The organism is Halobacillus sp. GSS1, assembly GCF_017307035.1.
In the GTDB taxonomy this organism is placed as follows: Bacteria; Bacillota; Bacilli; order Bacillales; family Halobacillaceae; genus Halobacillus; species Halobacillus litoralis.
This window is the reverse complement of the sequence record NZ_JAFLHE010000001.1, coordinates 971791-1086696: the sequence shown is the minus strand read 5'-3', so window position 1 is coordinate 1086696 and position 114906 is coordinate 971791. Positions and strand designations below refer to the sequence as shown.

Below are 114906 nucleotides of genomic sequence, written 5' to 3'. Positions count from 1 at the left end.
CACAATATCCGTAACATCTGCCTGAAGAATATCAAGAAGGTTCAATTCATTTCCTTCTTTATCATGGCCGATCGGATCCTGCAGTGAAATATCCTTGCTCATTTTTTTCGTTGACCTGAGGTGCATGAGGATTTCGTTCTCAATGCAACGTGCGGCATAAGTGGCAAGTTTCGTCCCTTTTCCTGTCGAATAACTTTCTATTCCTTTAATTAAACCAATGGTGCCGATAGAAATAAGGTCTTCAAAATCTTCTTTTGTGTTTTCAAACTTTTTCACAATGTGTGCGACAAGTCGTAAATTGTGTTCAATCAGTTTGTTCCTGGCTTCATGACTTCCTTCTGCCATCAATTGGAGTTGTTTAGCTTCTTCTTCTGGAGGCAGGGGATTCGGAAAAGCCTGGTTTTTTACATAAGACATGAAGAAGAGAGACTCTTTGAAAAAATAAAGGATGGAAGCGATGAGACTGCTCATAGGACGCACCTCCTCAAGGATTAGGCGAATGCCTACAACATACTTATGTCCTTGAGATGTCGTCTGTGCTTGTCTGTCGTTAAAAATAATGTTCATAAAGGTAAAAAAATGCCCCCATTGGAATGGAGGCATGTCTTATTATGAATCTGGTGCTTGTCGCTTCTGCTCTTTTTTTAATACTTCTGCGTATTCATCCTTAACACTCTTTTCCCAAAGAGGAACACCAGCCCGGTAGGCAGCTCTTGATATCATATGTCCCGATACCGGAGCAGTCAACAGGACGAAGAATATTCCGAGAAGCAGCTTACCACTTACGATGTCATGTTCTACGTAGTGAAACAAAAATGCACCGATCATGATTCCAGAAACTCCGAGGGTCGAACTTTTTGTCGCTGCATGAAGTCTTGTATACACATCAGGAAAACGCAAAATTCCCAGGGAGCCAGAGATAAGGAAAAAGGCACCAATCAATAGAGATAGACATATAGTGATGTCGAAAATTAAATTAATCCATGTCCCGCTCAATGATAACACCCTTTTCTAAGAATTTCGCCAGTGCGACCGTACCGATAAAGAGTAGTATACCAATCAGTAGGACGACGTCATTAAATCGTGTTGTTACGAGCAGGACGGCGATTAGTCCTGCTAAAGCCATGAGATTTATTCCAATGATATCAAGGGCAACCGCTCTATCTGGATTTGTTGGGCCAAGGATTGCGCGATACAAAAGAAGAATCACGGAGATTGCTACAGCAACAACTGCAATGATCGCTGATATTTGTATCCATGTTTGCGTCATATTGAGGATGTCTTCCATTTAACGGGTCACCTCCATGATACGCTTCTCGAATGAATTTTTAATTTCACTCACAGATTCCTGAACATCCGGCATATCCATTGCATGAATGAAAATCTTCGTATGATCCTCACTAACTACAACAGATAGGGTTCCGGGAGTCAATGAGATCAAGTTGGCGAGAAGAGTGATTTCAAAGTTTGTTTTTACATCAATCGGAAGTGCGAATATCCCTGGCTGCATATCCATTTTTGGCTTATAAACATGCTTGACAATGTCGATGTTGGACAAGAAAAGTTCTCGTATAAACAAGAGAATGAGAAGGGAAAACTTCCACGCCCGTTTCATATAGAATGAATCTGGTACAAAACGCTGCAGGACGAAGAGGAGTATGATTCCTAAGATATAACCGACAAAGAAGGTTGTGAAATTGTATGTTTCGCTCAGGAACATCCACATCATAGCGATGATGATGTTCAGTACGATTTGTAAAGGCATCAGCTTCTACTCCTTTAACACAGAATCAATGTAGAGTTCTGGATCCATCATGTATTGAGAGATGGTTTCTATTGTCGGGAAGAACCATTCAGCACCCACACCGAGGAGAATGGAAACCGTAAGCAGACCGGCAGCGGGAATAGCCATTCGTTTTCCTTTCTTTTCCCGCTCAGGAACAGGAATGTCCATTTTTTCTCCCCAAAATCCTCTGATGAATATTCTGATCATTGAAAATAGGATCAATAGGCTTGAGATGAGAGCGGTGATGACGATGAAGATTTCCTCTTCACCTAATCCGCCTCGTAATAATAATAGCTTTCCTATGAAACCACTGAAAGGTGGGATTCCAGCCAGTACCAAGGATGCTAGAAACATAAGCCATCCGAGAACTGGATAATGGTGAATCAATCCCCCCATTTTACGGAGATCCGATGTCCCGGCTACATATGCAGTAGCTCCCGCCAAGATGAAGAGTGCTCCTTTGATTACCATATCATGAACAAGGTAATAAATGGTCCCGCTTATTGAAACCTCTGTAAAGATTCCTATCCCCATAAGCATGAAGCCTACGGCTGGGATGATATTGTACGCGACAATCAGCTTAATATTGTTGGTTGAAAGAGCACCAACCACTCCGAATATCATCGTCAATGCTGCTAAATAGATGAAAAGGGTGTGCGTCAAAGCAACCTCTTGATTAAATATCAAGGTGAACGTCCTCAAGATTGAATAAACCCCTACCTTAGTTAACAAGGCTCCGAATAAAGCGGATACAACCGGATTTGGAGATATATACGGTCGTGGGAGCCAATAATAAAGAGGAAAGACGGCCGCTTTTGTTGCAAATACAAAGAAGAACAAAATAGCAATGGTCGTTAGAATTCCCTGTTGGTCCACTTCCTGAACCCGCTGAGCAGCCTGAGCCATGTTGACTGTTCCCACAACCGAATATAGGAAAGCTATGGTTGTGACGAATAACATGGAAGAAAATAAGTTGATCAGCACATATTTGATTGATTCCCTAAGTTGTGCCTTACCATTCCCAAGGACAATCAAGCCGTAGGAAGCCATCAAAAGTACTTCGAAAAATACGAAGAGGTTGAATAAGTCACCCGTTAAAAATGCACCGCTCACTCCTGAGATCAACATGAAGAAGAACGTATAGAAGTAAAAGGATTCTTCTTTTTCTGATAAGGATTGAGGTGCAAAGAAAACACTCGCTACAGCAATAATGTTTGTAGTCAGAACCAAGGTCATGGCAAGTAAATCAGCGACAAGCACAATGCCGAAGGGGGCTTCCCAGCTCCCCATTTCAAGAACGATGTTTCCATTGCCTCTCACTTGCAGGAAAATCAACCCGACCACAAGGAGGTTAATGATTGCAAATGCTTTGGATAAATTTCGAACTAATTTTGTTTTTGTGTGTATGAAAGCTAAGAAGATGCCTGCTAATAAAGGCAGCAGAATAGGCAATACAGCTAAATTACTCATAATCGTTACCCCTTAATTGCTCCATATTATCAGTTCCGTTAATTTTTGCAGCACGATAAGCCAATACAAGTAGTAGGCTTGTCACGCCGAAACTTATGACGATTGATGTCAAAATCAATGCTTGTGGGAGCGGATCCGTGTAATTTTCTACTCCTTCAGTTAGTACAGGCGGTGCACCTGTTTTTAACTCTCCCATAGTAAGGATGAACAGGTGGGCTCCATGTGAAATGAGTCCTGTACCAATGATGATTCGTAACAATTGCTTTTGAAGGAGGTTGTAGACACCCGTAGTGAAGAGAATGCCGGCTAAAACGGCCATAATAATTTCCATGTATTATTCCTCCTCCTTGTTCTTTCTCAAGCGGATTAATCCGTAAATAGCCATGGCTGCAATTCCAAGTACAACAATTTCAAACAATGTATCCAATCCACGAAAATCAACAAGGATGACGTTTACAATGTTATCTCCGCCGCCGAGTTTGTAAGAGTTGTCTGTAAAGTATTCAGAAATTGAATCAAAAAACTTACTGCTGTGAGATGAAATGGCTACCATGGTCATTAATGCGCCGAAACCGATAGAAATAACAAGATTAAGCACCTTCGTACTTGCGGGTTCATCTTTTTTACGTAGCTTTGGTAAATGGTAAAAGACAAGCAGGAACAAAGCGACGGTTACGGTTTCTATGATTAATTGAGTTAGAGCAAGGTCAGGTGCGCGGTATAGGACGAAAAGCATTGATAACCCATAACCTACGACACCAAGAATGAGGATGGCCGCTATTCGATTATTGGTTAGAGCGGTACCTATGGCTGCAATGACCATTGTCACGGCGACAAGTATTTCTGGAGCCGTAATCTCAGCAACATTCGAAGCATCCACTGTGAATCCACCTGTGATGGCCATGAAGGCGAATGAAACGACAATGATGGCCGCTAGGATCAATCGGACATATCGTCCAAGGGAACCATTCATGTATCCTTTTGTGATGGTCGTAGAATATCGTTCTACGCGATCAACGGCGCCGTCATAAACTTTGTTCATACTTAGAACTCCGGGCACAATGTTGTAAACGGGCATCCAGACTTTTCGGGATAGGGCCAGGATACTTCCAAAGACGAGAACAGTAAGGGACATAATGAATGGCGGAATAAATCCATGCCAGAAATATATGTGTTTCTCTTCTAAAGCTGCGCCTTTGACAGCTTCAGCCGCATGGGCGATAAAAGGCTCATTAATCAAACTTGGGAATAAGCCAATAATGACGACACCAGCTACTAGAACCATCGGTGAAATAAGCATACCGATGGGGGCTTCGTGAGGTTTTTTAGGCAGTTCATTCAAATGTGATGGACCACGGAAAGTACCAAAGAAAAAGTACATGGAATATACAAAAGTAAATATACTTCCTAAAACAGCTAAGTAAGGTACACTGGTTTGCAGTATTCCGGCGATCCCGGTACTAGCTGCCTCCAAGTGCAGAGAAGATTCAAAGAACATCTCTTTACTATAGAACCCGTTTAAGAACGGCAGGGGCACTCCAGCCATTGAGAACGAGGCAAATAATGCAAGAGTGGCTGTCATAGGCATAAATGTCATCAGGCCACCAAGTTTCCGGATGTCCCTTGTCCCTGCTTCATGGTCAACAATACCGGCCACCATGAATAGACTGCCTTTGAACGTAGCATGGTTCAAAATATGGAATACAGCGCCGAAGATTGCCGCTTTTGTCCCGAATCCAAGCATAGCCATAATCATTCCAAGCTGACTGATTGTGGAGAAGGCTAAGATTCCTTTCAAGTCTGTTTGTCTTACAGCCATATAAGAACCCCAGCATAATGTTACGATCCCTGCAATTGATACAATGATAAAAAACCATTCATTGGCGGAAAGCATAGGGGAATAGCGGGCAACCAGATAGATGCCTGCTTTTACCATAGTTGCCGAGTGTAAATAAGCACTGACCGGTGTCGGTGCTTCCATAGCATCTGGGAGCCAGATGTGGAATGGAAATTGAGCAGACTTTGTAAAAGCGCCCAGTAGTAATAGAATCAGTATCAATGGGAAATATTCATGGTTAAGGATCAACTGTTGTTGATCTATCATCCCTCGTATACTTGACGTGTTCGTCAACACACTCATAAAGATTAGAGCACCCAAAAGACTCAACCCACCAAAAACCGTGATGAGCATCGATTTTAATGCACCATATCTTGATTCTTTCTTATAGTTCCAAAATCCGATCAATAAGAAAGATGAGAGGGAAGTGAATTCCCAAAAGCTGTAAAGGGCAAATACGTTGTCAGATAATACAACTCCCAGCATAGAGCCCATAAATATGAGGAAGTACACATAAAAATGTCCCAGTTGCTCCGATTTATGTAGGTAAAAAACCGAATAGAAGGCAACTAGGGCGCCGATTCCGCTGATTAATAGAACAAAAAGTAAACTCAGTCCATCCAGATGAAAGACCATATTCATATCAAGGGATGGAATCCAGGAGTACTCATGGACGACTGGTTCGAAACCAGTACCTAAAAAGCGGGCAAAATAAATAAAAACCAACACAGGTACAATCGTAACGAAAAATCCTGTGTGAACCTTTTCTTTCCATTTACTTAACATTGGGATAAAAATAGCAATGATAAAGGGCAATAATACAGCCACCAACATGTGGTATGTTCCTCCTTTGACGTAACCTTCTTCTATTTTTTAATTGGATTTTGGATGTACGTAACCATGTGTTCACTCAATTGTAATCAAAAAAAGGTTCATTATTCAACTGTAGCATACCGGGGATATGCGGCGATAGGCTTTATTTAGTCTGTCCTTATAAATAAGAAGAAAGACATCATTTATCCAAATAAAAAAGTCATAAAAAAAACTCGCCCTCTGCTGGATGGACGAGTATTTCTCGAGTGGAGACTAATCATTTGTCATAAAGTGTAAAATTCAGCCTACATGTGAAATGTGCTTTTCAAGAAGATGCTGGATGGATCGCGTGTTTATTTCTCGCCTGATTTGTTCAATGAACTCATCTGAAAGATTGAGTTCTATGGCTTTGTGGTAAGATTGTATTAGTAGGGAATCCGATAATTGCTTCATGCCGCTGTCACACATGTGACAGTCACCTCCCGCTTCATTTGGATCACTGAACGTTCGAATTTTTAATGTATTCTTACCTTATCACGACCCTTATTTCGCCACAATATGGAAGTTATCTACATAAAAATGTAGATAACTTTTTGGAAAAAGAGGTTTAAGTGAGTGATAACAAAGAAGTTACTGTGTGGAATATGTGAATAAACTTATCCACAACCTATTTTTGTCGGGATTTGTCGAACGATTTTTGGTCTTACCGTAAGTCTTTTTGAAACATGCTTCGATTTTGTATATGATGGTGAAGGAGATTTTGCCGTTGTATGAGGAGATGAACTGTATAGATGTTAAAAAACTTTTTACCTGATGAACATGTGCCGAGCGTTTTTGATATCGACCCGGACAAATTAAAAGAAAAAGGAATCAAAGGTGTGATTACCGATTTAGATAATACCCTTGTCGCCTGGGATGTACCGGATGCAACAGAAGAGATTAAGAGATGGTTCGATAAAATGAGCGATCACGGCATCCAAGTTACAATTGCTTCTAATAATAACGAAGCTCGAGTAAAGCTTTTTTCACAGCCGCTGGATACGACCTTTATCCATAGTGCGAAGAAGCCATTATCGAAGGCTTTCAAGAAGGCTCAGAAGCAGATGAAGCTGAAGAAGGATGAAGTCGCTGTAATTGGAGATCAACTGCTCACTGATGTCCTGGGTGGGAATTCCGCTGGGTTCCATACTATCTTAGTTGTTCCTATCGTGGAAACAGACGGATTTATTACAAAATTCAACAGAAAGATTGAAAGACGAATTTTAAATTGGATGCGAAGAAAAGGAAAGATTACATGGCAGAGGAGAGATCAGTGATGGCTGAAATACAATGTCAAGGATGCGGAGCCGTCATACAAACGACAAACCCGGAAGAAGCAGGCTATGCCCCAGCTTCAGCACTAGAAAGGGAAGATATCATATGCAAGAGGTGTTTCCGCCTGAAACATTATAATGAAGTGCAGGATGTTCCATTTCAGGATGATGACTTCCTTGAAATGCTGAACCAAATCAGTGATACAAAAGGGCTGGTCGTTCAGCTTGTAGATATCTTCGATTTTAATGGAAGCTTTATTTCAGGATTGAAGCGGTTGACTGGTAACAATCCTGTCATACTTGTGGGGAACAAAATGGACGTACTTCCAAAGTCCGTTAACCACGGGAAGGTCAAACATTGGTTGAAACGTTCAGCTAAAGAGAATGGCTTAGAGGTTGAAGATGTGTTCTTAATCTCGGCAGAGAAAAATCAAGGAATTCAGCAATTATCCCAAGCGATCGAACAATACCGTGAAGATGGAGATGTTTATGTAGTGGGGACGACAAATGTTGGCAAGTCAACATTTATTAACACTCTTATTTCAAATACATCTGGTGTTAAGGATGCCATTACGACATCGTATTTCCCTGGTACAACTCTAGGTTTTATCGATATACCATTAGATGAAAAGAGCTCCCTTTATGATACACCAGGGGTCATTCAGCGCCATCAGATGGCTCACTATGTATCAGATAAGGATTTGAAGCTGATTACCCCGCGTAAAGAAGTCAAGCCGAAAGTCTATCAGTTAAATGAAGAGCAGACGCTTTTTGTAGGCGGCCTCGCACGACTTGATTTTGAGACCGGTGAACGGAGTTCTTTCGTGTGTCACTTTTCTAATGAATTGAACATTCATCGTACAAAGTTGGAAAAAGCCGATGAACTGTATAAAAATCATTTAGGAGAACTATTAACACCACCAGACCAGGATACTATCAATAAGCTACCTCCGTTGAAAGGTCACACATTAAAAATCAAAGAAGACAAAATGGATATTGTCTTTTCCGGGCTCGGCTGGGTGACTGTTCCAGAAGGTGGTATCACGGTAACAGCACACGTGCCGGAAGGAGTGAAGGTGTCCTTGAGAGAGTCACTCATATAGGAGGGGATCATTTGTACAAACTAGGGTTGATCGGCCACCCGATTGGTCATTCCATGTCTCCATGGATTCATGAAAAACTTATGGAGCAACAGGGGATTGAAGGAAGATATGAACTCTTGGAGATTCAGCCGGATGAGTTTGATGAAAAAGTCAATTTATTGAAGGAAAAAGGGCTGGATGGTTTCAATGTAACCGTACCATATAAAGAGAAAATCATTCCATATCTTGATAGTCTGGATGATAGCGCCCGACACTTGGGCGCTGTGAACACTGTTCATCATACTGATCAAGGATGGATTGGCTATAACACCGACGGAATAGGCTTTGTCCATTCTCTGAAAAACCGTTTTCCGGATATTTTCCACAAAAATGCAAAGGCCTTATTGTTGGGAAGTGGAGGAGCGGCAAGAGGGATATTTGAAGCACTTACCAGATCTAATATCGATCGTGTAGACATAGCCAATCGAACCATGAAAAGAGCCGAGGACCTCATTCAGGATATACCTTCGAAGGTGTATGCTAGTGCTCTGACACTGGAGCAGGCGAAAAACACACTCATGGACTATGACTTAATAGTTCAAACAACAACGGTCGGGATGAATCCTGATTATAATCACATGATCGTATCATTAGATCACTTGACAGAAGGAACCGTTGTAAGCGATATTGTTTACCGTCCTATGAAAACGAAATTTTTAAACGAAGCGGAAAAAAGGGGAGCGCGTCTCCATTTTGGACATGAAATGCTGTTGCAGCAAGCCGTTTATGCCTTTCAAATATGGACAGACACCGAGCCTGAGTCTTCGCTATTGCTCAATGAATTCGAGCAGAAATTGAAAGGGGTATAGAATGTTAACTAGTAAACAGAAAAAGCATTTACGAGCGGCTTCCCATAATATACAGCCGATTTTTCAAGTCGGAAAAGCCGGCGTGAATGAAAATATGACCAAACAGATTGATGAAGCTCTTGAAAAGAGGGAACTGATAAAAGTAAGCATTCTGCAAAACTGCTTTGAAGATAATGATGTTGTTGCGAATGAGATTGTGGAAGCAACCGATGCTCATATTGTGCAGGTGATTGGAAATACCATCATCCTTTATAAAGAGTCCAAAGAAAATAAACAAATCGAATTACCATAAAGGGGAAGGTCAATGAAAAAAGTCGGAATTCTTGGCGGGACGTTCGACCCTCTTCACCAAGGTCATTTAATTATGGGGGAGTTTTCCCGTGAAGCCATGGACCTTGATGAAGTATGGTTCATGCCTTCCTATATCCCTCCACATAAACAGGAGTCTTCAACTAATCCCGAGACACGACTTGCCATGGTGCAGATCGCAATCAAGGACCATCCACATTTTCGAGTTTGTGATGTTGAATTAGTCCGTAAGGGAACATCTTTCACGGTCGATACCATGACTGATTTGGTCAAACGATATCCTGATATTCAGTTCTTCTTCATCATTGGAGGGGACATGGTCGAACATTTACCGAAGTGGCACCGAGTCGAAGATCTTTCGGAAATGGTCCAATTCATCGGAGTCGAAAGACCTGGTTATGGGTGGAATAACGAGATTCCCGTCCATTTTGTTGATATCCCGTCAGTTGATGTATCTTCTACCATGATACGCGACCGTATTTTACAAGGGAAAAGCGTTCGCTATTTAGTGCCTGAAGTTGTAGATACTTTTATAAAGGAGCATCACCTGTATGAAAATGAGTCGTGAAGAAGCGCTTGAATATGTGCGTCCTGCTTTGAAAGCCTCCAGATACGAACACACAATGAGGGTGACAGACAAGGCTGTTGAACTTGCGGAGCAGTTCCATGTAGATGTTAAAAAGGCGGAATTGGCAGCTGCTTTCCATGATTATGCGAAGTATAAACCTCTGGAGCTCATGAAGCGTTGGATTGAAAGTGACCGTCGACTGCCGAAAGATTTATTGGATTATCACCATGAGCTTTGGCATGGACCAGTAGGGGCTTTAATGCTTGAACAAGAGGTTGGGCTTGAGGATGCTGATGTCATATCTGCCATCAGCTGCCACACAACCGGGAAAAAACACATGTCTAAGTTGGATAAAGTCGTGTTTTTAGCTGATTATATAGAACCTGGTCGCGAGTTTCCTGGAGTGGATCACGTACGGAAGAAAGCCGAAGAAAATCTGGATGAAGCATGTGCCTTAGCTTTGAAGAATACCATCATTTTTCTTGTTGGTAAGGAAAGGACCGTTTATCCGGACACGTTTCATGCATATAATGATTTAATATGATCAATCGATCATGGAAAAGATAGAGATGAAATAGGGAGGAAACCCATGGAAAGTAAAGAATTAGTAAATTTAGCAGCACAAGCATGCGATGAAAAAAGAGCGCAGGATATTGTTGTTTTAGATATGTCAGAAGTTTCTTTAATCGCGGATTATTTCTTGATTTGTGAAGGGTCCAATGAACGCCAGGTGCAGGCAATTGCGAGAGAATTGAAAAATCAAGCGGAAGAACACGGGATAGAAGTGAAGCGGATGGAGGGATTTGAGCAAGCGCGCTGGGTCCTTGTAGATCTTAATGACATCGTCTGCCACATCTTCCACAAAGATGAACGCCATTACTACAACCTGGAAAGACTATGGGGCGACGCGGATACGGTCGCTGTAGAAGGGTTAGAAAGCTGAAATGAGCTATGGGGATATGGCGCGTGTGTACGATCTCCTTATGCAGGATGCCCCCTACGAACAATGGGTGAGATTTACGAAGTTAATGCTTCAACAATATCACTCCGAGGGTCAAAGAATCCTTGATGTAGGTTGTGGTACAGGGGAGATTACCCACCGACTCCATCAAGAAGGGTTTCAAATGACGGGTATCGATTTATCTTCTGATATGTTGACCGTTGCACAACAGAAGGACCCTCAAGCTGCAATCGAATGGATCCAACAGGATATGACAACATTAGAAGGATTATCAGAATATGATTGTGTCATCAGTTACTGTGATGTCGTCAATTATTTAACTGATGATCAGAAGGTGCAGCAGGCATTCCATTCTATTTATCAAGCCCTTACACATGGGGGAGTGTTTTTATTTGATGTGCACTCTATAGATCATATTCGCAACGATCTCAGTGGTGCAACATTTGCTGAAGTCCGTGATGACCTATCTTTTATTTGGTTTTGTGATCCCGGGGAACTGGAAAACAGCCTTGTGCACGATTTGACGTTTTTTGTTGGGAATGATGGGAAATATCATCGTTTTGATGAAATTCATGAACAGCGAGGGTATGACCATATCGTTTTAAATGCATGGCTCACTCAATCAAGATTTAAAGTGCAAGGAGTATTTTCTGATTTTAGGGAAACTCCATCTACGGACGGAGAACGATGGTTGTTTGTTTGCACAAAAGAATAAAATTCATGAAAGAGTCCGTAAATGCCGGACTCTTTTTTTATTAGAGTTTGTTAAACGAAATATTCCTGTAGCAGAAGGGATTTTTTGCAGGATAATCGAAACTTTTGTCGAATGTGATTATAGATGAATGTGTTTTTTATCTTCTTTGTGTTTATTTTGGGTTGCTTCGAACATTTTTTGAAACAAAGGACCAATGTGATCTTCTAAAGCTTGTAATCCCTCCCCTGTAACTCCACCTTTCACCGTTACTTTTTCCATCAATTCTTCCAACGTCATAATTTTTTGTGCCAAAAGTTCTCCTAGTCCTACCATCATATTTTCCGTTAACGAGGTAGCTTTATCTTTGGGAAGGCCTGCCACATCACCAGCAGCTGTTATCCATTGACTGAGCAGATAACTAATGAATGCAGGCCCACATGAAACGATATCTGATGCTACACGAATGTGTTCTTCCTTCACTTCAATGGGGGTGGAGATATGCTGGAATGTCTGCTTTAATAAGTCTCGATTTTCTTGCTTTATTTTTGCTCCGAAAGTGAAGAGGCTTACACCCGACCATGCATGATTGGTTATGGATGGAACAATTCTTGCCACCTGACAAGGCGTAACTTTTTCCAACTGATCAACAGCGACCGGGCTGGTAATGGAAACAAGGCATTGGTCTTCCGTCCATTTTCCTTCTAGTGCATCAATGATGTTTTTGTAGTGATGCGGTTTCACACAGATGAAAATGATATCACTGCTATTCTGCAGTGCGGCTAAATCCTTCGCTACTTGGATCTTCGGAAATTCTTCTTGGATTTTTTCCGCCTTTTCTAATGTCCGATTGTAGATCGTCAACTTCTCAGCAGGTACGGCTCCGCTCTTAATAAGGGTAGAGATGAGCATGCTTCCCATGTTCCCTGTGCCGATGATTCCCCAATTCATTGGAATCCCTCCTTATTGATTACCTATATATCCTTATTCCGAAATTACATAATTATGAAAGAAGGTCAGAACATGAGCGTATTAAAAAGATACGTGTGGTTCATTATGGTTCTAACAGTCATTGGAGTCCTTTATTTTACCAATCCATCGAATGATGGAAAGACCGAGAGAACCGAGGTGGAGGAAGTGACCATCCAGGTTGAAGAAGAGAAAAAAACTCCTTCTGCCACCATGAAAGTTGACGTGAAAGGAGAAGTAAATACTCCGGGTGTTTATACAATGAAAGAGGGCACAAGAGTAGATGACGTCATTAAAGAGGCTGGTGGAATGACGGAAAATGCAGATATGACCAGTGTGAACCTAGCGCAAAGAATACAGGATGAAATGGTGATTTTCGTAACTTCTGTAACTTCTGCACAATCTACGTCTAACGAATCAGGTGAAGGAGATACACTTTCTGGTGAAAAATTGAGTATCAACCGTGCTTCAGCAAGTGAAATGGAAACATTAAATGGAATTGGACCTTCAAAAGCTGCTAGTATTATTAAGTATAGGGAAGAGAATGGTCCATTTACTTCTGTGGAAGATCTCGTGAATGTTCCGGGCATAGGTGAGAAAACACTCGAAGGCCTAAAGGAATGGATTACTGTTCCGTAAGTTTGACTGAATTCAGAGGTCAGAGTAAACTTGATGAAAAAAGTGGGGGTACATAATGGAGCGTATTACTTGGAATCAATACTTTATGGCTCAAAGCTATTTATTAAAATCACGCAGCACGTGTCAGAGGCTGGCTGTAGGTGCGGTCATTGTAAGAGATAAGCGTATGATTGCTGGAGGGTACAATGGGAGTGTCTCCGGAGGTGTCCATTGTATCGATGAGGGGTGTTATGTCGTGGATGGTCATTGTGTACGTACCATTCATGCGGAAATGAATGCGCTTCTCCAGTGCTCAAAGTTCGGTGTGGCTACTGAAGGAGCAGAGATTTATGTGACTCATTTTCCGTGTCTGCACTGTACGAAAGCCATTATTCAGGCAGGGGTCAAAGCTGTTTATTACAGCGAAGATTATAAAAATGATCCCTATGCGATTGAATTGCTGCAACAGTCGGGGGTCCGCATGCAAAAGGTTCCTGTGGAACAAGAACCGCTTCCTGACGAGCAGCAGCTTCTCATACGACAAATGCTCGAAAAGCTCGAGTCGAATGGAGACCCTGAATCCGAGCAGCTCGTACAAGAAGCAGCTCAACTTCTAAGGTTGGACAGTCGATGATTTCCTTGAGGGGATCGTGGCACATTCCCGTCATAGCATTTGTGCTTGGCGGGGTGTTAGCGATCCAGGAAGGTTTTGCTTTTTGGATTGTAGGGTTTATTTTTCTTGCCTGGTTGTATAGTTACCGTGAACATCTTCTATTCCTTTTCATCCTCCTCCTATTCGCCGCAGGTGGGTATATTCATCTTCCTCTCGATTCCTCATCTTTTTCTCCCCAACCCCTCTATAATGATCTCTTAAAAGGTAAAATCATATCTGATTTGACAGAAAGTGATCAATCCTTCTCTGTCATCTTAAAAGATGGTGCTGGTAAAGTACTCGTTCGCTATTTGAAAGAGAAAGAAAATGATTCGGTCCAAGAAAGTTTGAAATATGGAGCTGTTTGCAGGATCAAAGGAGAGAGAAAACCTTTTGAGGGGGCAAGGAACCCAGGGCAGTTTAATTATCAGGCTTATATGGCAGGCAAAGGCATTCATTCTCAAATCCTCATAAAAAATGAAGCAGCTATCCAGTGTGATGGGAAATCGTGGCTCAGCTCCCTTTACGACACTAGGAAACAGTTGAAAATGACAGTTAAGGAAAAGGTTTCTCCAACCACTTATATTTGGATGGAGGCTCTGGTATTTGGAGATACAGCACTTATCGATTCTTCTACGGTAGAATGGTTTAGAGAGTTTAATTTGTCCCATATTCTAGCCATATCAGGGTTGCACGTTGGTCTTACACTCGGCGGGTTTTATTTTCTACTATACCGGACAGGCCTAGCCACAAGAAAGCAATCCAGGCTCTTCTTGCTTCTCCTCCTGCCTTTTTATATGTTTATCTCAGGTGGTGCCCCTTCTGTTTTACGTGCAGGATTTATGGGCGTGCTTCTTCTACTCACCACTTTTTTGCAAAAAAAGATCCCCATTATTGACCTCCTCTCCTTCACCTGCTTATTCTTGTTGATTTTGTCCCCCTCCTATTTTTACCACTTGGGTTTTCAGTTTTCATTTTTAGTCACGTTCAGTCTCCTGCTTACGATTCCGATATTGAAGCAATATGAAAGTAAGTGGAGGCAGTCTGCGATTATCGGACTGGTCAGCCAGCTTTCTCTCCTCGCTTTGCAGGTCCATTATTTTTATGAATTTCAACCATTTTCCTTATGGGTTAATATGATCGCTGTTCCTTATTTTTCATTATTTGTTATCCCTTTCCTGATGGTGATTTTTCTCCTCTCCTTTCTCGTACCGACGGTTTGTTTATTTCTCTCCTCTGCATTTTCCATCGTACATGAATTTATTATTTCCATGTTAATCACTCAGTCTGAATCTCTTGACTACATCTGGGTCATTGGTGAACTGCCTTCATTTTTCATCATTTTGTACGCAGTTTTTTTCGTCATAATGATGAAAAAATGGGAACAAAAAGAAAAGGTGAAAGCATTTCTTGCTTCTCTGGCTGTTGTTTTTGTTTTGATTTTTTATAGTTCAATGCCGTATTTCTCGGAGGAAGGAGTCGTAACCATGCTGGATGTTGGCCAGGGGGACGCGTTTGTCATAGAACTGCCGTATAGAAAGGGAATCATTATGATTGACGCCGCTGGTCCGTCAATTTTCTCATCAAATAAAGAAAAGACGGCCAATGAGGTGATCTTACCTTTTATTAAGTCAAGAGGCATTAACCGTATACATGCTCTTTTTATTACTCACGAAGACTCTGATCACAGTGGGAGCGTGCCTTTCATACTTGAGGAAATGAGAGTAGATCGCATCTATGTGAGTCCTTTTCATACAGAAACATACGAAAATGGAGTGATCGTTGAAAAAGTAAGTGCGGGTCAGAGCGTTCAAGTAGGGGGGCGTGATTTTGATGTGATCCATCCGTTAATCAATGGAGATCTCGGAGACCCAAATGACAATTCGCTCGTATTAAATAGCATATTTGGTGGTGAGCGATGGTTCTTTACAGGAGATATATCTGCACAGGTGGAAAGAGAGATCGTTATGAGGAAATCGATACGACAGACAGATGTGTTAAAAGTCGCCCATCATGGAAGTCATACCTCGACTTCAGAGGAGTTTTTGAAGGCGCTGCAACCTAAAATCGGTTTGATTTCTGCGGGGGTGGACAATCGTTATGGCCATCCGCATTCAGAGGTGGTGGAAAGATTAACGGAGCGTGGAGTTGTATTGCTTCAAACCAATCGTCACGGTGCAGTTCAATACTTTTTTTCTGGGCAAAGTGGAACGTTTTCAACGTTTATTCCGTATAATGCGAGCAGAGAATAAAAAAAGACTGCCGAAAACAGCAGCCTTCCGGTTTTGCCTTTCATTACTGTCCAAGAAAAGAAAACAAAACACCGATGAAAAAGATGACGAAGAAGAAAACAAATGAAAATACAAACCCTAACCCAGAGTCGATCACATCATTAGTTTTGGATTGAATATCGTTTTTAAACTCGTTCACTGTTACCCCTCCTATATCAATTACTAAGTATAGTCCATTTTTAACCAAAAATCTACATTTACCGGGCATGAAAACGAATTTTATCGATGATTCATACTCTTCCCACTCCTAGCAAGACTTGTCACAGATAATTCTTACGTAAGCGGTCAAACTAAACGCAAGAGAGGAACAACATCGTCCTCTCCAAGAGCTCCCGGGGCTTTTGGAATGGCGTTTATATAGATGGTTCATACGGCGGCATCAGCACACCATTTTGACAGAAATTCCAAAGAAACATAAAATGGTGACACTGAGTTCCCCTTAATGGGGCGCCGTACTCTTTTTTTATAAAGGAAGGACAACCACTTTATGGTCAATGTAAAACAATCACAAGTGTACTTATTATATGGAGAAGAACCTTATTTAATTCAAGAACATAAGAATAAAATCATTGAAAAAACGTTAAAGAAAGAAGACCGAGAGTTTAATATCTCCCAATATGATTTAGAGGAGACTCCCATTGAAGATGTCATGATCGATGCTGAAACGTTTCCTTTTCTTGGCGAGGGAAAAGTTGTCATTGCCAATCATCCTGTCTTTTTAAAGGCCAAACCAGATAAACTGTCGTTCGAACACGACACAGATTCATTACTGGAATACCTTCAAAATCCTGCTGACTATACGGTACTTATTTTAATTGCTCCTTATGAAAAGCTGGATGAAAGAAAAAAAGTGTTCAAGCAATTGAAAAAGAATGGAGAGGTTATCAATTGTCAGCCGGTTAAAGAATGGGACATTGATCAATGGATTCAAACATTAGCCAACGATTTACATATCACGGTTCCTAAAGACATTCATGAACTGTTCACCCAAGAGATTGGCGCGAATCTTATGGCGCTTAGGAAAGAAATGGAGAAATTGTCTTTGTATGTCGGAGAAGGCGGCGTGGTCACGAGAGAAATTGCAGAGCAGCTTCTTTCTCACAGTGCAGAAGCTTCAGGGCTTAAACTTGTTGATGCCGTAATGGAAAAAGATTTGGGGAGAGCCATTCGAATTTATAAGGATTTGGAAAAACTGAATGAGGAGCCGATTGCTCTAACAGCTCTTTTAGCTTCTCAATTCAGGATTATCAGTCAAGCCAAGGTCCTCAAGCAAAAAGGGTATGGCCAGAATCAAATGAAAAGTTACATCAAGGCCCATCCTTACGTCATTAAAATGGCGCTGAAGAGGGAGCGTGCCTTCACTCAACAGGAACTGGATCAAATTATGAATCAACTGGCAGAAACGGATTACAACCTGAAACAGGGGAAAATGGAGAAAGCATTGGCTTTTGAAATGCTTCTCTATCGTTTAATTAACATTAAACAAAATACATCAGTCTCTTCGTGATTACATCCCATTAAGATGTTCGTGCTGATATGGGGGTAGTGGATCGCTTCTCAATCTTGAATAGGTTATAAACAATGGTGACATAAAAAGAAGCCCTCCGATGAATCGGAGGGCTTCGTTCATGTAAAAACGACCCATTCAATCAAGAAGGATCGTCTGTTGGTCATAAATTACGAATGAATTATAATGCGTTGACTAGTTTAGTTAGGCGGGATTTTTTACGGTTCCCTGTGTTTTGAGGAAGGGCACCACGTTGAACAGCTTTGTCGATTTTCTTAACAGCTGTAGGAAGTGCTTCTTTCGCGTTCTCTACATCTTTGCTTTCAACAAGCTTTTCTACACGTTTAACCGCTGTACGCATGTCAGATTTGAAAGCTGCATTCAAAGAACGAGCGTCATCATTCGTACGTACACGTTTTTTCGCTGATTTAATATTAGGCATAGTTTCACCTCCTAGGTAAAAACAAAAGACTCATTCATATCGAACAAGAGACATTTTACCAGAGCAGGGTGCTGTTTTCAATACTTATCTCAATACCATTCCATTCATTTGCATAGTTTTTATCTGCTTGGGAGAAGATTTCCTTAAGGAGGTTGAAGTGAATGGAGGAAAATTTCGACTACACGTTGAGAACGGACCTGGCGCTTGAAGCTCAGGAGATGAATGTTAAAGATGAACCTGGATCCTCAGATACCGATGGGGTCGAGGTTCATGAAAACGAGAAAAACGAGATTAAAATTACCTATGTGACGGTGGATGAAGCAGGTGCTGAACGAATCGGGAAAAAGGCGGGGCATTATGTCACGTTGGAATCACTGGCTATCCGTAAGCAGGATCATCAATTGCAGGTGAATTTATCCAAGACGTTATCCGGTCAGTTAAGAAAATTAATGAATGAGTGTGGCATAAAAGAAATGGATCGTGGGTTAATTGTCGGACTTGGTAATGCAAATGTAACCCCGGACGCATTAGGACCATTGGTCACAGAAGAAGTCTATGTAACCACTCATTTATTTGAGCTTCACCCGGAAACCGTATCGGATGGTTATCGACCTGTTTCTGCTTTTACACCGGGGGTCATGGGCGTAACGGGCATTGAAACCAGTGATATGGTGCACGGGATTATTGAACAGACAAAACCGGATTTCGTTCTAGTCATCGATGCCCTTGCTTCACGGTCAATTAATCGGATCAATGCGACCATACAACTTTCTGATACCGGGATTCACCCAGGATCTGGAGTAGGCAACAAGCGGAAAGAAATAAGCCGAGAGACATACGGAATCCCTGTAATATCCATCGGAGTACCAACAGTAGTCGATGCCGTGACCATCACGAGTGATGCGATTGATTATGTGTTAAAACACTTTGGAAGGGAATGGCGGGAAAAAGATCGTCCTTCCAATGCTTTGTCACCCGCTATGAACCCGTTTGAAAGAAAGACATTGACGGCTGAAGATCATCCGAATGAGGAGCAGAGTAAAGCGGTCATGGGCATGTTCGGCCAATTAGAAGAAATGGAAAAGAAGCAACTGATTAAGGAAGTGCTGACTCCCCTCGGCCACAATTTGATGGTTACACCTAAAGAGGTGGACAGCTTCATCCAGGACATGGCTCATGTCATTGCTAAGGGAATCAATGGGGCCTTGCATCCCGGGATAGAAGATGGAGAAGCACAATCTTATTTTAAATAATGATTTAATAGAGAGGTTCTATTAAATTCCTCTCTCTCATACCATTTACTAGATAGTGGATGAGGGGGAGGATTTTTCATGTCTCGTTACCCGATCATGAAAAAAAACAAGAAGAGTTATATGAAGCAGGGGACTAGGTGGACCATCATCGCAGTCACCGTTTTGCTTTTATTATTTATTGGAATTGGTATTCTTACAGGTGCAAAAACAACCTATCGTATTTACTCAAGTACGATACAGGAATGGACCACCAAGCTTGAAGGCAGTGCTTTTTTATATCTATTTGAAATGGAAAACCGCGCCTTTAAAGATGCCCATCCGGAAGGAAACCGAATTCCAAGCTTAACGACATTGTCCTTTCAGTTACTTACGAGTCTTACACCAAATGACCCAAGAAGCCTCCTGGGAAGGGAAATCCCAGGGTTATCTTCTTACAATAGTCAAATTATCATCGCTGGTAAAGGGACGGACTATTCCACCCTCCCTATTGAGTCTGAGCCCCCTATGATCGTAGATGACCGCGGAGAGGAAGGGGATGTGGAAGAAACGAACGAAGAAGATGACAAACAGGAAGAGAAACCAGTGGGTGAAGATCGTGTCTATATATACCACACGCACAACACTGAATCTTTTTATCCGCATTTACCTGATGAGTCTACCGACCATGATGGAAAAGTAAACATTACCCTTATTGGAGAACGTCTTGGAGAGAGTTTGGAAAAAAGAGGAATCGGTGCAATTGTTGATAAAACAGATGTAGCTGCTTTAAGAAGTGAAAAAGGAATGGAGTACTATCAATCCTACGATGCAATGCGTCCTGTAGTGGAAGAGGCCATCAGCCAGAATGGAGGCATTCAGTATTTATTTGACCTTCATAGAGACTCCCTTTCCAAGGAGCACACCACAACAACGATCAATGGCAAGGATTATGCACGGTTTGCTTTCGTTATCGGTGCTGAGCATCCTAAATATGAAGAGAATTTGCAGCTGGCATCAAAAATTCACCAGCTTCTTGAAGAAAAATATCCTGGGATCAGCCGAGGAGTCATTACGAAGAAGGGCTCAGGGGTAGATGGGATTTATAACCAGGACCTGCATCCGAATGCCATACTTATAGAGTTTGGCGGTGTTTATAATCATTTAGATGAATTGTATCGTTCAGCTGATGTCATGGCTGAAGTTTTCAGTGATTATTACTTCGAAGATGAAAAAGTATCTACAGAGTAGGGAGGAGGAGCAGATTGAAATGGTTAGTGGGGGGATTCATCGTTGCCATCGTTTTTGTGACAGGAGCTTTTTATGGGATTGACAAAACGAACGAAAAGCTGGATGACCGCCCCGCTGTTGTGACGACTCAAAAATCCCAGCAAGAAGCGGATCATAGGGTGGAAAAGCAAGCATTAGCAGCACCAGAATCCGATAATTTTTGCTCCCCTCCTAAAATAGAGGATGGAGTACCCTGGATCTCGCAGCTCGCTGGAGGCATGGGAAAAGGGGTATCTTCGACCTTCAATGGAGTCATCGTTGTTTTGTCTGAAATTATCCAGGCAGGTTAATAAGATTCAGATGTTGTTGGGGTTTACATTGAATAATGCTGGCCGTATTGCTATAATCAACCTAGATATTTGTGTCGAATTCAGTAGGAGTGATTTAAGTTGACAGCACAATCTAAACAAGAAAGGGTCCGCAATTTTTCGATTATTGCCCATATCGACCACGGGAAATCGACACTTGCAGATCGTATTCTGGAAAAAACAAAAGCATTAACCCAAAGAGAAATGAAAGAACAATTCCTTGACGCGATGGATCTCGAGCGTGAGCGTGGAATCACGATCAAATTAAATGCCGTTCAATTGTCTTATGAAGCCAATGATGGACAGGATTATACATTCCATTTAATTGATACCCCGGGTCACGTGGACTTTACATATGAGGTCTCTCGTAGTTTAGCGGCCTGTGAAGGAGCGATCCTGGTTGTAGATGCTGCTCAGGGGATAGAAGCACAAACATTAGCCAATGTTTATCTGGCACTGGAAAATGATTTAGAAATCATCCCGGTCATTAATAAAATTGACCTTCCTGGTGCCGACCCTGAACGAATTAAACAAGAGATAGAAGATGTCATCGGAATCGATGCTTCTGACGCCATTCTTGCCTCTGCTAAAGAAGGTGTGGGCATTGATGAAATTCTGGAGCGGATCGTGAGTGACATTCCAGCCCCTGAAGGCGATGTGAAAGATCCGACGAAGGCTCTGATTTTCGATTCCTTGTATGATTCCTACAGAGGGGTCATTGCCTATACCTGTGTTCGTGAAGGCTCTATCAAACTTGGAGATAAAATTAAGATGATGGCTACGGGCAAAGAGTTTGAAGTGAATGAATTGGGCGTATTCCGCCCGACCCCGACCCCATTGAAAGAGTTGAATGTTGGGGATGTCGGTTATTTGACGGCATCGATTAAAAACATCGGCGACAGCCGTGTAGGTGACACGATCACCCTGGCCAATAACCCTGCATCCGAACCACTGCCGGGTTACAAAAAGATGAATCCGATGGTGTTCTGTGGAATGTATCCGGTAGATGCGAGCAAATATAATGACCTTCGTGATGCTCTGGAACGTTTGGAACTTAATGATTCTTCCCTTCAGTTTGAGCCGGAAACTTCCCAAGCTCTTGGCTTTGGGTTCCGGTGTGGCTTCCTTGGAATGCTTCATATGGAAATCATTCAAGAACGTATTGAGCGCGAATATAAGATCGACCTCATTACAACGGCACCAAGTGTTATTTATCAGGTGACCCTTACAGATGGATCGGTCTTCAATGTGGATAACCCTTCTATGATGCCGGATAACCAGAAACTTGAAGAGGTTCAAGAGCCATTTGTTAAAGCGACAGTTATGGTCCCTAATGATTATGTCGGTCCAGTCATGGAAATCTGTCAACGCAAACGAGGCAATTTCATGGATATGCAGTACCTAGATGACAACAGGGTCAATATCGTTTATGAGATTCCATTGTCTGAAATTGTTTACGATTTCTTTGATTCCTTGAAATCCCAAACGAAAGGGTATGCATCCTTTGATTACGAGTTAATTGGATACCGTGTATCCAATCTCGTGAAAATGGATATCTTGCTTAATGGAGATACCATTGATGCATTGTCCTTCATCGTACACCGTGACTTCGCGTACGAACGTGGAAAGCTCATTGCTGAAAAACTTAAGGAATTAATTCCAAGACAGCAATTTGAAGTCCCTGTCCAGGCAGCCATCGGGAATAAAATCGTGGCTCGGACCACGATTAAAGCGATGCGTAAAAACGTTCTTTCCAAATGTTATGGTGGAGACATTTCCCGTAAACGTAAATTGCTTGAAAAGCAAAAAGAAGGGAAAAAGCGCATGAAGATGGTCGGATCTGTCGAGGTTCCTCAAGAGGCCTTCATGTCCGTCCTTGACTTGAACGAAGACTAAAGCTAAAGGAACACAGTTGAAACCGCAGGAGATTTCTCTCTTGCGGTTTTCCTTATGAAAGGTGGTAACATCCATGAACATCCCATCCGCATATATTCACATCCCTTTCTGTCAGCAGATTTGTCATTATTGTGATTTTACGAAGTTTTTCTATAATGAACGTCTGGCAGACGACTATTTAGAAGCTCTTGAAAAAGAAATTCACACCTATATCCCGGGAGAAAAAGCGAAAGTGAGAACCATTTTTGTCGGTGGCGGGACTCCGACAGCCGTGAACCACAAGCAGTTAGAAAAGCTTCTACAAATGATTAATGACCATTTTGATATTGCCGGCTGTGAAGAATATACCTTTGAAGCAAATCCCGGCGATTTGGACGTAGAGAAAGTGCGTCTGTTAAAAGAGTATGGCGTCGATCGTATATCTCTCGGAGTACAGGTTTTCGATGATGATATGTTGGAAAAGATCGGACGTGTACACAAAGTAAAAGATGTCTACACGAATATTGATCGTCTCGTTCAAGCAGGACTGACGAATGTCAGTATAGATCTTATGTATGCTCTCCCTGGGCAGACGGTTGAAGATTTTGAAAAAACCATAGATGAAGCGATGCAATTCGGCTTGCCTCATTACTCTTCCTACTCTCTTCAAATTGAACCGAAAACGGTGTTTTATCAACGGTACAAAAAGGGTAAGCTTACCAAGGCGAAGGAAGATGATGAAGCAGAAATGTACGAATTGCTACAGCGGAAACTAGCAGAAGCTGGAGCTGTGCAATATGAAATCAGTAACTTTGCCAAGCCCGGGTTTGAAAGTAAACACAACCTGACATACTGGAATAATGAATATTATTATGGAATTGGAGCGGGTGCTCACGGGTACCTGCCGGGTAAACGGACGATCAATATCCGCCCGCTGCCTGCTTATGTGAAGAAAGCCTCAGAAGATGGAAAGCCCATTCTCCATGAGGAACCTATTGGTCTTAAAGAACAGTTGGAGGAAGAAATGTTTCTCGGACTTAGAAAGACTAAAGGAGTATCGAAGGAACTCTTCCAGCAAAAGTATGGAAAAACACTTGTTGATGTCTTTGGAAACAAGCTTACAGAACTAAAAGAGCGCTCATTAATAGAAGAAGACACTGGTTATATTTCTCTCACATCAAAGGGGCGCATTCTCGGTAATGAGGTATTCCAGGAGTTTTTATTGGATGAATAATTCTATGAACGTTCTACCATAAAAAAGGTTGGTCGATTAAAACGGACATTTGGGGGGAGACTCTACGAATGTAGAAACTGGTGATCTCCCTCAAAGGTTTTGTTTGTGCAGGGGAGCAAGAGCTTCTGGAAGAGCAGTGAGCCATTCCCCTCTCCAACCTGATCTCTTATTACTTCATTGACTGGACATCATATCATCAAATGGGTGCTTGAAGGAATGGAATAAGGAAGTTCAACATCGACATTTTCCAAAAGAGAAGATTGATCTGGAGGAACGACTAAAAAAAAGAGGTTTATCCGTTGACATCCCTCACCCCTTTTGATAATTTATTATTAGATTTAGCACTCACTGTAAACGAGTGCTAACAGGGGTGATCATCGATGTTAACAAATAGACAATTGCTCATTTTGCAAGTCATTATTGATGATTTCATTCTGACCGCACAACCTGTAGGTTCGCGGTCTATAGCTAAGAAAGATGCTGTAACATTCAGTTCAGCAACGATAAGGAATGAAATGGCTGATTTAGAGGAATTGGGTTTTATTGAAAAAACTCATTCATCTTCCGGAAGGGTCCCTTCTGAAAAAGGGTATCGTTTCTATGTCGACCATCTTCTTTCTCCATTGCGCCTTTCCAGTCAAGAGATTGTGACTATTCGGGAAGCATTCGATGATAAAATGATGGAGTTTGAACGTGTGGTTCAGAAGTCAGCAGGTATCCTTTCCGATTTGACGAACTACACATCCATTGTGCTCGGACCTGAAGTATTCGAAACAAAACTAAAACAATTGCAGATCGTTCCATTATCTGATCAGTCTGCTATTGCGATTTTAGTTACGGATACCGGGCATGTGGAGCATCGTGCTTTCAACGTTCCTGTAGAGATTAAGGGTGCAGATTTGGAAAAGATGGTGAACATTTTAAACAGCCGGCTCCAAGGAGTCCCGTTGGTGAAATTGCATGAAGTACTCTATTCTGAGATCAATGATCTATTGAAAACACATACGGATCATCACGAAGAAGCTTTCCAGTATTTGCGTGCAGCTCTATTGGATGAGCATCCGACGAAACTGTACATTGGTGGAAAGACAAACATTCTCATGCAACCCGAATTCAGGGACCTTGATAAAGTCAGGTCTTTGTATGCCACCATTGAACGGGAAAGTGAGATGGCTGACTTGCTGAGGACTGGCAAGGAAGGAATTCAAGTCCGAATAGGACAAGAAAATCCTTTTGATGCTATGCAGAACTGCAGTCTGATTACGGCAAGTTATCAGCTCGGGAATGATCAAGTGGGTACGATTGCCCTTTTGGGCCCGACCCGCATGGAGTACAACCGGATGTTTTCATTGATGAACGTCTTATCCAAGCATATGACAGATACGTTCCGTGGCTGGTATTAGTACAGTAGAAAAGAATAGGATCATGCACCGATTGCTTCTTTAGGTCTCATACTTTTTCAGGATAAGGATTCATGTTATAGTCAGTAACGGTGTAATGGAAAGTAGGAGGTGGAAGTCGTGGAAGAGAACAAACAAGAGATCATTGATGAAAAAGATGAAACTCAAAATGAGGAATCTGAACAAACAGTAGTCGAAGAGACGGATGAGCTGGAACAGCTTCGTCAGGAAAAAGAAGAGGTCAATAATCGACTGCTTCGTTTGCAAGCGGATTACGATAATTTCCGCCGTCGTACTCAAAAAGAGAAAGAGGCGGACAGGAAATATAGATCCCAGAGCCTTGTAGAGGAATTAATACCGGCTCTGGATAACTTTGAAAGAGCTCTCCAAGTGGAAGTGGAAGGCGATGCAGCCCAAAACTTCGCAAATGGAATGAAAATGGTTTATGACCAATTCAAAGCAGCTCTTGAAAAAGAAGGCGTCGAAGAAATTCCTGCTAAAGGGGAAGCATTCGATCCTCATATGCATCAGGCGATCATGCAAGTCGAAGACGAAAATTATGAAAGTAATGTCGTCGTCGAAGAGTTGCAGAAAGGTTACCGCCTGAAAGATCGGGTTATCCGCCCGTCAATGGTAAAAGTGAACCAGTAAAAATTATCTTATGAACGAGTACGTAAAGGAGGACATTTAACCATGGGTAAAATCATTGGTATTGACTTAGGTACAACAAACTCTTGTGTAGCAGTAATGGAGGGGGGAGAAGCGAAAGTAATCCCTAACCCTGAAGGGAACCGTACGACTCCTTCTGCTGTTGCATTTAAGAATGGTGAACGTCAAGTAGGGGAGGTCGCAAAACGTCAGGCGATTACAAACCCTAACACGATTCTTTCCATCAAACGTCATATGGGAACAGACTACAAAGTAGAAGTCGAAGGTAAAGAATACACGCCTCAAGAAGTTTCTGCTATCATTCTTCAGTATATCAAGAGCTATGCAGAAGATTACCTTGGAGAAACAGTAGATAAAGCGATCATCACAGTTCCAGCTTACTTTAATGACGCTGAGCGTCAGGCTACAAAAGATGCTGGTAAAATTGCTGGTCTTGAAGTTGAGCGTATCATCAATGAGCCGACAGCAGCTGCGCTTGCATACGGTATTGATAAAGAAGACCAAGATCAAACGATTCTTGTTTATGACCTTGGTGGCGGTACATTTGACGTATCCATTCTTGAAATTGGAGATGGAACATTTGAAGTTATTTCTACAGCCGGTGACAACCGTCTAGGTGGAGATGATTTCGACCAAGTCATTATTGATCACATGGTAGCTGAATTCAAAAAAGAAAACGGCATTGATTTGTCCCAGGATAAAATGGCAAAACAGCGCTTGAAAGACGCGGCTGAGAAAGCTAAGAAAGATCTTTCCGGCGTTGCTCAGACACAAATTTCTCTTCCATTCATCACTGCAGGAGAAGCCGGTCCGCTTCACCTTGAGATGAACTTGACTCGTGCGAAATTCGAAGAGCTTGCATCTGACCTAGTTGAGCGTTCTATGAAACCGACACGTCAAGCACTTAAAGATGCAGACATGAGTGCAAGCGACATCCACAAAGTTATTCTTGTAGGTGGGTCTACTCGTATCCCAGCTGTACAAGAAGCCATTAAGAAAGAAATCGGTAAAGAACCTTCTAAAGGTGTAAACCCTGATGAAGTTGTAGCGCTTGGTGCCTCCATTCAAGGTGGCGTACTTCAAGGAGATGTGAAAGACGTTGTACTTCTTGACGTTACTCCACTTTCCCTTGGAATCGAAACAATGGGTGGCGTTACGACGAAATTGATCGAACGTAACACCACAATTCCGACAAGCCACTCTCAAGTATTTTCAACTGCTGCTGACAATCAGACGGCTGTTGATATTCACGTCTTGCAGGGTGAGCGTGAAATGGCGCAAGATAATAAGACACTTGGCCGTTTCCAGTTGACAGATATTCCACCAGCACCACGCGGTGTGCCTCAAATCGAAGTAAGCTTCGACATTGATGCTAACGGAATTGTTAATGTACGTGCGAAAGACATGGGTACTAACAAAGAACAATCCATCACGATCAAGTCTTCTTCTGGTCTTTCTGATGAGGAAGTAGAAGAAATGGTTCGTCAGGCGGAAGAAAACGCTGAAGAAGACAAAAAGAAACGTGAAGCGATTGAACTTCGTAACGAAGCAGACCAGCTGATCTTCACAACAGACAAGACGATCAAAGATCTTGGTGAACAAGTAAGTGAAGAAGAAAAACAAAAAGCTGAATCTGCGAAAGAAGAACTTCAGACTGCCCTTGAAGGTGAAGATCTTGACGCAATCAAAGAGAAGAAAGAAGCACTTCAAGAACAAGTGCAAGCTCTCTCTGTGAAGCTTTATGAGCAGGCGCAAGCTCAGGCTGAAGCTGCGCAAGGCCAAGAAGGCGGCGGAGCTGACGACGATGTCGTTGATGCAGATTATGAAGAAGTGAACGACGACGAGAACAAGAAGTAAGAAAAGGTAGAAAAAAGTCAAAGTCAGGTTCTTCTTGACTTTGACTTTTTTCATGAACAGGTAAAGAGATGACGTTTGCCTGCCTAGATTTTCAATGTTAATATAAACCTTATGTAATAGCGTCCGGGAGAGTGATCGACAAGTGAGTAAACGTGATTATTATGAAGTCCTTGGCGTGTCCAAGGATGCTTCAAAAGATGAAATTAAGAAAGCCTACCGTAAACTGGCGCGTAAGTATCACCCTGACGTCAGTGAGGAAGACAATGCTTCTGAAAAGTTCAAGGAAGCAAAAGAAGCTTACGAAACGTTAAGCGACCAGCAGAAACGTGCCCAGTATGATCAGTTTGGTCATGCCGGTCCAAACCAGGGCGGCTTTGGCGGTTTTGGTGGAGGCGCAGAGGATTTCGGCGGCTTTGGCGACATTTTCGATATGTTCTTTGGTGGCGGTGGACGTCGCCGTGACCCGAACGCACCAAGAAAAGGTGCAGATTTGCAATATACGATGACCCTTCAATTCGAAGAGTCCATTTTCGGAAAGTCCACCGATATTGAAATTCCTATGGAGGAAGATTGTGACACTTGTGATGGCTCAGGTGCTAAACCAGGAACCTCACCTGAAACATGTTCCCACTGCCAAGGTTCAGGCCAAGTCAATCAGGAACAGAACACCCCGTTTGGCCGCGTCGTAAACCGTCGTGTATGTCACCACTGCCAAGGCACAGGGAAAATCATCAAAGACAAATGTAACACTTGTGGCGGAGATGGCCGAGTGACGAAGCGCAAGAAAATTCACCTGGACATCCCAGCAGGTATCGACGATGGTCAACAAATTCGTGTCCAAGGTAAAGGGGAAGAAGGTGTCAATGGAGGCCCTGCCGGAGACTTATTTGTTGTCATCCGCGTACAGCCTCATGAATTCTTCCAACGTGAGGGTGATCACATTTTCTGTGAGATTCCTCTTACCTTTGCACAGGCCGCGCTTGGTGATGAAATTGAAGTCCCTACTGTACACGGAAACGTGAAATTGAAAGTGCCTGCCGGAACACAAACTGGAAAGACATTCCGTTTGAAAGAGAAAGGTGCACCGAACGTCCATGGCCGTGGCCAAGGGGATCAGCATGTGAAGATGAAAGTCATAACGCCTAAGAATTTGACAGAACGACAGAAAGAATTGCTTCGTGAATTCAATGATATTAGTGGCAATGAAGCAACGGATGAGCAACACGGAAACTTCTTCGAACGTATGAAACGTGCGTTTAAAGGGGACAGCTAAAGGTTAAAAGGAAGGTGTCTGTACGATGGGTTGATGGGTAGTTCATGGAATTTCCCGTTCTTTCGTGCAGGCACTTTTTATTGAGCGTCTGGTTTACTATCCATAGATACTTAGAAAAAATAATGAAGAGGGTGGATCATCAATGAAATGGTCTGAAGTATGTGTCCATACGACAACAGAAGCGATTGAACCGGTTTCGAACATTCTACATGAGTCAGGAGCGAGTGGGGTTGTTATTGAAGACCCGTCGGATATGAATAGAAAGGAAACGAAACTGGGTGAAATTTACGAATTGAATCCGGACGATTATCCAGCAGAAGGGGTTTATGTAAAAGCCTACCTGCCTATGAACAGTTTTCTTGGGGAAACTGTCGACGGGATTAAAAAAACCGTATCAAACTTAACGGAGTTCGGAATAGATATTGGACATAATAATGTGACAATCAGCGAAATTCATGAAGAAGATTGGGCAACCGCCTGGAAAAAATATTATAAACCCGTCAAAATTTCAGAAAAGATTACCATTATCCCTACATGGGAAGATTATACGCCGGTATCCAGTGATGAAATCATTATTGAAATGGATCCTGGAATGGCTTTTGGTACAGGAACTCACCCGACGACAGTTCTTAGTATACAGGCCTTGGAGCGGTACTTAGAAAAAGGTGATAAGGTGCTGGATGTCGGCGCTGGATCTGGAATACTAAGTGTAGCTTCTGTCCTTTTAGGAGCTGAGCATGCTTATGCTTATGATTTAGATGACATAGCCGTTTCTAGTACAAGGAACAATGCCGCTTTAAATGGTGTGGAAGATAAAGTTACATCAAAACTCAATGACCTTCTTGAAGGCGTAGATTGGGAAGCGGATTTAATTGTGTCGAACATTCTGGCAGAGATTATCGTCAAATTTACAGATGATGCCTATCGTGTAGTTAAGCCTGGAGGATATTTCATAACTTGTGGAATTATTTCTGGGCGTAAGGAAATGGTCCGGGACCAATTAATCCAATCAGGGTTTGAAATTATTGAAACAAACAAAATGGAAGACTGGGTAAGCATCATCGCTAAAAAACCGGAGTGATTGTATGCAACGTTACTTTGTTGATCAAGAATGTTGGGATGAAGCCGCCTTTTATGTGAGCGGTGAAGATGCCCATCATATGGTGAGAGTGATGAGAATGAGAGAAGGGGACAACCTCGTTGCCATCCATCCAGAAAAGGGTGCCGCTTTAAGCGAAATTACGAATGTGGTAGAAGACGTTGTTTATTGTACTGTTGTTTCCTGGATGGAGGAAGACCGGGAGCTTCCTGTCCATGTGACAATCGTAGCGAGTCTTGGAAAAGGGGATAAGCTGGAACAAATTGTCCAAAAGGGGACAGAACTTGGTGCTTCTGCTTTTATTCCATATCAGGCTGATCGTTCCGTAGCTAAATGGGATCAGAAAAAAGCTGTCAAAAAGGTGGAGAGGTTGCAAAAGATATCCAAAGAAGCGAGTGAGCAGTCCGAACGAACCAGGGTTCCTGAGGTACAACCTGTTCATACTCTCCATCAGCTTTTGGAATTAAAAGGGCGCTATGACCATTGTTTATTCGGATATGCAGAAGAGGCGAGACAAGAAACGTCTCACTCTTTAAGTTCAGCCATCGAATCAGTGAAGCCTAAGGAAGCTGTTTTAGTGGTTTTCGGGCCAGAAGGTGGATTTTCTGAAACCGAAGTGGAAAAACTTTTACAAGAAGGGTTCAAGTCGATTCGGCTGGGTCCACGAATTTTACGAATGGAAACAGCGCCTCTTTATTTCTTATCGAGCCTCTCCTACAAATTGGAAGAAGATTAAAATGCGTAAGCGAATTCGCATTTTAATCGCTTTCATGCTAAGATAGAAGAGATGTACGAACAACTTAAATTTGAAAGGACGATCTACAAATGGAACAAAATCTAGGTAAAATGATTGATCATACACAGCTTAAACCCGATACACTGAAAGATAAAATCACACAAATATGTACAGAAGCAAAAGAACAAAATTTTGCTTCCGTATGTGTAAATCCTCACTGGGTTTCTTACTGTGCAGAGTTACTAGAAGGAACAGACGTGAAGGTTTGTACAGTGATTGGTTTCCCACTAGGAGCGACAACGAAAGAAACAAAAGCTTTCGAAACAAAACAAGCCATCGAAAAAGGCGCGACTGAAGTGGATATGGTGATCAATATCGGTGAATTGAAATCAGGAAACCAAGAACTAGTTCAACAGGACATTGAAGCAGTCGTACGTGAAGCGGAAGGAAAAGCTATTGTAAAAGTAATCATTGAGACTTCCCTTCTCACGGAAGAAGAAAAAGTTACAGCATGTAAACTTGCAAAAGCTGCAGGAGCAGATTTTGTTAAAACATCTACTGGTTTCTCCGGTGGAGGAGCAACGGTTGAAGATATCAGCCTGATGCGCAAAACTGTCGGCCCGGATATGGGTGTGAAAGCATCCGGTGGAGTGCGTGATTACGAAGGTGCAAAAGCAATGATCGAAGCTGGCGCTACCCGTATCGGTGCAAGCTCCGGAATCGCTATCGTAAACGGCGAACAAGGAACTTCTGATTATTAATAAAACGAAAGAAGCCATCTCCAAGAGGAGATGGCTTCTTTCATAAACATCCGTCTTTATTAAAGAATATGGCAGGGTTGTGGAAGACTCAAATTCGAGACTTGTGTTGAGTGGATGGGGCTGCGGGGAATAACTCGCTTTCCGCGGGAGGCTCACCGCCTGCCCCATGGAAAGCGAACCTTTTCCCGGAGCCCCTAGAACCACCCAATCGTCTCGAAACTGAGTCTTTCTTCAAAAATAGGGAGCTATAATGGAGGAGAGGGGAGTAGCGTTTGACTTTAGAGGTGATTTGAAAGATTGTATAGGGAAGGAGGGATGAGATGAAAAGGAAAGATCATGTCAAAATGCATAGTTATCCAGGAATGGTTGCCGTTGTGGGAGTTTTTCACGAAGGAAAGGTAAACTTTATGGCAGCCGGCTGGCACGCTTATCTATCTACGGCTCCACCAATGTATGGCGTAGCTATAGGGAGAGAAAGGCATACATATGATATGGTGAAAAAATCGAACCAATTTACGATTAACTTCCTCCCCTTTGATGATGCTGGCTTTATTCAATACAGCGGAACGGTTTCAGGTGCAGAGGTGGATAAAACCCTAACATACGATCAGCCTTGGAGAATGGAGGAGGATTTTCCCCTTCTTGAACGTGCTTATCTTGCCTACGAGTGTAGAGTTCATCAAATCGTTCCTACAGGAGACCATGACTGGATGATCGGTAACATCGAAGGCTGCCACTACAAAGAAGAAAAATTTCTTGAAAATGGCTTGCCGAACTTTGAAGATTTGAACATTCCGCTTTATCTCGGGCGTTCAAGTTATGTGAGTTTGAATGATGAGGTAGAGATCAAAGAAGTTAAAGACCCTTTATCTTTCAAAAAAAGTTGACCATATGAGATGCATATAATATAATTGTCAAAGGTATGGGGGGTTCCCATACAAGAGAAACAGTTTTGTTTGCTTCGGAGGGAGGGAAATTAGCATGTCAAAAACAACTCGCGTTCGTAAAAACGAGTCTCTTGAAGATGCTCTTCGTCGCTTTAAGCGTGATGTATCAAAAAGTGGTACATTAGCGGAATATCGTAAGCGTGAATATTACGATAAGCCTAGCGTACGCCGTAAGAAAAAGTCTGAGGCGGCTAGAAAGCGTAAGTAATTAAAGAGGGTGTTGAAGAGATGACAATTACAGACCGTCTCACCCAGGATATGAAAACAGCCATGAAAGCCCGTGATAAGGAAAGATTATCAACGATCCGCATGGTGAAAGCTTCTATGCAGAATGAAGCCATTAAACTGGGGAAAGACTCATTATCTGAAGAAGAAGAATTGACTGTTTTATCTCGTGAGGTAAAGCAGAGAAATGATTCCCTCCATGAATTCAAAGAAGCTGGACGTGAAGATCTTGTAGAAGGACTCGAACGTGAAATTGAGATTTTACAAGTATATATGCCGAAACAGCTGACAGATGAAGAACTCAAGCAAGTCGTTGATGAGACGATTCAGGAAGTAGGCGCTACTTCTAAGAGTGACATGGGTAAAGTCATGAGTGCCGTCATGCCTAAAGTCAAGGGCAAGGCCGACGGAACCAAGGTCAATAAGCTCGTTCTTCAGCAACTATCGTAAATATAAAGGCCTCTCTTAGTTAAGAGAGGCCTTTTTACATACACTAAACATCTCTTCAAGGGTTTTTAAAACGTCGTAAACTTTTTGAAACCAACCCTGCTTTTGATTCGTAAACGTATTATATGATGGGTAGGCTACCTGTAAAGGAGGTGAAATGGATGAAGCGATCTTTTCGTCTAGGTATTTGGGGCACACTCATCCTTTTAGGAAGCGTTTTATCATTTTTCCATCTTCAATCATCTGTTCAGGCAGACGGAGAAGGTCAGACGGTTTACGTCATTCCAGTAAAAGATACAGTTGAGCGTGGGATGGCTGCTTTCCTCACCCGAACGACAGAAGAAGCTCGTGAAAATGGTGTGGATCATATCATATTCGAAATCGATACGCCGGGAGGCCGTGTGGATGCGGCAGGCGACATCGGACAAATCTTTCAGGATTTGGATGTTCCAAATAGTGCATTTGTAACGAACAGGGCCTATTCGGCTGGTTCATACATTGCTTTAAACGCAGATGCCATCTACATGAAACAGACAGCAACCATGGGGGCTTCCGGGGTTATTAATTCTGATGGAACAGCTGCTGATAAAAAGGCTCAATCAGCCTGGATTTCAGCTATGGTAGCCGCGGCTGAGTCTACAGGGCGTGATCCTTTATATGCACGGGCTATGGCAGATCCATCCGTTGATTTAAAGGATTATGGAGCTCCTGAAGGAGAATTTTTAACATTGGGGGCAACGGATGCAGAAGAGGTAGGCTATGCTGAAGGGATTGTGGATGACCGTAATGAGCTTCTCAGTGTGCTTGGCTTGTCTGATGCAACTGTCATAGAGGAGAACCCTACTCTTTCCGAGAACATTGCCAGATTCCTGACAGATCCTGTTGTTATTCCGATCTTATTATCCATCGCAAGTATTGGTCTTGTAGTTGAATTGTATTCGCCGGGGTTTGGTATACCAGGAACAATGGGAGCGCTCTCGCTCGTCCTGTTTTTTTATGGTCATATTGTGGCTGGCCTGGCAGGATACGAAGCGATTATACTCCTTATTCTAGGGATTGGGTTAGTGATAGCTGAATTCTTTTTACCAGGAGGTATTGCAGGGGTAGCGGGGGTCGTTGCAATTGTATCCTCATTGATGCTTTCATCAGCGGATATGGGGCATATGGCCATGAGTATAGGCATTGCTCTTTTAGTAACGATTGTTGTATCCATTGTACTATTTAAATTCGTTGGTTTGGAAAGAGGATTCTTTCGTCATATCATTTTGAATGATTCCACTTCATCTGAACAAGGTTATGTATCTTCACAAAACCGTTTGGATTTAATCGGTATGGAAGGAGAAACGATTACGCCACTCCGTCCTTCCGGGACAGCAGATTTTGATGGTGAACGGTTGGATGTCGTGACTGAAGGTGGTTTCATTCCTGTGCATCAAGCAGTGAAAATTATTAAAACAGAAGGTTCACGTATTGTTGTGCGTGAGGTTAAAAAAGTAGAACAAGAGGAGGAAACAAAGTGACACTTGAACAATTAATGCCAATCATCATCATTGGTATCATAATTATTGTAGTAGCGGTGTTGTTTACATTCATTCCTGTCATGCTATGGATCAGTGCGTTAGCTGCAGGCGTGAAGATTAGTATTTTCACATTAGTAGGTATGCGGTTAAGAAGGGTTATTCCTTCCCGTGTCATCAATCCGCTAATTAAAGCTCATAAAGCAGGTGTGAATGTGAACACAAACCAGCTGGAGAGCCACTACCTGGCAGGCGGTAATGTTGACCGTGTAGTAAACGCTCTTATTGCAGCACAAAGAGCGAATATTGAGCTAAGTTTCGAGCGTTGTGCAGCCATTGACCTTGCTGGCCGTGATGTTTTGGAAGCTGTTCAAATGAGTGTAAATCCAAAAGTTATCGAAACGCCATTTATCGCAGGTGTGGCGATGGATGGGATTGAAGTAAAAGCAAAAGCTCGTATTACCGTAAGGGCAAATATTGACCGACTCGTCGGTGGTGCAGGCGAAGATACTGTCATTGCACGTGTTGGTGAAGGAATCGTATCCACAATCGGATCCAGTGAAAATCATAACAAAGTGTTGGAAAATCCAGATAGGATTTCCCAAAATGTATTAGGAAAAGGTTTAGATGCTGGAACGGCCTTCGAGATTCTTTCTATTGACATTGCCGATATTGACATCGGTAAGAACATTGGTGCGATCCTGCAAACAGACCAAGCAGAAGCTGATAAGAATATTGCACAGGCAAAAGCCGAAGAGCGTCGTGCTATGGCGATCGCTCAGGAACAAGAGATGCGTGCCCGTGTACAAGAAATGCAGGCGAAAGTGGTCGAAGCAGAAGCCCAAGTCCCTCAGGCGCTTGCTGAAGCGTTGCGCTCCGGTAAAATGGGTGTCATGGATTACATGAACTATCAGAACATCAATGCGGATACGGATATGAGGAACACTCTTGGGAAAATGTCCGATGAAGAGGAAGAAGATAAATAATCCTTGATTAATTTAAAGGAGAGTTTGTATGGGAGATTTGATTGAACTCATTTTCAGCAACTTCCTTATTCTTGCGGCTATTATAGGCGGGATAATCAGCTGGTTCAGCGGGATGACAAAAGAAAATGAGAATAAACAAAGACCTGAAAAGAAGACATCTCCAGTTCCCCCTGCTTACCCTAGTGGTCCTACAAAGAATTGGCAGGAAGCAGAAACCAAGGATCAATCAGGAGAAGATAGGTTAAGGGATTATTACGAGACCAAACAGAAGAAGCTTGCTGAAGCAGAGACATTTCGATCTGAAGAACATCAAAAAGAAGATGAGGAAATGTATGCTCATACGTCAGCGGAGTCAAGAAAAAAACAAAAGATATCTTCTGAGTTGAATTTAAATGGTCCACTAATAGAAAAAACAAGAAAGTGGGATAAAAAGCGGTTAGCTGAAGGGATTTTAATGTCTGAAGTACTCGGTCCACCCCGGGCTCGCAAGCCTCACAGCTCCCACCCACGAAAAAGATAAGCAGAACGCACGAATTGTAGTGATACAATTCGTGCGTTTTTCGTATAAATGAAAAGAGGGGAGGGCGTCACATGTCAAAATGGCAGCAGCAAATACGGACTTGGATCAGTCGTTACTTTGATTTACCATCTGATGTCATGTTGGATCTTCCTAGAATCACGACCATCGGGTCCATTCATGTGTACATAGAAAATCATACAGGCCTCCTTCATTTTTCTGATGAAGAAGTTAGAATTCAATACAAAAAAGGTCAAGTTCGCATTTTGGGAAAAGACCTTGGAGTGAAAATGATGCTGAAGGAAGAGCTATTACTGGAAGGTGAACTCAAGTCTGTAGAATTTTTGCCGGAATCCAAAGGGGGGTGAGACGATGAAGAACCAGCATGATTTCTTTCAGGGAATCATGACGGTACAAGTAGAGGGACCGTTGATCGAGCCATTTTTGCAAGCATGCACGAAACGTGGCTGTCATATTACAAATATGAGAAGACTGGATGATTCTCTGGTCATGTTAACGATTCGATTAAAGGACTGGAAAACCTTCAGACAATTGAGGAAGAAATACCGTTGTAAAATATCCATCAAGAGTGGGAAAGGTCTTCCGTTTCTTATCCAGCATATTGTTGGGAGGCTTTCGGTTCTTCTCGCCTTCATCGCAGCGGTAGTGATTATTTTCGTGCTCGCGAATACGTTGTGGTCCATTAAGGTGGACGGCCTTTCACCGGAACTTGAAGCAGATGTTGAAAGTAAGTTGAATAGTTATGGTGTCTCTCCTGGAAAACTAACGATAGGGATGAAGGATCCTATCGAAATACAACAGCAGTTATTAGAAGATATTCCGGATTTGTTATGGATCGGTGTGAAAAAGCAAGGGACGAGCTATCATTTGTATGGTGTGGAGAAAACGAGATACGATATAGAGAAGAATACTCGCCCTTCCAATCTTGTAGCAGCCAAAAAAGGAATGATCATTGAAACATTTATAAAAAAGGGTCGACCGATGGTGTCGGTTCATGATGTTGTACAAAAGGGACAAATTCTTGCTACGGGTCAGCTGGTGGAAGAGGAGGATCTGTTTATACACTCTGAAGGAGAAGTAATAGCAGAAACATGGTATCGCGTCGCTCAGAATCTCCCTATGAAACAAGTGCTTTCCTTAACGGATGGTTTCGTGGAAAGTGAATATCATTTGAAGATTGGGAAGTTCTCCATTCCTGTTTGGGGGTTCTGGCGTGGAGGGGAAGGAAACTTCAGGGAAGAATCTCATACATCAGACTGGAGTATCTTTGGGTTCCAAATCCCAGTGAACTTGAAAACGATCGATTACTTCTCCATTGACCGAAAAGCCTATGAATCATCTCGTGAAAATATCGAGAAAATAGGGATATCTTCAGCAAGGAGCAACCTTCAACAAGAACTCGATCCAGATGCGGAAATAAAGGATGAAAAAGTTTTGCACCTCAGTGAGGAGAATGGTAAAGTAAAATTAATCCTAATGTACAAAGTTTATGAAAATATTGCAGTTACCAAGTATGTAAGTCAAGGAGATTGAGTATGCCAGAAGATTTAAAAACAATGGACATTCAATTAGATAATACAACAGAAGCATTAGCTCTTTTTGGTACAGAAGACCGTAACCTCAAGCAAATTGAGGAGCAGCTGAAAGTTACGATCATTTCACGTGGCGAACAAGTGAGAGTATCCGGTCAAGCGGAACATGTTCAGCTTGTGGAGGAAATTCTCAACAGCGTTCTTGCAATTATTCGTAAAGGTTTAACTGTTACGGAACGAGATGTCGTATATGCTGTGGAACTTGCTAAAAAAGGGAAAATCAACCAATTCGAAGCATTGTTCGAAGATGAAATCACCAAAAACTCAAAAGGGAAATCAATTAGAGTTAAAACACTTGGTCAGAGAAATTACATCGCAGCCATTAAGAAGAATGACCTTGTCTTTGGTATTGGCCCTGCTGGTACAGGGAAGACCTACCTTGCTGTGATTATGGCCGTCAATGCTTTGAAAAATGGAGATGTGAAGAGGATCATTTTGACTCGTCCGGCAGTGGAAGCTGGAGAAAGTTTAGGTTTTCTTCCAGGTGATCTTAAAGAGAAAGTTGATCCTTATTTAAGGCCGCTTTATGATTCTTTGCACGATGTATTTGGCGCTGAACATACAGCACGATTGATCGATAGAGGAACGATTGAAATTGCTCCGCTTGCTTATATGAGAGGGCGGACATTGGATGATGCTTTCGCTATTTTGGATGAAGCTCAAAATACGACACCTGAACAAATGAAGATGTTTCTGACTCGTTTAGGATTCGGTTCAAAAATGATTATCACTGGAGATATCACACAAGTGGATCTTCCAAAAGGCGTGAAGTCCGGTTTGCGAGTCGCTGAGGAGCGGTTAGCTAAAGTGAAAGGGTCTGCCTTCATTCATTTGGATCAATCCGACGTTGTCAGGCACCCTCTTGTGCAGCGGATTATTGATGCATATGAGGAGGAAAGTAAGTAAGACCCAGTGATTGGGTCTTATTTAATGTTCTTATTTGGAATTATATGGGAAGGGGTGGGGTGATTTGAAGGAGCGATTCCTTCTACAGCTTCAAAAACTTAACCTGCATAAGTCGAAGTTGTTGCCTGCATTTTCAGGGCTCATTGTGGCTGTTTTCTTTTTCACACTCTCTATTCCAAATGTTTACACACAAACCTACGAGCTGGAGAAATACAGCACAGCACCCGAAACGATCCTTTCCCCCATTACGATAGAGAATAAGCAAAAAACAGAACAACAACTAAGAGCAGTTACTCAGGCGGTTGAGGATCAATATACGATTTCTGAAGATATTGCAGAAGAACGCCTTGGTATGGTAAATGAAATTTATGAAGTGGTAGAAGAAACAAAAAGTCAGGGGGAGAACCTGACTAAAGAGGAACAATTAATTGTGATTGAATCGCTTTTGTCAGATGAACTTTCTAAAGGTCTCCCTTCAGAAGCTTTTCTGCCGTTGCTGAGAGCAGAACAATCGTTGTTGAATGAAAGCCACCGATTGTTAGAAACCCTTCTACATAACTACTTTAATGAAGGGGTGCAAGGGACAGAAGTTAAAGAGCTGGAACGAAGGATGGAGCTGGAAATTCAATACTCAGAAACACCATCCTTTTTAAAACCAGTCCTTACGGATATAGGGACCTATGCTCTTGTCGAAAACGCTTTGTTCGATCATGAGAAAACAGAGGCAGCCATTAAAAAGGCTGTTGCCACTGTGGAGCCAGTCATGATTAGAGCAGGAGAAGTGATTGTGTCAGAGGGGTCTATGATAACAGGGGATCTCTATGATGATCTTTTATTGACCGGATTGCTCGATCAACAGCGCAATCTACTGCCATCTGTTGGACTGGCCATGTTTGCGCTCCTTTTAGGCGCTATTATGTACACAGAATTCCGGAGAGCTGTTAAAAAGGAAAACTGGACATTCCGTCCTATCTTCATTTCCACCTTTGTTTCCTTATTGATCATTACGCTTTTGAAAGTGTTCAGTTTGTTTGGATCAATGGAAAAACCTGTGTACTTTCTTGTCCCGGCTGTTACAGGAGTCATGATTGTAAGAATCCTCTGTTCTGAACGTTTTGCGATCGTACTGGCGGTAGTGTATTCTTTGATGGCCTGCTTGTTGTTCAACGGACAGTTAGCTGGAGCACTTCATGCAACCGCAGGAATGTATTTGTTGCTTTCTCAGTTGGCAGGGATTTATTTCCTTACTCATAGTAACGAAAGGTTGTCCATCGTTCGAGCAAGTGTGGGGGTTGCTTTTATCAATATATGTGCAATCCTGTTCTTTCTATTCATTTCTTTTGAAAAATACACCTGGTCGGAAGTGTTTTTGTATGGGGGGTATGGAATTGCCGGTGCCTTTCTTTCGGCAGTTCTGACGCTCGGTCTTCTTCCCTTTATAGAGACCGGTTTCGGTGTCCTTTCTGATCAAAAATTGCTGACTCTTGCCAGTCCCAACCACCCAATCTTACGTAAAATACTCACGGACGCTCCAGGTACGTATCATCACAGTGTCATGGTAGCCAATTTAAGCGAAGCGGCTTGTGAATCAATTGGGGCTCATGGTCTTCTTGCGCGTGTGGCATCCTATTATCATGACCTCGGAAAAACCGTCCAGCCTCGTAATTTTATAGAGAATCAAATGGGGATGAAAAACCCACATGATTTCATGGATCCTGAACAAAGTGCAGAAATAATCATCAATCATCCTTATGATGGTGCGAGAGTGCTGAAGAAGAATAAGTTTCCAGAAGAGATCATCGATATTGCTGAACAACACCATGGAACGACGCTTTTGAAGTATTTTTATTATCAGGCAAAGGAAATGAATCAGGATACAAATGAAGAAGATTACCGTTACCCAGGTCCTAAACCTCAAAGTAAGGAAGCGGCGATTGTGTGTATTTGCGATTCAGTGGAGGCAGCTGTTCGGTCATTGAATCATCCAACTGAAGAAAAACTAAAAAAAATCGTGGCGTCCATTGTAGAAGACCGCATGCTTGATGGTCAGTTGGATGACAGCAATCTGACGTTTAATGAGTTGAAGAGAATGGAAACAGCCATATGTGAAACGTTACAGGGTATTTTTCACTCGCGAATAGAATATCCGGTAACTAAACCATTAGTCAAGGAGGCAAAATAATATGATTACCATTGATTTTCAAGACGAAACCAATTCAGTAGATGAAGCTTTTGTTGATATGATTCAACGGATTATCCGTTTTGCAGGGGAAAAAGAAGAAGTTAAGGGGGATGCGGAAGTCTCTGTCAGCTTTGTGGATAACAATGAGATCCAGGAAATCAACCGCAATTATCGTCAAAAAGATGAACCTACAGATGTGATCTCCTTTGCGATGCAGGAGCTTGGTGAAGACGAAATGAATGTGTTGGATGAGAATATGCCGCTCATGCTTGGCGATATTATCATTTCCGTCGATAAGGCAAAAGAACAAGCGGAGGACTATAATCATTCTCTCGAACGTGAATTCGGCTTCCTGGCGCTGCATGGCTTCTTGCATTTGCTTGGTTATGATCACATGAATGAAGAAGATGAAAAGCAGATGTTCGGGAGACAAGAGGAAATTTTACATGAGTTCGGACTTCAAAGATCCTAATAAGAAGAAAAAAATCGGCTTTCGTTTCGCTTGGAATGGAATAAAGGAAGTGTGTAGCTCGGAGCGAAACTTCCGCATTCATCTGTTGGCTGCTATTTTAGTCATCACCGCTGCCTTTATGTTCGGTTTGTCAAAGGGGGAATGGGTGACCATCCTTCTCATCATATGCATGGTTTTAAGCCTTGAAATGGTCAATACAGCTATGGAAAGGCTGCTTGATTTTTACCATCCCGAACAAAACCCCATTATCGGTTCGATCAAAGATATTACGGCTGGGGCGGTTCTTGTAGCAAGTATTGGGGCGGTCATCATAGGAATGATCATTTTCCTGCCCAAGCTTTTCCTGATATGAGATTAGGAATGAACTAGAGAAGATGATATAGTAAGATAGAGCAGAACGAATGTGTGATATTTATTGGAGGAACATTTATGACAGAGAATTTCAAGTCGGGTTTCATCACGATCGTCGGCCGTCCGAATGTGGGCAAATCGACTTTCATGAATCGTGTGATCGGTGAAAAAATCGCCATCATGAGTGATAAACCCCAAACAACCAGAAACAAAATCCAGGGAGTCATGACAGATAAAGACTCACAGATCATTTTTATCGATACTCCTGGTATCCATAAACCCAAGCACAAACTTGGAGATTACATGGTCAACGTTGCAGAAAATACATTAAACGAAGTAGATGCTGTCCTTTTTATGATTAATGCAGAAGAAGGATACGGCCGAGGGGACCAATTTATTTTGGATCGTCTGCAACGTGTCGAGCAGCCTGTTTTTTTAATCATCAATAAAATTGACAGGGTCCACCCGGATGACCTGCTGCCATTGATTGACCAGTACAAAGAGAAGCTTGATTTTGAAGAAATCATTCCAATTTCAGCGCTTGAAGGCAACAACGTCAATCATTTACTGGACGTCCTGAAAAAACATCTGCCTGAAGGTCCGCAGTTCTACCCGGAAGACCAAATCACGGATCATCCGGAACGCTTTGTCATCAGTGAATTTATCAGAGAGAAAGTTTTACACTTAACTCGCGAGGAAATCCCTCACTCCATTGCTGTTGTCATTGAATCGATCGAGCCTCGGAATGAACACGATAAAGTACAGATTCAAGCGGCCATCATCGTTGAACGTAAGTCTCAAAAAGGCATCATTATCGGTAAGCAAGGCAGTATGCTGAAAGAGATCGGTAAGCGGGCTAGAAGAGACATCGAGTCTTTGCTGGGAAGCAAAGTCTATTTGGAACTCTGGGTCAAAGTGCAAAAAGACTGGAGAAACAAACAAATCCAACTCAGTGATTTCGGTTATCGCGAAGACGAATATTAAGGGTTGGAAAATATTAAGCCTTATGTTTTCGGTCAGGGGAAGCATTCTAGGAATGTACACTCGTTTAGCGATGATAAGAAAGGCGGTGTTTCTTGTGCGCGACAAGCTTTCATGGAACGTTTTCAGTCAAACAGGAAGTGTGGAAACATATTTATTGATGAAAGAATTGGAGTCTCAAGATCAGCAGTCTCAAGAACAGTTCGCTTCCCCTACTGAACCAATATCTACGGATGATCTTCATTCGTAAACGGAGCAGGTGAGCCATTTGATGGACAAGGTGGAAGGAGTCGTCATCCGGACGAATAATTACGGTGAAACACATAAAATCGTCACGATGATGACACGGGAAAAAGGTAAAATAGGTGTAATGGCTCGTGGGGCTAAAAAGCCAAAGAGCCGGATGTCCTCAATCACCCAACCATTCATCCACGGCACATTTTTAATTCAAACAGGGTCCGGCTTAGGATCAATGAGTCAAGGGGAGATGTTATCATCCCTGAGGTCTATTCGCGAGGATATTGTAAAAACGGCGTATGCGTCTTACATCGCAGAATTGACAGATAAACTCATTGAGGAAAAGCAGCCGGATCCTTTTCTTTATGAACAGTTGCTTCAAACGTTTCAATGGATGAATGAAGGAAAAGATCCAAACATCCTGACGTTGATATATGAATTAAAAATTTACAAAAAAGCGGGGTTTGCTCCGGTCGTCGATCACTGCATCCAGTGCGGAAGCCAGGAAGGTCCTTTTGCCTTTTCTATAATAGAGGGCGGCCTCTTATGCTTTCGTTGTAAACAGCGGGACCCACAGGCCTACGGTTTGCCGGATCCTTTACCAAAATTGCTGAGAGTCTTTTTACATATGGATGTGAAGCGGCTTGGTCAAATTACGATGAAAGAAGAGAATAAAAAATTATTGCGTCATATCATGGATGAATACTATGATCGATATGGTGGATATTTCATTAAATCAAAGAAATTTTTAAAACAGCTGGATTTGTTTTCAGACTGAGGTTTGACAATTTTGCTGAAATTAGAGTATGATTCTATTACTAAATAACGTGTTGCTGTGAAGGAGAGTAGTAACCGGTTTTTGCGTTTCCAAAAGCGAGCTTGTGACGGTGAGAGACAAGCGGAAGCCGACTGGTGAAGGCGTTCTGGAGCAATGATGAAAGTGGCTTCCTTATTTAGAGGAAGCAATTAGGGTGGAACCGCGGAGACCCCGTCCCTATGTCTGTATGCAGACGTAGGGACGGGGTCTCTTTTCTTTTGAAACACTCATTATCTAGGAGGAAACGTATGAATATTCAAGACATGATCTTAACTTTGCAAAATCATTGGTCAAAACAAGGCTGTCTTCTTATGCAAGCCTACGATACTGAAAAAGGGGCAGGAACGATGTCTCCTATGACGTTGTTACGAAGTCTCGGACCTGAGCCATGGAACGTTGCCTATGTCGAGCCGTCCCGCCGTCCTGCTGATGGTCGTTATGGCCAAAACCCGAACCGTTTATATCAACACCATCAGTTTCAGGTCATCATGAAACCTTCTCCTGATAACATCCAGGAATTATATTTAGAGTCACTGGAAGCTCTTGGGATTGATCCTAAGAAACACGACATTCGGTTTGTAGAAGATAACTGGGAAAACCCAACGCTAGGGGCCGCAGGTCTTGGTTGGGAAGTATGGCTTGATGGGATGGAAATCACGCAATTCACCTATTTCCAGCAAATCGGAGGTCTTGAAGCGAAGCCTGTCTCTGCAGAAATCACATACGGCCTTGAAAGACTGGCATCTTACATTCAGGATAAAGAAAATGTCTTTGAATTAGAATGGACCAATGGAGTGACAGTAGGAGATATTTTCACCCAGCCGGAATATGAACATTCCGTTTATACTTTCGAAGCTTCTGATGAGGATATGTTGTTCAACCTTTTCTCGACTTATGAAAAGGAAGCACAGCGAATTATGGAACAAGGCCTTGTTTTCCCAGCATATGACTATGTGTTGAAGTGTTCTCACACGTTTAATTTGCTTGATGCAAAAGGAGTCATTAGTGTAACGGAAAGAACTGGTTATATCTCCCGTGTGAGAAACCTGGCGCGGAAGATTGCTAAAACCTATGTAGAGGAAAGGGAGCGTCTCGGCTTCCCGATGCTGAAGAAGGAGGAGGGTTATCATGAGTAATACCGTATTATTTGAACTAGGTGTGGAAGAGCTTCCCGCTCGCTTTATCAATGATGCTTTAGATCAGCTGGAGGATAAAACAGCTCAATGGTTCAAGGATAACCGGATTCCTTATGGGGAAATCACCGGCTTTGCAACCCCAAGAAGATTGGCTGTGAAAATTACAAACGTTGAAGAAAAACAGCCTGATATAGAAGAAGAAGCAAAAGGTCCTGCCAGGAAAATCGCTCTTGATGATGAAGGGAACTGGACGAAAGCGGCCATTGGGTTTTCTAAGGGTCAAGGGAAAGATGTAGATGATATCTATTTTAAAGAAATTAAGGGCACAGAATATGTACACGTCAATAAGTTTATTGAAGGAGAACCAACCACAAACCTTCTCCAAAACTTCCGGGATGTCTTCCTATCCCTTACATTTCCGAAAAATATGAGATGGGGAAATCGCGACCTTCGTTATGCACGTCCAATCCGATGGATGATCGGTCTTTTCGGAGAAGAAGTCATACCTTTCACAATCGAAGGCGTAAATACTGGAAATACGACATACGGCCATCGCTTCTTAGGGTCCCAGACCACAGTAGCAGAAGCTGATGCTTATGAACAAACGTTGAAAGGCCAATATGTCATGGCATCCGTGGAGGAAAGAAAATCGGAGATTGTCAATCAGTTGAGGAAGCTTGAAAGTGAAAATGAGTGGAAGCTGATGATTGACGAGGATTTATTGAACGAAGTGACGCACTTAGTTGAGTATCCGACCGTTTTCAGTGGCACTTTCTCAGACGAATTCCTTGAGATCCCTGAAGAAGCCTTAGTTACATCGATGAAGGAGCATCAGCGGTATTTTCCGGTACGTTCTTTGAACGGACAGTTGAAACCTCATTTCGTCGGTGTTCGTAATGGGGATGACCAGCACATAGAGACAGTTGCAAGAGGTAACGAAAAAGTTTTGAAAGCACGCCTTAAGGATGCTCAGTTCTTCTATGAAGAAGACCAAAGGGGAAGCATTGATGAAAAAATGCAGAAGCTTTCTCGCATGGTCTATCAGGAGGAGCTTGGAACGTTAGCAGATAAAGTACAACGGATTGTAGCCATTACTGGAAAACTCGGTGAATGGATCGGCCTAGAAGAAGCTCAACTGCAAAAAGCGAAACGGGCAGCCGAAATTTGTAAGTTCGACCTTGTAACTCAGATGGTTGATGAATTCACAGAATTGCAAGGAACGATGGGGGAAAAGTATGCTCGTATCTTCGGTGAGGATGAAGAGGTGGCCGTGGCTATCAATGAGCATTACATGCCTCGTCAAGCCAATGGAGCCGTACCTGCATCCACCATCGGTTCTCTTGTAAGTATTGCAGATAAGCTCGATACGATTGTAGGTAGTATCTCCATCGGCATCATTCCGACAGGTTCACAGGACCCTTACGGATTGAGACGCCAGGCTTTAGGGATTCTGCAAACCTTAACGGCTCATGGATGGTCCATTCCAGTTGAACAATTGATTGATCTCGTGCATCAATTTTATTATGAATTGGAACTCCCAACTCGTGATGAAAAAGAAGTCCATAAAGACTTGCACGAATTTTTCCGCGTACGTGCGTCTTACTTAATGAGAGAAGAAGGGGTCGCTCCAGATGTTGTGGAAGCTGTGTTGGCTAGAGGCATCGGTGTCTATCCTATAACAAAAGCAAAAGCCGTCCTTTTAGTAGAAAAACGTCAGGAACCTTCTTTCAAATCCGTTCATGAAGCACTCGGCCGTGTGTTGAATTTAGCCAAAAAGGCAGACGCTGCGGATGTTGATCCTTCACTGTTTGAGAATGAACAAGAGCGACAATTGCATGATGCTTATCAACACATACAGGAAGACTATCGACAAGCATTACGAAAGAATCAATTGGATTTGGCTCTGGACCAGTTATCCAAGCTTGCTAGTCCCATTCATACGTTCTTTGATGCAACGATGGTCATGGCGGAAGACGAGAGCATACGCCGGAACCGCTTAGGTTTATTAAAACAAATTTCTGACGATGTCTATGCGTTCGCCGACTTGAATGCCGTTGAATGGAAACAACAGTTCTAATCAGCTTTCTTTTACCGATAATTAAAAATGAGCTATAATTAAGTAATAGTATGTCACAGTTAGTGATCGGGGTGAAGAAAGATTGGAACTATCGAACAGGCAAGAACAAATCATTCAAATTGTGAAAGATAACGGGCCAATTACAGGTGAGAATATAGCGGATCAGTTGAACTTGACACGGGCTACGCTGCGTCCGGACTTAGCTATTTTGACAATGGCAGGTTTCTTGGACGCCCGCCCGCGGGTGGGTTACTTCTTCACGGGCAAAACAGGGTCTGAACTCTTTACTGAAAAACTGAAGAAGTTCAAAGTGGATGAATATCAATCCCGTCCGATCGTTGTCGAAGAAGATGTATCGGTTTACGATGCCATCTGTGCCATGTTTTTAGAAGATGTAGGGACTCTGTTTGTGACGGATCAACATTCCATACTAACTGGGGTGTTATCAAGGAAAGATCTGCTCAGAGCGAGTATCGGCAATCAGGACTTAACGTCCGTTCCTGTCCATATCATTATGACAAGAATGCCAAATATAACGGTTTGCGAACCTGAAGATTTGTTATTGGATGCCGCCCAGAAGTTGATTGAAAAACAAATTGATGGTCTTCCAGTCGTCCAACCTGTTGACGAAGGATTGAAAGTAGTGGGCCGACTGACGAAAACAAATATAACGAAAGCACTTGTGGAGTTGGCCAGGGACCAACACTTGTGATTTCAGTGGGGAGGAGGGATCGTTTATGGAAAAGCCTTTAATATATGTTTTATCAGATTCAGTTGGTGAGACCGCAGAACTGGTCGTAAAAGCTTGTCTCAGTCAGTTTGATGATGGACCCTTTGATTTGCAGCGAATCCCTTATGTGGAAGATAAAGGGACGATTAACGAAGCGGTCCAGCAAGCCAAAGAACATAAAGCAATGATCGGTTTTACGTTAGTAATTCCAGAGTTCAGACAGCACCTGAAACAAGAAGCTGAAAAGCACGGCATTCAGTGTGTCGATATTATGGGACCAATGATGGAGGTTATGGAAAACCACCTGCAAATTAAACCTCGCCTTGAACCGGGGCTTGTTCATAAATTGGACGAAGATTACTTTAAGAGAGTAGAGGCCATTGAATTTGCTGTTCGGTACGATGACGGTCGTGACCCACGGGGCATATCCAAAGCCGATATCGTACTGATTGGTGTTTCTAGAACATCCAAGACTCCATTGTCTCAGTATTTGGCTCACAAACGCCTGAAGGTAGCGAATGTGCCGATTGTACCGGAAGTACAGCCACCATCTGAATTATTCCGCGTCGACCCCGATAAATGCATAGGTTTGAGTATCAGTGCAGAGAAACTAAATGATATAAGAAAAGAAAGATTAAAGTCATTAGGACTTGGAGATCAGGCAAGCTATGCGAATATGACACGTATTCAGCAGGAAATCGATCATTTCAATCGGATTGTGGAGCGGATTGGTTGTCCAGTAATTGATGTTTCAAACAAAGCCGTTGAAGAGACAGCGAATGTTATTATGAACAAATTACGTCAGAATGCCCAGGAATAGTACAAATAGCGGAAGTCGCGCTTTGATTAAGCGCGACTTTTGTTGGGAAGAATGAAATTAGGTACAATTAGACATAGCGTAAACGATAGGAATGTATTATAATATCTATTTGTGGTAAAAATCCTTATAATGAAGGGATGTCCATTCCTAAGAAATTTTTCTGACCATGCGCTATTAAAGGCACATACTTGTCAGAAAAATAAAACATTCACTTTTAAGGAGGATTCTACCGCTTATTGTAGAAATATTGATACTATGCCAAATTTAAATGTTCATATTTATGTCGATGCAGATAGCTGTCCAGTACAAGAAGAAATCATCGATGTTTGTATGCAGTACGATCTACATCCTTATTTCATAGCGACCGTTAATCATTATAGCCAAGAGAAGGCAGAGGCTGGATGGAGGTTCATGGATGATGGATCGCAATCTGTCGATTTGTATATCCTCAATCAAGTGGAAAAAGGTGATGTCGTCATTACCCAGGATCTTTCTCTGGCTGTATTATTGACTTCTAAAGGGGTTTATGTACTTACTCCAAGAGGTAAACTGGTTAGAGAAAATGATGCAGATAACATCATGAACCAAAAGTTCATACGGCAGCAAACCATGAAGCAGAGGAAGAAATGGAAGGGTCCATCGGCATTTACAGCAGAGGATCGCAAAACTTTTCGATCTGTTTTCCAAAAATTGTTGTCAGAACATGAAGGAATTTAAGCTTTGAACGAGAATAATTGAGTAGTATGGTGATCTTATGGCTGGACATATTCCAGAAGAAAAAGTCGATGAAATTAGAAGATCAACGGATATTGTAGAAGTGATCGGCAATTACGTCGATTTGAAGAAACAAGGCAGGAATCATTTCGGCCTTTGTCCTTTCCATGGGGAAAACACTCCTTCCTTTTCCGTTTCTCAAGATAAGCAGATCTTTCATTGCTTTGGTTGTGGAAAGGGAGGGAATGTCTATACCTTCCTGATGGAGATTGAAGGATTTAGTTTTATCCAGGCTCTAAAACAACTGGCTGAGCAGACAGGTACTGATCTTCCTGATCAATTATCTGAAGAAGCTCCGTCAGAAAAGAGCCAGGAATCTCAGGCGATGCTTGAAGCCCATCAATGGTTGACTAAATTATACCACCATTTGTTAAAGAATTCCAAGGATGGTCGGGAAGCGTATCAGTATTTAATCGACCGTGGTTTTACCGATGAAACGATCCAGAAATATCAAATAGGATATTCACCGGATTCCAGAGACTTTGTTGTAACTTTCCTTGAAAAGAAAGGGTATCATCCACAATCGATGGTCAAGGCAGGATTGCTCAGTACAAATGATCATGGTGAATATGCGGACAGGTTCCGTGGAAGAGTGATTTTCCCACTAAGGAATCACTTAGGAAAAACCGTGGCTTTTGCAGGAAGGTCTCTTGGACAGCAGGAACCTAAATATCTAAACAGTCCGGAGACGGAACTTTTCCACAAAGGGCGTCTGCTTTATAACTTCGACCTTGCCCGCTCCGCCATCCGAAAGGAAAAAACGGTGATCCTGTTCGAAGGTTTCGGAGATGTCATCTCTGCTGATCAGGCGGGTGTTCACCATGCCGTAGGAACAATGGGTACATCGTTATCAAATATCCAGGCGAACCTTTTGAAGAAATACGCAGAGCAGATCATCATTTGCTATGATGGGGACCGCGCTGGAATTGAAGCAGCTGTTAAAGCAGCGAAGCTCTTAAAAAGCGTGGGCTGTCAAACGTACGTTGCTCGTGTCCCTGATGAACTCGATCCAGATGATTTCATTCAAAAGTATGGAGGGGACCGATTTAAACGTGAAATTATCGATACGAGTGATACGTATATTTCCTTTATGATGAATTACTTGCGTAGAGATTATAATCTACAAGTAGAAGGAGATCGCATCACTTATATCGAAAAGGTATTACAAGAGATTGCAGGGCTTGACCGTGCTGTCGAACGAGAGCATTACCTGAATGAGATCGCTACAGAATTTCAGCTCTCCGTAGAGACTCTAAAAGAAGAAGTTCAGCGTATTCGATCGCAAAGCGGTGTCAAGGATAAGGAGCCTAAGAACCGATATACTAATGATACAAGGCAGCCAACGGTTCAAAAAAAACTTTTACCCGCTTTTCATAATGCAGAAAGAAAACTGATTGCGTATATGTTGAGAGATCCATATATCGCTGATAAAGTTCAAGAGGAAATCGGAGGAGCTTTCAATATTGAAGACCATCAGGTCATTGTCACCCATCTTTATGCATATTATGAAGACGGCAATGAATCGGATATCAGTCAGTTCGTCGAGATGATTGAAGATGCTTCCATTAAAAATTTGGCGATCGAGCTTGCAATGGCCCCTGTCAGCGAAGAAGTTTCTGATCAGGAAATCCATGATTACATCTCAAGGATTCGATCAGAACAGTGGGATCGAACGGATATTAGAAACCTTGAATCTGAGTTGAAAAAGGCTGAACAGCAAAATGAGCCGATCCGGGCAGCAGAAATTGCGATGGAAATCATCAAACGCAGAAAAGAGTTAAAACACCACTAGGTAGAGTTTGTATAGATTGTTGGAAGGAGGGGGACTTATGGCAGATAAGCAACAGCAGCCATCACGTTCTAAAGAAAATGAGAACCAAACAGAATTGACACTTGAGCAAGCGAAAGAGCAAGTGGTAGAGTTAGGAAAAAAACGAGGGATCCTCGCATATGAAGAGGTAGCAGAAAAACTATCGAGCTTCGAGCTGGATTCTGATCAAATGGATGAATTCTATGAGCACCTGAATGAGCAGGGTGTAGAAGTGATTGGGGATTCGGAATCAGATCCAAGTATGAAGCAATTGAATAAAGAGGAAGAGTTCGACCTTAATGATCTGAGTGTACCACCTGGGGTTAAAATCAATGACCCTGTACGTATGTACCTTAAAGAAATCGGTCGTGTGAACCTGCTATCTGCCAAAGATGAAATCAGCCTTGCTCAACGTATTGAGAATGGTGATGAAGAAGCGAAGCGTGACTTGGCAGAAGCTAACCTTCGACTTGTTGTAAGTATCGCTAAAAGATATGTAGGCCGTGGGATGCTATTCCTTGATCTGATTCAAGAAGGGAACATGGGCCTGATCAAAGCGGTAGAAAAGTTCGATTATCGTAAAGGTTACAAATTCAGTACCTATGCCACATGGTGGATTCGACAGGCAATTACAAGAGCGATTGCCGACCAGGCTCGTACGATCCGTATTCCTGTCCACATGGTGGAGACGATTAACAAACTGATTCGAGTACAGCGCCAACTTCTTCAAGATCTTGGGCGTGAACCAACGCCGGAAGAGATTGCGCAGGATATGGACCTTACTCCAGATAAAGTGCGTGAAATTCTAAAGATTGCACAAGAGCCTGTATCCTTAGAAACACCGATCGGGGAGGAAGATGATTCTCACCTAGGTGACTTCATTGAAGACCAGGAAGCGACATCTCCTTCGGATCATGCTGCTTATGAACTGTTAAAAGAACAACTTGAGGATGTTCTTGATACTTTGACAGATCGAGAAGAAAATGTACTCAGACTTCGATTCGGTTTAGACGATGGCCGTACAAGAACACTTGAAGAAGTAGGAAAAGTGTTTGGGGTTACTCGTGAGAGAATCCGTCAAATCGAAGCGAAGGCTTTGCGTAAACTCCGCCACCCAAGCCGGAGCAAACGCTTGAAGGACTTCATGGAATAAAGATTCTTTCCGACTCAGGGGTCCTTTCGCAAATGGATGCGGGAGGACTCCTGAGTTATCTTTTCTTTTGGAGGCTGCTATGAAGCATGAAAGGACACAAACTATTGTTGATGAAATCAGGTACTGGAAACAAAATCGTCTGCTTCCAGATAAATATTGCAATTTTTTGTTAGCGCTTTATACTCAGGGTGAAAATCAAGAAAATAAAGAAAGCTCGGGGGCACTAAACCTAGGCTTTTACATGTTCGTAGCAGGGAGTGCTTTATTGTTACCCCTTTCATTTCTTGTCATTTATTTTACTGAAATGGGAATCATAATGCAAACAGTGGTTTTGTCGAGTTTTGTAATGGGAGTATGGATTAACGTTCGTTGGTTACAATATAAAAAGCCGGACTGGCTTTTTATTCCGCTACTCAATGGCGCTCTAATTCTGCTGCTGATGACTGTCCATCTTAATCAACAAATCATAGGTTCTTTGTTTTCCTTTTACATAACTCTCTCTCTACATTTAATTTTGTGGGTTTTTCTTGGTTGGTTATGGAAAGTGAAAACGCTTTTCTATTCAGGTATCATGGGCTTTATTTTTTTAATAATTTACATTGTTTCATAAGTTTTCACATCAAATCTCTTTAATAAGTAACGGTTTTCAAGTAAAATAAATATAGTCGAATAGACACGAAAATTCTATATGAAGGAATACATAAGGAGGTTGCAACAAATGAGAAAGAACCCTGTGATTCCATTCGCCATTATCGCTGTGCTGGGGATCGTCGTTATGATTGTCGTTTCTGCAGCGGGGATTAATCAACGCGAAGCTATTCAGAATGAAGAAGAGGGCGGCGGTGAGAAGCAAGAAGAAACCGCAAGTGCAAGTCCTGAAGAATTGTTTCAGAACCAATGTGCAAGCTGCCACGGTGGAGATCTTGGCGGAGGAGCCGGCCCTAATCTTCAAGAAGTAGGAAGCCGCTATTCAGCTGAAGAAATTAATGACATCATCGTAAATGGTAAAGGCTCAGCCATGCCTGCTGGTCTTTACACAGGAGAGCAAGCAACTAAATTGGCTGAATGGCTAGCCGAAAAGAAATAACAATAAGATGAAGAACGAAAAGCTTTCTGGCCAATCAGAAAGCTTTTCTTTTATGAGAGGAAAGAGTCTATGAATGTTAATCAATTATCCCAACGTTTAGCACTTGTTGCTGATTATTTACCAGAGGGGGCCCATTTTGCTGACATCGGTTCGGATCACGCGTATCTTCCGTGCTTTGTATGCCTGAAGGATCCGGAAGCGAGAGCTGTCGCAGGAGAAGTAAACCAAGGTCCGTATGATAGTGCTAAAAGCGAAGTGGAAAGACATAAGCTTGAGAACCGCATCGAAGTCCGTCTCGGAGACGGGCTCGCAGTAGTTGATCCAGGAGAGATAAAGCAAGTGGTCATTGCAGGTATGGGTGGGCCTTTGATCCGTGATATTCTGGAGAGAGGAAAAGAGAAGCTTTCTAATGTCCACCGGATTGTCGTGCAGCCCAACATCGATTCGAGGTCTCTAAGAAGGTGGTTCTTCCAGCATGACTATACACTCGTGGATGAGGCAATTGTAGAGGAAAGTGGGCACATTTATGAAATCCTTGTTGCAGAAAAAGGAGATCCTTCCTCCTCTTATCAACAGCAAGTGATAGAGAAAGAAATGTGGCTCGGGCCATTCTTATTAAAGAAACGTCCGGATCCGTTTATTAAGAAATGCAAAGAGGAATGGAAGAAGAAACAATATATTGTGAAACAGATGAAGCAAGCCACTTCCCCTGATGAAGAAAAATTGAAACAACATCAAAAGGAAATGGAATGGTTAGAGGAGGTATTGCAATCATGAATCGAACGTACACGGCTCAAGATATTATCCGCGAATTTGAGAAATGGTCACCTAAGGGGTTGGCCTTTGAATGGGATAATGTGGGGCTCCAAATCGGGACACTTAATCAACCGGTAAAAAACGTTATGGTTACCCTTGATGTTTTGGAGAACGTTGTGGATGAAGCGATTGAAAAAGAAGTGGATCTAATTATTGCGCATCACCCTCTGCTTTTTGTCAAATTGAATCAAATCAATTTGGATACACCGAAAGGAAGAATTGTTCAGAAACTGATTAAAAATGACATCACGGTTTATGCCGCACATACGAACCTGGATATTGCTAAAGGCGGTGTGAATGATGTTATGGCTGAGCTGATTGGAGTAACGAATAGCCGTCCACTGATTGAAACAGGCAGCGACTCTCTAGTAAAGCTCACTGTTTTCGTTCCGGAAAATCACGCAGATGAATTACGGAATGCCATCAGTGAAGCAGGTGCAGGGCATATAGGTCATTATAGTCATTGTACGTATCAACTCTCCGGACAAGGAACATTCAAACCGGAAGAGGGGACCAATCCATACCTCGGTGATCAAGGACAGCTTGAGATCGTTGACGAAAAACGAATCGAGACGATTGTTTCAAAGTCACGCTTAGCCGGAGTATTGAAAGCGATGGAAGAAGCTCATCCATATGAGGAAGTGGCTTATGATATTTATCCACTATTAAATGAAGGGGAACCAATGGGAGCAGGGCGTGTAGGAGAACTCAAAAACCCTATGGTTTTACGTGAACTCGTGGAGTTAATCAAGAGAGAATACGGTGTTCCTCATCTACGTGTATCAGGAAATATGGATAAAAAAGTGAAGAAAGTCGCGCTTCTTGGAGGGAGTGGTGAAAAATACATTCATAAGGCCAAGCGAAGTGGGGCCGATGTATATATTACGGGAGACATGACATTTCATATGACACAAGATGCCATGGAGATGGGACTTTCCGTCATTGATCCCGGGCACCATGTAGAAAAGGTTGTCTGTCCAAAAGTGAAACAATACTTGGAAGAGGCATGTAACAAAGAGGGAGATTTAAACATTTTTGTTTCCGAAGCGAATACAGAGCCCTTTACCATTGTATAAGAAAAGGATGAAAGCTAAGGCTTTCATCCTTCTTTTACCTTTTCACTTTTTTTCTTGCACGGACGGGAGGTAAGATTTTTTTCTGTTCAACTTTTGACTCGCGAATCCAAGTGCTTTCATCGTTATGATCGAATTGCTCGATGAATTTAATGACTTCTTTTGTTATCGGAGTTGGAGTTGAAGCTCCCGCTGTAACGGCTACTTTCTCGACACCTTCCAACCACTCTAATTGGATTTCTGTCACATCAGCAATACGGTAAGCTGTTGTACCTGCTTTTTCCATAGAGACTTGGGCGAGCCGGTTCGAATTGTTACTCATCGGGTCACCGACAACCAATGTCAAATCAGCTTCACCCGCCTGCTCAGAAACAGCTTCTTGGCGTACCTGGGTCGCCATGCAGATTTCCTGCTGCTTTTCGAGTTGTGGATACTTTTCCTTCGCCTTTTCCATAACGTCATAGACATCCCATTGACTCATTGTCGTTTGGTTGGTGATCATCAATTTGTCATGATCCAGATTAAGTTCTTCCACATCTTCTTCTGTTTGGACGAGATGGACTTTACCTGGTGCTACTCCCATCGCGCCTTCTGGTTCAGGGTGTCCCTTTTTTCCTACGTAAATAACTTCGAAACCTTCAGCTACTTTCTTTCTAATCAAATTGTGGGTGTTTGTGACATCAGGACAGGTGGCGTCTAAGACGGTCAATCCTTTCGCCTTGGCGCGTTCCTTCACTTGAGGAGAAACACCGTGAGCGGTAAAAATAACCGTGCCATCGTGAATGCCTTCGAGCATGTCGCTTCGATTTTTTCCATCTACCGTAATGATCCCTTCTTCCTTAAAGGCATCGGTTACATGTGAGTTGTGGACAATCATACCTAATATATAAATAGGACGTGGCAGATTTGGGTCTTTAGCTGCGTTACGAGCAATGACCATTGCATCTACTACACCATAACAATAACCGCGAGGGGCGATTTTAATGACTTCCATTGATTAACGTCCTCCTCTATAAATCCAATCCAATAACTTTAAAGATACCATTATCATTATAAAGGGTAAAGGGAAAGATGACAAAGAAAGACGTTCTAAGACAAGGTTATCGTGCAATTTGTCTTCTGCTCTATTATAATAAGGAAGGAACATTTTACATTAAAGGAGAACGGTTATGAGTAAGCATACATTTGAACAATATGCCATCACTTCTACAGTCAGTCGAATTGTAGAAGGGTTAGGCTTTAAAAAACCCACCCCCATTCAAAAGCAGGTCCTGCCTGCAGCATTGAGAGGGGAGAGTCTTATCGGACAGTCCCATACGGGATCAGGGAAGACACATGCCTATTTACTTCCACTATTGAACCAGATGGATGAAGAGGCCGACCATGTACAGTTTGTAATTACTGCCCCAACAAGAGAATTAGCCATTCAAATTCAGGATGAAGTGAAAAAAGCCATTCAAATGGCTGGGAAAGAAGACGTTTGGCGTTCAAAACTCCTCATAGGTGGAACGGATAAGCAGAAAATGGTTGGCAAGCTGTCTTCAAGAGCTCCGCATATTGTCGTCGGAACACCTGGTCGTATATTAGATATGGTTAAAGAAGAGGCAATTGACCTCTACCAAGCCAAAGCGTTTGTGCTGGATGAAGCGGATCTGATGCTGGATTTAGGATTCATTGAAGAAGTAGATCAAATTCTCGTAAGGATGGACCAGGATGTACAGATGCTCGTCTTTTCGGCGACCATTCCAGAACGTCTGCAGCCATTCTTAAAGAAATATTTGACGAACCCGACACACATTGAGATTGAAGATGACAAACCATCACCAGAAACGATGGAGCACCGCTTAGTCCCGTTAAGACATAAAGAACCTGCCGAAGTCATTGTCGAAATATCGAAGGCGATTCAACCTTACTTGGCTATCATTTTTACAAATGGAAAAAATCATGCCGATGAGCTTGCTGGAGAATTGACGAAGAGAGGTCTTGAAACAGGGATTCTTCACGGCGGTCTTTCACCAAGAGAAAGAAAAAGAATGCTAAAAGAGTTGCAGAACTTGCGTTATCAGTATATTGTGGCCACAGACCTTGCTTCTCGAGGCATCGATATTCAAGGCGTCAGTCATGTGATTAACGCACAAATGCCGAAAGAGGAAGAATTCTACATTCACAGAGTCGGACGAACGGCTCGAGCTGGATTGCAAGGAACGGCTATCAATTTGTATAAGGAATCCGATCTGCCTCTTATTCAGAAGCTCGAGAAAAAAGGACTTACCTTTGAATTTTATGAAGTGAAAAATGGTGAATGGAAAGAAACTAATGCCTACAACGAGAGACAGAACCGTGAACGCCATGCTTCCGATTTAGAGAAGAAAGCAAAGCAGATGGTACGGAAACCTAAAAAAGTGAAGCCTGGCTACAAGAAGAAAATGAAACAACAAACAGATAAAAACATGAGAAAGCTGAAACAGAGTCGTTTCAAGAAGAAATAAGAAAGGGTAGATTGTATGTTGAAGATTGGATCACACGTGTCTATGAAAGGGAAAAAAATGCTGCTGGGCGCCAGCGAAGAAGCAACCTCCTATGGTGCAAGCACATTTATGATTTATACCGGAGCCCCGCAGAATACAAGGCGTCGTCCCATTGAGGAATTGAACATTGAAGCAGGGACTGAGCATATGAAGGCGAATGGCATCACGGACATCGTGGTCCATGCTCCTTATATCATCAATATAGGAAATACAACAAAACCTGAAACTTTCCAGCTTGGTGTTGATTTTTTAAGGAATGAAATAGAACGTACAGAAGCTCTAGGAGCAAGGCAAATCGTTCTCCACCCAGGGTCCCATGTTGGGCAAGGAGTAGAAAAGGGATTGCCGAAGATCATTGAAGGCTTGAACGAGGTTCTTCATAAAGACCAAAAGGTCCAAATCGCTCTTGAAACAATGGCAGGAAAAGGCTCTGAAATCGGAAGGAGTTTTGATGAGTTGGCGCAAATCATTGATGGGGTGACCCACAATGAGAAGTTATCTGTCTGCATGGATACGTGTCACATTCATGATGCAGGTTATAATGTTATCGAGGATTTCGATGGCGTATTGGAGGAATTTGATAAAATCGTGGGGATCGATCGTTTGAAGGTCGTCCATGTGAACGATAGTAAAAATATCAAAGGCGCAGCCAAGGACCGGCACGAAAATATTGGGTTCGGTCATATCGGTTTCGATGCTCTTCATAAAGTCATTCATCATCCGACATTGAAAGACCTGCCAAAAATTCTTGAAACGCCATATGTAGGGGAAGATAAGAAAAATAAAAAGCCTCCATATCGCTATGAAATCGATATGGTTAAAGAAGGCGTTTTTGATGAAGGTTTAAAAGAAAAAATCATGCAACAATAAAGAAGGAGCCACTGGGCCCCTTCTTTTTTTGTAGTAATTAAATAAAATGGCAGGTAGTGGAGACTCAGTTTCAAGATTTTTCGGAGTTCGTTTCTTTGTTGGAGTGTCAGGGATGCTGGGAAGCTACTCGTTATCCTGCAGGGGAAAAGTGTCTCGAAACTGAGTCTTCAACTAAAGGGAGCTTTTATTGGGTTGAGAATGGAAGTTGATCAGGTTTTATCTTAGCCAATGCTCTACTCCGTATTCTTTTGCCATTTTCATGAGCAGTTTATTTACAGATCTCGCTGTATCTTTTGATGTAATTTTCGCGAGTTTACTGAGCATGCGCTTCCGTCCATCAGGGTCGAAAGGGTTATCCTTATTCTTTTTCAATGCTGTGACAATGGCAGCGGCTTCATCCCTAGATATAGGGATTTGATACTTCTGACTATAAAAAAGTAGTTCTTTTACGGTTAACTGCTTCAATTTCTGGGTAATTAACTGTTGTGCCACATTCTTCATAGGCTTATACTCCCTCTCTCCTTATTTACTACACCATATGAATGTTGAGAAGGATTTGTGTTTTTAAAAAATTATGTCTACAAGTGTTTCAATTGAATTACATATTTTATTCGGTTAGTATAAGCCAATGGGTTCAGTGTGGTGCTGGTCAAAAGTACCAGTTCAGAACGTGAAGGAGTGAAAAACAAATATGAAAGAACAAAAACCTCTTTGGACAACGGGTATTGCATTGCTTCTCGTCATGGTGACATTTTTTGCTTTTAACCAATGGAACCACAAGCAGGAGAAGGCCCTGGAAGATCAAAAGCAGGAATTGAAAAATAAAAATCAAAAACTATCCATGGAAATTGAACGCTTACAGTCGACGAATGAGTATTTGAAGGAAAAGCCTTCAGTCGGAGAGGAAGAAAGTGGCTATCACACATGGCCGGAAATTGAAAAGAAAGCAGAGCGACTTGTAAATGAGAGTGACGGGAATTTTAAAAAATCCTGGGCTATGTACCTTGTTAAGGAAGCACAACGTTATAAAATCAACCCTTTTCTTGTTTATGAGCTTTTAAAAGTGGAAACGGGAGGAACTTTTGATCCTGAGCTTGTGGGGCCTGAAACCAAATATGGACATGCATACGGGATGTCACAATTTATGAAAAATACCGCCCCGTGGATTGCTGATATGGCAGGCTTACCTTATGAAGAAGAGTTGCTTTTTGATCCTTATTATTCCATGCAATTATCATTAGTTTATTTAGATTTCTTAAAAAACAAATATAATAATTGGGACGAAGCACTCACAGCATATCACCGAGGCATGGGTGGCTTGAAAGCATATAAAAAAGAAAATGGACACGCAGAAAGCTGGTATGCAGAAGAGATCCAAGAGAAAGCAGAAAATCATACGACCGTAGTATTAGCGAATTGATTGGAAACGCCTGACTTATAGTCAGGCGTTTTTTTACCATCAAATCCCTTATGTAATTTCTTGTACTCTCCATATAATAATCATGATTCTTCAAACAGAAAGTGAGGGTATTTTAATGCATGATCCGAAAGATACTGTTGAGAATCATCAAAAAACGCAAAAAGCCCCTGAGCACGGGGATGAATTAGAGCAAGTTCATGAAGAAGCTGTTGACGAACATGATGAGCCGTCGACAGAACAAGTCCTGAATGAAGCTTTTGAAGAAATTCAGGACCAGGATTTAAGACAGGAACCTGGTTATATAGAGGCTAGAGCTTCTGAGTATAATGACGTTACTGCTGTCGATGATCATGGTCGTGGAGAAGATCAGCCTGTTTATGGCGATAGTTATGAGGAAGAATTCGCTCAAGAAGCAGCTGTAGGGCCGATAGATGAACCAATGAATAACGAGGAAAAGGAAACAACAATGGAAGAAGAGGAAGATGTTAAAGTGGGGATGGGCTGGCTGGGGTTATCCGCCGCGATCCTTTCTTTCTTTTTTGCTCCGTTAATTCTCGGTGCGGCCGGGATTGTTCTCGGGATCATTGGTAAACGAAGAGGAGCCGATACACTAGGCAATATGGCGATTATTGTCAGTGTCGTTTCCATCGCATTTTCTTTATTCTTCGCCCCGATGTATAACTTGATATAAAAAAAGGTGACCCTGTTCAGGGTCACCTTTTTTTTAAGACTGTTCTTGCTCTTGTTTGAGCTTCTCTTTTTCTTTGCGTTCTTTTTCATAGTGTTCCTCAGCCAATTTGTCGACTTCTTTCTTCAGTTCATCGACCATGATGTCTTCAGGTACTTTACGGATGATCTCTCCGTGACGGAAGAGTAGGCCTTCCCCTCGGGCACCGGCAATTCCGATGTCTGCTTCTCTCGCTTCACCAGGGCCATTGACTGCGCAGCCAAGCACAGCTACTTTAATGGGGGCTTTAATGGTTTGAATATATTCTTCAACCTCATTGGCAATAGATATCAGGTCAATTTCAATTCGTCCACAAGTTGGACAGGAAATTAAAGTCGCAGCGTTAGACGCAAGACCAAAGGATTTGAGAAGTTCTTTCGCTACTTTTACTTCCTCCACAGGGTCAGCACTCAAGCTGATCCGCACAGTACTTCCAATTCCCTTACTTAAGATGGCTCCAAGTCCTGCAGCACTTTTCACCGTGCCGGCAAAAAGAGTTCCAGATTCAGTAATACCCAAGTGTATCGGATAGTTGAAGGCTGCTGCTGCTTTTTCATAAGCTTCAATAGCCAATTTCACGTCCGAAGCTTTAAGGGATACAATAATATCATGGAAATCAAGATCCTCAAGAATCTTAATGTGATGCAAGGCACTTTCAACCATTCCATCTGCGGTAGGATAACCGTATTTTTCAAGGATATGGCGCTCAAGTGAACCTGCGTTGACTCCTATTCGGATCGGAATGCCCTTTGCTTTTGCTGCTTTTACTACTTCCTCAACTTTTTCACGTTTCCCGATGTTCCCTGGGTTGATACGAATCTTGTCTGCTCCACCTTCAATGGCTTTCAAAGCCTTTTTATAATCGAAGTGGATGTCAACAACCAATGGAATGTTGATGCGTTTTTTAATTTCAGGAATCGCATCAGCGGCTCGGTCATCCGGGCAAGCCACTCGCACGATTTGACATCCGGCTTCCTCCAGGCGTTTGATTTCAGCGACTGTTGCTTCTACATCGTGTGTTTTGGTGGTGGTCATGGATTGAATCACAACCTCATCCGATCCACCTATCGTAACGTCTCCGACTCTTACGGGACGAGTATCTTTTCTGTGCGTAATTGCCATTAATATCGCTCCTTTGTATATTCACAAAAAGGTATGCAAGATGAATTCCAATCTTCATTATAAGGGCTATTTTTGTAAATGAGAAGTCAGGAACCTTAAATATGCACATTTATAAGTTAAATTTGTGTAAACTCATAAATGTTGTCATCATTATATCATGGGTGGAATAGAGAAAAAATAACGGAGACTTTGAAACAAAAAGGGATCTTCGAACGTACATATAGTAATTAAGGAGAGGATGTGAGCCATCATGTTTACTTATGATTGGATCGCTTTATTTATTACTTTTCTCGGTACGATGTTTTTAATTGGGGAATTACTCGTCAATATGCGTGGAGTGTTCGCCATTATCGGCTTTGGCTTTATAACTGTTTATTTCTCAGGTTACCTTGAAACAGAAATGTTCATCGTCATGATGCTCGTATATTTCCTGGGAATTATTCTTATGATCATTGATGGGAAACTGCTGAATGATGGAACTCTTGCGACCATCGGTGCTGCAACGATGATTATTGCTGTAGGCTTCAGTGCACCTAATTGGGTAGCTGGGTTGTATAGTGTTATAGGGGTGATTCTAGGGGGAGCGGCTTCTTTACTGTTCTTGAAAGTTTTCAAACACAGAAAAATGTGGTCGAAAATGGCTCTCAATGATCAAATGTCCTCAGAAATGGGATATAATTCAATGAATGAAAAATACCAGTACTTACTTGAACAGCAAGGTGTAGCTCTAACAGACATGAGACCTGTAGGTACGGTGAAAATTGAGGAAGAAGAATACAGTGCTGTTTCCAATGGTCAGTGGATTACTAGAGGAGATCAAATTAAAGTAGTGAAAGTGGATGGTACAAAAATCCTGGTCAAAAAGTTGTGAAATTACCAAACCTTAAAAGATTATTAACAATTCCTTAACACTCTGTCGTCATACTTTGTTTGTGCAATCAATCAAAGAGATGGAGTGTTTATTTTATGAATGACTGGAAAAGACTCAAATCAAGAATTCCAAAAGTCCAATGGCCTCAATTCAATTTGCAAATCAGATTGACAGTCATTGTTTGTGCCCTTGTGCTTATCTCAGTTTCATTGATTGGTTTCTTTTCTTATACGAAAGCTAAGGAAAACCAAGTGGATCTGGTTCAAGACCGTCTGGAACGTGAGTTGCTGATGGCTCAGGATGTGGCAGAGCAATTGATGTATGCCTTTGTTGGAGACCAGGAAGAATTCTTAAGAAGAATGGAAGGGTATTCGAATGCACAGCAAGCAGAAATCCAACAAGATGGTTTATCTTCTGAAGCTTATTTTGTAAATAACAATGGGGTGTATTCCTACCCGTCCATGGATGAAACTTCTCTACCAGAATCACTTCCGCAGGATCTGATAAATAAAGAGAATGGCACAGAAACTGTAGAGTTGAAAGGGGAGAAATACATACTTTCCTACGCACCCGTCCAAGAACTGCAAGGGATCTATGTTCTAGGAGTACCCGAGAAGGATTTTATGAGTGGAGTACGCCAATTGGCCTTGTACACAATAATATTAGGCTTTATTACTGTCCTTGCGATCGGAGTGATTGTTTATTTTATTGTGGGGAGGATTGTTCACCCAGTGAAACAGATGCAGCGTGTTATGAAGCAAGCGAGGAATGGTGTTTTAAGTGAGGCGGGTTCCATTAGTACGAGTCTTCCTGAGATCCAGTCGTTAAGAAAAAGTTACGAAGAACTTATACATAAGATTGCAGCTATTTTGGACGCTCTCCAAGGGACTGTCGATCAACTGGGAAAGGGAGGGGAAAAGATGGATGATTCCTCTCATGAGTTGAAGCTTGTCTATGAAGATCTACGGAAAAGTGTGAATCAAGTTCAAGACGGAAGTGACTTGACTTCGGAATATATGGATAGCCAAAAAGAAGTGTTCGATGAATTGAATAAAGTCTTCGGTCAGTTACATTATACGTTGGAAAATCTTTTTGGAGAACAGGAACGGATGAATGAAGCGGTGCATTCGGGGAATGGAGGAGTCGAACAGGTCGATCAATGTTTTCACAGTTTGAGAAACGAAATTCACGGAATGACTTCGAGAGTGATATCTTTTCAAGACTACATGTCCAACATACAAGATTCTGGAAACAAAATTCAGGAGATTGCAGAGCAGACGAGGATGCTTGCATTGAATGCATCTATTGAAGCCGCTCGTGCTGGAGAGCAAGGAAAAGGATTCGCAGTAGTGGCTCAGGAAGTTAGACGCCTGGCAGATCGGTCAAGAACAGCAGCTGTTGACATTGATCAGCGGATGAAGGATGTGATGTCGCTTGGGGGAGAGCTTTCCACTCAATTTGATCAAATGGAAAGGGATATTCTAGAGCGACAGCGCCAAATGGATATATCGAAGGATGCTTTCGAGAATTTATCAGAAGGTATGAGTGCGTTTAATTTACAATTGGAGTCCACCAAACATCAGTTAAAAGAAGGCGGAGAGGTTATGCCACGAATGGAGAATGTAATTGAAGGTATGAAAAAAGTTATCTCAACCCAGGTTCTTTCCACAGGGAAACTAGTGGATACTTCTGACCGTCAGCAGAGGACAATGCAAACCTTTGATGCTTTTTCGACGGAATTGATTGGACTCACGCAGGAGCTTTCGTTTATCATTACTTCCAATCAATTTGAGAACAAAGAATACTACGAGCAGCAAAACAAGTCCGCAGGAGAAAAACAGGAAGCAGATTCTCTAATGAAGGAAAAGGCATCATAAAAGGTCCTCCTAAGGGCCTTTTTTTATTGGAAAATTCGGATAACACACGAAAATTGCTTCAGTATTATGCGAATGTAAATTTAATGTTAAGATTCGTGAATTGCCTTTACAAAAGTTTTTTCCATGGTTAATATGAGTGAGGTTGTTTAAATAAAGAGAAAAATGATGAAACTTGGATGAGGAAAGGGTGGAGAACATGGAAATCGATGTGCAACAGATGATATTTGAATTCATCGGTGGACTCGGTATCTTTCTATTCGGCTTAAAGTATATGGCGGATGGACTACAACGTACAGCGGGAGATCGTTTGAGGGAACTATTAGACCGTTTCACGAGCAATCCATTTATGGGTGTTCTTGCGGGTACGGTCGTTACAGTTCTTGTACAGAGTAGTAGTACGACAACCGTACTAACGGTTGGTCTTGTCAATGCAGGATTCATGACATTCAGACAAGCGATTGGTGTTATTATGGGTGCCAATATTGGTACAACCATGACTGCATTTATTATTGGTATAGATATTAAAGCTTATGGATTACCAATCCTTGCTGTTGGTGCTTTCTTGCTATTCTTTTTCAAAAGTAAAAAAGTCGCGAACTTTGGTCAGACCATCTTTGGTCTGGGAGCATTGTTCTTTGGACTTGAAGTGATGAGTGGAGGAGTGAAGCCACTTCGATCATTACAAGCTTTCCAGGATTTGACGGTGAGCATGAGTGATAATCCGATTTTGGGTGTTATTGTAGGTACTTTATTCACGGTAATCGTACAAAGTTCCAGTGCAACCATCGGAATTTTGCAGACGTTGCTGGGAGAAGGGCTTGTCGATTTACAAGCAGCGATTCCGGTATTGTTTGGTGATAACATCGGTACAACCATTACGGCTGTTTTGGCATCCATCGGTGCGAGTGTCGGTGCTAAGCGAGCTGCGTTTGCTCACGTTATATTTAACGTATTAGGTGCTACCGTATTTTTAATATTCCTAGTTCCATTTGAAAAGTATGTAAATTGGTTACAAACAAGTATGGATCTTGAGCCTGAAATGACGATTGCCTTTGCTCACGGCTCTTTCAACATTGCCAATGCGATTGTACAATTCCCGTTCATTGCAGTTCTCGCATGGATTGTCATTAAACTGGTACCAGGACAGGATTCAGAAATTGATCATAAACCACAGCATTTAGATCCGATTTTTATTGAGCAATCTCCATCCCTTGCTTTAGATCAAGCAAAAGAAGAAGTTGTACGAATGGGTGAATATGCTTATAAAGGCCTTGAAGAAACAAGCCTATATTTGAACAATAAACAACAGAAGCATTCTGAACTGGCTATGCAAATTGAAGATGCTTTGAACAACCTTGATCGCAAAATAACGGATTATCTGGTTGATCTATCTCAAGCTTCTCTTTCAGATGAGGAGAGTCATAAGCATTCCGCACTAATGGATTCTGTCAGAGACTTAGAACGGATAGGTGACCACTTCGAGAATATCATTGAATTGATTGACTATAAGAACTCCAATAAAGTGAACCTTACTCCTCAAGCTATCGAGGATTTGAATACAATGTTTGACCTTACGTTAATGACCGTTAAGCAGGCAACAAGATCTCTTGAAACGATGAGCCGTGAAGAAGCATTGGCCGTTGTCCAAAAAGAGAATGAATTGGATCGCATGGAACGAAGTTATCGTAAGAAACACATCATTCGTTTGAATGAAGGTGTATGTACAGGACAAGCAGGAATTGTATTTGTAGACATGATCAGCAACTTGGAACGTATCGGTGACCATGCCGTGAACATTGCTGAAGAAGTATTAGGAGAAAAAGAAAGTCTATAATGGAGAAAGGCGGCTTTTACAGCCGCCTTTTTTTGTTGAAAATAAGTGATATATGATGACGGTAACTGTCAAAAAGCTCTATAAATCATTGCCCAGACCTTAGATCAGATAGAAATATTTTAATTTATCCCGGAGAAAAACTTCTTTTCCTGCAGTGTCTAATCCCATTCAAATATCCCGAAACTCAGTCCAGTGCAAAAGAAGTTTATGTGAAAGTCTATTCAATTCCATACTTTTATTAAAAAAACTCTTGAAAGGAAAGGGAGGGCGTGATATATTATTTTTGTCGCTGATTTGAAAGAGAAAAAACAGTTGACGCATACATATATAAATGTTATATTATTTAAGTCGCTCATAAGCGATACTAATTGGCGGTGTAGCTCAGCTGGCTAGAGCGTACGGTTCATACCCGTGAGGTCGTGGGTTCGATTCCCTCCACCGCCACCATATATACATAAATAAAAACGTGGCGGTTGTGGCGAAGTGGTTAACGCACCGGATTGTGGTTCCGGCATTCGTGGGTTCGATTCCCATCAACCGCCCCATGTGGACCCTTAGCTCAGCTGGTTAGAGCTATCGGCTCATAACCGATCGGTCGCAGGTTCGAGTCCTGCAGGGTCCACCACAACATGTTCCGGAGGAGTACCCAAGTTTGGCTGAAGGGAGCGGTCTTGAAAACCGCCAGGGGCTTTACGGCCCGCGGGGGTTCGAATCCCTCCTCCTCCGCCATATTACATAATTACCCTTATGAGAGCAGAACATTTCCATATATATTGAAACGAGATATGGAGTCAAATCAACAATAAAAATGAATGTTTATCATGGCTCGGTAGCTCAGTCGGTAGAGCAACGGACTGAAAATCCGTGTGTCGGCGGTTCGATTCCGTCCCGAGCCACTCTTCTAGACAATCAAGTGTTTCTTGATTGTTTTTTTATGTTTTAAAATTTCTTTTCAGGGAATTCTTAATATCGTGATGCAAAACATTTGCTAATCAATTTTCCGTTTGATAATGTAAAATGTGAAGCGGAATGCTTCTGTTTTACATATTATTTTAAAGGAGGAGTTACATTATGGCTAAATTTGAACTACCAGAACTACCTTATGCTTATGATGCTCTAGAACCTACTATTGATAAGGAAACAATGAACATCCACCATACGAAGCACCACAACGGATATGTGACAAAGCTTAACAATGCACTTGAGGGACATGCAGACCTTCAAGACAAGTCTTTGGAAGAGCTTCTTTCCAATAATCTTTCTGTTGTACCGGAAGATATCCGCACAGCGGTTCGTAGAAACGGTGGAGGCCACGCAAACCACAGCCTTTTCTGGACAATCATGTCTCCAAATGGTGGCGGTGAGCCAACAGGCGATCTTGCCACGAAAATCAATGATACGTTCGGCGGTTTGGACCAGTTTAAAGAAAAATTTGAAGAAACGGCAAAAGGCCGCTTTGGATCTGGTTGGGCTTGGTTAGTAGTCAATAATGGTGACCTTGAAGTAATCGATACCCTTAACCAGGATTCTCCGATTATGGAAGGTAAAACTCCAATTTTAGGTCTTGATGTTTGGGAGCATGCGTATTACCTGAACTATCAAAACCGTCGTCCTGACTACGTTTCAGCATTCTGGAACGTTGTAAATTGGGATGAAGTAGCAAAGCGTTTCGACGCAGCTAAATAATTGAAAATTACGGAGAGGCATGGATATTAATCCATGCCTCTCTTTTTGTATATCTCCTTTTGTTCTGAAAACACTAAAGGTGAACACAAAGGAGACATGGATATGGTGAGTAAGCTGCGTGTGTGGCTCAGCCACGAAAATGTATCAAAAGATTTATTGCTGTTACTTCTCATTGGAGGCTTATACTCTCTCGGTATATTCTTATCCAGCACATTTGTGAATATATACTTATGGAAACAATCCAATAGCTACATTGACATAGCTCTTTATAATTTAGCCATTTATGTTTTACAACCCATAACTTTCATAATAGCGGGAAAGTGTGCAAAGCGAATAGATCGTGTGATCGTATTGAGAACCGGAGTGACCGTTCTCTCTTTGTTTTTTTTAACCGTTTTGCTTGTTGGGGAGCGGGCAGCCACATTTAATATTATGCTTGGATCACTATTGGGGGTAGGGTATGGGTTCTATTGGCTTGCCTATAATGTATTGACCTTTGAAATTACCGAACCGGATACCCGTGATTTTTTCAATGGGTTTCTAGGGGTGCTCCAATCTCTTGGAGGAATGACCGGACCGTTACTTGCCGGTTATATCATTTCCAGATTGAACAACTTCACGGGATATACCGTAATTTTCACAATTTCTTTCGGCTTGTTCATTGTTGCTGTCCTTGTAAGTTTCGGGATATCAAGAAGAAAGGCCAAAGGTCATTTCTCCTTCCGTAGGATCGTTACAGAGAGAAAAAACAACTCAAATTGGAGACGGATTTTAAATGCTCATGTTTCGCAGGGATTTCGAGAAGGGACTTTTTTATTTGCAGTCTCTATCTGGATCTTCTTAATGACTGAAGATGAATTGTCTTTAGGTGTGTTTAATCTGGTTTATTCCGGTTTTTCTTTTCTCTTTTACTTCCTTGTCAGTCGTTGGGTTAAACCCAGGCGCAGGAAGAAGGCAATCCTCATATCTGGATTGGCTTTATATTTGAGCGTCTTGATTCTGCTGTTCAGTGATACCATGGCTCTATTGCTTATCTATGCAGGAGTTGCAGGGGTTTTCTTTCCTATGCTCTATGTGCCTTATATATCTTTGACCTATGATGTGATAGGGAAATCATGGAATGCTGCCGAAATGAGGATTGAATATATTGTTGTGCGGGAGATCTTTCTGAATTTCGGAAGAGTTTTATCGATTGTGATTTTTCTTTTTGCGATTACTTTCATCCCACCAGAAACAGGCATACCGTATATTTTGTTACTTGTCGGCGGGGGACATTTCTTCATCTATTTCTTTGTTAAGGGTATTGACACACAGTGCAAGGAATCGACACATAATTGAAACCAATAACCCATGAGCTTCGTCTATTCTATGGCACATAAAAAATGCTATAATGAATGGAGCATGATAAGAAGGAGAGGAGTTCATGGGGAAGAAGCATAAAAACAAAAATAAGCACAAGTCACACCTTTCTTTCCGATTGAACGTGGTGTTTTTTGTTGTATTCCTTATTTTTGCCGGGATCATACTACAACTCGGGGTCGTTCAAATTCTTAACGGGGAAGAGGCCCAGGAGGAAATTGACCGCACAGAAAACACAACGACTAGCATACCTGTTCCAAGGGGAGAAATGTATGATCGGTATGGACGTGTAGTGGTTGATAACCAGCCATTGTATTCGATTACCTACACCCCTCCAAAAGGTGTGCAGCCAAAAGACAAGCTGCAATTAGCAGAAGAAATATCTAAGTATATAGATATGGAATTTGAAGGGAAGTTAACGGATAGAGATTTGAAGGAATATTTCTTCCTTCAAAACCAGGAAGAAGTCACTGCACGTATTGAAAATGAAGACACATCTAATTTGGGTAATGGTGAAGTCTATCAGCTTCAATTAGATAGCATTAAAAAAGACGAAATTGCTGGCTATGATAACCAAACGAAAGAAATCATAGCAATTAAGAAGGAACTAGATAAAGCCTATGCTCTAGCTCCTCACGTTTTGAAGAATGCTGATATATCTGAAAGGGAATATTCTGTAGTAGCTGAGCACTTAGCTGAGTTGCCGGGAATTAACGTAACATCAGATTGGGAGCGTACATATCCGTACGATTCTACTTTCCGCAGCTATATCGGAAGCATTACTTCGAAAGAACAGGGTGTACCGAGAGATAAACTGGATTATTTCATGTCGCTGGATTACAGCCGTAATGACCGTGTAGGAACAAGCGGGCTTGAGCAAGAGTATGAGGATGTTCTGAGGGGCACGAAAGAAAAAGTGCAATATGAAACCGATAAGAATAACCAAGTCATTGATTCAAGGGTTATCCGTGAGGGGCAGAAAGGAAAAGACCTCGTTCTCACGATAGATATGGAGTTACAGGAAAGAGTGAATAAGATTGTTCAGGAGGAGCTGGAAACTGCGATTCGCGAGGCTCCTGGGGCAAATAGACACTTAGAAAATGCGGTTGCAGTCGTTTCTGATCCAAAAACAGGTGAAATTTTGGCTATTACAGGTCAAACCTATAATAGAACCCCTGAAGAAGGAGAATCAAGATTTTCCGACACGTCCCATCAGGCGCTTTATAATTCCTATATGCCTGGTTCGGTAGTAAAAGGAGCGACTGTTCTGACTGGATTACATGAAGGAGCAGTGACACCTAATACTTGGATCAATGATAGACCTATCACAATTGCTGGAGAGCAAAAAGGTTCGTATACGTCTAATATAGGTACAGTCAATGATATTGCAGCTCTTCAACAATCATCGAACGTATATATGTACTTCCTTGCGATGTATTTGGGAGGGGAGTACAGTAATAATTATGATATGAACTCCTTATCACTAAGAGAAGGCACGTTTGACAAATTCATTTATAATTTTAACCAGCTCGGACTTGGTGCTAAAACGGGCATTGATTTTCCGTATGAAGGCTTAGGGGTTACAGGCGAACCACAGAATCCTGGACACATCTTGGACTTTTCCATCGGCCAATTCAGCACCTATACACCGATGCAGTTAAATCAATATGTATCCACCATAGCAAACGGTGGTGACCGCATGCAGCCTAGATTGGTGAAGAGTATTCATGAGCCGTCACTTGAACCTGGATTAGGTCCTTTGTATAAAGATTACAGCCCGCAGGTATTGAATCAAATTGAAATGGACCAATCATATATTGAAAGAGTCCAGGAAGGGTTCAGACAAGTCGCTCAAACGAATCAGGGTACAGCCAGTCATGTGTTCTCTAAAGAACCTTATGCAAAATACAATATGGCTGTAAAAACAGGAACAGCACAATCATTTAAAGCGGAGTTTGATGAAAATGGTGAAAGAACAACCTATAAGAATCTTTTAAATAAAACCTTGGTTGGATATGCACCTTCCAATGATCCGGAGATTGCATTTTCCATTGTCTCTCCTTATTTAGGAGAAGAGGCATCAAGCACATTTAATATAAGTAATAACATTGGTGCTCGGATTGGCCAAGCGTATTTTGAATTGAAAGAGGAACGTAAGGAAAACGGAATACAAACGAATAATTCAGATGAAAAAGCAGAAACTGAGGAGTGATACGACAAGTATCACTCTTTTTTTATATATGAACGAGAAAATCATGTGGGAGATACAAATATAAGGGTGTTTATTCAACAAAAATCGCCAATTTACAAAACCTTTACGTTTGGTTCATATGTCATTAAAACTCTCTCGTTAGTATATAAAATGTGAGTTGGCCAAGCAGCCAGACACAAAACATTTCCACAAAAATAGGGGGAGAAAGAAATGAAAAACTTTAAAAGTTTAGCACTAATGCTAATGTTCATTCTAGTGCTGGGAGTACTTGCTGCATGCGGAGGATCCGAAGAGGAACCAGCAGCTGAAGAAGGCAACAACTCAGAAGAAGGTTCTGAAGAAGTATCTGGACCAATCGCTATTGATGGTTCTTCTACTGTATTCCCGATCATGGAAAACTTGACTTACACATACAACCAGGAAAACCCTGATGTGAATGTGACAGTTAACTCTTCCGGTTCCGGCGGTGGATTCAAAAAATCTACAGTTGGTGAAATTGATCTAAGTAACGCTTCTCGTCCTATCAAAGAAGAAGAAAAGGCAACTGCTGAAGAAAACGGCATTCAATTAGAAGAACTAGAACTTGCGTATGATGGTCTTTCTGTTGTAGTTAGCCAGAAAAATGATTTCGTTGAAGAATTGACAATTGATCAATTGAAGCAAATCTTCCTTGAATCTTCTGACGCTAAAATGTGGTCTGATATTAATCCAGAATGGCCTGAAGAAGAAATCAAAATCTTCAGCCCAGGACATGATTCCGGTACATTTGACTACTTCAACGAGGTAATCCTTGAAGAAGAGCCAATGAAAGAAGGATCAAATACAACACTTTCTGAAGATGACAACGTACTCGTACGTGGTATTGAAAATGATCCAAATGCGATCGGATTCTTCGGATATGCTTACTATGCTGAAAACGAAGATGTATTGAAAGTTCTTGGAATTTCTGAAGGTGGAAACGAAGCTGTAAAACCAGGTCCTGAAACGATCCAAGACGGTTCTTACACACCACTATCCCGTCCACTATTCACTTATGTAAACGTGAATGCGTATAAAGAAAAAGCACAAGTACGTGATTTCGTAGAATACACATTGAACAATGCTGGAAAAGCTGCTGAAGAAGTAGGGTATGTAGCTCTTCCTGAAGACAAGTATCAAGAACAACTTGAAACAGCGAAAAGCTGGGCAGAGTAATTGATTTGAAAACCTAACAAGGAAGGTGAGACTTGATTTGGGGTCTCACCTTGCCTTATGGATGAGAGGAGATTTTAACATGGACAAGGGGTTACAATCAGAGGGAAAAATGATTGACGTCCAACAAATGATCGAAAGGAATAAGAAGAAGAAAAGTCTTGGGGAAAGAATAGAGAAAATCATTCCTTTTTTCTTGCTTCTTTGTGCTGCAGTTAGTGTTCTAACAACTGTAGGGATATTGTTTACTTTGTTGAGAGAGTCTATTGGCTTCTTTTCCAATGTGTCTTTAGTTGATTTTTATACAGGTACAAGCTGGTCACCTTGGTCTGGTGAGTATGGAGTCGCTCCATTGATTGGTGGTACGTTACTCATCACTTTGATTGCTACGCTGGTAGCTGTACCATTGGGACTTATGTCTGCCATATTTTTGAGTGAATATGCAAATGATAAAGTAAGGCGTGTTATTAAACCTGTGCTTGAAGTTTTAGCAGGTATTCCGACTGTCGTTTATGGTTATTTTGCTTTGACGTTCATCACACCAATGTTCCAATCTTTCATTCCTGATTTAGGAATTTTTAACGCCCTTAGTGGTGGGTTCGTTGTCGGTATTATGATTATTCCTATGGTGGCATCTCTTTCAGAAGATGCTATGAACTCTGTTCCAAACGCTTTACGGGAAGGAGCTTACGGATTAGGTGCAACAAAACTGGAAGTTGTATTTAAGGTGGTCTTACCTGCCGCACTTTCTGGAATTATCGCATCCATCGTTCTTGCAATTTCAAGAGCCATCGGAGAAACAATGATTGTAACGATCGCAGCAGGGGCTACACCTAACCTAACCTTCAATCCGACAGAATCGATTCAAACCATGACTGCTTTCATTGTGCAGGCAGCAACAGGGGATACCACTTTCGGATCTACTATTTACTACAGTTTGTATGCAGTAGGAATGACATTGTTTGTCTTTACACTCGTCATGAACCTTATTGCACAGTACATTTCTCGTAAGTTCAGGGAGGAATATTGATGCTTGGTCAAAATGAACAAAATATTAAGAAACGTATGGAAGGGAGAGTAGCCATCAACAAAATCCTCATGGTTTTGTTCGGTCTGGCTACTGCAGTGGGATTAGTCTTTCTAGTCTTACTTTTTTATCGTGTATTGACTCAAGGAATTGGTTATTTAAGTCTTGATTATATTTTGAATTTCCCAGCACCATATCCAGAGGAAGCTGGTATTTATGCCGGATTAATCGGATCCATTTTCTTAATGATTATTGTTGCAATATTCGCCGTCATCATCGGGGTTGCAACAGCCATTTATTTGGAAGAGTACGCACCTAAAAATAAATTCACGGACTTTATCAGAGTGAACATTCAAAACTTAGCTGGTGTACCTTCTATTGTGTTCGGACTATTAGGATTAACTTTCTTTGTTTATATGTTTAATTTTGGTTATACTCTCATTGCAGGTGGATTAACAATGGCGTTGTTGATTCTTCCAGTCATTGTAGTAGCTGCTCAAGAAGCAGTCCGATCGGTACCAGCTGAAATTAAGGAAGCATCTTATGGTATGGGAGCCTCCAAATGGCAAACCATTGCCCGGGTTATTCTTCCTGCAGCTATTCCGGGGATTCTTACCGGTGCCATTATCGCTTTGTCCCGGGCCATTGGTGAGACTGCACCCTTAATTATCGTAGGTGCGGCCACTGCCATTTACACCTTACCTGACTCATTGCTGGCTAAATATACCGTCATGCCGATTCAGATTTACAACTGGACAGGAAGACCACAGGAAGAATGGCAGTTTGTTGCAGGAGCAGGAATTATTGTTCTTTTAGCCGTTTTGCTACTCATGAATTCAATTGCTGTTTTGATCAGAAACAAATATCAACGTCGTCTTTAATTAGGATGAGGAGGGTTTCAATATGAATAAAGTAATGGAAGAGAAAACAAATAAAAAGGTAAACCAGGGAACAGCGAAGCCTGAGGTTAAAAAAGAGGGAATTAAAAAAGAGAAAACAAATAGCATTATCGAAGTGAATGACTTGAACTTATGGTATGGCTCAGACCAGGCTTTATATGAAGTGAGTATGGAGGTACCAGAGAAGCAGGTGACTGCGATTATCGGACCTTCCGGGTGCGGAAAATCGACGTTCTTGAAAACATTAAACCGCATGGTGGAAATGGTTCCAATTGTAAAGACTTCCGGATCCATTAAGTATCGTGATCAGGAGATCTTCAGCAGTAAATATAAAGAAGAATACCTTCGCACAAAGGTAGGAATGGTGTTCCAAAAACCTAACCCATTTCCTAAGAGTGTCTATGATAATGTAGCATACGGACCAAGAATCCATGGAATTAAAAAGAAAGAAGTATTGGATCAAATTGTAGAGAAAAGTTTAAGAGATGCGGCGATTTGGGATGAGCTGAAAGATCGTCTAAATGAAAATGCCTACAGTCTATCTGGTGGACAGCAGCAGCGTGTTTGTATCGCCCGTGCTTTAGCAGTTGAACCTGATGTTATCTTGATGGACGAGCCGACTTCAGCCTTAGACCCGATTTCTACGGCGAAAGTAGAAGAGCTTGTTCAGGAGTTGAAAGAAAAATACAGTATTATTATCGTGACACACAATATGCAACAGGCCGCGCGTATTTCAGATAAAACAGCCTTTTTCCTAAATGGAGAATTAATAGAGTTCGCTGACACTGATAACTTGTTCCAAAACCCTCACGATAAGCGAACAGAAGACTATATTACTGGACGCTTCGGCTAATTTTCAGGGGGGATATTCCATGTCAATCCGTATTCATTTTGAAGAAGAACTCGAAGACTTAAAGAAACAAATTAAAGAGCTAGCTCATGATGTAAAAGATTCACTTGACCAAGCAATCCATGTCCTATATCAAGGAGATGTAGAGGCTGCAAAAAAAATCTTGGAAGATGACGCAGTCATCGATCGTAAGGAAGAAAAGATAAACGATGATGCTATTTTGATGCTGGCGAAGCAACAGCCGGTAGCGAGGGATTTAAGAAGGATCATCATTTCTATTAAAATTTCCAGTGATCTTGAACGTATGGCTGATCATTCGACCAATATTGCGAAGGCAACGATTCACTTAGGTGAGCACCATGGGATTGAAATAGATCCCGAGTTGCGTGAAATGGCTGTCCTGGCTATGGATATGGTAGACCTGGCCATTAAATCTTTCGAGTATGAAGATATTTCGTTAGCGAATAAGCTGGCTGAGATGGATGATGTTGTAGATAAAAAGTATGGTTCGATTGTAAAGGAAATGCTGGAATTGACGGCAATAAATCCACAGCAGATCCAGCACATCATGCAGATGGCTTATATAGCCAGATATATTGAGCGTTTTGCTGATCATATAACGAACATCGGCGAAAGTATCTTCTATCTGGTGAAGGGTAGAACGTATGATTTGAACAAATAGTAGAAACAAAAAGCATGAATCGATTGCTTCGATTCATGCTTTTTAGTTTGGAAGTCATTTTTCTTTATTATTCCAGATATGCGTTTGCTAATTTTATCTCAGGAGGATTTATTTTTCACTCCATACCCTCAAGGTTATGTTGGAACATTTTTCTTTAAAAAAGAAAAAAAGCCGCTATAATGCGGCTTTTTTATTTGGATGTTATAGCTTCAGCGATTTCCTGATGTGACATTCCTGAATTTAGTGTAGCCTGACCAATCTGAATGTAGCGGCTGTAGTCATTATCTTTCATGAAGGATTCAAATTCGTTTGCATCTTTTATGATATTGGCCTGAATCAATTTTTCACTGATATCATCCGTTGTAGTGCCTGAGACGATGTCAATAGAAAAGGTTGTTACAGGCTCTTCAACAGGGGTGGGTGTGGATGACTCTTTGTTGTCACTTTCCTTAAGGGCTTTCCACTCGTCCTTAGTTAATGTTCGATATCCTTCATTTTGGAGCTTTTCAATCATTTCATCCGCTGTGTACTCTTTTTCTCCGGCTGTAGAGGAAGTGGCTTCTATATTCCAGTAGGATATAGCAAATACAATTACCGCTGTAAGTAAGCCCAGGGAATAGGAGCGTATCCAATGTTTCATGACTGAACACCGCCAGTTTTTTGCTGTTGAATCATCGACTGAACATCATACTCACTCAAATTCGTCTGTTTTGCTATGTAATGAGTTTTATATCCCTTTTGATACATGGATAGAACCGTATCTACTAAGGGAAGGCTACGGGGAGCTTCTTTTTTCTTCAGAGGTTGTTTCATGATTTCCTGGGTTAAATCTTCAGCCAGAAGCTCTTCTTCTAAAACCTTCATTTTCTTTTTTAGCTGGTAGTTGCTTTGCATCATTGTCATATTGACCTGTTCGACTTGGTTTTCAAGTTCTTTCATCCTGTCATTCATAAAGTATGAAAGAATAAAAAGACCAAGGGCAACAGCAGCCAATGTACCAATCACATAAATCAAGCTGTATCACTCCTTTGGTTGTCCACATTTATTTATATCATAGATTCAGATGCGTGGCTATGGGATATTTCACCGTTTTTAGCTGAATAACTACTTGAAAGGTCCAATCGTTTTTGGTATTATGAATTAGTCTGATAATGTGAATGAGACAGTGAATAGCTTTTATGATTAGGAGGAATAATAATGCGCGTAAACATTACACTTGCATGCACCGAAACTGGTGACCGCAATTATATTAGCACAAAAAACAAGCGTAAAAACCCAGAGCGTCTAGAGCTTATGAAATATAGCCCACGCGTAGGGAAGCACACGCTTCACCGTGAAACAAAGTAAGCAGTAGGATTATTTCCTACTGTTTTTTTTATATCCAAATGCTACTCGTGAGCATATTTGTTATTAAACAATATATGTAAGCAGAAGGGGAGGTGTTGGGTTGGAAAAGAATGAACTGAGGTTTAAAGGAAGAAAGATTCTTCAGGAGATAAGTGTAAAAGATAGGCTCCAACTAGAAGCAAAAATGCATGAGACGTTGTTCAAAAGCGAACTATGGAAGAATGCTGAGGTCGTTGGGGTTACATTATCTCAAACGCATGAATGGTCTACAGAGCCTATTATTGAGGAAGGATGGCGGACCGGCAAGAAAATGGTCGTACCCAAATGTATTCCTCAGAATCGAGAGATGGATTTTTATCATTTGGAGAAGTATGATCAGTTAGAGAGAGTCTATTTTGGTTTAAGGGAACCCAAGCCTGAGAGCTCAGCACTAGTGGAGAAAAATGATATGGATCTTCTTCTTGTACCAGGTCTGTTATTTGATGAAAAAGGATACAGAATAGGGTACGGAGGAGGATATTTTGATCGATTCATTGAAGGCTTTCGTGGGAAAACATTAATGATTGCTTCCAATCGACAAAAATACTCGCCACTTCCTATTGAAGAATTCGATCAAAGAGTGGAATATGTGCTTACAGAAAGCGGAATTCGATGTACATACCATCTTTAGTTCTAAAGATTTCACAAAACATTCATTCATTGTGAAATTGTGAGCAAAGTTATAAGTTATAATAGGGTTAGATTAATTGAGGAGGGATTAGATTGGAACATGTAAATCGAGTAGCATTAATCGGTACAGGTGCGGTGGGTTCGAGTTATGCGTTTGCTTTATTGAACCAGGGTGTTGCGGATGAATTGGTTATGATTGATTTGAACAAAGAGAAGTCTGAAGGCGATGCGATGGATCTGAATCATGGTCTCGCCTTTGCCCCCTCAAACAAGAAGATATGGTTTGGGGATTATGCCGATTGTGAAAGCGCTGACCTAGTCGTTATTACGGCAGGAGCGAATCAGAAACCTGGGGAAACAAGGTTGGATTTGCTTGAAAAAAACACGGCTATATTCAAATCCATTGTTGGCTCTGTTATGGAGAGTGGTTTCGATGGTATTTTCCTTGTAGCAACCAACCCAGTTGATATTCTGACCTATATGACTTGGAAGTTTTCCGGTCTTCCTGCTGAACGTGTCATTGGATCAGGGACGATTCTGGATACAGCCCGACTTCGTTTCAAACTAAGTGAATATTTCGATATAGATACACGTAATGTGCATGCGTATATTATGGGGGAACACGGAGACTCTGAACTGCCGGTTTGGAGTCACGCAAATGTAGCTGGACGCTCTGTTTTCGACCGTATTAAAGATCATCCTGATTTGTATGATGAAAGTGACCTTGAAGGTATTTTTGAACAAGTCAGAGATGCTGCCTATCATATTATCGCCCGCAAAGGGGCGACTCATTATGGGATTGCCATGGGGCTTGTGCGATTAACAAAAGCGATTCTTCATAATGAGAATGCAGTTTTAACAGTCTCTGGTTATCTACAGGGGCAGTATGGCATGGATGATCTTTATATAGGTGTGCCTGCGATTGTAAATCGTAAAGGGATTCAAGAAATCATTGAATTGGACCTTGATCAAGGTGAAATGAAAAAGTTTCACGCGTCTGCTTCCTTATTGAAAGAGGCAATGGAACCTGTTGTTCATAACTATGTGTATAAGGACGACGACCCAAGCGAAAAATAAGTTCACCTAATTAAAGAAGAGGTGGATGAGATGCGTCAATTTTTCAGATGGGTCATGATCATCGGCTCGGTTGCAGCAACGGTTTATAAATACCGGTACAAAGCGTTGGACATTGTTACGAAGGTTCCTTTTCTTCGTAAGCTTCTTGTTCGTTTGTCCATGAACATTCCTTGGATTCGCCAAAAATTTCTTTCACAAATGTTTCGTGGGCTATGAATATAATAAGCTGTCAGGGTATCTTCCTGACGGCTTTTTTCAATGCTTTCAGTTAGCTCCTTAACAAAAGGACATGATATGATGAAGGTGTAATTGAGGGGGTGCAACGTGTTTATTGAACAAGAGTATTATTTATGGAAACTTACCTATGACCTTGTTGTAGCGCAAGATTTTCAAGTGCTTAATATGAGTACAGAACAAGGAGAAATATGGCTTGAGAAGGAGCAGGATTGGCAGACCCATGTCATCCGCTTAACACATAAACAAATCAATTGGAAAAATGAGCTGCGTAGGGACCTTGAAAAAGCGTATCGCCAGTTATCTCAAAATAAAAAATTATTCCGTGGCGGAAAAGTTCAGTTCCATGTAGTGTATGTTTCAGAACACCCTCCTGTGGAAGAGTGGGAAAATGCTGAAAAAGATATCGCTTCACAAAAAAATCCCATATTCCTTTACTATATGGATAATGAAAACAAAACTAGAGAGAAGAAAAAACTTTACGATGCTTTTGAATTAGATGAACCTCTCATTGATCAACACGTGAGTGAAAGCGAAATGGAGGCCATGCTCCCCTACTTGAAGCATCAGCTTGTTAAGAAACAACAAGATCAAAGAAAACAAGTCATGTCAATCTTCGATTATGGCAAACCTCGAATGACCTACTTTTTACTTGCTGTCAATGTATTGATTTTTCTTTACATTGAATGGGTGGGTGATAGTACTTCGGTGGAAACCCTTATACAGTACGGCGCAAAATTCAACCCCGCCATTATGGATGGGGAATGGTGGCGAATCGCTACTTCTATGTTTCTTCACATAGGGTTTCTTCATCTATTCATGAATATGTTCGCCCTTTACTACTTAGGTACGGCCGTTGAGAAATTGTATGGAACTCGACGTTTCACATGGATCTATTTACTTTCAGGTTTATTTGGCGGTGTGGCGAGTTTTATGCTGAATCCTCATGTAGCGGCTGGAGCATCAGGTGCCATTTTCGGGTTGTTCGGGGCTCTCTTGTTTTTTGGTGTCCAGCATAAACAGTTGTTTTTTCGAACAATGGGATGGAATCTCATTTTTATCGTTCTTCTTAATATCTCATTCGGGCTGCTCGTTCCACAAATTGATAATGGAGCCCATATCGGTGGAATGGTCGGCGGTTTTATTGCAACTGCGGTGGTCCGTATGCCTAAACAGAAGAATGGTTTAAAACAGCTGACTGCTCTTATTGCCTATTTATTACTTATCTCAGGTATGGCATTAACAGGTTATATGGGACTGTTCAATAGCGGGAACGGTTTTAGTGAGGTACAGGAGACGCAGGAACTAAATCAATCAGGTGCCTATGACGAAGTAATTGAAATCACTAGTTCAGCTTTGGAAGAACCTGGTGAATATGAGGCTGCGCTTCTTTTTAATCGATCTTTTGCGTATTTAAAAAAAGGTGAGACCAGTGCAGCAAAGAAAGATTTGCTTCGTGTTTTGGAACTTTCCCCTGAGATGGCAGAGGCACATTATAATTTAGCGCTATTATACCAGCAGGACGGTGAAGAAGAGAAAGCGGCTGACCATGCAGAACAAGCCGCTGACCTTAATCCCGATCAAAAGGATTTTAAAGAACTAAACAACAGTCTCCGTTAATAGGACTGAATGAGCCGATGTTTTTTTCCGGTATCATCCTCATAAAGGACGATCAAATGCTTCCCTTTTTTATCAAAAAGAATGAGTGGAATATAGCTCTGAATCGGGTGGGAAGATTTTGTGTCGCTGATGCCCAGCACATAGTTTTTATATAAACCTTCCCATAGCTGTCCTTTTATTCGTTCAGAGTCATCTTCATTCGTTCCAGGTAAGGGCTTGTCTTTGTAGTCTGCGAGGTCAGTCAAAGGTACAAGTGTGTAGTCTTCTTTGTTTATGCCATAGTGCGTCAGCAACTCTTCCCATTGAACTTCCAGTTGTTGCTGAATGGAGTGGTCCAGTCTATTTTTCCACTCCTCCTCCTCTTGATTTGCTGGTTCTTTGAATGCGGTCCGCTTGGAGTGAGGGGAATCAATGACATAAAGCTCGTCCTTTGAACTTGCCTGGATGCTTTTAATCGGACCACTCTCCTCATGAATTTCTCCATGATGGAAAGAGATCGCCTGATATTTTTGACTATCCTCCCCGTGTAAGGACGTTTCTTTCTTAATTTCTGATGTATTTTCCTCCCACTTGCTCACCACGCCTTTTAGTCGCCCGTTTACATATAAAAGGGAGACGTCCTGTCTCAAGTACATGGCTTTATCACTTTCAGAAAACATATTCCATAGGATTTCATATTCGTCCTCATCTTCTTGGTAAGCAAAATCCAAGGATGTTCCATAAGATTGAAATTCACTTCTGTCATCTAATGGGAAATATTTGATGACTGCTTCTTCATTAAAGTATTGAGTATAGATTGCAATAAATATGGCTAAGGCCAAAGGACCAAGTACCCATTGTACCCACACTTTTCTCAAACCATCATCTCCTCATACATCCTCTCTGCATAGGTGATTTATATTTCAAGATATGTTCCATTTACCATGGACATGCGTATAATCCTCTCTCTTCCCTTAGTGTATGAATAAATGAATTTGGAAGAAACTATGTCCAGAAGGTTAAGAGGAGGATGCGTTTTGGAAGAACAACGCTTATTTGATAGTTATGAAAAAAATGTATCGTATCTCAAAGATCGGCTCGGAGTAGAAGAAAGTTTTGACATGGTTCATCTTGACCTAGTTTACGCTGGACGAGGGATGTCCTTATTTCTTGTAGATGGTTTCGTAAAAGATGATATTCTTCACTATTTAATGAAGCTTCTCTCTAGGCTGGATCCTGATCAACTGGAACCGGACCCCCTTGAAAAATTATTAAAAACCCATCTTCCTTATGTAGAGTTAGAGAAGAAAAAAGATTTGAATGCAGCGGCAGATTGGGTATTGGCAGGTCCAACAGCATTAGTTGTTGAAGGCGTCGATGAGATCATTATGATTGACGCACGTACTTATCCTGTTCGCGGGCTTCAGGAACCTGATCTTGAGAGAGTAGTGAGAGGATCGAGGGATGGTTTTGTAGAGACCATTATCTTCAATACGGCTTTGACGAGGAGAAGGATTAGAGACCGTTCTTTGAGAATGGAATATTTGCAAGTCGGCCGCCGGTCTTTAACGGATGTGTGTATTTGCTATATTAAAGATATTGCAGACTCAGACCGTGTCGAAGAATTGAAGAACGTATTGCAGGATATTGATACGGATGCGCTTCCGATGGCAGAAAAGACCATTGATGAATATATCAGCGGTCGTTACTGGAACCCCTATCCAGTTATCCGTTACACAGAACGTCCTGATACGGCAGCTGCCCACCTGTATGAAGGGCATATTCTCGTCATTATAGATGGATCACCGAGTGTCATGATTACTCCATCAACTTTTTGGCATCACTTACAACACGCAGAAGAATATCGTCAGAAACCGTTGGTAGGTGCGTATTTACGTGCCGTTCGATTTTTTGGTTTCTTTGCATCCATTTTTATTCTTCCTCTGTATTTTCTTTTCTCTAAGAGACCGGATTTGCTTCCAGAAGCTCTTGCATTCATTGGACCCACCGACACGGGAACCTTGCCGCTCATCGTCCAGTTTTTGATTGCCGAAGTAGGTATAGACATGCTGCGTATGGCAGCCATCCATACCCCATCTACCCTGGGAACAGCTCTTGGGTTAGTAGCTGCCATATTGATTGGTCAAGTGGCTGTTGAGGTTGGTATGTTCTCAAGTGAAGTGGTCTTGTATTTAGCCCTTGCAGCTATAGGTACGTTTGCTACACCGAGTTACGAATTAGGACTAGCCGATCGAATAACAAGGCTTGTGCTTCTTCTTGTCACAGGATTATTTGGATTAAAAGGATATGTACTGGGAGTGACCCTCTGGCTCCTCTATATTTCCAGCATGAAGTCTTTCAAAACACCGTACTTATGGCCGTTCTTACCTTTTTCATGGAAACCGTTAAGGGATGTTTTACTTCGCTCCCCGATTCCTTTAAAAAACCGAAGACCGGCATTTCTACACCCGGATGACCCTGATCGTTGATCGATCGGGGTTTTTACGTTTTCAAGTTGTGTAGGTATTGGTATAATGTATGGTGGTGATGAAAAATGAAAACGATTTATGATATTCAGCAATACTTGAAAAAATTCGGAACGATTATTTACATAGGCGACAGGTTGGCCGATTTAGAAATGATGGAAGATGAAGTAAGGGAGTTGTACAAATCTCAATGTATGCCTTCTGAAGACTTTCAAATGGCTATTCTGCTTTTAAGAAGTGAAATTGCGAAACAAAAGGATCGTCAAATAGGGGAGGAAAAGTAATGAGTCATTACTATATCGGTGCAGATATCGGTGGAACTACTGTGAAATTGGCTATTATTGATGAGAATGGAACAATCGTTAAAAAATGGGAGATCCCAACTAATACAGCTAATCAGGGAGAAGCGATTCCTTCTGATATCGCAGCGTCCATTACAAACACTTTGAAAGAAGAGACGATTGACTCGTCGATGGTTGTGGGGATTGGCGCAGGAGCACCAGGGTTTGTGGATACGACTACCGGCTATATTCATGAAGCCGTGAATATTGGTTGGAAAGATTTTGATTTCGGTAACCTTCTCAAAGAATTGACTGGAATGACCGTATGGGTAGATAACGATGCGAATTTAGCTGCTTTAGGAGAGAACTGGCTAGGCGCGGGAGAAGGGTGCACAGAGCTCATAGCCGTTACTCTTGGTACAGGTGTAGGTGGTGGCATTATTGCAAATGGCCAGATTCTTAATGGTGCCAACGGTACTGCAGCAGAGATTGGCCATGTCACAGTTGTACCTGATGGAGGAGCTCCTTGTAACTGTGGGAAAAACGGGTGTCTTGAGACTGTTTCTTCAGCGACAGGTATTGTCAGAAAAGCTAAAGAAGCAGCGGAATACCACCCGGAATCTAAACTGAACACTTATATAAATGAGGGAACATTGACCTCCAAAGATGTATTCGAAGCATCAGAATCTGGTGATGAGGCGGCAAGTAGAGTGATTTCGGAGATTACCGATGTCCTTGGAATGGCGATTGCGAACATGGCGATTGCGATCAACCCGGAAAAAATCGTGATTGGTGGGGGAGTCTCCCGAGCAGGTGATTTACTGTTGGCCCCCCTTGAAAAAGCGTACCGGAAATATGCCTTACCAAGAACGGCGGAAGCATCGAGTTTCGGTATAGCTGAGTTAGGGAATGATGCAGGTGTCATTGGAGGAGCTTTCTTAGTTAAAAAGAATACATAAAAAAGTTGGAGCCTGGAGCTCCAACTTTTTTATGTTTCCATTGTATAAAATTTGTAAAAAAATTTTAATCGTGAAGACTTCTTTTTATCATGTTTTTGTCTTATGATAAGAAAAGCTCCAACTATCATTTTGCAGATGATGGAAAATGTAATTTTTTTATGAAACTTTTATGGGACCAATTACGTCATATATGAAGAAAGAGTTTAATATGGATTATAAGTGGAAAATGTTAAAGAAGATAAGGGACCTGGTTAATTTTTGTTAAAATTGATCAGTATCGTACTAGAGGAGGAACCATGATGCAATGGAGAATGAAGAACATGCCATTATTTATCATTGCGACATTGTTGTTTGGTCTGAAGACTTATGTCGTATATAGATTCATGTTCGATTTATCGATTGAGAATCCAATGCAAGAATTCATACTTTTATTTAATCCGATTGCAAGTGCCTATTTGATTTTTGCAATAAGTGTATGGCTGAAACCTAAAAATCAAATGAAATATTTACGCTGGACGACGTTGATCGGTTCATTGGTCTTATTCTTAAACTTAATTTTCTATAGGAACTTTACCGACTTTATTACCATTCCTGTGCTGTTCCAGGGGAACAATGCTGCAGACCTTACTGGTAGTTTTTTGACCTTGCTGCACATCGAAGACATTTTCATCTTTGCTGATGTGGCGCTCGTTTGGTATTTGAGCAGACAGAAATTTAACCTATCAGTGAAGATGCCGAAGCGTGGGAAGATTGCAGTGACTGCCGTTACTTTTCTGCTTTTGGCGGGGAATGTTGTGCTTGCAGAGATCGAGCGTCCGATGCTTTTTGTACGGGCCTTCGACCGTGAATATCTTGTGAAGAATATCGGCATTTACAACTATCATTTGTATGATGCAACGATGCAGACAAAAACAAAGGCCCAACGAGTTTTTGCGGATGGCAGTGAAATCAGTGAGATAGAGACGTATTTGAAGGAAACATCTCCTGACCAAACGAACAAGGATTCAGAGCTATATGGAATTGCAGAAGATAAGAACGTCATATTTGTAAGTGTGGAGTCCTTCCAGAACTTTCTATTTGATTCCGAGATTAACGGAACAGAAACGACACCTTTCCTTAATGATCTGAAACAAAGTAAGGACACCATCACATTTGAAAACTTCTACCATCAAACCGCCCAAGGGAAAACCTCCGATTCGGAGTTCATTGTTGAAAACTCCCTTTATCCTTTGGGAAGAGGTTCCGTGTATTTCACACATGCAGGGAACGAGTACAATGCTCTGCCTGAAATATTGAATGAAGAAGGTTATGAAACCTCTGTTTTTCATGCCAATAACGCAAGCTTTTGGAACAGGGATGTCATGTATGAGAACGTAGGGTATGACCAGTTTTATGATGAGAAATCGTTCGAAGTTACTCCTGAGAACTCTTTCGGCTGGGGACTGGAAGACAAAGCGTTTTTTGAACAATCCATTAAATATTTGCAATCACAGGAAAAACCGTTTTATAGCAAATTTATTACTTTGACTCACCATTTTCCATTTGAACTTCCTGAAGAAAAAGCAAATATTGATAAATACGATTCCAATTCAAAAACGTTGAATTCTTATTTCCAAACCGCTCGTTACACGGATGAAGCGTTGGAACAATTTTTCCAACAGTTGAAAGATGCCGGTATTTATGATGATTCCATCATCGTTTTGATGGGTGACCATTATGGAATTAGTGATTTTCACAATAAAGCTATGAGCCAATTTTTAGGCGAAGAAGTCGATCCTTATGTGCAAACCCAACTTCAGCGAGTGCCATTTATGATTCACATTCCTGGGTATGAAGACGGAGGAGTGCAAGATAAGGTGGTTGGTCAAATTGATGTTAAACCGACATTACTCCACCTTCTGGGTATTGAAGAAAACGGTGATTTAACCTTCGGTGATAATATGTTCGCAGAAAAGAATAAAGACTTCGTTGCTTTAAGAGACGGTAGCTTTATTACAGACGATTATTTGTATTCAAATGAAACGTGTTATGATCGTTCCTCAGGAGAACCTCTTCCTGAAGAAGACGCTCAAGTATGCCAACCTATTAAAGAAAAGGTAAGTAAAGAAATGAATTACTCAGATAATATCATTTATGGGGACTTGTTCAGGTTTTACGAGTTTGATCAAACAGAAAAATAAGGGAAAAGCCGCTGAGACATTGTCTTAGCGGCTTTATTTTTATTGATGTAAGAAGTGAGGAACGCTGTAATAAAAAACTCCGGCCTAAGTTGTAGTAAAGCTGAAGAAAACACGCAGCATTGAAGGGTTGTCGTTTAGAAATCTATATAAAAAACTGATAAGCTTTATGAATGTGAACAAGGAAGGGGTGGATATTATTGGTGAATAGATTACATATACACCCACTAAAGCGAATGTGTAGTAGTGGTTAGAATAGGGAGCTTTTACTTCGCTCTTCACATAAATTCATACATATAAGGGTAATGATATTTACAAACAACGTTTTATGGAGAGAGGGAAAGGTATGTTTCGTTTTGAACATGTGTACCAAGGGGTTCTTCAAGATATTAATTTTACAATGGAAAAACAGGATAAAGTCATCCTTTTCGGTCCCTCAGGCGCTGGGAAGAGCACATTATTGTTCTTATTGAACCGTTTGAATGACCCTGAGCAGGGGGCCATTTATTTTAAAGGGGAACCGATTGAACAACATTCCATCACTGATTTAAGAAAACAAGTAGGTCTCGTCCTCCAGGCACCGAACCTGTTCCCGGGAACCGTATTGGATAACATTAAATATGGACCGTCCTTATTTGATGCATGGGACGACCAACAAGGGAAAAAATTATTGGATTATGTCCAACTACCTTCCAATTATCTTGAAAGAGATGTAGATCAGCTTTCTGGCGGTGAAAAGCAACGGGTATCTCTGGCAAGGACATTAGCCAATTCACCTGAAGTTTTACTCCTTGATGAGCCTACCAGCGCTCTTGATTATCGCACAGCAGAAGAGATTGAAGAGGTACTGGAGTGTTTGATGGAAGAGCATCAGCTTACCATGCTTATGGTTACTCACAATTTGAATCAAGCACGGAGGCTTGGGAACCGAGGGTTGTTTATTAGTGATGGACAGATTGTAGAAGATGGAAAAATACCAGATATGTTTGATCATCCGAAAACAAAAGAGCTTGAGAAGTTTTTAGAGCAGTAGGGAGGAAGAAGGTTTGGAACCAGAAATATCGAATCAGTCGCTATTCTTTTTAATTATTTTCGTCATCGTCCCTTTGGCGTTGTCTTATTATTACCAGCTTGGTGTAAGCAAAAACGTTATCTGGTCCACCGTTCGAGGAACGGTCCAGTTGTTTGCTATTGGTTACATATTAACATTCCTTTTTGATCTACCCGCTCTTTATGGGATTCCGTTCATGTTAACAGTTATGATCATCATAGCTACTTTTCACGCAAGACAAAAGGGGAAGGACTTGCCTTATGTCGGGTTTATTCTTTTTGGAGGACTTTTGGCCATTGAGGTAGGTGTACTGAGTTTATGGCTCCTATTTGATATGATCCAGTTTAAACCTTCTGAAGTCATTCCTATGAGTGGGATGGTCATTGGCAACAGTATGACTGCTATGGGGCTTGCTCTTGAACGAATGAAAAATGAGTTTAAAGAAAACAATGGCCGCTTGCTCGCTTCCTTGTCTTTAGGAGCAGAGCCTAAGCAGGCCTCTCATTTGATCGTTCAGAATACATTACATGCTTCTTTGATACCTAACGTCGACCGTCTGAAGACCATTGGTCTTGTACAGTTGCCGGGAATGATGACTGGTTTGATTCTTGGTGGTGTTTCACCTGTCATGGCCATCAAGTATCAGTTAGTCATATCCCTCAGTATTTTCTCTTCCGTTTCATTAAGTGCCATGTTCATTACTTTATGTATGTACAGGTACTTTTTCAATAAAAACAAACAACTGTTGCAAACGGATGAAGAGATTAGAAGTTCACGCTCCTAATATGATCTTTCATAAAAAAGCAAGCAGACCAAAAGGTCTGCTTGCTTTTTAAGGTTTAACCAAATAAGTTGTACCAGATCGTCATGACTGAGAACCATCCGAAAATCAATGCTGATGCACCTGCGAAAAGAACAGCAAAGAAGTTTTTTGTTTTAAGTTCACGGAAAATTGCCCAAACACATAAGATTGTTACGAGTAAAAGAAGAATAGCTGTTACCAAATTCAGCACCCCCTAAGTCTCTTTTCATTATTATCATCCATAAAGGATAGATGTTATACTATATGTAGTTATTATTGGTACTTATCTATTTTATAGTATAAACAAAAAATTGTCGAGTTATCTACATTATTTTTACACATTGTACGATAAAGCCGATAAACGTATAAAGAAACGAATAAATGAGGTGGAAAAAATGAAGAAAATAACCAGGTTGCCGCTTGGACCGATCGCTACAAATGCTTATATCATCCATGAAAACCATAAAGCGCTAGTCGTTGATCCGGGTGGGGATTTTGAAAAGTTGCAGAACTATTTACAGGAAAGAGAACTCGACGTTATTGCCGTTCTATTGACACATGCGCACTTCGACCATATTGGAGCTGTTGATGCAGTTAGAGATGCTTATGATGCTCCTGTCTACATACATGAAAAAGAAGCGGAATGGCTGGGGGATCCACAAAAGAATGGCTCGGCCTTATTCGGTTTAGGGGAAATTACGGCTCGACCAGCGGATTACTATTTTGAGATGGGTGAAATGCAAATAGGGGACTTCCCATTTGAAGTCCGTCATACACCCGGACATTCGCCGGGAAGTGTTTCCTTTGTATTTAGAAACCAACGTCTTACGATTGCTGGAGACACTTTGTTCCAACGAGGAATTGGTCGTACAGATTTGCCGGGAGGAAATCGTGAATTGCTTGAAAAAAGCATTAGGGAACAACTTCTCCCGTTACGTAATGATATGCGCATTTTTCCAGGTCACGGCCAGCCGACTACAATCGGTGAAGAGCGGGAAGAGAATCCTTTCCTAAATTAATCAGTGTGATGAGCTTGAAAAAAAGAACCTGTCATCCTTAAAAAGGATGACAGGTTCTTTTTTTAGTGTCCGCCAAATCCTGGTACTAAGATAAAGGAACAATAATACGTGAATCCAATCATAAAGACTGTCAAGTATGAGAAAAATATGTACACATACATACGTTCTGACAGCTTAAGGTAACCAATAGTAAGGAAAAAAGCCGTTTGAACTAGTGATAATAAGGAAGCCTCCATCATATCGCCTGTATAGAACATGACAGCGAAGATACCTGTCCAAAAGGCCAGTACTCGAAACATTCGATCCATGCTTTTTCCCCCTCCTTTTCTATCGTTAAACTATCATTCATATTATAAACGACCCGGATACAATTGTAAATAAAACGTATTCATCTTTCATTTCTCAGTATTTGTATTCCCAGTTGTGCTTATTCTTTAACCCGCCAAGTTGTGAAAAATATTTGTCTAAATGAAAAAAGGAGTTTAAAATATTGTACAAAGGTTATACAATCAATATACAATAAAGTTATACAAAAAAAGCGAGGAGCGTTAAACATGGAAGAGTTAAAATTCTACACATACCCAAGTTGTACATCCTGTCGGCGCACAAAATCATGGTTAAAAAGTCAAGGGGTGGATTTTAACGAGCAGCACCTGTTCCGTGAGACTCCTACCGCTGACGAATTAAGAAGGATCCTCTCACTGACCACTCACGGAATTGATGAAATTTTAGCGAAGAGAAGTAAAGAGTTTAAAACACTTGACCTAGATGTAGAGGACTTAACCTTGAATGAATTTCTGGAGTTGGTTATTGAGAAGCCTAAGCTGTTGAGACGTCCGATCTTGACCAATGGAAATAAATTAGTCATCGGATATGATTTGGATGGACTTCGTGGGATTACAGATAAAAGAATGGAATATAAACAAAACATCTCATAAAAGCATCGTCCCTCGAAGAGGGGCGATTTTTTATGGGATTTGAAAAGTTTTGAGCTGAAATGAATTGCCATTTACTACTATATGCCACAAGCATACCCATTGAATTTCCTTACGTGAGCATTCCGCTGCGCTTTCACCATCAGGGGTAAGCAGGGTAGTAGAGTATTGCATTTGTTCTTTAGGGATCTTTTTTAATTCTGTATTCAATTTCAACCGTGAAGTGTCCAGAATGTGTTGTTTTATAACTGAAGCTTGATGACTTTTGACGAGGTGAAGGTGGTTTTTGTACTGGTTGATGGTTGTTAATGTGACTATGAGAAGTAGGAAACAAAGAATAAGCATCCACGGAAAGACAACACCATGGTCATTGTGTAAGGTGGATTTTTCGCGTGTATAGCTGGTCATGAATGTTTACCTCCATAAGAATTGAAGGAGATTCATGAATAAAAGATATAGACTCTATATTTTGTACAAGGGTTTCGTGTCCAGAACCGTCGACAGTTCTCCTGAAAATTGTTCCATACTGTTCCATGACAATGTGCCGGTCCTGCTTATCAATGAATGAGATGAAATGATCAGAAACGTTAAAGGTACGGGATTGGTTGATTTCCCATTGTATGACTGCGTTCAGTTGATCAACCGATAAATCAGAGTAATAGTCATATCCTTTCAGTAAGGAAAATAAGGGGATGGAGATCGTTAACAGAATCATGGTCGCCATCAGACTGATTAAAACTTCTGATAAGGTAAATGCGGTTTCATTTGGACTATTCCCTTTTATCATGCAAACAGAACTCCTTGTTTTCATTTCTTTGGTTTTTCCATAATACGCAGCCTGCAATCCATTCACCCTTGGTTTGGATGACTATAGTCATTTCATAAGTTAATACATGTTTTGATTTATAAGGAATTGGACCATGCTTCATCCTGTGTTCAAAGAATTCATTATGAAGCAGCGTGACGGCATCTCTTTCTACTTGAAGGTCCTTCTTTGCAGTCTTTATCTCGGTAAGCAAAGGAAGCGTAAATAATGCAATGATCATCAAAAGGGTAAAAGCACTTAAGGTCTCAACCATCGTGAAGCCTTCAGATTTCTTCAATTCGCAACCTGCTCGATCCAAATGGAAAAACTATCTTATAGGTTTTATTCGGGGCATAAAGGTACATTGTTCCTGCTTTTTGAATGATCCCCTTCTGATTGAATCGCACCGTTGGCTGGAGAGTAGTCAAGCGCATCGCCCATTGCTCTGGCAATTTCCTAGTGAAAATTGGTTTTCTTTCTTTCGTGTCATATAAAACATAGCCTCCTGATTCTTGGTCGAAATTCAGTGTATAGTAAACATGATCATTCATGGAAAGGTGTTGTGTAAGGAGAAGGTCTTCCTTTAATTGTTGAAGGGTAAGGTCTGCTTCAAGTTTCTGGTAGGTGCGGTACTGCAAAGGAATGAAACAGGAAAGGAGTATGGACCAGCACAATAAAACGATGACCATTTCAGTGAAAGTGTAGCCGTTACGTTCCGGTTGGTGATGTTTTCTCACTGACATTTCCCTCTGAGCTTATTACCAATTCTGTACCGTCAGGACATGTACCTTGGGAGATATATTCTTCATCCACCAACGTTTGAATAGACGCTGGGAAAGTTTCGTGTTCAATAAAGTACGCCTGCACTTGAGCCTCTACAGTTTTTTGGAGTGCTTCACACCCTTTAGATTTTACAGAATCACTGTTCTTGGACATGTTAGGGATTGTGATGATCAACAATATAGAGATGACAAGTAGAACAATAAGCATCTCAATTAATGTGAATCCTCTTTCGTTTTTTACCATGAGAGTTCCTCCTCGTTTAAATTTGGTTCATCCATTGATACAGAGTGAGCATGATGGATGCGTAGATCAAAATGATGACAGTGGCGATTATGATGAAGAAAGCAGGCTGAATGACATGGAGCCACGTGGATATCTTTTGACTGAGGTACTCCATCAAGAATTCTGCAAGAAGTTCAAGTTCATCTTTTAAAGCTTCGACGTCGTTGGTGTGATGGAATATATTTGTTAGTTCCGGTCTGAATAACGGACAGCTGTAAATCGCCTGAGCAAAAGTTTTACCGTTGGACAGTTCTTTTAAGAGTTCATTACAGTAATGAGAGAGTAGTTCATAATTTTCATTCCCATAAATCATCTCAATTGCATCCTTTAGTGGAAGACCTGCCTGAAGTAAAGAGTGGAGGTGGGTCGTGAAAAGGAAGGAAACGGAGTAGGATTGATACAGCTTTAAAAGAGAGATTCTTTCATAAAATGCCAGCTTTTTTTTAAAAGGCATCCGCGGTAAGATAATCATAATGGCCATAAAGAGAATGGCAGTCAGTAAAACAAGAATGCCCAACCCATTCATGACATGCATGAGAATGACCATCAGGTGGAAGGTTCCGTCTTTCTTGCCTTCAAATAGATGTACAAAATTCGGGATCACGGTTTTTTGTAAGATTGTGCAAGCAATGATGAGGAAAACAAATAAGAAAACGGGGTATCGGATAACCTTCACAAATTTCTCTTTGTAATCCTTCTTCATTTGCAGCATGGCTTGACACTGATGAAAGCTTCTCGATAAGTTATGGTGGATCTGGCTGAAGTAGAGGAAATTGGTCACGGAAAGGGAGAATCGTGCTTTCACAAAAGCTTCCTGGATAGGGTCTCCGGCGCTGAGGTGCTGTGTCAACGTGTCACAAGTGGATTTTAGTTTTCTGTCCCACCCAGTCATTTGCAGAGCATCGTGAAGCGGATAACCTTTGTCCAAAATATGACTGCACCTTTTAAAAAACAGAATTTGCTGACTGACAGGTAAAGGCGGGTCACGAAAACTGGTCCACTTCGTCTTTTGCAACAAAGCCAAGTGCATAGGCTTTCCTCCTTAAGTTTCTGAACGATTGAAAATTCTGCTGGTGATTGGTCTGTCCTACAATGGCTCTTTTTAATGAGGGACCTTCCAAAAGCTCTAGAATTGCTGTTCTCTTCGGTAAATGCTTGGCTCCCTTAAGAGAGATGAGCTGTTGAGATGCAATGGCAATCATGGTTTGGTCGATATCGGTTTGTTTGATACTCATCTCTTTAAGACGGTGAATGGTACCATGTGCATCCCGCGCATGAATCGTGCTGATAACAAGGTGTCCGCTTAAAGCGGCACGAAACGCAAATTGAGCGGTTGATTTGTCTCGGATTTCCCCGACCATTAAGAGGTCAGGGTCATGTCTCAAGGCTGCTTTTAACCCCGTATCATATGTCACACCTGCACGCTCATTCACTTGTACTTGAATAATGTTGTTTAAATTTTTCTCAATGGGGTCTTCAAGAGTAATAGCCTGAAAGGAATTTGAGGAGGTGAGGGATTGGAGCAAGGCATACAAGGTAGTGGTTTTTCCACTTCCGGTCGGTCCTGTGAAGAGGATCATGCCACTTCTGTAATTCAACCAACGCTGGATTTTTTTAAGTTGGTAAGGAAAAAGAAAAAGCTGTTCAAGTGGAGTATGGGCCATCGGTCTTAGAATGCGAATGGCCAAACTTTCGGTTCCGGTTATGGGGAGGGTGGACAGGCGCAGGTCGAATGTGTTCTGATTGGAGCGGTGCTGGAGTGTACCGTTTTGAGGTCGTTTGTGTTCTCCAATATCCATCCCTGAAGTGAATTTGAAGTAGGAAAGAAGCTTCTTGTATATGGGAATTGGGGTCGTGGAGTGGAAAATACGGTTTCCATGGATACGGAAATGAATGGAGGCTGTTTCTTCATAAGGGGAAAAGTGGATGTCCGTAGCGGTTTGCTGGATTGCGGAAACGATAAGGTCATGGGCATATTGAGCGATGGATTTCAAACATTTATCACCTCTTTCGTATTATTTTGGCCTTTTATTGTATTCGACATAAAGGGACTAATTCCTGCAATAACTTTTTAAAAGGAGGAAAATGATAGTGATTTTTTTAATTGGCTTCATGGGAAGTGGCAAGTCTACAATAGCAAAAATGGTAAGTGAAAAAACAAGTTATTCTTACATAGAAATGGATGAGGCTATTGAAGAAGCAGAAGGAATGAAGATTCGTGATATGTTTGCGCTAAAAGGAGAGCAGTACTTTCGGGATAAGGAAACAGAATTCTTGAAGAACTTAAAAGAAGAAGTTGTCTTGTCTACAGGAGGAGGAGTCATCCTCCGGGAAGAGAATCGTGAACTCATGCAAGAAGGGACCGTTGTTTACTTAAAAGCAGAATGGGAAACGATTGTGGAAAGATTGGCTGGTGACACCGACCGTCCCTTGTGGAAAGGTGATGTCTCAGAAAAGAAAAAACGCTTTGATGAACGTCTGAGTTTATATGAACAGACGGCAGATATAGTCATACATGTGGACCAGAAGACTCCGGAAAAGATCACTGAAGAAGTAGTGTCACGTCTAAAATAGCAGGGTTTGGAGCATACTAAAGGCAACAATGGAAAAAGAGGGGTTCTCATGAATCAGAATGATTATGTAAAGTTTTTGACAGAAGAAGTTGTCAAGTATATGCACATGTCTAAGGATGAGAAGCAGCAACGAAAAGAATCCAAGCCCTCCAAAAAATCTTCCTTTTACTGGTTCGGATTGCTTCCTTTCGCTTTGAAAATGTTTAAAAGAAAACGAATCAACAATCATTGAAAGAGTAAGAAAAGCCGCTGAGACCCTCAGCGGCTTTTTTCGTTTTCACAAACTGTGGATTTATGATTTCTGGAACTACTCAAACTTTCTTATAGATGTCTATCTGATGGAGTGTCTGAAACTTCATGCTGTATCCAGGACTTGCTGGTTTCCTGTGAAATATAAAATAGTCCCCCATTGATGACTTCCATTTCTATATAAGGTTTGTATCGATTATCGAGCTGCTCACGCTCTTTCGTGAAAGAATCCAAACCGATGTCTTCAGACTCATAAAAGGATTCCAGCAATTGGGTTTCTTTTTCAAGATGGTGCAGAGAATCTTTCGCCCATTGATGATCGAGCGAACCTACATACGTTTCAATATGTCGTTCCATGCGTTTATATGCGTGTGATAAGGAAATGACAGGCCTCATCGGGAATGTATAGTCCGAAACGGTGGTTTCAAAATTCATGTCCATCATTTTGTCCATCATTCCAAGCATCATCGTCCCGTGGATTAAATTGATTCCTATGGAAACAGATTCATCCCTGGTATGTTTCCCACGGAAGTGCAGAAGCCCATTAACGACAAGCCAGGGACTCATGGCCCGGTTTTGTCCCGTGGTCTGATGCACTACTTCATAAAGCCTGGCTGTCCGTGCTTTAGAAATTGCTGTATTGTACAAGCGGTGAAGTTTAGGTGTTCCTGCATGAAGATAAATGCCGCCTGCCTGTTTCTGATCCGTATCGCTGAAGGTCAGCTTCATTGGAACGCCTTCTCGATTCATTTTCTTCATGTAATGCCAGTAAAAAGGACGATTCATGATTTCCTCATCCATCTCGTTGGTAAGCTGTACAGTGAAATGGGAAGGAGAATCGCTGATGATGGTACAACCGTGAGATGAAAAGAACTGTTTGACGAACGATTTGTGTGGGTTTGGGGCATTCAACTCGATTCCCTCCTTTCATTCACCGTATGCTCGACATAACTGACTAAATTGTTAAGCTTGATGTCAACTTCTCCTTGACTTTCCGATTGTTTAAGAATGGATTGAATTTGATGCTCGAACGACCCGCCTGGAATTTGCTCAAGGATATGATCCAGGTCACCGACCGCATTTTTGAACATTTCGATCTTCTCATACAGCATCTTCATGATGTGATCCTCAATCGTATCTTTGATCGCAAAGTTAAAAATTTTAACGTCGTGCTCCTGTCCGAAGCGGTGAATCCGTCCAATTCTTTGTTCAAGGCGCATGGGGTTCCAGGGAAGATCGTAGTTGATCATGTGGTGACAGAATTGAAGGTTGATCCCCTCTCCCCCGGCTTCTGTTGCGACCATCACCTGGGCTTTGTTCTTGAACAATTGTTTCATCCAATCCCGCTTGCTCTTATTGAATTTTCCGCTGAATGGAACGGAAGTAATTCCGTTCTGTTGGAGATACCACTGCAAATAAAATTGGGTGGCGCGGTATTCTGTAAATACAATGAATTTCTCGCCTGTTTTTTCAATGAGTTCAGTCATACGTTTGGCTTTCACATGATGAGGGACCTGTCCGATCGCTTCAATGTATTCATCATAGAGGTCAGCTTTTTCTTCCGGTGCATTTTTCTTCAATTGGTTCAGGGACATGTAACAAGCTTCTCTGGATGAACATAGTTCTTTTGCAAGTGTCAGCCACGTAAAGGATGGGTGACTCGCTTTTAGATGTTCTAGTTTTTTGTACATGTCCATTTCTTCATCTGAAAACGAGAGTCTTTCGTTGACGACTTTACGCTTGGAGGAATCGAGTCCGGTGTCTTTTCTCCGGTTCCGTATCATTAAATGCCCGACAAGAGAATGGATGTGTTGGATATTATCCTTATCGTCAGCATTTTCTTTATATTTCTTCTTGAAATCGGTCAAGTTTCCTAGGTAACCAGGTTTTAGAATGGATACTAAATTAAACAAATCACTCAATTTGTTTTGAATGGGTGTAGCAGTCAATAGAAGACAATAAGTTTTTTTCAAGGATTGTACGAATTGGTAATTTTTCGTTTGATGGTTCTTGAGCTTATGAGCTTCGTCAATAATGATAAGATCGTAATCGATATCGAGAATGATTTCTCTGTGATTTTCTCGTTTGGCCATATCGATGGAAGTCACTGTTACGTCCCATTCTTTCCATGAGGCCTGTTTCTTACGGGGAGAAGCAGCCTGAATATAAAACTTTTCATTTAGTTCTTGAATCCATTGGTTTACAAGGGAAGCGGGTGTCAAAATGAGAATTTTTTTAGCTCTTCCCCTGATCATATATTCTTTTAGAATCAGTCCTGCCTCTAAAGTCTTTCCGAGTCCTACTTCATCAGCTAGAATGGCGCGCCCATTCATCTGATGGACGGCTGTTTCTGCTGCTTCAATCTGGTGTTCCATAAAATCTACATGGGGGAGATGTTCAAGAGCAAGGAGGCCGTCGAATTTTGGTACGGTTTTAAATTGAGCAGCCTGATACGCAAGCTTAAAACCATCCCAGGTTGTGAGTTTGTCGGGATGTTCCAGGTTCTCGCTCAATAATCCAATAAATGACTGGTCTGGATGAATTTCGATCATATTTGTAGCCCTCCATCAATAGGGATGATAAAAGATTGCGAATTATTGTAGAATTACCATGTCTTTTGTGAAAGTCGCGTGATATAATGATGCTGAAAATATACAAAATAATGTTTGAACTTTACACAATAGTATGCCCGGTAAAATCTAGAAAAATACGAAAGCGAATGACTGTAGAGGGAGAGACCACGTACGTGGCGCCGAAGGAGCAAGCAATCATTTGTGAATCTCTCAGGCAAAAAGACCTCTATAGGACGCAACTCTGGAGAGTGTTTGCATTTTGTGTGCAAACCACCCAAGAAGCAAGCGTCAGGTTTTCCTGATGTGAATCTTTCTGGTGAAACGGACAGAGACTCCCGTACAAGCGGTGAAGTCTCTTTTTTTATGGGCGAAATCAGTGATGAGGAGTGGTTCCAATGGCAGATTTGAAACGAACACCGTTATACTCTGAATATAAAAAACTCGGAGCGAAAACCATCGATTTTGGCGGCTGGGATTTACCTGTGCAGTTCTCCAGTATCAAAGAGGAGCACCAAGCTACACGAACAGCCGCAGGGTTGTTTGATGTCTCTCACATGGCAGAAGTGATGGTGGAAGGGCCGGATAGTCTTCCCTTTCTGCAAAAAATGCTAACGAACGACGTATCCAAGCTGGAACCAGGGAAAGCTCAATACACGATTATGTGCTATGAGGATGGCGGGACGGTGGATGATTTGATCGTTTACCACCTTGATCAAGACAAATATCTCCTCGTTGTGAATGCAGCAAACCGGCAAAAGGACTATGAGTGGTTGAAAGAACATCAGGGAGGCGACGTAACCGTGGAAGACGTCTCTGATGAATACGTACAACTGGCTGTCCAAGGACCAAAAGCGGAAGAAGCGCTTCAAACCATCACGGAAACGGACCTTTCGACTATTAAGTTTTTCCGGTTTGAACAAGGCGTAACATTGAAGGGCGTCGATGGAGAGGCTCTTGTCTCCCGCACAGGTTATACAGGGGAAGACGGCTTTGAAATTTATCTGCATGCAGATTCAGGAGCCCAGTTATGGCAAACCATCCTTGAGGCGGGTGAACCGTTTGGGTTGAAGCCGGTTGGACTCGGGGCTCGTGACACGCTTCGTTTTGAAGCAAACCTCGCCTTGTATGGCCAGGAGCTTAGTAAAGAAATCACTCCGATTGAAGCCGGATTGAACTTTGCAGTGAAAGTGAATAAAGAGTCAGACTTCATTGGTAAGGATGTCTTAAGACGACAAAAAGAAGAGGGACCTGGTCGAAAGCTTGTCGGAATAGAGATGATCGATAAAGGGATTCCGCGTACCCATTACGATGTCCTGGACGGCGAAGAAGTCATCGGCTTTGTTACTACAGGGACTCAATCACCGACCCTTGGGAAAAACGTTGGCCTGGCACTGATTAATAGCGAATACACAGCTGAGGGGACTGAAGTGACGGTTCAAGTCCGAAAAAGGAAACTGAAAGCGAAAGTCGTCAAAACACCTTTTTATAAAAGATAAATTGAGGGGGATGGAAGCATGGAGTTTCGTTATTTGCCCATGACAGAAAGAGATAAAAAAGAAATGCTGAATGTCATCGGTGTTGAGCAGTCCGATGAACTTTTCTCAGACATACCTGAAAGTATCCGTTTTAAAGGTGATTTAGAAATCAAAAAACCTAAAAATGAATTTCAACTGATGAAAGAGTTGACAGAGCTGGCTGGAAAGAACGTTGATTTGAAATCTCATACCTCTTTTCTTGGTGCGGGTGTTTATGATCATTACATTCCTTCTATTGTAGATCATGTGATTTCAAGATCAGAATTTTACACGGCTTATACTCCTTATCAGCCTGAAATTTCTCAAGGTGAGCTGCAGGCCATTTTTGAATTTCAGACAATGATCTGTGAATTGACGGGGATGGATGTAGCAAACTCCTCCATGTACGATGGAGGGACGGCTTTAGCTGAAGCCGTTAACTTGTCCGCAGGTCAAACGAAGAAAAAGAAAGTACTCGTATCGAAAGCCATTCACCCTGAATCGTTAGCTGTTATCCATTCCTATGTCAAAGGACCAGGCGTGGAAGTGGTGGAGATCAACCATAAGGATGGTAGAACAGATCTTGAGCAATTAGAAAGAGAAATCGATGAGGACACCGCAAGTGTGGTGGTTCAGTATCCGAACTTCTTCGGTCAAATCGAACCACTGGACCAGGTTAGAGCTATTGTAGATACACAGAAAAAAGCGATGATGATTACATCAAGCAACCCCCTTGCATTAGGATACTTAACGCCTCCAGGTGAATTTGGAGCCGATATCGTTGTCGGAGATGCGCAAGTGTTTGGAATACCTGCACAGTATGGTGGTCCTCACTGTGGATATTTTGCGACGACGAAGAAGTTGATGAGAAAAGTGCCGGGGAGACTCGTTGGACAGACGGTGGATGAAGAAGGCCGTCGCGGCTTCGTATTGACCTTGCAGGCTAGAGAGCAGCATATCCGTCGTGATAAAGCCACTTCTAACATATGTTCCAATCAAGCCTTGAATGCTTTAGCTTCTTCAGTAGCCATGTCTTCGCTTGGTAAACAGGGCCTGAGAAAAATGTCCTGGATGAATATCCAGAAAACAGCCTATATGAAGAAGCAGCTCCAGGAAAAAGGCATGGAGGTTGTTTTTGACGGGGCATTCTTTAATGAAATTGTAGTGAAATTGAACAAAGACGTGAAAGAGCTCAACCGCCTCCTTCTTGATCAGGGGATCATCGGAGGATACGACCTTGGTGAATTCGATGAAAAATTGAAGAACTGTATGTTAGTTGCCGTAACAGAGATTCGGACAAAAGAAGAGATTGATATGTTTGTCAAGGAAGTGGGGGATCTTCATGTCTAACCAGGACTTTCCGTTAATATTTGAATTGAGTCAAGAAAGTCGTACGGGATATAGCTTACCGGAGTTCGATGTGCCGGAAACAGATGTCGATGACATGATTGGAGCAGGCTATGTCAGAAAAAGTGAACCAGACCTGCCTGAAGTAAGTGAGCTGCAAATTATGCGTCACTACACGGGTCTTTCCAAAAGAAATCACGGGGTGGACTCAGGTTTTTACCCTCTTGGTTCCTGCACGATGAAATATAACCCGAAAATGAATGAAGATGTAGCTAGGCTGACTGGATTCAGTCATATCCATCCTTACCAGCCTGCAGAAAGTGTTCAGGGAGCATTACATTTAATGTATGATTTGCAGGAATCCCTGGCTGCAATTACAGGTATGGATACTGTTACCTTACAACCGGCTGCCGGTGCTCATGGGGAATGGACGGGGCTAATGATGATCCGTGCTTACCATGAAGCAAGGGGAGAGACAAACCGGACGAAAGTCATTGTACCGGACTCTGCTCATGGTACGAATCCTGCCTCAGCTACAGTCGCTGGTTTTGAAGCGGTAACAGTGAAGTCGGATGAGAGAGGACTTGTGGACCTTGAAGACTTGAAGCGAGTGGTCGATGAACAAACGGCAGCTCTAATGCTTACCAACCCGAACACTCTTGGCTTGTTTGAAGAGGATATCGAAGAAATGGCGGCCATTGTGCATGAAGCAGGTGGAAAGCTTTATTATGATGGTGCAAACCTCAATGCCATTCTTGGTTATGCACGACCAGGGGACATGGGCTTCGACGTGGTTCACTTAAATCTTCATAAAACGTTCACAGGCCCTCACGGAGGCGGAGGACCAGGCTCAGGTCCAGTCGGAGTTACCGCTGAATTCGCTGAATATTTGCCAACACCGATTTTGAAGAAGGAAAATGACTTGTATGTGTTTGATTATGACCGCCCACAATCAATTGGAAGAGTGAAACCTTACTATGGAAACTTTGGAATTAATGTCCGTGCCTATACGTACATCCGTACGATGGGGCCGGAAGGGTTGAAAAAAGTGAGCGAATACGCCGTCATCAATGCGAATTACATGATGCGACGCCTTCAAGAGGAATTCGATCTACCATTCGATCGTCATTGCAAGCACGAATTTATCCTGTCTGGTAAACGTCAGAAAAAGCTTGGGGTCCGCACGTTGGATATGGCGAAGCGTCTTCTTGACTTCGGCTATCATCCACCGACTATATACTTCCCGATCAATGTGGAAGAGGCTCTTATGATCGAGCCGACGGAAACGGAATCAAAAGAAACGCTGGATGATTTCATTGATCGTATGATTCAAATCGCACACGAAGCGGAGAATGATCCTGAGAAAGTTCAAGAGGCACCTCATACGACGATTGTGAGTCGTATGGATGAAACGCAAGCTGCGAGGAAACCTGTTTTAAGATATCAAAAAGAACAATAACAAAACCCGGAGTCCATCTACATATGGACTCCGGGTTTTATTTCTTAAACAATATGACAGGATTGTTGAAGACTCAGTTTCGAGACTTTCCAGGGCTCGTTGCCCGGGTTGAGCGTCAGGGGTGGCTGGGAAGCTACTCGCTTTCCTGTGGGGGAGCGCCGAGCTTGCTCGGACTGCGTCCTGCGGGATCTCGCCGATCTCCTTTCTCCCACGGGAGTCTCGCAGCTTCCCAACCACCCCATTCAAAGAGGGGGTAAACGAACCCCTTCACCAAAGTTGGATGGTCTTCCACTATCCCGGTTGTTGTAGGCATAAAACGCTCTGTATCAAGCTCTCAGGGTTCAAGTACCTCGGCTTGGGAGTATTATCCTTATACTCTCATCAAATAGAATAGATGATTATTCATGAAGTGGTTTCGAGACACTGATATTAGCAAAGGGGCGGAGGGGAATGGAGAGACTCCTGCGGGAAAAAAGTGCATGGTGAGACCCCACAGGACGTAATCCGAGGAGGCTCACCGCGCTCCCGCGGACAGCGAGCTATTCCCCGAAGCCCCCATCCACACAACAAAAGTCTCGAGACTGAGTCTTCCGCAATCGGGAGCTATAGTTTAAGGTGAAGAAAAGAAAATCCCGGTTCTTTGAGAACCGGGAGGGTGGTTACTTTTTCGCTTTGACTTTACCATTCCACTTTTTGAATCCACCTTCAAGCATATTGAGGTCTTCATATCCTTGCTTGTGGAGCATCATTGCGGCACGTGCGGAACGGGCGCCGCTTTGGCAGTATAGATAAACAGGTTTGTCTTTGCGGATTTCAATAAGGCGGTTTTTCATTTGAGACAATGGAATATTTCTTGCCCCTAGAATGTGACCGCCATCAAATTCCTTCGGTTCACGAACATCAATCAACTGGGCTTTTCTGTACCCTTCGCGGAACTTGTCTTCCGGTAATGTGGTCATGATCTTTCTAGCTTTGAAGAATCTATACAAACCGAAAGCGATAATTAATAGGATCGCTGCGATTAAGATCCATAAATCCATCTTTCCATCCCCCTCATTTCTCTATTCCTCTATCTATTATAGGAGGGAATGAGGAGTATTTCAAAAAAATTTTTCAGAAACATGAGTGAAATTGTTATTTTGTCGAGGATTGTAGTAGGTGATAGGATGCAAATGATGAAAAAGCTGAAACAAACAACAAGGGAGAGGTTTTTCTTTTAATCTCTGGGATATACGTTTAATATCTCAAGATTTTCCGATTGACAAGTTTCTACATATTCGTTCAACAGCACAATATATGGTGACTGAAAATTATCACAACACAATATATTGATTATCTTTTTGCAGATGTGGTATGTTACATATATCAAATGAAAATTACTTAGTTTTTAGTTTAAAGGGAGAGATGCAAAATGCAGACGACCACCTCCATAGATGTACACACAAAAATTGATGTGGACCGCCTCAATGCAGATATAAGGCAGTTTCCACAGGTTCATGAGATTACTGAATCCATGGCAATTACACACAAAGGTGTCTCACGACTTGTGATGCTGGACAGGTATGCGTTTAAAGATACAGAAAAGTTGACTCTTGCAGAGGGTGATTTCGTAGTTCTTACAGTGAAGGACGATCCGAAGTTCCCTGCCCGTGGTTTTGGGTTTATTCATTCTATTGATTGGCAGACTCACCAGGCTATAGTAAGGGTGGAAGATGAATTTTTAAATGTTCTTGAGCATGAAGAGGAACGAAAAACAGGTTTGATCAAGCGTAGCCTTGACACGATCGATAAACCTTTGGAAGTCTACTATGAGCAGATCGCCCTTCGTAATGCTTCAGGGCTTTCTGAAGTGGAAACGGATATGGAAAAGAAACAACAAAGCTTCAATGATTTCTATGAAGAGTTATCGGAGTTGAATTTCATTCCAGCCGGACGTGTTTTGTATGGCGCAGGTTCTCAAACCGACGTCACATATTTTAATTGTTATGTGATGCCATACATTCAAGACTCCCGTGAAGGCATATCGGATCATCGTAAGCAAGTGATGGAGATCATGTCCCGTGGAGGTGGAGTGGGAACGAACGGCTCAACACTACGTCCTCGGAACACGCTGGCTAGAGGAGTGAACGGCAAATCTTCAGGTTCAGTTTCCTGGCTCGATGATATTGCTAAGCTTACACACCTTGTCGAACAAGGTGGTTCAAGACGCGGGGCGCAAATGATTATGTTATCTGACTGGCACCCTGACATCCTTGAATTTATTATTTCTAAAATGCAAAATACGCGAATTCTCCGTTTCCTCATTGAGAATACCGAAGATGAAACGATCAAACAGTTGGCTAAAGATAAATTGAAATTCACCCCGCTCACAGAAACAGAGAGGGACTTGTACCAGAGTGTGGTCAATTATAAACACATCCAAGGGCAAGGAGGATTTACGGATCAAAGCATTCAAGAAGCAGAAGAAAAGCTTCACCTCGGCGGGAACTATACCGTTCATAACTCTGAATTTTTGACAGGCGCCAACATTTCTGTGTGTATCACGAATGAATTTATGGAAGCCGTGGAAAATGATGCTGATTATGAGCTGCGTTTCCCGGATGTTGAAAATTATTCAGCAGAAGAAATGAAAATTTACAATGAAGAATGGCATCAAAGTGGAGATGTTCGTGAATGGGAGGCGCGTGGATTCGATGTACGCACCTATCGTACAGTAAAAGCCAGCGAATTGTGGAACCTTATCAATATCTGTGCTACGTATTCAGCTGAACCAGGCATATTCTTTATTGATAATGCCAATGAGAAAACAAATGCAACAGCATATGGACAGAAGGTAGTCGCTACAAACCCTTGTGGTGAACAGCCCCTTGCTCCTTATTCTGTATGTAATCTCGCTGCGGTCAATCTGGCAAATGTTGCAGACAAGGACCGCAAGCAGGTCGACTTTGAAAAGCTCAAGAAAACGGTTCGTCGTGGTGTCCGTATGCAGGACAATGTCATTGACGCAACTCCGTATTTCCTGGAAGAAAATAAAGTGCAGGCCCTTGGAGAACGAAGAATTGGGCTTGGTGTTATGGGCCTTCATGACTTGTTGATTTATTGTGAAACCACTTATGGATCTGAAGCAGGAAATCAACTGGTCGATGAAATTTTTGAAGCCATCGCTACCACGGCTTATCGTGAGTCGATTGAACTTGCAAAAGAAAAAGGAAGTTTCCCATTCTTAACAGGAAAAACGCAGGAAGAAACGAAAGAACTGCGTGAACGTTTTATTCAAACGGGCTATATGAAGGAAATGCCGGAAGATATACGCCAGGATGTACTGACATATGGAATTAGAAACTCCCATCTCTTAACTGTTGCTCCTACAGGAAGTACTGGTACGATGGTGGGCGTAAGTACCGGACTTGAGCCTTACTTTTCATTCTCCTATTACCGAAGCGGTCGTTTAGGTAAATTTATTGAGGTGAAGGCAGATATTCTTCAGGAATATTTGGATGCCCATCCGGAACAAGATCCTAATGAGTTGCCGGATTGGTTCATTACCGCAATGACAATGAGCCCTGAGGCACACGCTGATACACAGTGCATCATACAGCGTTGGGTAGATAGCAGTATTTCCAAGACAGTCAATGCTCCAAAAGGGTACACCGTTGAACAAGTGGAAAGAGTGTACCAACGTTTATATCGTGGAGGTGCCAAAGGTGGTACGGTCTACGTTGATGGAAGTCGGGATAGTCAAGTATTATCGTTAAAAGCAGAAGAGAATGACTTCGAGGGAGAACAGACGGAACTGTTTGAATCGGAAGACAAAAAACCTCATGTTGTACTTATGGACACGATCCATGAGCTAGATAAGACGAACGTTACAATCGGATCTGAAGTAGGAGATACGTGTCCCGTTTGTCGCCAGGGTACGGTTGAAGATATAGGTGGTTGCAATACTTGCACGAACTGTAATGCGCAGTTGAAGTGTGGATTGTAAAAACACAACCGGTCGTTTTTAACGGCCGGTTTATTTTTTTGATTCCTTTCATTGTGTTAGAGATCAAGTACAGGCCTTGCTTGTCACTGGTAGGAATCTGGTGTATCATTTTAATGTGGAAACATATGCTATAAAAACCGTCCGCCATTCAGTGTAGGGCGTGTACATAAGACAGGGTATTGGGGGTTCAACATGCCGACACCTAGCATGGAAGATTACATTGAACAAATCTATATATTAATTGAAGATAAAGGTTATGCACGAGTTTCTGATATAGCTGAAAATCTCCAGGTACATCCGTCCTCCGTTACGAAGATGGTTCAGAAACTTGATCGAGACCAATACTTGAACTATGAAAAATATCGAGGATTGATTTTAACACCAAAAGGAAAGAAAGTCGGGAAGCGTCTTGTTTATCGTCATGAACTATTGGAGCAGTTCCTGGAGATTATCGGGGTCGATCAGGAGAATATTTATGATGATGTTGAAGGTATTGAGCACCACATGAGTTGGAACTCTATCGACCGTATTGGTGATCTCGTTCAATACTTTGATGAGAAACCAGAGCGTGTGAGTGCGTTAAGAGAAGTTCAAAAAAAGAATGAAGAACAGAATGATGAGTAAAAAAGACGCATGGGATCCCATGCGTCTTTTTTTATGCCGAATTTTTTATACACATCATTGATCCGTTATCCTGATATTATTGTAATGTTTTATATATACTTTAGGTCTTCATCGGCCATTTCGTACCCAAATGCCTCGGACACTGTGCAGACGGGGGAACTATTAATTGCCAGCGAAAGACAAGGTATAGCATCATAAATAGCCTTGCCTTTGAATTCGTCTGCTTTCGTTCTAATTTGCCAAACCCGTGTTTATAATGAAGTAAAGTGGGGTGAAGCAGGATGAAAGTGGACGGTGTTTTTTCCGGCGGCGGTGTGAAAGCCCTTGCTTTCATTGGAGCTCTTGAAGAATTAGAAGAGCAAGGATACACATTCAAACGAATGGCAGGAACATCCGCTGGTGCCATTTTGGCTAGTTTGACAGCCGCCGGCTACACAGCTAGAGAACTGAAGGAAAGACTCAATCATCTTTCGTTTCTTAGTTTAGTAGACGTTCCATTGTCAGATCGCCTGTTTCCATTTATGAAATGGCTTCTTTTGTATTATCGGATGGGGCTGTATAAAGGGAATCAGTTGGAAAATGTACTGGAGGAGTGGCTTGGTGAGAAAGGCGTGCGTACGTTTGCAGACTTACCGTCCGGGTCATTAAAGGTGATATGTTCTGACCTGACTTTAGGGAGAATTGTTGTGATGCCTGATGATTTGAAGAAAGTTTACGGCATTGATCCTGCTACTTTCTCTGTAGCCAAAGCTGTAAGGATGAGCTCAGGACTCCCCTACTTTTTTATTCCTGTAAAAATCCACGGAAAACGTGGAAGGTCCATTATTGTAGATGGTGGAGTGTTGAGTAATTTCCCTCTGTGGATTTGGGAAAAGCAGGACGGCTGTCGTACCAGACCTATAATTGGAATGAAGTTAAGTGATGAACCAGATAAATTACCAGAACAGAAAATCAAAAATGCCATTCAAATGTTCCACGCACTTTTTAAGACGATGCAGCAAGCTCACGATGCAAGATACATTTCCAAGGCGTTGAGTAAGGATATTATCTTTATCCCGGTCAGTGGAGTAGAAACAACGGATTTTGATATGAGTAAAGAAGAAAAAGAAACCTTGATGGCATTAGGTCGTGAACATGCAAGTAAATTCTTGAAACGATGGAGCAGATGAACCAAAATACGAAATGAAAAAATCGAGCCATTAGAAGGTGGCTCGATTTTTTCCTTTGCTTTTACTGCCTTCAATCACACGAAGCTGTGGCCCACTCGAACGTTTCCGATTTTTTCTACCTAATGCAGACGCTTTGGTCTGGGCTTTGGCTACGGGGCTTTTCTTAATGGCAGGTGTGGGCTGCTTGTATTTTTGTTTGGATTGTTTAACTGCTTGCTTGTATTTCTTCATTTCATTTCGGTTTCCACCTGCTGCCCCTCCTATACCGCGCTTGCGGAGGAAGAAGAAGTAGATGGCACCGTAAATGAGAACAGCGATTCCGATCATCATAACGATCGAAGTGAGAAAGCTGGTTGTGTTCGTAAACAACTGAACGCCAACAAAGAAAATGGCTAAACCAATCAATGTGTAAATGACAGGAGTCATCCAATTACGCATGATATTTTCCTCCCTTCTCGTAGTGGTCGACTATGAATATCTGGTTATTGAACTATACCCTTATTTCAACACTATTCATCATCAGATGCGGCGGATGGTAGGCTATTATGTGCTATTTAAGATTGTGTCCTTTATAGAATAAAATATGCAGGCCCATCATTATTTTTGAATGGTGAAAGAGTACGTTTTAGTAAACTCTTTCCTTCAAAGGGGCTTGTTTAAACAATAGAATATTAAATTTGGTTGGACTTTTATTTTACCTCAAATTCTTATGAAGCACTAGCCCAACAATCGAAAAGAGCATGAAAAAATTGGGGTTGGTTAAAATGAGAATAGAGGTGATGATGATGGCTGAAAAACAAAAAGACCAAAGACAACAAGAGCCACAGCAAAGTGTCATAGCAAAAGCATTAGTCACAGGGTTTACTGCCGGGATTTTATGGAGTGGTTTAGGGGCGGTTGCGTATTATTTCAATTTCACAGAAGTGTCTCCTGCCTCCTTCATTTTCCGATCATTCTGGCAGACGGATTGGACGGGTACATGGCTTGCTGAAGTACTAGCTGTTCTTATTCTAGGGATATTATCTTTAGGGACAGCTCTTATTTACTATCTTCTTCTGAAAAAAAAGAATGGGATGTGGCCAGGTGTTTTTTATGGAATAGGGCTCTGGGCGGTCGTTTATCTTCTATTAAGCCCCATCTTTCCAGCAATTCCGGCTTTTATGGAACTAAATAGTGATACATGGGTGACAACTGGTTGTTTGTTTATTTTATACGGGGTTTTTATCGGGTATTCCATCTCTTATGAATACAGGGAGTTCAATGAGACAGTGAATTCTTATTCAAATCAAGGGAGAGTATGATAAACTTAAAGTGTATGACAATTTTGGAAATGGTGGGATTGGTGAATGGGGAAGAAGCGGCTGTTTTTAATCAATGGGCCGAATTTGAATAGGTTAGGCAAGCGGGAGCCGGAAACTTACGGAAAAAAATCTCTTGAAGATGTTGAGGTATTGGTCGAGCAAACGGCTTCGGAGCTCGGGTATGCAGTCACATCTTTTCAGTCCAATCATGAGGGGGATCTCGTCGATTGGATTCAGCGGGCTGAAGAAGAGGCTGAGGGGATCATCATAAACCCGGCAGCTTATACACACACAAGCATTGCTTTAAGGGATGCCATTAGTGCAATCTCAAAACCTGTGGTAGAGATCCATATTTCAAATGTCCATGAACGGGAATCTTTCCGCCATATCTCGATGTTAGCACCGGTTTGTTCAGGCCAAATAGTCGGCTTTGGAATCGATGGCTACCGATTAGCGACATTGGGGATGATCCAAAAGATAGAAAGTGAAGGGAGAAATCATTCGTGAGTAAACTTTCAAATTTAAGAAAATCGATTGCGTCAAATGAACTAGATGCCCTTTTAATTATGAGTCCGAAAAACAGAAGGTATATATCAGGCTTTGCCGGTTCTTCTGGAGCTCTTTTAGTGACGAGGGACGCAGCTGTTTTAATTACAGATTTCCGTTATACAGAACAAGCGGCAGAGCAAGCGAAAGAGTTTGAGATCCTCGAACATAAAACACCTATGCCGAAAACAGTTGCTGAAAAAGCAAAAGAATTAGGTTTGAAACGGATCGGATTTGAAAAAGATCATGTTACCTACACGCTTTTTGAACAATATAATGAAGCTTTAGAGGCAGAACTCGTCCCTACATCAGGCCTTGTGGAAAAATTACGCTTGATTAAGACGGATGAGGAGATTAGTATATTAAAGGATGCCGTTAAGATTGCTGATGATGCTTTCGAACATATTCTTAGTTACATAAAGCCTGGTGTGAAGGAGATTGATGTATCTAATGAACTGGAGTTCTTCATGCGTAAGCAAGGAGCGACCTCTTCAAGTTTTGATATTATCGTTGCATCAGGATATCGTTCAGCTCTGCCCCACGGTGTGGCTTCCGAAAAGGAAATCCAATCCGGAGAGCTTGTGACGCTTGATTTTGGTGCCCTTTACAAAGGGTATTGTTCTGATATCACAAGAACAGTAGCTGTAGGCGAAATCAATGATCAGTTAAAGGAAATCTATGATACCGTTTTACAGGCCCAGTTAAAAGGTATGGAAGGAATAAAAGAAGGCATCACAGGTAAGGAAGCCGATGCGCTGACACGTGATTATATAAAAGAAAAAGGGTATGGCGAATATTTCGGTCATTCCACAGGTCATGGAATTGGTTTGGACGTCCACGAAGGGCCTGGACTTTCCTTCCGTTCCGATGTCACTCTTGAAGAAGGCATGGTCGTGACGGTTGAGCCGGGCATTTATGTTCCGAACGTCGGCGGCTGCCGTATTGAAGATGATACAATCGTGACGAAAACTGGAAATGAACGACTGAGCAAGTCTACCAAAGAATTAATCACGTTGTAATTTAAAGGAGGAAGACAAATGATTTCAGTAAACGATTTTCGTACAGGTCTAACGATTGAAGTGGATGGAGATATTTGGCAAGTAATGGATTTCCAACACGTAAAACCAGGAAAAGGAGCGGCCTTTGTTCGTTCGAAACTCCGTAACCTCCGCAACGGAAATATTCAGGAAAAAACGTTCCGTGGTGGTGAAAAAGTAGAACGTGCTCACATTGAAAACCGCAAAATGCAATATCTTTATGCGAATGGCGATATGCACGCGTTCATGGATATGGAGACATATGAACAAGTGGAAATTCCTACAGCTACTATCCAGGAACAATTGAACTATTTGAAAGAGAACATGGAAGTCCAAATCCAGTCATACGAAAGTGAAACAATCGGTGTTGAACTGCCGAAAAACGTTGAGCTTGAAGTTACAGAAACAGAACCTGGCATTAAAGGTGACACAGCAAGTGGCGGTACAAAACCTGCAACGCTTGAAACCGGGCTTACTGTTCAAGTGCCATTCTTCATCAATGAAGGGGAAGTATTGGTCATCAGTACGACAGATGGCAAATACGTATCCCGTGCATAATTTTGCGCTTCGAAAAGAACTTGTCCGATCCGGACAGGTTCTTTTTTTTTGTGTGAAATATCTATGACCCAAGGAAAAGACTTTTCCATATAAGCTCCCGTTTGTGGAAGACTCAGTTTCGAGACTTTTGTTGAGTGGATGGGGGCTGCGGGGAATAGCTCGCTTTCCGCGGGAGCGCGGTGAGCCTCCTCGGACTGCGTCCTGTGGGGTCTCACCCTGCACTTTTTCCTCCTAGATATCCGGTTCCGGCGCCTAGCGTCTAGTGAGACTTCCCTCGCTTCTGTACGATAAGTCAACATCGAATCACTTCGTTCTTCGTGTTTCCTTTATCTCCTCCAGCTCAGTCCAGTCCATACGCCGCTGATCAAGGCGCCTGCACACTTAAGATAGGAGTCTCGCCATTCCCCTCCGCCCCTTTGCTATATCAGTGTGTCGAAACCACTTCATGAATAATCAGCTATTCTATTTGATGAGAGTATAAGGATAATACTCCCAAGCCGAGGTACTTGAACCCTGAAAGCTTGATACAGAGCGTTTTATGCCTACAAAAACCGGGATAGTGGAAGACCATCCAACTTTGGTGAAGGGCTTCGTTAACCCCCTCTTTGAATGGGGTGGTTGGAAAGCGAGTAGCTTCCCAACCACCCCTGACGCTCAACCCTGGCAACGAACCCCGGAAAGTCCCGAAACTGAGTATTCAAGAAACCTGCCATATAGCTTAATATGAGTGTGGTAAATAGTTTCTATCAACTGCTCTATCACCCCTCTAGTTCCTCTCTCAAAATCTTCTAGTTTTATACCATTTCACAGTCATAAGCCCGTAAGAAGCACATACATATGAAGTAAACCTAATAAAGGAGTAGGAGAGGATGAAGGAGATTATACGTTTGTTCCCACCCTCTATCCAACATCTCTTAAAAAGTGAGGTCCAGTGGAAGAGTGTGCAGGAGATCCGTTTAAGGATTGGTCGTCCGATAGAGGTTCTTGAAAATAATCGTCATGATTCCATTGAGGCTGTAGTGATGACTGTTGATCACCTCTCTTTCGTCCTGAACCAGATCAGTCAGTTCTCCCTCTACCGTTTTAAGGAAGAGTTGAAAGAGGGTTTTATTACGATTGAGGGTGGCCACAGGGTAGGTTTGGCTGGAAAGACGAACACCCATCAAGATCATGTCGAAACACTAAAGCACATATCATTTATGAACATTAGGGTTGCTAGAGCTACTTCAGGGAATGTTGAGCCTCTTATCCCATACCTTTATCAAGCGGGGCGGTGGATGAGTACGATGGTTATCGGACCTCCACATTCAGGGAAAACCACACTCCTGCGGGAATTGGCGCGTTACATTGGATCTGATCATAAGGGATACAGCGCAGCGAAAGTCGCCATTGTGGACGAGCGTTCCGAAATAGCTGCAAGCATGAAAGGGGTCCCTCAACTGGATGTTGGGTTCCGCACAGATGTGATGGATGCTTGTCCTAAAGCGGAAGGCATGATGATGATGATCCGTTCCATGTCGCCAGAAGTGTTAATTGTAGATGAAATAGGTGGACAGAAAGATGCCGAAGCTGTCCGTGAGGCGACGTATACAGGTGTAGAAGTTATATGCAGTATTCATGGTCAGAGTTTTACTGGAATCAGGAAACGTCCATCAGCAAAACAGTTGATGGAGGAGGAAGTGTTTCAACGTTATGTTGTCTTGGAACGGATGTCTCCTCAGAAAGAAAGAAGATGGACAGTATTTGATCAATCGGGAGAAGTACTAGGCCATGGGAAGGGGAGGGAATCAAATGCAATGGATCGGGGCTGTCATCGTGTTAACCGTTACGACCTGGGCAGGGTTTGATATGGCTTCCCGTTTCAAAAAGCGCCCAGGGCATATTCGGCAATGGAAAAACGCTTTACAGATGATAGAAGCTGAGATGATTTTTGGACAATCTTCGTTGCTGGAAATGTGTGAGAATTTATCCAGACATTTACCGAAACCCATTAACCAGTTTTTTGAAGGTATTCTGAATGAAAATGGAGTTTGGGATGACTTCTATTCCTTGTGGTCGAAGCAGCTAAAGAAACACTGGTCATTAAACGCGATGGGGAAAAACGAATTAGAAATACTGATGCAGTTTGGAAGGACGCTTGGCCAGCACGACCTGGAGCAGCAGCAAAAACAGATCCAACTAACCATTCATCACCTGGACCGCGAACTGAATGATGCCCTGGAAGTCGGTGATCAATATCAAAAGATGGCGAAAGGAATGGGGATATTAAGCGGGCTGCTTGTCATTATTTTAATCATTTAGAAGGTATAGGCATTTTACAAAAGGGGGAAGAGGCATTGTGCTCCAAGATGCAACGATATTATTCCAAATAGCTGGTGTAGGTATTATTGTCGCGATGATCCACAGCATCCTGAAACAGATGGGTAAAGAAGAAATTGCACAGGCTGTGACTTTGACTGGTTTCATCATTGTCTTATTTATTGTACTCCACAGGCTCGCTGATCTGTTTCAGCAAATCAAGTCTGTTTTCCTTTATCAGGGGTAACCCATGGATATTATTCAAATTGTTTCATTAGGATTAGTAGCGGCCCTGTTGATTTTACTATTAAAGGAACACAAATCTTCGGTCGCTTTTCTTCTCCTTTTATTCACGGTCATCATCCTGTTTTTAACCATTCTTGATCAGGTCAGGCATATCTTTGCACTATTGTCTTACATGGCTGAAAA

General features: G+C 41.9%; 123 protein-coding genes, 5 tRNA genes and 2 riboswitches (2 of these 130 cut by a window edge). Of the genes, 99 read left to right on the top strand and 29 right to left on the bottom strand.

Going from position 1 to position 114906, the window contains the following annotated elements; all coding sequences use genetic code 11:
• From sigK to sda, 8 genes are all read right to left on the bottom strand, one after another.
• Positions 1-471 carry the 5' portion of an RNA polymerase sporulation sigma factor SigK gene (gene sigK, locus J0K78_RS05770; RefSeq protein WP_089654342.1) on the bottom strand. The gene continues 243 nt to the left of window position 1, outside the view, so only the first 471 of its 714 coding nucleotides appear in the window; it begins with the start codon at positions 469-471; its stop codon lies beyond the left edge, outside the window.
• 138 nt (positions 472-609) lie between these two features.
• The gene (gene mnhG / locus J0K78_RS05765) at positions 610-996 is read right to left on the bottom strand and encodes a monovalent cation/H(+) antiporter subunit G (RefSeq protein WP_160915140.1); all 387 of its coding nucleotides are present in this window, start codon (positions 994-996) and stop codon (positions 610-612) included.
• Complete coding sequence (locus J0K78_RS05760) at positions 977-1270, bottom strand: Na(+)/H(+) antiporter subunit F1 (protein WP_370551065.1); 294 nt, start codon at positions 1268-1270, stop codon at positions 977-979. Before J0K78_RS05760 ends, mnhG begins: the two co-directional genes overlap by 20 nt.
• Before the next feature lie 18 nt (positions 1271-1288).
• Positions 1289-1765: a Na+/H+ antiporter subunit E gene (locus J0K78_RS05755; RefSeq protein WP_206945774.1), complete on the bottom strand. Its 477-nt coding sequence runs from the start codon at positions 1763-1765 to the stop codon at positions 1289-1291.
• A 6-nt stretch (positions 1766-1771) separates the two neighbouring features.
• Positions 1772-3256 carry a Na+/H+ antiporter subunit D gene (locus J0K78_RS05750; protein ID WP_206945773.1) on the bottom strand — a complete coding sequence of 495 codons (1485 nt, stop codon included), beginning with the start codon at positions 3254-3256 and terminating at the stop codon, positions 1772-1774.
• Complete coding sequence (locus J0K78_RS05745) at positions 3249-3587, bottom strand: Na(+)/H(+) antiporter subunit C (RefSeq protein ID WP_206945772.1); 339 nt, start codon at positions 3585-3587, stop codon at positions 3249-3251. Before J0K78_RS05745 ends, J0K78_RS05750 begins: the two co-directional genes overlap by 8 nt.
• Positions 3588-3590: 3 nt before the next feature.
• The gene (locus J0K78_RS05740; protein WP_206945771.1) at positions 3591-5927 is read right to left on the bottom strand and encodes a Na+/H+ antiporter subunit A; all 2337 of its coding nucleotides are present in this window, start codon (positions 5925-5927) and stop codon (positions 3591-3593) included.
• A 279-nt stretch (positions 5928-6206) separates the two neighbouring features.
• On the bottom strand, positions 6207-6359 hold the full coding sequence (sda, locus tag J0K78_RS05735; protein ID WP_160915210.1) for a sporulation histidine kinase inhibitor Sda: 153 nt from the start codon (positions 6357-6359) through the stop codon (positions 6207-6209).
• Positions 6360-6697: 338 nt separating this feature from the next.
• Between sda and J0K78_RS05730 the strand changes: the two genes are divergently transcribed.
• Genes J0K78_RS05730 through J0K78_RS05695 form a run of 8 tightly spaced genes read left to right on the top strand, consistent with a single transcriptional unit; the run spans position 6698 to position 11723 of the window.
• Positions 6698-7222 (top strand): YqeG family HAD IIIA-type phosphatase, encoded by a 525-nt coding sequence (locus J0K78_RS05730; protein ID WP_206945770.1) that lies wholly within the window; start codon positions 6698-6700, stop codon positions 7220-7222.
• Positions 7222-8322, top strand: a complete 1101-nt coding sequence (gene yqeH / locus J0K78_RS05725) for a ribosome biogenesis GTPase YqeH (RefSeq protein WP_206945769.1) — start codon at positions 7222-7224, stop codon at positions 8320-8322. The genes J0K78_RS05730 and yqeH overlap by 1 nt, the downstream gene beginning before the upstream one ends.
• A gap of 11 nt (positions 8323-8333) precedes the next feature.
• A complete protein-coding gene (aroE, locus tag J0K78_RS05720; RefSeq protein ID WP_206945768.1) occupies positions 8334-9170 on the top strand; it encodes a shikimate dehydrogenase in 837 nt (278 codons plus the stop codon).
• 1 nt (position 9171) lies between these two features.
• The gene (yhbY, locus tag J0K78_RS05715) at positions 9172-9462 is read left to right on the top strand and encodes a ribosome assembly RNA-binding protein YhbY (protein ID WP_160915122.1); all 291 of its coding nucleotides are present in this window, start codon (positions 9172-9174) and stop codon (positions 9460-9462) included.
• A 12-nt stretch (positions 9463-9474) separates the two neighbouring features.
• Positions 9475-10047, top strand: a complete 573-nt coding sequence (locus tag J0K78_RS05710) for a nicotinate-nucleotide adenylyltransferase (protein WP_206945767.1) — start codon at positions 9475-9477, stop codon at positions 10045-10047.
• On the top strand, positions 10031-10591 hold the full coding sequence (gene yqeK, locus J0K78_RS05705; RefSeq protein WP_242517699.1) for a bis(5'-nucleosyl)-tetraphosphatase (symmetrical) YqeK: 561 nt from the start codon (positions 10031-10033) through the stop codon (positions 10589-10591). The genes J0K78_RS05710 and yqeK overlap by 17 nt, the downstream gene beginning before the upstream one ends.
• 45 nt (positions 10592-10636) lie before the next feature.
• A complete protein-coding gene (gene rsfS, locus J0K78_RS05700) occupies positions 10637-10990 on the top strand; it encodes a ribosome silencing factor (protein ID WP_206945766.1) in 354 nt (117 codons plus the stop codon).
• 16 nt (positions 10991-11006) lie between these two features.
• Positions 11007-11723 carry a class I SAM-dependent DNA methyltransferase gene (locus J0K78_RS05695; protein ID WP_242517698.1) on the top strand — a complete coding sequence of 239 codons (717 nt, stop codon included), beginning with the start codon at positions 11007-11009 and terminating at the stop codon, positions 11721-11723.
• Between the two features lie 117 nt (positions 11724-11840).
• Here J0K78_RS05695 and comER read toward each other — a convergent pair whose 3' ends face one another.
• Complete coding sequence (comER, locus tag J0K78_RS05690; protein WP_206945764.1) at positions 11841-12650, bottom strand: late competence protein ComER; 810 nt, start codon at positions 12648-12650, stop codon at positions 11841-11843.
• Between the two features lie 72 nt (positions 12651-12722).
• On the opposite strand from comER, the gene J0K78_RS05685 reads away from it, so the two are divergent.
• From J0K78_RS05685 to J0K78_RS05675, 3 genes are read left to right on the top strand one after another with little or no spacing between them, the layout of a single operon-like run.
• Positions 12723-13307 carry a helix-hairpin-helix domain-containing protein gene (locus J0K78_RS05685; RefSeq protein WP_206945763.1) on the top strand — a complete coding sequence of 195 codons (585 nt, stop codon included), beginning with the start codon at positions 12723-12725 and terminating at the stop codon, positions 13305-13307.
• Positions 13308-13362: 55 nt separating this feature from the next.
• Positions 13363-13920, top strand: coding sequence for a ComE operon protein 2 (locus J0K78_RS05680; RefSeq protein WP_206945762.1), 558 nt, complete (start codon positions 13363-13365; stop codon positions 13918-13920).
• Positions 13917-16190, top strand: coding sequence for a DNA internalization-related competence protein ComEC/Rec2 (locus J0K78_RS05675; RefSeq protein WP_206945761.1), 2274 nt, complete (start codon positions 13917-13919; stop codon positions 16188-16190). Before J0K78_RS05680 ends, J0K78_RS05675 begins: the two co-directional genes overlap by 4 nt.
• Positions 16191-16233: 43 nt before the next feature.
• Here J0K78_RS05675 and J0K78_RS05670 read toward each other — a convergent pair whose 3' ends face one another.
• On the bottom strand, positions 16234-16368 hold the full coding sequence (locus J0K78_RS05670) for a YqzM family protein (protein WP_089654323.1): 135 nt from the start codon (positions 16366-16368) through the stop codon (positions 16234-16236).
• A gap of 348 nt (positions 16369-16716) precedes the next feature.
• On the opposite strand from J0K78_RS05670, the gene holA reads away from it, so the two are divergent.
• Positions 16717-17736 (top strand): DNA polymerase III subunit delta, encoded by a 1020-nt coding sequence (gene holA / locus J0K78_RS05665; protein WP_206945760.1) that lies wholly within the window; start codon positions 16717-16719, stop codon positions 17734-17736.
• A 181-nt stretch (positions 17737-17917) separates the two neighbouring features.
• Here the strand turns inward: holA and rpsT are convergent, their stop codons facing one another.
• Positions 17918-18178, bottom strand: a complete 261-nt coding sequence (gene rpsT / locus J0K78_RS05660; RefSeq protein WP_089654321.1) for a 30S ribosomal protein S20 — start codon at positions 18176-18178, stop codon at positions 17918-17920.
• 161 nt (positions 18179-18339) lie between these two features.
• On the opposite strand from rpsT, the gene gpr reads away from it, so the two are divergent.
• The 38 genes from gpr to J0K78_RS05470 all read left to right on the top strand — a co-directional run bounded on the left by gpr (position 18340) and on the right by J0K78_RS05470 (position 55586).
• Positions 18340-19431, top strand: coding sequence for a GPR endopeptidase (gpr, locus tag J0K78_RS05655; RefSeq protein ID WP_160915103.1), 1092 nt, complete (start codon positions 18340-18342; stop codon positions 19429-19431).
• A gap of 78 nt (positions 19432-19509) precedes the next feature.
• Positions 19510-20658, top strand: a complete 1149-nt coding sequence (spoIIP, locus tag J0K78_RS05650) for a stage II sporulation protein P (protein WP_206945759.1) — start codon at positions 19510-19512, stop codon at positions 20656-20658.
• 14 nt (positions 20659-20672) lie between these two features.
• Positions 20673-20987 (top strand): hypothetical protein, encoded by a 315-nt coding sequence (locus J0K78_RS05645; protein WP_206945758.1) that lies wholly within the window; start codon positions 20673-20675, stop codon positions 20985-20987.
• Positions 20988-21086: 99 nt separating this feature from the next.
• A complete protein-coding gene (gene lepA, locus J0K78_RS05640; protein WP_206945757.1) occupies positions 21087-22901 on the top strand; it encodes a translation elongation factor 4 in 1815 nt (604 codons plus the stop codon).
• Positions 22902-22974: 73 nt separating this feature from the next.
• Positions 22975-24114 carry a radical SAM family heme chaperone HemW gene (hemW, locus tag J0K78_RS05635; RefSeq protein WP_206945756.1) on the top strand — a complete coding sequence of 380 codons (1140 nt, stop codon included), beginning with the start codon at positions 22975-22977 and terminating at the stop codon, positions 24112-24114.
• A 380-nt stretch (positions 24115-24494) separates the two neighbouring features.
• On the top strand, positions 24495-25517 hold the full coding sequence (gene hrcA / locus J0K78_RS05630) for a heat-inducible transcriptional repressor HrcA (protein ID WP_206945755.1): 1023 nt from the start codon (positions 24495-24497) through the stop codon (positions 25515-25517).
• Positions 25518-25634: 117 nt separating this feature from the next.
• On the top strand, positions 25635-26165 hold the full coding sequence (gene grpE / locus J0K78_RS05625) for a nucleotide exchange factor GrpE (RefSeq protein ID WP_206945754.1): 531 nt from the start codon (positions 25635-25637) through the stop codon (positions 26163-26165).
• 42 nt (positions 26166-26207) lie between these two features.
• Positions 26208-28040: a molecular chaperone DnaK gene (gene dnaK / locus J0K78_RS05620; RefSeq protein WP_160915089.1), complete on the top strand. Its 1833-nt coding sequence runs from the start codon at positions 26208-26210 to the stop codon at positions 28038-28040.
• A gap of 142 nt (positions 28041-28182) precedes the next feature.
• Entirely contained in the window at positions 28183-29313 is a 1131-nt protein-coding gene (gene dnaJ, locus J0K78_RS05615) for a molecular chaperone DnaJ (RefSeq protein ID WP_160915087.1), read from the top strand.
• 142 nt (positions 29314-29455) lie between these two features.
• Positions 29456-30394, top strand: a complete 939-nt coding sequence (gene prmA / locus J0K78_RS05610) for a 50S ribosomal protein L11 methyltransferase (RefSeq protein WP_206945753.1) — start codon at positions 29456-29458, stop codon at positions 30392-30394.
• A gap of 4 nt (positions 30395-30398) precedes the next feature.
• The gene (locus tag J0K78_RS05605; RefSeq protein ID WP_206945752.1) at positions 30399-31148 is read left to right on the top strand and encodes a 16S rRNA (uracil(1498)-N(3))-methyltransferase; all 750 of its coding nucleotides are present in this window, start codon (positions 30399-30401) and stop codon (positions 31146-31148) included.
• Between the two features lie 89 nt (positions 31149-31237).
• Positions 31238-31909: a deoxyribose-phosphate aldolase gene (gene deoC / locus J0K78_RS05600; protein WP_206945751.1), complete on the top strand. Its 672-nt coding sequence runs from the start codon at positions 31238-31240 to the stop codon at positions 31907-31909.
• 320 nt (positions 31910-32229) lie between these two features.
• The gene (locus tag J0K78_RS05595; protein ID WP_206945750.1) at positions 32230-32796 is read left to right on the top strand and encodes a flavin reductase family protein; all 567 of its coding nucleotides are present in this window, start codon (positions 32230-32232) and stop codon (positions 32794-32796) included.
• Positions 32797-32890: 94 nt separating this feature from the next.
• Positions 32891-33064 (top strand): 30S ribosomal protein S21, encoded by a 174-nt coding sequence (gene rpsU, locus J0K78_RS05590; RefSeq protein ID WP_008638284.1) that lies wholly within the window; start codon positions 32891-32893, stop codon positions 33062-33064.
• A gap of 20 nt (positions 33065-33084) precedes the next feature.
• Positions 33085-33531 carry a GatB/YqeY domain-containing protein gene (locus J0K78_RS05585; RefSeq protein ID WP_146812806.1) on the top strand — a complete coding sequence of 149 codons (447 nt, stop codon included), beginning with the start codon at positions 33085-33087 and terminating at the stop codon, positions 33529-33531.
• A gap of 158 nt (positions 33532-33689) precedes the next feature.
• A complete protein-coding gene (locus J0K78_RS05580) occupies positions 33690-35048 on the top strand; it encodes an NfeD family protein (RefSeq protein ID WP_206945749.1) in 1359 nt (452 codons plus the stop codon).
• Between the two features lie 14 nt (positions 35049-35062).
• Positions 35063-36031: a flotillin-like protein FloA gene (gene floA / locus J0K78_RS05575; protein WP_202412515.1), complete on the top strand. Its 969-nt coding sequence runs from the start codon at positions 35063-35065 to the stop codon at positions 36029-36031.
• Between the two features lie 28 nt (positions 36032-36059).
• Positions 36060-36551, top strand: coding sequence for a hypothetical protein (locus J0K78_RS05570; protein ID WP_206945748.1), 492 nt, complete (start codon positions 36060-36062; stop codon positions 36549-36551).
• 71 nt (positions 36552-36622) lie between these two features.
• The gene (gene yqfC / locus J0K78_RS05565) at positions 36623-36916 is read left to right on the top strand and encodes a sporulation protein YqfC (protein ID WP_160910986.1); all 294 of its coding nucleotides are present in this window, start codon (positions 36623-36625) and stop codon (positions 36914-36916) included.
• Positions 36917-36920: 4 nt separating this feature from the next.
• A complete protein-coding gene (yqfD, locus tag J0K78_RS05560; RefSeq protein WP_206945747.1) occupies positions 36921-38102 on the top strand; it encodes a sporulation protein YqfD in 1182 nt (393 codons plus the stop codon).
• Positions 38103-38104: 2 nt separating this feature from the next.
• The gene (locus tag J0K78_RS05555; protein WP_160915070.1) at positions 38105-39067 is read left to right on the top strand and encodes a PhoH family protein; all 963 of its coding nucleotides are present in this window, start codon (positions 38105-38107) and stop codon (positions 39065-39067) included.
• Positions 39068-39131: 64 nt separating this feature from the next.
• Positions 39132-41249 (top strand): HD family phosphohydrolase, encoded by a 2118-nt coding sequence (locus J0K78_RS05550; RefSeq protein WP_206945746.1) that lies wholly within the window; start codon positions 39132-39134, stop codon positions 41247-41249.
• Between the two features lies 1 nt (position 41250).
• On the top strand, positions 41251-41721 hold the full coding sequence (gene ybeY, locus J0K78_RS05545; protein ID WP_206945745.1) for an rRNA maturation RNase YbeY: 471 nt from the start codon (positions 41251-41253) through the stop codon (positions 41719-41721).
• The gene (locus J0K78_RS05540) at positions 41696-42073 is read left to right on the top strand and encodes a diacylglycerol kinase family protein (protein WP_206945744.1); all 378 of its coding nucleotides are present in this window, start codon (positions 41696-41698) and stop codon (positions 42071-42073) included. Before ybeY ends, J0K78_RS05540 begins: the two co-directional genes overlap by 26 nt.
• Before the next feature lie 77 nt (positions 42074-42150).
• A complete protein-coding gene (gene era / locus J0K78_RS05535; RefSeq protein ID WP_160915064.1) occupies positions 42151-43056 on the top strand; it encodes a GTPase Era in 906 nt (301 codons plus the stop codon).
• A 52-nt stretch (positions 43057-43108) separates the two neighbouring features.
• Positions 43109-43303, top strand: coding sequence for a YqzL family protein (locus tag J0K78_RS05530; protein WP_326314458.1), 195 nt, complete (start codon positions 43109-43111; stop codon positions 43301-43303).
• Between the two features lie 18 nt (positions 43304-43321).
• Positions 43322-44068: a DNA repair protein RecO gene (recO, locus tag J0K78_RS05525; protein WP_206945743.1), complete on the top strand. Its 747-nt coding sequence runs from the start codon at positions 43322-43324 to the stop codon at positions 44066-44068.
• A gap of 287 nt (positions 44069-44355) precedes the next feature.
• Positions 44356-45243, top strand: coding sequence for a glycine--tRNA ligase subunit alpha (glyQ, locus tag J0K78_RS05520; protein WP_160915060.1), 888 nt, complete (start codon positions 44356-44358; stop codon positions 45241-45243).
• Positions 45236-47320, top strand: a complete 2085-nt coding sequence (gene glyS / locus J0K78_RS05515; protein WP_206945742.1) for a glycine--tRNA ligase subunit beta — start codon at positions 45236-45238, stop codon at positions 47318-47320. Before glyQ ends, glyS begins: the two co-directional genes overlap by 8 nt.
• 82 nt (positions 47321-47402) lie before the next feature.
• Positions 47403-48032 carry a transcriptional regulator CcpN gene (ccpN, locus tag J0K78_RS05510; RefSeq protein ID WP_160915056.1) on the top strand — a complete coding sequence of 210 codons (630 nt, stop codon included), beginning with the start codon at positions 47403-47405 and terminating at the stop codon, positions 48030-48032.
• Between the two features lie 25 nt (positions 48033-48057).
• Entirely contained in the window at positions 48058-48870 is an 813-nt protein-coding gene (locus J0K78_RS05505) for a pyruvate, water dikinase regulatory protein (protein WP_089654291.1), read from the top strand.
• A gap of 255 nt (positions 48871-49125) precedes the next feature.
• Entirely contained in the window at positions 49126-49587 is a 462-nt protein-coding gene (locus tag J0K78_RS05500) for a YaiI/YqxD family protein (RefSeq protein WP_206945741.1), read from the top strand.
• 37 nt (positions 49588-49624) lie between these two features.
• On the top strand, positions 49625-51436 hold the full coding sequence (gene dnaG, locus J0K78_RS05495; RefSeq protein WP_206945740.1) for a DNA primase: 1812 nt from the start codon (positions 49625-49627) through the stop codon (positions 51434-51436).
• Between the two features lie 37 nt (positions 51437-51473).
• Complete coding sequence (gene rpoD, locus J0K78_RS05490; RefSeq protein WP_089654288.1) at positions 51474-52607, top strand: RNA polymerase sigma factor RpoD; 1134 nt, start codon at positions 51474-51476, stop codon at positions 52605-52607.
• 79 nt (positions 52608-52686) lie between these two features.
• Positions 52687-53217, top strand: a complete 531-nt coding sequence (locus J0K78_RS05485) for a hypothetical protein (RefSeq protein ID WP_206945739.1) — start codon at positions 52687-52689, stop codon at positions 53215-53217.
• Positions 53218-53325: 108 nt separating this feature from the next.
• On the top strand, positions 53326-53694 hold the full coding sequence (gene cccA, locus J0K78_RS05480; RefSeq protein WP_206945738.1) for a cytochrome c550: 369 nt from the start codon (positions 53326-53328) through the stop codon (positions 53692-53694).
• Between the two features lie 69 nt (positions 53695-53763).
• A complete protein-coding gene (locus tag J0K78_RS05475; RefSeq protein WP_206945737.1) occupies positions 53764-54471 on the top strand; it encodes a tRNA (adenine(22)-N(1))-methyltransferase in 708 nt (235 codons plus the stop codon).
• A complete protein-coding gene (locus J0K78_RS05470; RefSeq protein ID WP_206945736.1) occupies positions 54468-55586 on the top strand; it encodes a Nif3-like dinuclear metal center hexameric protein in 1119 nt (372 codons plus the stop codon). The genes J0K78_RS05475 and J0K78_RS05470 overlap by 4 nt, the downstream gene beginning before the upstream one ends.
• A gap of 34 nt (positions 55587-55620) precedes the next feature.
• Here the strand turns inward: J0K78_RS05470 and J0K78_RS05465 are convergent, their stop codons facing one another.
• Positions 55621-56577: a 4-hydroxy-3-methylbut-2-enyl diphosphate reductase gene (locus J0K78_RS05465; protein ID WP_160915044.1), complete on the bottom strand. Its 957-nt coding sequence runs from the start codon at positions 56575-56577 to the stop codon at positions 55621-55623.
• A 175-nt stretch (positions 56578-56752) separates the two neighbouring features.
• On the opposite strand from J0K78_RS05465, the gene J0K78_RS05460 reads away from it, so the two are divergent.
• Both J0K78_RS05460 and J0K78_RS05455 read left to right on the top strand, forming a co-directional pair.
• Positions 56753-58072, top strand: coding sequence for a DEAD/DEAH box helicase (locus tag J0K78_RS05460; protein ID WP_206945735.1), 1320 nt, complete (start codon positions 56753-56755; stop codon positions 58070-58072).
• 15 nt (positions 58073-58087) lie between these two features.
• Positions 58088-58981, top strand: a complete 894-nt coding sequence (locus tag J0K78_RS05455) for a deoxyribonuclease IV (RefSeq protein WP_206945734.1) — start codon at positions 58088-58090, stop codon at positions 58979-58981.
• 216 nt (positions 58982-59197) lie between these two features.
• Here the strand turns inward: J0K78_RS05455 and J0K78_RS05450 are convergent, their stop codons facing one another.
• Entirely contained in the window at positions 59198-59482 is a 285-nt protein-coding gene (locus tag J0K78_RS05450; RefSeq protein ID WP_206945733.1) for a DUF2624 domain-containing protein, read from the bottom strand.
• Between the two features lie 190 nt (positions 59483-59672).
• On the opposite strand from J0K78_RS05450, the gene J0K78_RS05445 reads away from it, so the two are divergent.
• Together J0K78_RS05445 and J0K78_RS05440 are read left to right on the top strand one after the other, a co-directional pair.
• Entirely contained in the window at positions 59673-60401 is a 729-nt protein-coding gene (locus J0K78_RS05445; RefSeq protein ID WP_206945732.1) for a transglycosylase SLT domain-containing protein, read from the top strand.
• 115 nt (positions 60402-60516) lie between these two features.
• Positions 60517-61092, top strand: a complete 576-nt coding sequence (locus tag J0K78_RS05440) for a DUF4190 domain-containing protein (protein ID WP_206945731.1) — start codon at positions 60517-60519, stop codon at positions 61090-61092.
• A 33-nt stretch (positions 61093-61125) separates the two neighbouring features.
• Here the strand turns inward: J0K78_RS05440 and ispG are convergent, their stop codons facing one another.
• Positions 61126-62250, bottom strand: coding sequence for a flavodoxin-dependent (E)-4-hydroxy-3-methylbut-2-enyl-diphosphate synthase (gene ispG, locus J0K78_RS05435; protein WP_089654277.1), 1125 nt, complete (start codon positions 62248-62250; stop codon positions 61126-61128).
• A 250-nt stretch (positions 62251-62500) separates the two neighbouring features.
• Between ispG and J0K78_RS05430 the strand changes: the two genes are divergently transcribed.
• The 16 genes from J0K78_RS05430 (at position 62501) to phoU (ending at position 76738) form a co-directional block, all read left to right on the top strand.
• The gene (locus J0K78_RS05430) at positions 62501-63121 is read left to right on the top strand and encodes an NfeD family protein (RefSeq protein WP_206945730.1); all 621 of its coding nucleotides are present in this window, start codon (positions 62501-62503) and stop codon (positions 63119-63121) included.
• Between the two features lie 95 nt (positions 63122-63216).
• The gene (locus tag J0K78_RS05425; protein WP_206945729.1) at positions 63217-64998 is read left to right on the top strand and encodes a methyl-accepting chemotaxis protein; all 1782 of its coding nucleotides are present in this window, start codon (positions 63217-63219) and stop codon (positions 64996-64998) included.
• A gap of 196 nt (positions 64999-65194) precedes the next feature.
• Positions 65195-66832: a Na/Pi cotransporter family protein gene (locus tag J0K78_RS05420; RefSeq protein ID WP_206945728.1), complete on the top strand. Its 1638-nt coding sequence runs from the start codon at positions 65195-65197 to the stop codon at positions 66830-66832.
• Positions 66833-67202: 370 nt separating this feature from the next.
• Positions 67203-67279 (top strand) — tRNA-Met (locus J0K78_RS05415).
• Positions 67280-67301: 22 nt separating this feature from the next.
• Positions 67302-67377: transfer RNA gene (locus tag J0K78_RS05410), tRNA-His, on the top strand.
• A 3-nt stretch (positions 67378-67380) separates the two neighbouring features.
• Positions 67381-67457, top strand: a tRNA-Ile gene (locus J0K78_RS05405).
• Between the two features lie 11 nt (positions 67458-67468).
• Positions 67469-67561 (top strand) — tRNA-Ser (locus J0K78_RS05400).
• A 94-nt stretch (positions 67562-67655) separates the two neighbouring features.
• A tRNA-Phe gene (locus tag J0K78_RS05395) sits at positions 67656-67728 on the top strand.
• Between the two features lie 175 nt (positions 67729-67903).
• On the top strand, positions 67904-68518 hold the full coding sequence (locus tag J0K78_RS05390; RefSeq protein WP_146812835.1) for a superoxide dismutase: 615 nt from the start codon (positions 67904-67906) through the stop codon (positions 68516-68518).
• Between the two features lie 102 nt (positions 68519-68620).
• Entirely contained in the window at positions 68621-69856 is a 1236-nt protein-coding gene (locus tag J0K78_RS05385; RefSeq protein WP_206945727.1) for an MFS transporter, read from the top strand.
• A gap of 85 nt (positions 69857-69941) precedes the next feature.
• Complete coding sequence (locus J0K78_RS05380; RefSeq protein ID WP_206945726.1) at positions 69942-72089, top strand: peptidoglycan D,D-transpeptidase FtsI family protein; 2148 nt, start codon at positions 69942-69944, stop codon at positions 72087-72089.
• A gap of 210 nt (positions 72090-72299) precedes the next feature.
• Positions 72300-73283, top strand: a complete 984-nt coding sequence (locus J0K78_RS05375) for a PstS family phosphate ABC transporter substrate-binding protein (RefSeq protein WP_206945725.1) — start codon at positions 72300-72302, stop codon at positions 73281-73283.
• 79 nt (positions 73284-73362) lie between these two features.
• Positions 73363-74310, top strand: coding sequence for a phosphate ABC transporter permease subunit PstC (gene pstC / locus J0K78_RS05370; RefSeq protein WP_206945724.1), 948 nt, complete (start codon positions 73363-73365; stop codon positions 74308-74310).
• A complete protein-coding gene (gene pstA, locus J0K78_RS05365) occupies positions 74310-75188 on the top strand; it encodes a phosphate ABC transporter permease PstA (RefSeq protein WP_206945723.1) in 879 nt (292 codons plus the stop codon). Before pstC ends, pstA begins: the two co-directional genes overlap by 1 nt.
• 22 nt (positions 75189-75210) lie before the next feature.
• A complete protein-coding gene (gene pstB, locus J0K78_RS05360; protein ID WP_242517697.1) occupies positions 75211-76059 on the top strand; it encodes a phosphate ABC transporter ATP-binding protein PstB in 849 nt (282 codons plus the stop codon).
• A gap of 19 nt (positions 76060-76078) precedes the next feature.
• Entirely contained in the window at positions 76079-76738 is a 660-nt protein-coding gene (phoU, locus tag J0K78_RS05355; RefSeq protein WP_206945722.1) for a phosphate signaling complex protein PhoU, read from the top strand.
• A gap of 190 nt (positions 76739-76928) precedes the next feature.
• On the opposite strand, the gene J0K78_RS05350 is transcribed toward phoU, so the two are convergent.
• Positions 76929-77378 (bottom strand): hypothetical protein, encoded by a 450-nt coding sequence (locus J0K78_RS05350; RefSeq protein ID WP_206945721.1) that lies wholly within the window; start codon positions 77376-77378, stop codon positions 76929-76931.
• Complete coding sequence (locus J0K78_RS20010; protein WP_242517696.1) at positions 77375-77752, bottom strand: hypothetical protein; 378 nt, start codon at positions 77750-77752, stop codon at positions 77375-77377. The genes J0K78_RS05350 and J0K78_RS20010 overlap by 4 nt, the downstream gene beginning before the upstream one ends.
• 183 nt (positions 77753-77935) lie before the next feature.
• Here J0K78_RS20010 and rpmG point away from each other — a divergent pair, with 183 nt between their 5' ends.
• From rpmG to J0K78_RS20250, 5 genes are all read left to right on the top strand, one after another.
• Positions 77936-78085: a 50S ribosomal protein L33 gene (rpmG, locus tag J0K78_RS05340; protein WP_035509116.1), complete on the top strand. Its 150-nt coding sequence runs from the start codon at positions 77936-77938 to the stop codon at positions 78083-78085.
• A gap of 100 nt (positions 78086-78185) precedes the next feature.
• Complete coding sequence (locus J0K78_RS05335; RefSeq protein WP_206945720.1) at positions 78186-78755, top strand: 5-formyltetrahydrofolate cyclo-ligase; 570 nt, start codon at positions 78186-78188, stop codon at positions 78753-78755.
• A gap of 92 nt (positions 78756-78847) precedes the next feature.
• Positions 78848-79831 (top strand): L-lactate dehydrogenase, encoded by a 984-nt coding sequence (locus tag J0K78_RS05330; protein ID WP_206945719.1) that lies wholly within the window; start codon positions 78848-78850, stop codon positions 79829-79831.
• 30 nt (positions 79832-79861) lie between these two features.
• Complete coding sequence (locus J0K78_RS05325) at positions 79862-80047, top strand: hypothetical protein (RefSeq protein WP_160915006.1); 186 nt, start codon at positions 79862-79864, stop codon at positions 80045-80047.
• Positions 80048-80155: 108 nt separating this feature from the next.
• On the top strand, positions 80156-81685 hold the full coding sequence (locus J0K78_RS20250) for a rhomboid family intramembrane serine protease (RefSeq protein WP_206945718.1): 1530 nt from the start codon (positions 80156-80158) through the stop codon (positions 81683-81685).
• On the opposite strand, the gene J0K78_RS05315 is transcribed toward J0K78_RS20250, so the two are convergent.
• Positions 81682-82533, bottom strand: coding sequence for a hypothetical protein (locus tag J0K78_RS05315; RefSeq protein WP_370551075.1), 852 nt, complete (start codon positions 82531-82533; stop codon positions 81682-81684). The two genes, J0K78_RS20250 and J0K78_RS05315, sit on opposite strands and share 4 nt — an antisense overlap.
• Positions 82534-82671: 138 nt before the next feature.
• Here J0K78_RS05315 and J0K78_RS05310 point away from each other — a divergent pair, with 138 nt between their 5' ends.
• From J0K78_RS05310 to J0K78_RS05285, 6 genes are all read left to right on the top strand, one after another.
• Positions 82672-84153, top strand: a complete 1482-nt coding sequence (locus tag J0K78_RS05310; protein WP_206945716.1) for a spore germination protein — start codon at positions 82672-82674, stop codon at positions 84151-84153.
• A 65-nt stretch (positions 84154-84218) separates the two neighbouring features.
• On the top strand, positions 84219-84434 hold the full coding sequence (locus J0K78_RS05305; protein WP_206945715.1) for a YqgQ family protein: 216 nt from the start codon (positions 84219-84221) through the stop codon (positions 84432-84434).
• Positions 84434-85390: an ROK family glucokinase gene (locus J0K78_RS05300; RefSeq protein ID WP_206945714.1), complete on the top strand. Its 957-nt coding sequence runs from the start codon at positions 84434-84436 to the stop codon at positions 85388-85390. The genes J0K78_RS05305 and J0K78_RS05300 overlap by 1 nt, the downstream gene beginning before the upstream one ends.
• Before the next feature lie 299 nt (positions 85391-85689).
• Positions 85690-87570, top strand: a complete 1881-nt coding sequence (locus tag J0K78_RS05295) for an LTA synthase family protein (RefSeq protein ID WP_206945713.1) — start codon at positions 85690-85692, stop codon at positions 87568-87570.
• A 343-nt stretch (positions 87571-87913) separates the two neighbouring features.
• A complete protein-coding gene (locus J0K78_RS05290; RefSeq protein WP_206945712.1) occupies positions 87914-88600 on the top strand; it encodes an ABC transporter ATP-binding protein in 687 nt (228 codons plus the stop codon).
• A gap of 13 nt (positions 88601-88613) precedes the next feature.
• On the top strand, positions 88614-89402 hold the full coding sequence (locus J0K78_RS05285; RefSeq protein ID WP_206945711.1) for an ABC transporter permease: 789 nt from the start codon (positions 88614-88616) through the stop codon (positions 89400-89402).
• Positions 89403-89457: 55 nt separating this feature from the next.
• Here J0K78_RS05285 and J0K78_RS05280 read toward each other — a convergent pair whose 3' ends face one another.
• The gene (locus J0K78_RS05280; protein WP_307725367.1) at positions 89458-89631 is read right to left on the bottom strand and encodes a DUF2759 domain-containing protein; all 174 of its coding nucleotides are present in this window, start codon (positions 89629-89631) and stop codon (positions 89458-89460) included.
• A gap of 184 nt (positions 89632-89815) precedes the next feature.
• Here J0K78_RS05280 and J0K78_RS05275 point away from each other — a divergent pair, with 184 nt between their 5' ends.
• Entirely contained in the window at positions 89816-90439 is a 624-nt protein-coding gene (locus tag J0K78_RS05275) for an MBL fold metallo-hydrolase (protein WP_206945710.1), read from the top strand.
• 62 nt (positions 90440-90501) lie between these two features.
• On the opposite strand, the gene J0K78_RS05270 is transcribed toward J0K78_RS05275, so the two are convergent.
• The gene (locus J0K78_RS05270) at positions 90502-90747 is read right to left on the bottom strand and encodes a DUF2626 domain-containing protein (protein WP_146812856.1); all 246 of its coding nucleotides are present in this window, start codon (positions 90745-90747) and stop codon (positions 90502-90504) included.
• A gap of 246 nt (positions 90748-90993) precedes the next feature.
• Here J0K78_RS05270 and J0K78_RS05265 point away from each other — a divergent pair, with 246 nt between their 5' ends.
• Positions 90994-91377: a Spx/MgsR family RNA polymerase-binding regulatory protein gene (locus tag J0K78_RS05265; protein ID WP_206945709.1), complete on the top strand. Its 384-nt coding sequence runs from the start codon at positions 90994-90996 to the stop codon at positions 91375-91377.
• Between the two features lie 364 nt (positions 91378-91741).
• On the opposite strand, the gene J0K78_RS05260 is transcribed toward J0K78_RS05265, so the two are convergent.
• From J0K78_RS05260 to comGA, 6 genes are read right to left on the bottom strand one after another with little or no spacing between them, the layout of a single operon-like run.
• Positions 91742-92161 (bottom strand): ComGF family competence protein, encoded by a 420-nt coding sequence (locus J0K78_RS05260; protein WP_206945708.1) that lies wholly within the window; start codon positions 92159-92161, stop codon positions 91742-91744.
• Positions 92145-92477, bottom strand: a complete 333-nt coding sequence (locus tag J0K78_RS05255; RefSeq protein WP_206945707.1) for a type II secretion system protein — start codon at positions 92475-92477, stop codon at positions 92145-92147. The genes J0K78_RS05260 and J0K78_RS05255 overlap by 17 nt, the downstream gene beginning before the upstream one ends.
• Positions 92464-92916: a competence type IV pilus minor pilin ComGD gene (gene comGD, locus J0K78_RS05250; protein WP_370551062.1), complete on the bottom strand. Its 453-nt coding sequence runs from the start codon at positions 92914-92916 to the stop codon at positions 92464-92466. The genes J0K78_RS05255 and comGD overlap by 14 nt, the downstream gene beginning before the upstream one ends.
• Positions 92888-93205 carry a competence type IV pilus major pilin ComGC gene (comGC, locus tag J0K78_RS05245; protein ID WP_160914976.1) on the bottom strand — a complete coding sequence of 106 codons (318 nt, stop codon included), beginning with the start codon at positions 93203-93205 and terminating at the stop codon, positions 92888-92890. Before comGC ends, comGD begins: the two co-directional genes overlap by 29 nt.
• Positions 93206-93221: 16 nt before the next feature.
• The gene (locus J0K78_RS05240; protein WP_206945705.1) at positions 93222-94274 is read right to left on the bottom strand and encodes a type II secretion system F family protein; all 1053 of its coding nucleotides are present in this window, start codon (positions 94272-94274) and stop codon (positions 93222-93224) included.
• On the bottom strand, positions 94228-95238 hold the full coding sequence (gene comGA, locus J0K78_RS05235) for a competence type IV pilus ATPase ComGA (protein WP_206945704.1): 1011 nt from the start codon (positions 95236-95238) through the stop codon (positions 94228-94230). The genes J0K78_RS05240 and comGA overlap by 47 nt, the downstream gene beginning before the upstream one ends.
• Positions 95239-95329: 91 nt before the next feature.
• On the opposite strand from comGA, the gene J0K78_RS05230 reads away from it, so the two are divergent.
• Together J0K78_RS05230 and J0K78_RS05225 are read left to right on the top strand one after the other, a co-directional pair.
• On the top strand, positions 95330-95818 hold the full coding sequence (locus tag J0K78_RS05230; protein ID WP_242517695.1) for a shikimate kinase: 489 nt from the start codon (positions 95330-95332) through the stop codon (positions 95816-95818).
• A 48-nt stretch (positions 95819-95866) separates the two neighbouring features.
• Positions 95867-96049, top strand: coding sequence for a YqzE family protein (locus J0K78_RS05225; protein ID WP_089651741.1), 183 nt, complete (start codon positions 95867-95869; stop codon positions 96047-96049).
• A gap of 89 nt (positions 96050-96138) precedes the next feature.
• Here the strand turns inward: J0K78_RS05225 and J0K78_RS05220 are convergent, their stop codons facing one another.
• Positions 96139-96978 (bottom strand): YqhG family protein, encoded by an 840-nt coding sequence (locus J0K78_RS05220; protein ID WP_206945702.1) that lies wholly within the window; start codon positions 96976-96978, stop codon positions 96139-96141.
• Positions 96975-98618, bottom strand: a complete 1644-nt coding sequence (locus J0K78_RS05215; protein WP_206945701.1) for a DEAD/DEAH box helicase — start codon at positions 98616-98618, stop codon at positions 96975-96977. The genes J0K78_RS05220 and J0K78_RS05215 overlap by 4 nt, the downstream gene beginning before the upstream one ends.
• Before the next feature lie 167 nt (positions 98619-98785).
• Positions 98786-98875, top strand: a riboswitch (glycine riboswitch).
• A gap of 3 nt (positions 98876-98878) precedes the next feature.
• A riboswitch (glycine riboswitch) is annotated at positions 98879-98970 on the top strand.
• Between the two features lie 64 nt (positions 98971-99034).
• Here J0K78_RS05215 and gcvT point away from each other — a divergent pair.
• Genes gcvT through gcvPB form a run of 3 tightly spaced genes read left to right on the top strand, consistent with a single transcriptional unit; the run spans position 99035 to position 102959 of the window.
• Positions 99035-100135 carry a glycine cleavage system aminomethyltransferase GcvT gene (gene gcvT, locus J0K78_RS05210; RefSeq protein WP_206945700.1) on the top strand — a complete coding sequence of 367 codons (1101 nt, stop codon included), beginning with the start codon at positions 99035-99037 and terminating at the stop codon, positions 100133-100135.
• A gap of 18 nt (positions 100136-100153) precedes the next feature.
• Complete coding sequence (gene gcvPA, locus J0K78_RS05205) at positions 100154-101503, top strand: aminomethyl-transferring glycine dehydrogenase subunit GcvPA (RefSeq protein ID WP_206945699.1); 1350 nt, start codon at positions 100154-100156, stop codon at positions 101501-101503.
• Entirely contained in the window at positions 101496-102959 is a 1464-nt protein-coding gene (gene gcvPB / locus J0K78_RS05200; protein ID WP_206945698.1) for an aminomethyl-transferring glycine dehydrogenase subunit GcvPB, read from the top strand. Before gcvPA ends, gcvPB begins: the two co-directional genes overlap by 8 nt.
• Before the next feature lie 659 nt (positions 102960-103618).
• On the opposite strand, the gene J0K78_RS05195 is transcribed toward gcvPB, so the two are convergent.
• On the bottom strand, positions 103619-103999 hold the full coding sequence (locus tag J0K78_RS05195) for a rhodanese-like domain-containing protein (RefSeq protein ID WP_206945697.1): 381 nt from the start codon (positions 103997-103999) through the stop codon (positions 103619-103621).
• Between the two features lie 371 nt (positions 104000-104370).
• On the opposite strand from J0K78_RS05195, the gene J0K78_RS05190 reads away from it, so the two are divergent.
• From J0K78_RS05190 to J0K78_RS05180, 3 genes are all read left to right on the top strand, one after another.
• Positions 104371-106944, top strand: a complete 2574-nt coding sequence (locus J0K78_RS05190) for a vitamin B12-dependent ribonucleotide reductase (protein WP_206945696.1) — start codon at positions 104371-104373, stop codon at positions 106942-106944.
• 192 nt (positions 106945-107136) lie between these two features.
• A complete protein-coding gene (gene mntR, locus J0K78_RS05185; RefSeq protein ID WP_160914954.1) occupies positions 107137-107568 on the top strand; it encodes a transcriptional regulator MntR in 432 nt (143 codons plus the stop codon).
• Between the two features lie 281 nt (positions 107569-107849).
• Positions 107850-108737: a patatin-like phospholipase family protein gene (locus J0K78_RS05180; RefSeq protein ID WP_206945695.1), complete on the top strand. Its 888-nt coding sequence runs from the start codon at positions 107850-107852 to the stop codon at positions 108735-108737.
• Positions 108738-108767: 30 nt separating this feature from the next.
• On the opposite strand, the gene J0K78_RS05175 is transcribed toward J0K78_RS05180, so the two are convergent.
• The gene (locus tag J0K78_RS05175) at positions 108768-109175 is read right to left on the bottom strand and encodes an SA1362 family protein (RefSeq protein ID WP_206945694.1); all 408 of its coding nucleotides are present in this window, start codon (positions 109173-109175) and stop codon (positions 108768-108770) included.
• A 347-nt stretch (positions 109176-109522) separates the two neighbouring features.
• On the opposite strand from J0K78_RS05175, the gene J0K78_RS05170 reads away from it, so the two are divergent.
• The 8 genes from J0K78_RS05170 to spoIIIAD all read left to right on the top strand — a co-directional run.
• Complete coding sequence (locus tag J0K78_RS05170; protein ID WP_206945693.1) at positions 109523-110038, top strand: YqhR family membrane protein; 516 nt, start codon at positions 109523-109525, stop codon at positions 110036-110038.
• 45 nt (positions 110039-110083) lie between these two features.
• Positions 110084-110545 (top strand): type II 3-dehydroquinate dehydratase, encoded by a 462-nt coding sequence (aroQ, locus tag J0K78_RS05165; RefSeq protein WP_206945692.1) that lies wholly within the window; start codon positions 110084-110086, stop codon positions 110543-110545.
• Positions 110542-111603: a M24 family metallopeptidase gene (locus J0K78_RS05160; protein ID WP_206945691.1), complete on the top strand. Its 1062-nt coding sequence runs from the start codon at positions 110542-110544 to the stop codon at positions 111601-111603. The genes aroQ and J0K78_RS05160 overlap by 4 nt, the downstream gene beginning before the upstream one ends.
• An 18-nt stretch (positions 111604-111621) precedes the next feature.
• Entirely contained in the window at positions 111622-112179 is a 558-nt protein-coding gene (efp, locus tag J0K78_RS05155; protein ID WP_160914942.1) for an elongation factor P, read from the top strand.
• A gap of 869 nt (positions 112180-113048) precedes the next feature.
• Positions 113049-114026, top strand: a complete 978-nt coding sequence (gene spoIIIAA / locus J0K78_RS05150) for a stage III sporulation protein AA (protein ID WP_206945690.1) — start codon at positions 113049-113051, stop codon at positions 114024-114026.
• Positions 113971-114480, top strand: a complete 510-nt coding sequence (spoIIIAB, locus tag J0K78_RS05145; RefSeq protein WP_206945689.1) for a stage III sporulation protein SpoIIIAB — start codon at positions 113971-113973, stop codon at positions 114478-114480. The genes spoIIIAA and spoIIIAB overlap by 56 nt, the downstream gene beginning before the upstream one ends.
• Positions 114481-114517: 37 nt before the next feature.
• On the top strand, positions 114518-114724 hold the full coding sequence (gene spoIIIAC, locus J0K78_RS05140) for a stage III sporulation protein AC (protein WP_008637060.1): 207 nt from the start codon (positions 114518-114520) through the stop codon (positions 114722-114724).
• Between the two features lie 3 nt (positions 114725-114727).
• Positions 114728-114906: the beginning of a stage III sporulation protein AD gene (gene spoIIIAD, locus J0K78_RS05135; RefSeq protein WP_160914936.1), read on the top strand. 214 nt of this gene lie beyond the right edge of the window; 179 of the gene's 393 nt are visible here — the first part of the coding sequence; its start codon is at positions 114728-114730; its stop codon lies off the right edge, out of view.

Excerpts from the sequence above, each read along its gene's own strand:
- J0K78_RS05685 (WP_206945763.1), top strand. The coding sequence starts at position 12,723 with ATGAGCGTATTAAAAAGATACGTGTGGTTCATTATGGTTCTAACAGTC.
- J0K78_RS05275 (WP_206945710.1), top strand. The coding sequence starts at position 89,816 with ATGAAGAAAATAACCAGGTTGCCGCTTGGACCGATCGCTACAAATGCT.
- glyQ (WP_160915060.1), top strand. The coding sequence starts at position 44,356 with ATGAATATTCAAGACATGATCTTAACTTTGCAAAATCATTGGTCAAAA.
- J0K78_RS05595 (WP_206945750.1), top strand. The coding sequence starts at position 32,230 with ATGAAAAGGAAAGATCATGTCAAAATGCATAGTTATCCAGGAATGGTT.
- rpsT (WP_089654321.1), bottom strand. The coding sequence starts at position 18,178 with ATGCCTAATATTAAATCAGCGAAAAAACGTGTACGTACGAATGATGAC.
- J0K78_RS05760 (WP_370551065.1), bottom strand. The coding sequence starts at position 1,270 with ATGACGCAAACATGGATACAAATATCAGCGATCATTGCAGTTGTTGCT.
- J0K78_RS05175 (WP_206945694.1), bottom strand. The coding sequence starts at position 109,175 with ATGCGTAATTGGATGACTCCTGTCATTTACACATTGATTGGTTTAGCC.
- J0K78_RS05460 (WP_206945735.1), top strand. The coding sequence starts at position 56,753 with ATGAGTAAGCATACATTTGAACAATATGCCATCACTTCTACAGTCAGT.
- J0K78_RS05375 (WP_206945725.1), top strand. The coding sequence starts at position 72,300 with ATGAAAAACTTTAAAAGTTTAGCACTAATGCTAATGTTCATTCTAGTG.
- ybeY (WP_206945745.1), top strand. The coding sequence starts at position 41,251 with ATGATTACCATTGATTTTCAAGACGAAACCAATTCAGTAGATGAAGCT.
- J0K78_RS05530 (WP_326314458.1), top strand. The coding sequence starts at position 43,109 with ATGTACACTCGTTTAGCGATGATAAGAAAGGCGGTGTTTCTTGTGCGC.
- ispG (WP_089654277.1), bottom strand. The coding sequence starts at position 62,250 with ATGGCAATTACGCACAGAAAAGATACTCGTCCCGTAAGAGTCGGAGAC.
- gcvPA (WP_206945699.1), top strand. The coding sequence starts at position 100,154 with ATGGAGTTTCGTTATTTGCCCATGACAGAAAGAGATAAAAAAGAAATG.
- J0K78_RS05230 (WP_242517695.1), top strand. The coding sequence starts at position 95,330 with ATGATAGTGATTTTTTTAATTGGCTTCATGGGAAGTGGCAAGTCTACA.
- efp (WP_160914942.1), top strand. The coding sequence starts at position 111,622 with ATGATTTCAGTAAACGATTTTCGTACAGGTCTAACGATTGAAGTGGAT.
- gpr (WP_160915103.1), top strand. The coding sequence starts at position 18,340 with ATGGAGGAAAATTTCGACTACACGTTGAGAACGGACCTGGCGCTTGAA.
- J0K78_RS05225 (WP_089651741.1), top strand. The coding sequence starts at position 95,867 with ATGAATCAGAATGATTATGTAAAGTTTTTGACAGAAGAAGTTGTCAAG.
- J0K78_RS05570 (WP_206945748.1), top strand. The coding sequence starts at position 36,060 with ATGGGAGATTTGATTGAACTCATTTTCAGCAACTTCCTTATTCTTGCG.
- J0K78_RS05450 (WP_206945733.1), bottom strand. The coding sequence starts at position 59,482 with ATGAAGAATGTGGCACAACAGTTAATTACCCAGAAATTGAAGCAGTTA.
- gcvT (WP_206945700.1), top strand. The coding sequence starts at position 99,035 with ATGGCAGATTTGAAACGAACACCGTTATACTCTGAATATAAAAAACTC.
- cccA (WP_206945738.1), top strand. The coding sequence starts at position 53,326 with ATGAGAAAGAACCCTGTGATTCCATTCGCCATTATCGCTGTGCTGGGG.
- J0K78_RS05440 (WP_206945731.1), top strand. The coding sequence starts at position 60,517 with ATGCATGATCCGAAAGATACTGTTGAGAATCATCAAAAAACGCAAAAA.
- yqeH (WP_206945769.1), top strand. The coding sequence starts at position 7,222 with ATGGCTGAAATACAATGTCAAGGATGCGGAGCCGTCATACAAACGACA.
- spoIIIAA (WP_206945690.1), top strand. The coding sequence starts at position 113,049 with ATGAAGGAGATTATACGTTTGTTCCCACCCTCTATCCAACATCTCTTA.
- J0K78_RS05380 (WP_206945726.1), top strand. The coding sequence starts at position 69,942 with ATGGGGAAGAAGCATAAAAACAAAAATAAGCACAAGTCACACCTTTCT.
- J0K78_RS05455 (WP_206945734.1), top strand. The coding sequence starts at position 58,088 with ATGTTGAAGATTGGATCACACGTGTCTATGAAAGGGAAAAAAATGCTG.
- dnaG (WP_206945740.1), top strand. The coding sequence starts at position 49,625 with ATGGCTGGACATATTCCAGAAGAAAAAGTCGATGAAATTAGAAGATCA.
- J0K78_RS05425 (WP_206945729.1), top strand. The coding sequence starts at position 63,217 with ATGAATGACTGGAAAAGACTCAAATCAAGAATTCCAAAAGTCCAATGG.
- J0K78_RS05305 (WP_206945715.1), top strand. The coding sequence starts at position 84,219 with ATGAAAACGATTTATGATATTCAGCAATACTTGAAAAAATTCGGAACG.
- rsfS (WP_206945766.1), top strand. The coding sequence starts at position 10,637 with ATGGAAAGTAAAGAATTAGTAAATTTAGCAGCACAAGCATGCGATGAA.
- J0K78_RS05390 (WP_146812835.1), top strand. The coding sequence starts at position 67,904 with ATGGCTAAATTTGAACTACCAGAACTACCTTATGCTTATGATGCTCTA.
- aroQ (WP_206945692.1), top strand. The coding sequence starts at position 110,084 with ATGGGGAAGAAGCGGCTGTTTTTAATCAATGGGCCGAATTTGAATAGG.
- rpmG (WP_035509116.1), top strand. The coding sequence starts at position 77,936 with ATGCGCGTAAACATTACACTTGCATGCACCGAAACTGGTGACCGCAAT.
- J0K78_RS05325 (WP_160915006.1), top strand. The coding sequence starts at position 79,862 with ATGCGTCAATTTTTCAGATGGGTCATGATCATCGGCTCGGTTGCAGCA.
- J0K78_RS05265 (WP_206945709.1), top strand. The coding sequence starts at position 90,994 with ATGGAAGAGTTAAAATTCTACACATACCCAAGTTGTACATCCTGTCGG.
- prmA (WP_206945753.1), top strand. The coding sequence starts at position 29,456 with ATGAAATGGTCTGAAGTATGTGTCCATACGACAACAGAAGCGATTGAA.
- J0K78_RS05420 (WP_206945728.1), top strand. The coding sequence starts at position 65,195 with ATGGAAATCGATGTGCAACAGATGATATTTGAATTCATCGGTGGACTC.
- J0K78_RS05755 (WP_206945774.1), bottom strand. The coding sequence starts at position 1,765 with ATGCCTTTACAAATCGTACTGAACATCATCATCGCTATGATGTGGATG.
- J0K78_RS05465 (WP_160915044.1), bottom strand. The coding sequence starts at position 56,577 with ATGGAAGTCATTAAAATCGCCCCTCGCGGTTATTGTTATGGTGTAGTA.
- glyS (WP_206945742.1), top strand. The coding sequence starts at position 45,236 with ATGAGTAATACCGTATTATTTGAACTAGGTGTGGAAGAGCTTCCCGCT.
- yqfD (WP_206945747.1), top strand. The coding sequence starts at position 36,921 with ATGAAGAACCAGCATGATTTCTTTCAGGGAATCATGACGGTACAAGTA.
- spoIIP (WP_206945759.1), top strand. The coding sequence starts at position 19,510 with ATGTCTCGTTACCCGATCATGAAAAAAAACAAGAAGAGTTATATGAAG.
- J0K78_RS05270 (WP_146812856.1), bottom strand. The coding sequence starts at position 90,747 with ATGGATCGAATGTTTCGAGTACTGGCCTTTTGGACAGGTATCTTCGCT.
- J0K78_RS05475 (WP_206945737.1), top strand. The coding sequence starts at position 53,764 with ATGAATGTTAATCAATTATCCCAACGTTTAGCACTTGTTGCTGATTAT.
- floA (WP_202412515.1), top strand. The coding sequence starts at position 35,063 with ATGCCAATCATCATCATTGGTATCATAATTATTGTAGTAGCGGTGTTG.
- J0K78_RS05430 (WP_206945730.1), top strand. The coding sequence starts at position 62,501 with ATGTTTACTTATGATTGGATCGCTTTATTTATTACTTTTCTCGGTACG.
- comER (WP_206945764.1), bottom strand. The coding sequence starts at position 12,650 with ATGAATTGGGGAATCATCGGCACAGGGAACATGGGAAGCATGCTCATC.
- yqeK (WP_242517699.1), top strand. The coding sequence starts at position 10,031 with ATGAAAATGAGTCGTGAAGAAGCGCTTGAATATGTGCGTCCTGCTTTG.
- J0K78_RS05555 (WP_160915070.1), top strand. The coding sequence starts at position 38,105 with ATGCCAGAAGATTTAAAAACAATGGACATTCAATTAGATAATACAACA.
- J0K78_RS05695 (WP_242517698.1), top strand. The coding sequence starts at position 11,007 with ATGGCGCGTGTGTACGATCTCCTTATGCAGGATGCCCCCTACGAACAA.
- J0K78_RS05470 (WP_206945736.1), top strand. The coding sequence starts at position 54,468 with ATGAATCGAACGTACACGGCTCAAGATATTATCCGCGAATTTGAGAAA.
- holA (WP_206945760.1), top strand. The coding sequence starts at position 16,717 with ATGGTCAATGTAAAACAATCACAAGTGTACTTATTATATGGAGAAGAA.
- J0K78_RS05295 (WP_206945713.1), top strand. The coding sequence starts at position 85,690 with ATGCAATGGAGAATGAAGAACATGCCATTATTTATCATTGCGACATTG.
- rpoD (WP_089654288.1), top strand. The coding sequence starts at position 51,474 with ATGGCAGATAAGCAACAGCAGCCATCACGTTCTAAAGAAAATGAGAAC.
- J0K78_RS05500 (WP_206945741.1), top strand. The coding sequence starts at position 49,126 with ATGCCAAATTTAAATGTTCATATTTATGTCGATGCAGATAGCTGTCCA.
- J0K78_RS05485 (WP_206945739.1), top strand. The coding sequence starts at position 52,687 with ATGAAGCATGAAAGGACACAAACTATTGTTGATGAAATCAGGTACTGG.
- J0K78_RS05260 (WP_206945708.1), bottom strand. The coding sequence starts at position 92,161 with ATGATAAAAGGGAATAGTCCAAATGAAACCGCATTTACCTTATCAGAA.
- deoC (WP_206945751.1), top strand. The coding sequence starts at position 31,238 with ATGGAACAAAATCTAGGTAAAATGATTGATCATACACAGCTTAAACCC.
- J0K78_RS05310 (WP_206945716.1), top strand. The coding sequence starts at position 82,672 with ATGTCCAGAAGGTTAAGAGGAGGATGCGTTTTGGAAGAACAACGCTTA.
- dnaK (WP_160915089.1), top strand. The coding sequence starts at position 26,208 with ATGGGTAAAATCATTGGTATTGACTTAGGTACAACAAACTCTTGTGTA.
- rpsU (WP_008638284.1), top strand. The coding sequence starts at position 32,891 with ATGTCAAAAACAACTCGCGTTCGTAAAAACGAGTCTCTTGAAGATGCT.
- J0K78_RS05505 (WP_089654291.1), top strand. The coding sequence starts at position 48,058 with ATGGAAAAGCCTTTAATATATGTTTTATCAGATTCAGTTGGTGAGACC.
- sda (WP_160915210.1), bottom strand. The coding sequence starts at position 6,359 with ATGAAGCAATTATCGGATTCCCTACTAATACAATCTTACCACAAAGCC.
- J0K78_RS05190 (WP_206945696.1), top strand. The coding sequence starts at position 104,371 with ATGCAGACGACCACCTCCATAGATGTACACACAAAAATTGATGTGGAC.
- yhbY (WP_160915122.1), top strand. The coding sequence starts at position 9,172 with ATGTTAACTAGTAAACAGAAAAAGCATTTACGAGCGGCTTCCCATAAT.
- phoU (WP_206945722.1), top strand. The coding sequence starts at position 76,079 with ATGTCAATCCGTATTCATTTTGAAGAAGAACTCGAAGACTTAAAGAAA.
- J0K78_RS05605 (WP_206945752.1), top strand. The coding sequence starts at position 30,399 with ATGCAACGTTACTTTGTTGATCAAGAATGTTGGGATGAAGCCGCCTTT.
- J0K78_RS05170 (WP_206945693.1), top strand. The coding sequence starts at position 109,523 with ATGGCTGAAAAACAAAAAGACCAAAGACAACAAGAGCCACAGCAAAGT.
- J0K78_RS05580 (WP_206945749.1), top strand. The coding sequence starts at position 33,690 with ATGAAGCGATCTTTTCGTCTAGGTATTTGGGGCACACTCATCCTTTTA.
- J0K78_RS05740 (WP_206945771.1), bottom strand. The coding sequence starts at position 5,927 with ATGTTGGTGGCTGTATTATTGCCCTTTATCATTGCTATTTTTATCCCA.
- J0K78_RS05290 (WP_206945712.1), top strand. The coding sequence starts at position 87,914 with ATGTTTCGTTTTGAACATGTGTACCAAGGGGTTCTTCAAGATATTAAT.
- J0K78_RS05180 (WP_206945695.1), top strand. The coding sequence starts at position 107,850 with ATGAAAGTGGACGGTGTTTTTTCCGGCGGCGGTGTGAAAGCCCTTGCT.
- J0K78_RS05240 (WP_206945705.1), bottom strand. The coding sequence starts at position 94,274 with ATGCACTTGGCTTTGTTGCAAAAGACGAAGTGGACCAGTTTTCGTGAC.
- J0K78_RS05300 (WP_206945714.1), top strand. The coding sequence starts at position 84,434 with ATGAGTCATTACTATATCGGTGCAGATATCGGTGGAACTACTGTGAAA.
- J0K78_RS05585 (WP_146812806.1), top strand. The coding sequence starts at position 33,085 with ATGACAATTACAGACCGTCTCACCCAGGATATGAAAACAGCCATGAAA.
- yqfC (WP_160910986.1), top strand. The coding sequence starts at position 36,623 with ATGTCAAAATGGCAGCAGCAAATACGGACTTGGATCAGTCGTTACTTT.
- pstA (WP_206945723.1), top strand. The coding sequence starts at position 74,310 with ATGCTTGGTCAAAATGAACAAAATATTAAGAAACGTATGGAAGGGAGA.
- comGC (WP_160914976.1), bottom strand. The coding sequence starts at position 93,205 with ATGGTAAAAAACGAAAGAGGATTCACATTAATTGAGATGCTTATTGTT.
- mntR (WP_160914954.1), top strand. The coding sequence starts at position 107,137 with ATGCCGACACCTAGCATGGAAGATTACATTGAACAAATCTATATATTA.
- J0K78_RS05540 (WP_206945744.1), top strand. The coding sequence starts at position 41,696 with ATGAGTTCGGACTTCAAAGATCCTAATAAGAAGAAAAAAATCGGCTTT.
- J0K78_RS05215 (WP_206945701.1), bottom strand. The coding sequence starts at position 98,618 with ATGATCGAAATTCATCCAGACCAGTCATTTATTGGATTATTGAGCGAG.
- J0K78_RS05730 (WP_206945770.1), top strand. The coding sequence starts at position 6,698 with ATGTTAAAAAACTTTTTACCTGATGAACATGTGCCGAGCGTTTTTGAT.
- J0K78_RS05445 (WP_206945732.1), top strand. The coding sequence starts at position 59,673 with ATGAAAGAACAAAAACCTCTTTGGACAACGGGTATTGCATTGCTTCTC.
- spoIIIAB (WP_206945689.1), top strand. The coding sequence starts at position 113,971 with ATGCAATGGATCGGGGCTGTCATCGTGTTAACCGTTACGACCTGGGCA.
- hemW (WP_206945756.1), top strand. The coding sequence starts at position 22,975 with ATGAACATCCCATCCGCATATATTCACATCCCTTTCTGTCAGCAGATT.
- J0K78_RS05195 (WP_206945697.1), bottom strand. The coding sequence starts at position 103,999 with ATGGATTTATGGATCTTAATCGCAGCGATCCTATTAATTATCGCTTTC.
- gcvPB (WP_206945698.1), top strand. The coding sequence starts at position 101,496 with ATGTCTAACCAGGACTTTCCGTTAATATTTGAATTGAGTCAAGAAAGT.
- J0K78_RS05385 (WP_206945727.1), top strand. The coding sequence starts at position 68,621 with ATGGTGAGTAAGCTGCGTGTGTGGCTCAGCCACGAAAATGTATCAAAA.
- J0K78_RS05675 (WP_206945761.1), top strand. The coding sequence starts at position 13,917 with ATGATTTCCTTGAGGGGATCGTGGCACATTCCCGTCATAGCATTTGTG.
- pstB (WP_242517697.1), top strand. The coding sequence starts at position 75,211 with ATGAATAAAGTAATGGAAGAGAAAACAAATAAAAAGGTAAACCAGGGA.
- era (WP_160915064.1), top strand. The coding sequence starts at position 42,151 with ATGACAGAGAATTTCAAGTCGGGTTTCATCACGATCGTCGGCCGTCCG.
- J0K78_RS05750 (WP_206945773.1), bottom strand. The coding sequence starts at position 3,256 with ATGAGTAATTTAGCTGTATTGCCTATTCTGCTGCCTTTATTAGCAGGC.
- J0K78_RS05745 (WP_206945772.1), bottom strand. The coding sequence starts at position 3,587 with ATGGAAATTATTATGGCCGTTTTAGCCGGCATTCTCTTCACTACGGGT.
- J0K78_RS05710 (WP_206945767.1), top strand. The coding sequence starts at position 9,475 with ATGAAAAAAGTCGGAATTCTTGGCGGGACGTTCGACCCTCTTCACCAA.
- J0K78_RS05350 (WP_206945721.1), bottom strand. The coding sequence starts at position 77,378 with ATGAAACATTGGATACGCTCCTATTCCCTGGGCTTACTTACAGCGGTA.
- J0K78_RS05680 (WP_206945762.1), top strand. The coding sequence starts at position 13,363 with ATGGAGCGTATTACTTGGAATCAATACTTTATGGCTCAAAGCTATTTA.
- pstC (WP_206945724.1), top strand. The coding sequence starts at position 73,363 with ATGGACAAGGGGTTACAATCAGAGGGAAAAATGATTGACGTCCAACAA.
- hrcA (WP_206945755.1), top strand. The coding sequence starts at position 24,495 with ATGTTAACAAATAGACAATTGCTCATTTTGCAAGTCATTATTGATGAT.